We start from the raw sequence: 109040 nt of genomic DNA, 5'->3' as shown, positions 1-109040 counted from the left end.
CAATACCAGCCCAGCACCGGCCGCTTCCTCAGCGCGGATCCGCTGCTCCTGCCTACGGACCCGCAGCAGTGGAACGCCTACGTGTACAGCAACAATGACCCGGTCAACAAGACCGACCTCACCGGCATGGCCCTGGAGGAGTGCGCCAGCGGGATGGCCAAGTGCTCCAACATGGGCACCAAGGTGGAGAGCGAGGGGCCGAACTACCAGAAGATCGTTGAACAGAACAACCGCGACTACTACGACACTGCTCGCGAGGTGGGGTTTGGGCCGACGCCCGCATATTCACAGAGGTTCGCTAAGTCGGGTCCCAGCAATGGCGGTGGTAACGGTATCATCATGGCGAGGTTCTTCATCCATATGAAGAGTGCCGCCTTTGGGAGTTTGCTGGGGGATAATCGATCTTGGTCGAATTCGCCAGCCGATAGCGCGCACATGACCGTTTTCTGGGATACCGATACCGGTGGCGCAACGTTTACCGTGATGCCGTCAACTGTGGCGGGGCATCACGATACGGTAATTGGCGGTACGTCGCGCCATCCGACTACGAGGAATGTCCGGGTGTCGCCGCGGATAGTTCCAGCGAAAGAGAGGGAGATCCTGGCCTGCTTGCAGTTCCGTTTGCGTCATCCCTCTTCTCGCCTTCGGGCCGTACCTACCAGAATGGCGGGTGTGTATCAGGGTGCTGATTAACAGATTTAATCGAGTCGGCCGGTGGTTCAGTCGGGCGCTGCTGAGATATCTTGCGGTGTGCGTGGCTCCCGTGTGCGTTTTTATGCTCGTTCTTTCAGCATTTGCGCCCGGAGGGCATGACGCCAATGGATTCCCTCGAGCCGACTTCCTGGATAGCCTCAAGCTGCTGGCGCTTATCTCGATCACAATAACTGTCCCCACGCTGTTCTTTCTCTTCCTGGTCTCTTTTTGGGCGGCCAGGGGGAGGAATGTCCGGGGGGTGGCCGCCGTGTTGTTTGCTCTGCCCCCACTGCTCTATCTCCTTGCGGGTGCTTGGCCCTTCCTGCTGATGAGCGTACTTGGTGTGATCTACGCAATGGTAGTGATGCCCGCGCCTGCTCCTAGATCCTGATTTTGCGACATCTGGGTCCCCGGGCGCGTGATGCGCATCGGGGACCCAGGTGTTTATTCTGGGCACCTACGGTAACTTCCCGTTCAATCCTGGTGGGGTTCATCGAGTAATCGCTTGGCGAGCCCGCCACGAGTGAGGGATCATGGAAGGGAGGGGGTGGGCGCTGGTCAAGAGTCGTTCGCCCGACAGTAGTCCGTCGGCTGTGGATAGCCAGTAGGTCTGTGCCATGAGCGCCCCATCCGGTTGCCGGATGGGGCGCTCAGCTGTTGAGGGGTTAGCTCGTGGAGCTGTTGCGTGGAGGATAATAAGTGGACGGGGAAGGCTTTCGTTGCAGGGCAGGGTGGCCGGGATCCAGAATAAACTGATGGATTGTCAGTTCTGGCTGGGCGGTGCTACCGTATGCGGTCCTTGTCCTGTGAGGTCGGGAGTTTTGATGGTTGTCCTTGGAATGCTGATACCGGTTGTCCTGGGATTAGCCTTGGTCGCAAATTTTCGTGGAATCCGCGACTTCTTCGTGGAGGGTGCTGAGAAGAAGTCGATCCCGGTGATCGCGTTGATTGTCGGCTGGTTCTTCATTGTGGTTCCTGGGGTGGCTGTCCTCGGCATGGCTGTCAAGGCGATCCTGCGCTGACCTGTTCGGACTGTCGCAGGTGGTGACGCGTGACTTCTGAGGCGGCGGGGCGGTCTTCGAGATGGCCTCGCTGCCAGATCCTTTGATGGAGGGTGCGTGAAGGGGCAGCGAATTGTCCTGTGGAGTGTGCTCGGTGGGGTGCTGGGCGTCCTCGGATTGGGCTGGGCCCTGTGGATGACGGTCCGACCTTCTGCACCTGAGGTGCCCGATCCGGTCGGACGGTGGGCCGGAGGAACGGCGGCTGTCGAGCTTCTTCCGGATGGGCGGGTCGGATCGGCACAAGTGCCGGCCCGCGTGTGCAGCGCTGCCTCGGTGGGCCGGGAACGGCCGACGGAGATCGAGGGGCGCTGGAAGAAGTCGGTTCTCGATGACGTGGGGCCGGGGGTCTACGTGGACGCGACCCGGAAGGACGGGAGCGGTAGTTGTCGGTTCTGGCTGACGGCCGAGGAGAACGGAAAGGACCTGTGGGTGCTGGTCAGTCAGGGGTTCGTCATGAAGAAGGACTGAGACGTCGCGGTGGATTCGATTCCTGGCGATATGGAACGGGGTGGGAGTGATCGGGATGCAGAGGCCGAGCCGGGTGCGTGGACGTGGGAGGCTGCCTGTTCTGACCGTCTGTGTGGCATCGGCTCTGCCGCTGGCGGCTTCGTGCACGGTGGCGAAGGATCCTGTCCCGGCTGTCATCGGATCCTGGAAGGCGCCCGTTGCTTCGATTCAGTTCCTGGAGGGCGGCAAGCTCGGCGAGGTGAGCCTGCTCCCCGCCATGTGTCGTGGAAAGAGGTCCCCGACCGTGGTGAAGTTCACCGGCACCTGGAAGTACGGGACGCTTTCCGATGCCGGACCTGGTGCGGTCGCCCAATTGGTCTCCGTCGATGGCGATCTGAGGTGCGAGCGGTTTTTTCAGTACGTCAAGCGCCAAGGTGAGGAGCGGTTGCGACTGACCGATGCGGACGATGGCGGCGTGCCGTTCGCCGCGTTCCTTCGGCAGTAGGTCCGTTTCGAGAGCCGCCCCATCCGATGTGTCGGATGGGGCGGCTCTCGCAATGGAGCATGGGCGACGCGGGGTCCGGGGGCGTCAGGGGGGTGTCAGGAGTGGGGCGGTGATCGTTGGGATGTCGTCAAGAGTGGTCGAGGTCCGGGGTGGGGTCGGGTGAGGTGGGTGGGTGCCGAGTCCTCCGTTGCCTGATGTGCCTGGTCCCACTGGTGGTTACCGCAATGCGCCTACCGGGGTGCCGCCGTACGGCGGGCCGGCGGTGCCGCAGCTGCCGGCTCTGGACGGGACGCTGGTGGTCGACTTCGCGTTGATGGGCAAGGCCGGGGCGGATGCGGGGCGGGCGGCCGACGGCATGGCTGCCGCCTGGACGGCGCTGAGTTCTGCGGCCCTGTCCGGCGCGGCGCCCTGGGGGGATGATCCGGCGCTCGGGCAGGGCTTCGACCAGGTCTTCGCCCAGCCGCGGGACGATCTGCTGAAGGCGGTGCAGGCGCTGCCGGACACCTTGCGCAAGCTGGCCGATGCCCTCGGCGCCACTCGCAGCACGTTCGAGAAGGCCGACGAGCATGCCACGGAACTCGCCTGGACGTTCCCGGTGTCCGGTAGCGGCGGCGCGTGATGGCGGTCGACGCCCCCAACGCCTCGCTGCCGGACGGGTTGCAGAACCTGCTGATGATCCTGGTGGGGAACAAGTGGCCTACCGGGAACGAGAGCGCGCTGCGGGCCGAGGCGGATGCCTGGACCGAGGCGGCGAAGTCGATCCGTGCCTGTGTCCTGGACCTGACGGACGCCAAGTCCCAGCTCGACCAGGGTCTGACCGGTGTCACCAGGGACGCGTTCGACGCCTATCTGGCCAGGCTCGCCGTCGCCGACGACGCCGCGCTGCCGCTCATCGCCCAGTGCTGCGACGCCGCCGCCGACGCGCTGCACAACCTGGCGAACCAGATCGAGACCCTGCGCATCGAGATCATCGGTGCGCTGGTGGTCCTGGCCGTTCAACTGGCCATCGACGCAGCGTTGTTCCTCTTCGGCGGGGCCGAGGCGGCGCCCGTGGAGATCGCCTTCACCAGGGCCCTGGTGTGGGCCTTCCTACGCAAGGCGCTGATCAGTGCGGTGACTCGGGTCGCCGAGTCGGTGCTGGCCCAGGTGGGCTTCGACCTGCTGGCCCAGGTGATCGAACTGGGCCAGGGCCACCGCACGTCGATCGACGGCGGCGAGCTGGGCACGGCCGCCATCAACGGGGCGGTGGGCGGCGCGGTCGGTGTCGGTGCCGGGTGGCTCGGCAAGGGGCTGGGCAAGGGCCTGGGCAAGGGGCTCGGGAAGGGCTTCACCTCGCTGACCGGCAAGGAGGCCGGCGCGTTCGCCAAGGGCGCGGCCGGGCTGGTCTGGAACACCGGCTACGGGGCGCTGACCGGGATGGCCGAAGGCGCGGCGCAGGATGCGGTGTTCGGGTTGTCGGGTGACTACGTTTCCGGCGCGGCCAACGGCGCGTTCGCCGGGGCGTGGGGGTGGCGGCACGGGGTGATGAACCCCGGGAACAAGTTCTCCATCTCGCCGGGCGACCACATCGAGGGCTGGCTGAACGGCCGGCTGGAGGGCCCGCGCCCACCGCGCGGCGGTACGACGGGGGACGGCACGCCAGGGGGCGGCCCGTCGGAGATCGAGCTCGTCCCGGTCGGGGACCTGCCCCATGAGCTGCCGCCGCTGCCGCCGCAGGACACGGACCTCTCGGGCCTGTTCCACGAGATGGGCCACTTCCCGGCCCCCGTCGGCGACTTCAGGCCGACGCACGGCGGCACCTCGGTTCCGCACCGCCCGCAGCCGAGGACCGTCTCCGACATCGTCCTGGAGGAGCTCAGCCCGGGCGTGCGCCAGCCCTCCTGATGGGGGATCAGGAGGGCTGGTGTCGGTGCGGGGGGCCGGGCGGGGTGTTACCGGCTGGCGGGCGGGGCGAGGGGGGCGAGGGGGCCGGGGTAGAGGTATTCCTTCGCCGGGATCGTGGTGCTGTGGGCCCAGGCGTCGAAGAAGCCCTTGAGGTCCTTGCCGGAGACCTTGGCGGCGAGGGCCTCGAACTGGGGGAAGGTGGCGTTGCCGTAGGCGTGGTCGGAGGTCCAGCGCTTGAGGGTGGCGAAGAACGCGTCGTCTCCGAGGGTGCGCCGCAGGGCGTGCATCATCAGGGAGCCCTTGAAGTAGAGGGCCGAGGCGAGTTCCTTGCCCTGCCCGGGGTCGTAGAGCTTGGTGGACCAGTACTCCGGCTTGTTCCGGTTCTCCTCGACGCCGGGGGCGTAGAAGCCGGTGTCGAGGTTGCTGCCCTGGTGTTCGTCCCACAGCTGGTTGGCGTACTGGGCGACGCATTCGGCGATGCAGCCGTCGCGCCAGTCGGTGAACGAGACGCTGTCGCCGAACCACTGGTGGGTGATCTCGTGGACCGCCGCGGAGTCCCAGAAGTAGTTGGTGTAGGTGGGCCGGCTCTGGGTCTCCAGGTCCGGTGCGCCGGTGCCCGTCTCCTTGGTCCAGCTGCGGACGATGGCGCCCGCGGAGGAGAACGGGTACGGGCCGAACTTGGAGGCAAGGAAGGCGATGATCTCGGGCTGCTGGGCCTCGGTCGCCTTGGCCATGTCGTCGATCGGCACGTCCGGGCCGTAGGCGGTGATGACGGGTGTCCCGTCGGGCAGCGCCGAGCGGTGGACGGTGAACTTGTCGATGGCGACGGTGCTGAGGTAGGTGGCCATCGGCTTGTCCTCGCGCCAGCGGAAGGTCGTCGAGCCGTCCTTGCTGGTGGTCTGGCCGGGCCGGCCGTTGCCGATGGCGGTCCAGCCGTCGGGGACGGTTGCGGCGAGCGAGAAGGTGGCCTTGTCGGACGGGTGGTCGTTGGACGGGAACCAGGAGGTCGCCGAGTGCGGCTCGCCCATCGCGTTGACGCCGCCGGAGACCAGCTGGTGCCAGCCCTCGGGGTCGGGCTTGCCCGCGTACACCACCCGCACCGCGAAGGTGGCGCCGCCGGCCACCCGGCGGGCGGGCACGATGTCCAGCTTGTGCGTGCCGGAGCGGGAGAACGACTTGGCCGGGGTGCCGTTCACGGTGACGGAGGTGACCTGGAAGCCCTTGAGGTCCAGGGAGAGGCGGTCCAGCGACTGCAGAGCCCGGGCGGTGACGGTCGTGTCGCCGTTCAACTGGTCGGGGTGCGCCGGGTCGTAGGCGATCCGGACGTCGTAGTTCGCCACGTCGTAGCCGGTGTTGCCGTCCTCGGGGAAGTACGGGTCCCCGATGCCGGCCGCTCCCGCGGGGGCGGCGGTCAGGGCGACGCCGAGGGCGGTGGCGGCGGCCACCAGGGTGACGGCCTTGCGGCGGTGGCGACTCAGCGGTGTGCGCATCTGTGGCTCCTGGGGGCGGGCGGTCAGGACCGGGGGGCGGCGGGGACGGTGGCCGGGGCGGTGCTGGCGGGAGCGGCGGGGGCGGGCTTGGTGGTGGCGAACTGCCAGACCACGCCGATCATGGCGTTGGTGCTGGTCGCCTGCGTCGCGGGGTCGACGTTGGCGAGGTTGTCGCACGCGCTGTGGATGCAGTCCGAGACGCCGCTGCTGAAGCCGGACGACGGGATGCCCGCGTCCCCGAACGGCTGGCTGTCGGAGCTGTCCAGCGGGATGTCGAAGGTGGCCAGGCCGCGGTCGGTGAACCACTTCTCGAAGGCCTGGAAGGCCGCGGTCTCGTTGTTCTTCGCGTCCTTCACCAGCAGGTACTGCTGGAGGTTCTTGCTGCCCGCCTGGTCGAGGTTGAGGTACAGGTCGATGGCCTTGCGGTCACCGGCGGACAGGTTCTTGACGTAGTCCGCCGAACCGACCATCCCCAGCTCCTCCGCGCCCCACCAGGCGAAGCGCAGGTGCCGCTCGGGCTTCAGCTTGGCCTTGGCCACCTGGAGGGCGGTGGTCAGGACGGCCGCCGAGCCGGAGCCGTTGTCGTTGATCCCCGGGCCCATCGTGACGCTGTCCAGGTGGGCGCCGGTGAGCAGCACGTGGTTGGGGTCGCCGCCCTGCCAGTCGGCGATCAGGTTGTAGCCGTCCTTGCCGTCGTGGGAGAAGCGGCGCAGCTGCGTCTGGAAGCCGGCCCGGTCCAGCGCGTGCTTCACGTACGCCACCGACTCCGCGTACCCCTTGGTGCCGTGCGCGCGGTTGCCGCCGTTGCGGTCCGCGATCCGCTGCAGGGCCTGGAGGTGCGGCATCACCTCGGCCGCCTCGACGGTGGGCGCGGCGGGGGCGGGCCTGCGCTCGGCGGCCGTCGCCGCGACGGCGGGGACGGTGGACAGCAGCAGGGCGGCCCCGAGGACGTGGGCGGCGAGGGACACCAGACGGCGGGAGGGCATCACGCGGGAGCCTTTCGGAGGCGGGGCCGGGGGGCTTCCCCCGGCGGACTCGACCCACCCTGGTCCGTCGATGTCAGGAACTTGTCGAGAGGCTGTCGGGAACCGGTAGGGGTGCTTCCGGAGGGCGACTTACGATCATCCTCATGTGCGCACATGTCGTGGTCGCCGAGGACGATCCCAAGCAGGCCGACCTGGCCCGCCTGTACCTGGAGCGGGAAGGGCACCGCGTGGTCGTCGTCCACGACGGCCGGGCCGCGCTGGAACAGGCCCGGCGCGGCCCGGCGGACCTCCTGGTCCTCGACGTGATGATGCCCGTCATGGACGGGCTCGACGTCTGCCGCGCCCTGCGCGCCGAATCCGCCCTGCCGGTACTGATGCTGACGGCCCGCACCGCCGAGGAGGACCTGCTGCTCGGCCTCGACCTCGGCGCCGACGACTACCTCACCAAGCCGTACAGCCCGCGCGAGCTAGTCGCCCGGGTCCGGGCCCTGCTGCGCCGCGGGTCCCGGCCGCTGACCCCGGGTGCTTCCGCGCCGCCCGCCGCGCCCACCCTGCCGTCGACCGCGCCCACCATGGCGCCGCTCCCGCCGCCCGCCGCCGCGCCGCCGGTCGTGCTGACCGCCGGTGCCCTCACCATCGACCCCCTGCGCCACGAGGTCACCGCCGACGGACGGCCCGTCAGCTGCACGCCCGGCGAGTTCCGGCTGCTGCAGGTGTTGGCCGCCCAGCCCGGCCGGGTCTTCACCCGGGCCCAGCTGCTGGAGCACCTGCACGGCATCGACCGGTACATCACCACCCGGACCGTCGACACCCACGTGATGAACCTGCGCCGCAAGATCGAGCCCCAACCACGGCGCCCCACCCGCCTGCTGACGGTCTACGGCATCGGCTACAAGCTCGCGGAGGGGCCGCGCGGTGCGTCGTGACGCCCCGCCGCGCCGCAGCCTGCTGGTCCGGCTGCTCGCCCTCTCCGCCCTGGTCTCGCTCTGTTCGATCGCCGCGACGGCCTGGCTGACCGCCCGCACCACGACGGGCGCGATCAGGCAGGAGCAGCGCCAGGTCCTCGCGGACCAGGCCCGGATCTACCACGAACTGCTCGGCTACGCCGCGACCCACCCCGACTGGACGGGTGCGGAGAGCACCGTGCGGCGGCTCGCCGCCGACACCGGGCAGCGCATCCTGCTGACCACTCCGCGCTTCGAGCCGGTCGTCGACTCCGCGGCCGCCGCACCCGGGTCACCGCCGTCGGCCGCCACCGCACCCGGGTCACCGCCCCCGGCCGCCACGCCGTCGGCGCCGCCCCCGGGCGCCGCCGACCGGACGGTGCTGCCCCGGACGCCCACCACCACCGTCGACCCGCTCTCCGTCGACCTCGCCATGCTGCCCGACGCCCCGGCCGACCGGATCGACGCCCGCGCCGTGGGCCCGTTCCGGCTGACGACCGCCGAGCGCGCGGCCATGGAGGAGGCCGCGCGGAACCGGGCCGGCTGCCTGCGGTCGGAACTGGGCGTCGAGGCGACCGTCACCGACGACGCCGCCGGCCGCCCCGTGGTGAGCGTCCCCGGTGGCCGGCCGCTCGGCGTGCGCTGCGCGCCCCCGCTGGTGCTGGACGCCCCGACCCGCACCGAGAGCGCCGCCCTCGCCGACCTCACCGCGCTCGTCAACGCCTGTCTGGAGCGCCAGCAGATCCGGCCCGTGACGCTGTCCCTGGGGCTGCAGTGGGCCCCGGCCCGCGACCGGGAGCAGGAGCAGGTGATCTCCGCCTGCCTCGCCAACTCCCGCCGGCAGCAGCTCGTCCGGTACGTGGCGCCGCCCGTGCTGCTGTTCGTCGGCGCACCCGCCGGCGCGGCGGACCAGGCCCCCGTGCTGTCGGCCCCGCACCGCGGGCGGGTCGCCGAGGTCGCCGCGCTGGTGCTGGCGGTCACCGTGGCGATCACCACGATCGTCGGCCTGCGGCTCTCCCGGCCGCTGAACGCGCTCACCCGCGCCGCCCGGCGGATGGCCGACGGGGACCTCTCCGCCCGGGTGTCCGCGACCGGCCGCGACGAGATCGCCGGACTCGCCGCCGCCTTCAACGCCATGGCGCAGCGCCGCGAACAGCTGGAGGAACTGCGCCGGGCGATGGTCGGCGACATCGCGCACGAGCTGCGCACCCCGCTCAGCAACATCCGCGGCTGGCTGGAGGCCGTCGAGGACGGCGTCGTCACCGCCGACGGCGCCCTGACGAGTTCGCTGCTGGAGGAGGCCCTGCAACTCCAGCATCTGATCGACGACCTGCGGGACCTCGCCGACGCCGACGCCGGTGAACTGGCCCTGCACCGCGAGCCCGTGGACGTCGAGGACCTGCTGGCCCAGGTCGCCACCGCGCACGGCGCCCGGGCGCAGGCGTCGGGCGTGGCCCTGGTCGTTGACACCGCCTCGACGACCAGGGCCGGGTGCGAGGTGTTCGCCGACCCGGTGCGCCTGCGCCAGCTGGTGGGCAACCTGGTCGCCAACGCCGTCCGGCACACCCCGGCGGGCGGCACGGTCACCCTGCGGAACCGGACGGAGTCCGACGCGCTGCTGATCGAGGTCGCCGACACCGGCGGCGGCATCGCCGAGGCGGACCTGCCGTTGGTGTTCGAGCGCTTCTGGCGGGCCGACAAGTCCCGCAACCGGCAGAGCGGCGGCAGCGGTCTGGGCCTCGCCATCGTCCGCAAGCTCGCCGAGCTCCACGGCGGCGGCGTCCACGCGGCCAGCAGCCCCGGCGCGGGCTCGGTGTTCACCGTGCGCCTGCCCGCTCCGGCGGCCGCCGGGTGCGGGGGCGGAGCGGGCCGATAGCTAAATCATCGACATATGTTTGCCATTGATCTATGCTCACGGCCATGGCTAACCGTCAACTACAGGAGCCGACCCGGCTCGTGCTCACCGCGCTCGCCGATGCCCCGCGGCACGGCTACGCGATCGTCCAGGAAGTCCTGGCCATCTCCGACGGCCGGACCAAGCTGCTCACCGGCACGCTCTACACCGCGCTGGACCGGCTCCTCCAGCAGGGGCTGATCCGGATCGACCACGAGGAGGTCGTCGGCGGCCGGATGCGGCGCACCTTCGCCCTCACCGAGGACGGCCGGGACGTCCTGGGCGCGGAGACGGCGCGGCTGCGGGCCGGAGTCGTCGAGGCCGAGCGCAGGCTCGCGCTCGGGCGGGGTCCGCGCCTCGGGGCGCTCCGGCTGAGCGGCGGTGCGGCATGACCGCGCAGCAGGCCGGGGCGCTGCCCGGCAGGCTCCCGCTGATCGGCATCTACCCCGCCGCCTACCGGGCCTCGCACGGCGAGGAGATCGCCGCGGTCTTCGCCGAGTCCGTCGAGGGCGCCGACCGGCGCACCGTGCTGCGCGAGTGGGTCACCCTGGCCGCGCACGCCGCCCGGCTGCGGACCCGGCTCAGCTCCGGCGACCCCGCGGGCCGGGCGCTCGCCGGCGCCGCGCCGTACCTGCTGGCCGGCGGGGCGGCCCTGGCCTTCGTCCAGCTGTTGATGGGCCTCTTCATCAGGGAGCCGCACTCCGAACTGATGGGCCTGCACAGCACGGCCGCGTCCGCGGTGGGCGTGGTGCAGACCGTCCCCTGGCTCCTCGCGCTGCTCGGCGCCGGCCTCGGGCACTGGGGCGCCGCCCGCGTCCTGGTGCTGGTCGGCGTCCTCGCCCGGATCGGCGCCGCGGTCGGCTATTTCGTCCACCCGGCCGGGGTGCTCTTCCTGTCCCTCTACCAGCTGCCCCTCTGGCTCCTGCTCGGGGTGCCGCTGCTCATCGCCCCGCCCGACGGCGTCGACCAGCGCGTCCGCGCCCGGGTCGGGACGGTCGTCGCGGCGGGTGCCATCGTGCTGCCGATGAGCGCGCTCGTCCTCGCCTGGCCCTGGCGCGAGTTGGAGGACTACTCCGAGATCATCTTCCCGCGCAGCACCCAGATGCTGCTCGACGCGTCGTCGGCCTGGCCCGCCGTGGTGATGGCGATCGCCTTCTTCGTCCACTTCGCCGCCCGCCGGCCCGACCGGCCGCGCGCCGTCGGAGTGGCGCTGGCCGCCCTCCCCTGGGCGGTCATGCTCCCCGCGCCCTACTACTGGGCGCTGCCGCGCGACCTCGCCGACCTCGGGCGCAACCTCGCGGTCGTGGTCGGTCTGCTGGCCGTCGCCGCCGCCCTCGCCGCGTTCAGCCGCACCCTGGCCGCCTCCCGGAACCCGGAGCCGGTCGAGCCGGCCTGACCGCGCAGGCGGTGCCCCGAACTGACCGCCGGTGTCGGGCCGGCCGGTCCGAGGATCCCCGAGTCCCTTCTTCCGGAAGGGGCTCGGGGATCTTTCGGCGTCGGTCCTCGGCGGTCGGGCGGTCCGTCCTCGGTGATCGGCGATCGGTGCGCGGCGATCGGTGCGCGGTGGCCGGTCCTCAGCGGTCGGCGGAGAAGCCGTTGATGACGCTCAGGGCGCTCAGGGCGCCGAAGCCGCCGTCCGCGTGGACCGGTTGGAGCTGGACGTCGCCGACGATCTGGAAGAGCTTCTCGGCCGGGTCGGCGGCCGTGGGGTTGCAGACGGGCTGGCCGACGTGGTGGTGGATGGCGGCCACGCCGTCGCCGGTGACGGCGGGGGAGGCGGTGGTGCAGAAGGTCACCACGCCGATCTTCGCGGGGTTCGGCCCGTCGGGGTCGTGCAGCTTCCACGTGCCGGAGGTGGTGGAGTCGGCGACGTTGCCGCCGCACTGCCCCGCGGCGGCGGGTGCGGCGGGCGGCGGTCCGGGATGCGCCGGCGCGGTGCGCGGGAGGGCGTACGGGGCGCGGGAGCCGCGACTGGGGAAGCGCTGTGCACCGCTTGACCGGGGGGCGCCGGGGAGGGCGAGGGGCGCCGGGGAAGGGGCGCCGGGGGCGCCCTGGGAGAGGGGCGCCGGGGAAGGCGGGGCGGATCAGGTGGTCGAGCCTCTTCGGAGGTGCTGGAGGCAGTCGGCGATCTCGGCGGGGGTGGAGGGGCCGAGGGCGTCGGCGAGGCGGCCGTGGTGGAGGAAGACGACGCTGTCCGCGCACGCGGCGGCTTCCGGGTCGGTGGTGACGAGGACCGCCGTGAGGTCGAGGGCGCGGACCGCGCGGCGGAGTGAGGCGCCGATGGCGCGGGCGAGTTCGGGCGAGTCGTCGTGGCCGGGGGTGTCGACCAGCAGCAGGCGCGGTGAGCCGGCCAGCAGCCGGGCCAGCATGGCGTTGTGCTGCTGGACCCGGCCCAGTCTCCGGAGCGGCCGCCGCCAGAGCCACAGTCGGGTGACCCGGCTGATCTGCCAGGCCTGGCGGCGGCCGAGTGCGGAAACGCCCGGGTCGACGAATTCACGAACCGTCACATTCGGGTGGACGGGCTCGTGTTGGCCCCAGAGCGCACCGACGGAACCCCGTCCACCGTCGGCCCAGTGGACCGTTCCGGTGGACGGGGTGGTGACGCCGGCCATGCACTCCAGGAGTGCTGTGGTGCTGGCGCGTTCGTCTCCCATGACGGCGCAGAAGCGGCCTTTTCGTACGCCGAGTGAGAACTCGCGCAGGACCGCTGTGGGACCGTTCGTGCCCGGGTGGATTTTCGACACGTTTTCCAGCGTGACGGCACAGTCTGGGGCGGCTTCCCGCTCAGCTGGTCCACCTCCCATCATGAATCCGCTCCCAGGCTTCCGTAAATGATGCGTGCGGCGACAAGGCATCGTGCGTGCATGCCCAGAACCTACTCGCTCGTAATGGGTTTAGGCCATGCTGCCCGCATCCGTATGTATGGTGCACTTTCCTAGACCATCCGTGTCAGATCCAGATCGCTCCTCGGGGCGTGTTGCGGGTTCGTTACTTCGGGAATCGTCGGTATAGGGCGAATTGTCAGACGAGTGGATCCCCACGAAGAAGCGCCCCGCCCAGGGGGGTCAGAGTGTGGTGCACTTTGTTGAGCGAGCGCAGGGTGGTGATAAGGCCGGCCGCCCGCAGGACGGCGGTGTGCTGGCTCGCGGCGGCGGTGGAGATGCCCACCAGCTCGCCGACCTCGGTGGTGGTGCAGGTGGTCGTCAGCACCTGGAGGACGGCCGCCCGGGTGCGCCCCAGCAGGGCGCCCAGGGCCTGGTCGCCGTCGGGCGCCGGGTCCCACAGGTTCTCCCGGTCGCGCGGGACGGGGATCGGGTAGAGCAGCAGCAGGGGCCGGTCGCCCTGCTGTTCGACCAGGATCGGCGACCGGGAGAACAGGAACAGCGACGGCGCTATCTCCAGGCCGGTCGACTCCAGTTTGATGTCGTGCCCCGTCCCGGGGACCTCCAGCACCGGGGGGCGCCAGCGGATCGCCGGGTGCAGGGTGCTGAGCAACTGGTCGACGCCGCCGCTCATCATGATCTGGGCCCGGGCGTTCCGGTCGACTTCGAGCAGGGTCGACACCTGGTTCCAGTACGGCTCCACGGCGATCCGGTGGAATGTCTCCAGATCGCGCAGGACCCGCGGTCGGAATTCGTTACCGGATCCGGCCGCGGAGGAATTTTCGAGAATTCGGTAGAGATCCGGGAAAGGGCGGACGGTGCGGGCGAGTTCGGCCAGCGCCCGGCCGTCCCGTTCACCCGCGACCCGGCGTCGCCAGGAATGGAAGACGGGGCCTCCGCCGCCCGTCGCGAAGGTTTCGAGGGCGCACAGCGCCTCTCTCATCGGATCCAGATGGGCGGCCGACGATACTTTGGCCAGGCTCGCCGGACTGAAGAATATGCGTCGCATTGCTGTTTTCCCCCTTGAAGTTCCGATGCTGTCGCGATCGGAGGTCATCGGTCTCAGGCCGGCATCGCTGCCGCTTCGATCACGCCCTCGGTCGCACAGTTCGGTCCGTCGGGGAGAATGGGGTAGAAGAGCGTCGGTCCGTCGGCAATGGTGTGGTCGTCCACCAGGACCGGGGAATCGGGTGCCAGGAAGTAGGACGGCGCAATGGTCAGCCCGACCTCCTCCAGTTGCACGTCCTCGTTCTGTCCGGGTATCTCCAGCGAGCAGGTGGAGAGCCGGACGGTCGGGTGAAGAGTGCTCAGCAGGCTGCGGGCGCCGCAGTCCTGGAGGATTTCCAGCCGCTTCTTCCGGTCGCTCTGAACGGTGAGGGAGATCACGTCCCAGTGCGGGGCGACCATGATGCGGTAGAAGGACTCCAGGTCCCGGAGCAGGCGCAGGTCGGCGCCGTTCCCGGAGTGCCGGGCGCGCCGGACCATGGTGTCCATGTCGGGGAACGGGCGGATGGTCCGGGCGAGTTCGACGAGCCGCTGGGTGGAGCCGAGCCGGTGGGTGGGACCCAGCCGGCGGGCCGGCCCGACGGGACGGGTTTTATGCCATCGGAGCCGGCGTTTCGCCTGGCGGTGCCGGGAAGAGAGCAGGTCCAGGGCGAAGAGTGATTCGCTGACCCAGTCCGGGGTCGGCATGATACGCGTTCTCAACAGGCTTGCCGACGTGAAGTGCAGACGTGGCACGAGTCCCCCATGAATGCCGTTGATGTAGGCGGGTCGGGAGCCGGGATCCACGGTGAGGTGGATGGTCGATCGTGCGTGACCGCAAGTTCGACATGGCCATGCCCGTTCCCGTACCGACTACGCTACGTGGCGCTTTAGGGGGGTGACAGTCGAGTCTTCGCCAGTTCGAAGGTGCAGTTCTCTGCACCTGATCCGGATAGCGGACTCGACTCGGTTCGGCCGCCCCCTGACGGGTTGTGTGACCCGTGGGGCGGGTGGGGTGAGAGGGGTCTGTGGGGCCGGAGTCGCGCCGGACGTGGGTCCGCGCTCTCGGCCTACCTGCCAAGAGCGCGGAAGTTCCTCAGGCGCGGATTCGATCTGCTCGTCAGATCGTGATAAGCACGTTGATCAGAACGCCAACGGCGACCACCGCGAGGACGACCCAGGGCCACATCGGGCGTTCCTTAGTGGGCTTCCAGCCGCTCGAATCGGGCATGACTGCTCCTGGCTTGTATTGGTACGGGGAGATTTACGGCCGGGCCCCCCGGAAGACGGGGGACCCAACGAGGGGCCCGGCCAAGGGAATCGGTGGGGGAACTGTTAGTGCCCTGTTCACCGATTCCGGTCTGTGGTCACCGTGCGCTCGCTGGGAGCCTCAACGGTGACGCTGGTTCGGAAGCCCAGTCATCACGGGTAGTCGTGGTGGTCGAGGCAGGTCTGGCGCAGTTCCTTGATGCGGTCGTTCTGCTCACCGATGTATCCGACCACGGTGCGCACCGCACCCTTCTCGCGGATGTCGGCGTTGCGCATCTTGTCGGCGGTCGACTGGATCGCATTGCGGAGCTTGTCGTCCCCGGCCTGCTTGGCCAGCCCGTCGAGCTCGTCGGCCCGTGCCCGCATCTTCTTGCGGGCCTCCTCCACGTTGTCCGGGAACGGATCGGTGAAGGTCTTGCCGAAGATCTTCGCGCACAGCTCGATCCGGTCGGCGGCCTTGGTACTGACCTGGCAGGCGGACGTTCCGGCGCCGACCAGGAGGACGGCGGCCAGGGTCAGCACGACCGTCCTGCTCCGCCGGTGTCCGGGTTCGGCCCCGTGGCTCCTGCGCATCGGGTACATGCTTCCTCCCTGGGTCCCGTGGGATCCGATGATCTTCTGCCCGTCGTCCCGGCGTTGGTTCCGCCTTCGATGACTCCATCCTGAACCCGGGCGCCGCCGATTTCATGGGGGCTTACTTCCGATCCGAGGTGCAGTTCTCTGCACCTTTCTTCGTGCACGTGATCGCCTGTGCTGGGCGTTTTCGCACCGGCTTAAAGACGTGGTGGGCGGCGGGTGGCGCCATGGAGGCTGAGGTCCGTACGGCCGGGACGGCATGCGGTGGCCGGGGTTCCGCCCCAAGGCCGTAGTGCACGGACAGCGCAGGGGAGAGAGGGACGACGATGGGCCCAGCACGGACACTCGCGGAGAAGCTGTGGGAGCGCCACGTCGTGGCCTCCCGGCCCGGCGGACCGGACCTCCTCTACATCGACCTCCACCTCACCCACGAGGCCACCTCCCCGCAGGCCTTCGACGGGCTGCGGCTGGCCGGCCGCAGCGTCCGGCGGCCGGGGCTGACCCTGGCGCTGGAGGACCACAACGTCGCCACCACGGCGACCGCGGTGCTCGACCCGGTCAGCCTGGTCCAACTGGACACGCTGCGCCGCAACTGCGCCGAACAGGGCGTCGAGCTCTACTCGGTCGGCCACCGGCGGCAGGGGATCGTGCACGTCGTCGGACCCGAACTCGGCCTGGTGCAGCCCGGCATGACGATCGTCTGCGGGGACAGCCACACCGCCACGCACGGCGCGTTCGGCGCGCTCGCCTTCGGCATCGGCACCAGCGACGTGGAGCACGTCCTGGCCACCCAGTGCCTGGAGATCGGCCGGCCGCGCACCCTGGCCGTCGAGTTCACCGGCCAACTCCCCCCGGAGGTCGGGGCGAAGGAGATGATCCTCGCGCTGATCGCCCGGATCGGGGCCAACGGGGCGCAGGGCCACCTCATCGAGTACCGGGGCGACGCGGTGCGCGGGCTCTCCATGGAGGCCCGGATGACGCTCTGCAACATGAGCATCGAGGCCGGCGCCCGGGCCGGGATCGTCGCACCCGACGAGACCACCCTGGAGTACCTGCGCGGCCGTCCGCACGCCCCCGACGGGGCGGACTGGGACGCCGCCGTCGCCGACTGGTCCACCCTGGCCACTGACCCCGGCGCCGTGTTTGACCGGACGGTCGTGCTCGACGTGGGCGGGCTCACCCCGCTCGTCACCTGGGGCACCAACCCCGCCCAGACCGTGCCGCTCGCCGCCGCCGTGCCCGACCCGCAGACCTTCGCCGACCCGCTCGAACGCGCCTCCGCGCAGAAGGCGCTGGCCTATATGGGCCTGCGGCCCGGAACCTCGATGCGGGACCTCGCGATCGACGTCGTCTTCGTCGGCTCCTGCACCAACGGCCGGATCGAGGACCTCCGCTCCGCGGCCGGGGTGCTGCGCGGGCGCACCGTCGCCGCCGGCACCCGGATGCTGGTCGTCCCCGGCTCGATGCAGGTGCGGGCCGAGGCCGAGGCGGAGGGGCTGCACGAGGTCTTCGCGGCCGCCGGCGCCGAGTGGCGGCTGCCCGGCTGCTCGATGTGCCTGGGGATGAACACCGACCGTCTTGAGGGTGTCGAGCGCTGCGCCTCCACCTCGAACCGTAACTTCGAAGGCCGCCAAGGGGCGCGGGCCCGCACCCACCTGGTGTCGCCCGCGGTCGCCGCCGCGACGGCGGTGGCCGGGCGGCTCGCGGCCCCGGCCGACCTGGCCTGACAGCGCCGGCCCGGCCGGAGAGAGGACAGCTGAGTATGGAACCCTTCGTCGAACACCACGGTCGCGCGGTCGCCCTGCGCCGCGACGACGTCGACACCGACCAGATCCTGCCCGCGGAGTTCTGCAAGCGGGTCACCAAGAGCGGCTACGAGGACGCGCTGTTCGCCCGCTGGCGCGCCGAGGACGGCTTCGTCCTGGAGCAGCCGCGCCACGCGGGCGCGACGGTCCTGCTGGCCGGCCGGGACTTCGGCATCGGCAGCTCCCGCGAGCACGCCGTCTGGGCGCTGCGCGACTGGGGGTTCCGCGCCGTCGTCGCCACCGGCTTCGGCGACATCTTCCGCCGCAACGCCCTCAACAACGGGCTCGTCCCGGTCGACCTGCCGACCCCCGTGGTCGAGGAGCTGATGGACCTCGCGGAGTCCGCCGAGGGCCTGCGGCTCACCGTGGACCTGCGGGCCGGCCTGCTGCGCCGGCCGGGCGGCGAGCACCCGTTCACGGTCGACGCGCGGGCCCGGGCCCGGCTGCTCGAAGGGCAGGACGTGATCGCGGAGACCCTGCTCAGGACCGGGGACATCGAGGCGTACGAGGCGGGCCGCCCGTCCTGGCTGCCCGAGATCCCGCGCGGCGCCTTCGACCTGGCCGAGCAGCGGCTCCAGGGCGAAGCGCCGCTCCAGACCGAACAGCGGCTCCGGACCGACGCCGCGGGAGTGAGCCGATGAGCGCCACCACGCACCATGACACCCCGGCCCGCCGCGCCCTGGGCGCCGAGCGGGTCGCCGGACTGCCCGGCGGGGGGCTGGCCGCGCTGCTGCTGGAGGGGCTGCCGCCGGACACCATCGACCTCGCGGTCGGCACCCCGGCCTACCCCGACACGCCGCCCGGGCTGGTCGAGGCGGCGGTGGCCGCGCTGCGGGCCGGCGTCCACCAGTACCAGGACCCGGCCGGGCTGGCGCTGCTGCGCGAGCGGATCGCCGCGGCCCTGCCCGGCGCCCCGGACCCGGGCTCCGAGATCACCGTCACCGTCGGCGGCAGCGAGGGGCTGGCCGTCGCCCTGCTCTCGTTCGTCGACCCCGGCGACGAGGTGATCGTGTTCGAGCCCTTCTACGAGAACTTCCTCAGCGCCATCGCCCTCACCGGCGCCCGCCCGCGCCCGGTCCGGCTGCGGGAGCCCGACTGGAGCGTCGACCCGGACGAGCTGGCCGCGGCCTTCGGACCGCGCACCCGCGCCGTCATCGTGAACAGCCCGGCCAACCCGACCGGCGTCGTCCTGGAGCGCGGCACCCTCGACCTGCTCGCCGAGCTGTGCCGGCGCTGGGGCACCGTGGTGATCTCGGACGAGGTGTACGCCGGGTACATCTACGAGTCGGCCGGCTACCGCTCGGTCGCCGAGATCGAGGGCCTGGCCGACCGGTCCGTGGTGGTCGGCAGCCTTTCCAAGAGCCATGCGATCAGCGGCTGGCGGCTCGGCTTCCTGCGCGCGGCGCCGGAGCTCACCGCCCTGCTGCGCAAGGTGCACGTGGCCACCACCGGCGGTGCGGCGGCCGCGCTCCAGCACGCCGCCGCCAACGCGGACCTGCTGCTGCCGGAGCGCTGGGACCACGCGGCGGGGATGCGCGAGCGGCGCGACCGGACGGTGGCCCTGCTGCGGGACGCCGGCTTCGACTTCACGCCCCCGGCCGGCGGCTGCTACGTGCTGGCCCGGATCGACGGGCTGACCGACGAGCCCAGCCCGCGCTTCATCCGCACGCTGCTCGCCGAGACCGGTGTGCTGGTGGCGCCGGGCACCTCGTTCTTCGTCGATCCGGCCGATGGCGAGCGCTACGTCCGGATCGCCTTCAACCGTCCACTCCAGACCCTCGACACCGCTGCCGAGCGGCTTCGCGCCCGCAGCCCGCAGAAGGGAGTCACTCCGTGACAACCGCCATCAGCATCTCGACCGAAGCGCGGCACGACGGACTGGTCCTCGGGATCACCGCCGAGACCGCGGGGAACCGGCTGGTCGACCTCGGCAAGGAGCAGGGGGAGTTCATCCGCCGGCGGATCACCGAGCACGGCGCGGTCGTGCTCAGCGGCTTCGACTGGCAGGAGTGGCCGGAGCTGGACACCTTCGTCAACGCCGTCGTCGGCCGGCCGCTCGACTACACCGAGCGCTCCTCGCCGCGCACCGAGCTGCACCCCGGGGTGTTCACGGCCACCGACCACCCGGCGACCGAGGAGATCTTCCTCCACACCGAGCAGTCGTACAACCTGAACGTCCCGCGCTACCTGTTCTTCTTCTGCCGCCAGGAGTCGCCGGACGGCGGCGCCAGCCTGCTGGCCGACTGCCGCGCCCTGCACGCCGGGCTGCCCCGGGAGACCGCCGAGCGGTTCGAGCGCGAGGGCTACCTGCTCGTCCGCAACTTCCGCCCCGGCCTGGGCCTTTCCTGGCAGGAGGCGTTCGGCACCAGCGACCCGGACGAGGTCAAGGCCTACTGCGACGCCAACAGCATCGAGCTGGAGTGGCTGGAGCGCAACCACCTGAGGACGCGTCAGCTCCGCTGGGCCGTCGCCACCCACCCGGAGACCGGCGTCCGCTCCTGGTTCAACCACCTGACCTTCTTCCACGCCCGCACCCTGCGCGAGGACGTCGCCGACTTCCTGCTGGAGGAGTACGGCCCGTGGGGGATGCCCACCAACACCTTCTACGCGGACGGCAGCGAGATCCCGGACGAGGTCGTCCGGCAGCTCCAGGCCGCGTACCGGGCGCAGCAGATCGACGTCAACGTGCACACCGGTGAGGTTCTGATCGTGGACAACATCAGCGTGGCGCACGGGCGGGCCCCCTTCGTGCCGCCGCGTGACCTGTTCGTCAGCATGGCCGGGGCGCACGCGTGGTCCGAACTCCGCCCGGTGGAGCGGACGTCGGCGCCCGCGGTGGCGCTGCCGACCCCGCCGCAGTGACCTCGGGCAGTACGACGGCCGATGCCGCCGTGGCCGCGGAGCCGGGCCCGCCGCCGCTGTCCCGCAACCGCGAGTACAACGTGCTGTGGACCGCGAACATGGTCTCCCAGCTGGGGGCGCAGGGCACGCTGATCGCGTACCCGCTGCTGGTGCTCGGGCTCGGCGGCTCCGCCTTCGAGGCCTCGCTGGCCGAGTTCGCGATCGCCGGGTCGCGGGCGCTCGCGGCGCTGCCCTCGGGGGCGCTGGCCGACCGGGTCAGCCGCAAGACGCTGATGCTGGTCTCGGAGTTCGGGCGGGCCGCGGCGCTGGGCGTGCTCGCGCTGCTGGTGGCGATCGGGCACGCGCCGCTGGCGGCCATCGTGGTGGTGGCGGTGGTCGAAGGGGTGTGCACCTCGCTGTTCGGCACCGCCGACCAGGCGCTGCTGCCGAGTGTCGTGCCGTCCTCGCAACTCGCCGACGCCGTGACCCGCAACACCGCCCGCTACTACCTCGCGACCATCGTGGGCCCGGGGATCGGCGGATTCCTGTACGGCGTCCAGCGGTTGCTGCCGTTCGTCGCCCAGGCGGTGACCTCGGCGATCGCCTTCGTCACGCTGCTGTTCCTGCGGCTGCCGGCGCCGCCGGCCGCACCGGCGTCGTCGCCCGAGGGCGAGGGTGCGGACCGGCCCGAGGGGACGTTGCAGGCGATGGCGTCGGGGCTGCGCTGGCTGCGCGGCAACCCGGCGGTGCGGGCCACCGTGCTGTTCGGCACCGCCTTCAACCTGGTGTTCAGCGGCCTGCTGATCGCCGTGGTGGTGATGGCCCAGCAGGACGGGCGGTCCGGTGCCGAGATCGGTGCCATCGGCGCCCTGGTCGGCGCGGGCGGCGTGTCGGGTGCGCTGGCGGCCGGGCGGCTGCGCCGCTCGCTCTCGCCGTTCACGGCGCTCATGGTGCTGACCTGGGCCACCGCCGTGCTGGTGCCGCTGCTCGCGGTGGTGCCGACCGGCTGGCCGTCCGGGCTGGTGCTGGGCGCGGCCGCGTTCCTCGCACCCACCGCCACCGCCCTGGTGGCGGGTCATCAGATGATGGTCACCCCCGATGAGATGCGCGGCCGGCTGGCCGGCCTGATCGGGGTCTCGATGGGCGCCGGCGCGGCGCTCGGCCCGCTGCTGTGCGGGCTGCTGCTGGAGACGGTGCACGCCGTGCCCACCGTCCTGAGCTGTGCGGCGGCGTTCCTGCTGATCGCACTCGGCGTGACCGTCACCCCCGCGGTCCGCGCCTTCCCCGCCCTGCCCGACAACCGGGAGCACCCGTCCGGGAGTTGAGGAGGGGGACGCGGAGAGGGGCGGCGCCCGACCGGCGCCGCCCCTCTCCGCGTGTCTTGCTTCGGGCGTTCAGGCCCGCAGGTAGGTGAGCACGGCGAGCACCCGGCGGTGGCCGCTGTCCGGCGTGGGCATGTTCAGCTTGGCGAAGATGTTGCCGATGTGCTTGTTCACCGAACTCTCCGCGATGAACAGCATCTCGGCGATGGTGCCGTTGTTGCGCCCCTCCGCCATCAGCGCCAGGACCTCGCGCTCGCGCTGGGTCAGCGAGGACAGCGGGTCGTCGCCGGCCCGGCGGACCATCAGCTGCGAGATGACCTCCGGGTCCATCGCGGTGCCGCCGTCGGCGACCCGCTCCAGCGCGAGCAGGAACTCCTCGGCGCGCCCCACCCGGTCCTTCAGCAGGTAGCCGACCCCGGAGGCGCTCTGCGCCAGCAGCTCCGTCGCGTACGCCCGTTCGACGTACTGCGAGAGCACCAGGACGGGCAGGTTGGGCAGTTGCTTGCGGGCCTCGACGACGGCGCGCAGGCCCTCGTCGCGGAACGTCGGCGGCAGCCGGACGTCCACCACGGCGACGTCCGGGCGGTGTTCGAGCAGCGCGGGCAGCAGGTCGTCCCCGTTGTCCACGGTGACGCACACCTCGTGCCCCTCGCTGTTCAGCAGCAGGACCAGCCCCTCACGGAGCAGGGCGTTGTCTTCGGCGATCAGGATCCGCATGGAATCTCCACCTTCAGTACGGTCGGGCCCCCGGGCGGGCTGAACAGGTCGGTGGTCCCGTCGAAGGCGGCGACCCGGCGCCGGAGTCCGAGGATCCCGCTCCCCGTGCCCTCGGCGGCGCCGCCCTTGCCGTCGTCCTCGACCCTGATCGAGATGGCGTCCGACGCGATCCGCAGCCACACCAGCGCGCTGCGCGCCCCGCTGTGCTTCGTGATGTTGGTGAGCGCCTCGGAGATCACGAAGTAGGCCGCGGCCTCGGCGGCGGCGGGCGCGCGGGGCGCCGCGCCGGCCGACTCGTCGATGTCTATCCGGGTCGGGACCCCGCACAGCGCGGTGAGCGCCCGGACGGCGTCGGTCAGCCCGCGGTCGGCGAGCACCGGCGGGTAGATGCCGCGGACGAGGTGGCGCAGCGACTCCAACGCCTGCTCGGCGAGGTTCTGGGCCGCGTCCACCATCTCCGGGACCTGCTCGGGCCGTTGGCCGAGCGCGCGCTTGATCATGCCGAGCCGCAGCGAGACGGCGACGATGCCGGCCTGCGCCCCGTCGTGCAGATCGCGTTCGATCCGGCGCAGTTCGGCGTCGTGCGCGTCGAGCGCCTCGGCGCGGGTCACCGAGAGTTCGCGGACCCGCTGCGCGAGCGCGACCCGGGGGCGGGCGGTCAGCAGCCGGCGGGACATCCGGGCGTGCACGAGGGCCAGCCCGCGCATCGCGGCCATCGCCACCACGGCGTAGCCGACGCCGATGAACACCGCGACGAAGGACTTCAGCCACGAGTCGACGTTCATCAGGATGATCGAGTTGCGCTCGCCCGACGCGAGCTTCCACCACACCGGCGCGGACAGCCAGTTGAAGGCGTTGCCGCAGATGCTCAGGGCGAAGATGCACAGGGCCGAGCCGACGACGCCGTGGGTGATCACCCAGACCAGGTCCTTGCGGACGGCCGGGTCGCGCAGGGAGGGCTTGCGGGGGCCGGTGCGGCCGGGCTCCAGGTCGCGGTAGGGCGTGCGGACCTCGGTCTCCAGCAGCCGGCCGACCCACCGGCGGTGGACCTCCGCGTACCTGCGCAGCACCCGCAGTGTCCTGGGCAGCAGCAGGAAGCCCGTTCCGACCAGGCAGAGCGCGAAGATGATGGCGATCAGGTAGAACAGCAGCAGCCCGGCGAGTCCGGTCATCAGGCAGAGCAGGACGTAGCCCGCGGCCGGAGGGAAACGGATCACCGTCTGGCGGACCCACTGCTCGGGTTGTAAGCGTCGCAACTCGGCAATGCTGGGGGCTCGCACGGCTCCTAAAACCCTCCGAGTCGTCATCCCGATCACCCTACCACCGTCCCAAATGCGGCGGTGGGTGGCACTTTTCTGCACCATCGACTCTCCAGTTCGTGCCCTGGTTCCGCACCTGCTCCAGGACTTACCTTCGTGAACGTCAAGTAGTGCGTGCGAGTGGTGGAGGCCGGAAGTGAGCAGAAAGGGACGCGGAGCGCGGACGGAGGAGTTCCAGAGCGCGGCCGCGGAGGAGGAGTACGCGGCGCCGCCGCGGCCGGACGGCAGTGCCGCTCTGGACGCCCACTGGGTCGTCCGCCTCGACGGGGTCCGGAAGACGTACGGCAAGGGCGTCGGGGCCGTGCACGCGCTGCGCGATCTGTCCCTCGCCTTCGCCCGGGGCACCTTCACCGCGGTGATGGGCCCGTCCGGGGCGGGCAAGAGCACCTTCCTGCACTGCGCCGCCGGGCTGGACCGCCCGGACGCCGGCTCGGTGGTGCTCGGCGGTACCGAGCTGGCGCAGCTCAGCGAGGTCGATCTGACCATCATGCGCCGGGAGCGGGTCGGCTTCATCTTCCAGGCGTACAACCTGATGGCGGCGTTGACCGTCGCGGACAACATCACCCTGCCGCTGATGCTGGCCGGCCGCCAGCCGGACCACCAGTGGTTGCAGCAGGTCGTGACGCAGGTGGGTCTCGCCGACCGGATGAGCCACCGGCCCTCGGAGCTGTCCGGCGGCCAGCAGCAGCGGGTGGCCATCGCCCGGGCGCTGGCGGCGCGGCCCGAGGTGGTCTTCGCGGACGAGCCGACCGGCGCGCTGGACACCCGCACCGCCAAGCAGGTGCTGACGCTGCTGCGCGAGGTCGTGGACAGCCTCGGACAGACGGTGATCATGGTGACCCACGACCCGATCGCCGCCTCCTACGCGCACCGCGTGGTGTTCCTCGCGGACGGGAGCTACGCGGAGGAGATGACGCACCCCACTCCGGACCGGGTGGCCGAGCGCATGACCCGGCTGGGGGAGTGGTGAGACGTGTTCAGGCTCGTCGTACAGACCGTCAAGGAGCGTAAGGCCGGGTTCGTCGGGGCGTTCGTCGCCCTGTTCGGCGCGTCCGTGCTCGTCACGGCCTTCGGAATCATCCTCCAGTCCGGCATCGGCAACGGGGTGCCGGTCCAGCGCTACTCCGGCGCTGCGGTCGTGGTCGGCGGTCAGAAGCACTTCACGGTCCACGAGGCCAAGAAGAGCAAGTCCAAGGACCTCAAGGACGCCGTCGGCGTCCCGATCGACCTGGTCGACAAGGTCGCCAGGACCGAGGGCGTCGACAAGGCCGTCCCGGTGCTCACCTTCCCCGCGCAGATCGTCTCCAACGACGGCGAGGAGCTGGTCAAGGGCGCCGACGACCGGACGTCCAACGGCACCAACTGGGGCGCGGCCGCGCTCGGCCCGTACGACCGCAACGGCGACGAGCCGAAGCGCGCCGGCGAGGTGGTGCTGGAGAAGTCCGTCGCCGACCACCGCAAGGTGAAGGTGGGCGACAGCGTCAAGATCGCCTCCACCCGGGACGCCAGCTCGTACAAGATCGTCGGCATCGTCACCTACAAGGGCGGCGGCGGGGCGCTGCGCACCCCGCCGGTGTTCTTCTCCGACGACGAGGCGCGCACCCTGTTCGGCCGCACCGACCAGGTCAGCGCCATCGGCGTGCTGGCGCCCAAGGACACCAACGCCGGCAAGCTCGGCGACCGGATCGACAAGGCGCTCAAGGGCTCCGCGATCGACGTCTACACCGGTGACGGGCGCAGCAGCGTCGAGAACCCGGACGTCGCCTCGGCCCGGGGCAGCCTGAAGGAGCTGGCGGGCTCGCTCGGCGGCACCGTCGTGCTGATCACCATGATGGTGGTGGGCAGCACCCTGGCGCTCAGCGTGCACCAGCGCCGGCGCGAGCTGGCGCTGCTGCGCGCGGTCGGCGCGACGCCCAAGCAGATCCACAAGATGATCTCGGGCGAGGCCCTGGTGATCTCGCTGGTGGCCTCGATCCTGGGCTGCTTCCCCGGCATGCTGGCCGCCGGGGTGCTGCGCGGGGCGCTCGGCGCGATCGGCATCCTGCCGGACGACTTCGAGTTCTCCTACGGCCCGATCCCGGCGATCGCCGCGGTCGGCATCGGCGTGATCGCCGCGCAGGTGGCGGCGTTCGCGGTGGCCCGCCGGGTGGTGTCGATCCGGCCGGTGGAGGCGCTCAGCGAGGCCCAGACCGAGCAGCCGGGCATCGGCGGCGCCCGGGTGGCCATCGGGATCCTGCTGTTCGTCCTCGGCTTCTGTGCGTCGCTGCTGCCGCTGTTCTTCGGCAGCATCTTCGCGGTGGCCGCGGCCGGCAGCGGTGGCCTGATCATGGTGATCGCGATCCTCATGCTGGCCCCGCCGGTGGTGGCGAAGGCGACCAGGCTGATGGCCGCGCCGTTCCAGCGGCGGTTCGGGACCCTCGGGTTCCTGGCCGTGGCCAACACCCGGGCCAACGCCCGGCGGCTGGCGGCCGGCATCGGCCCGCTGATCCTGGCGATCGGCTTCGCCTCGGTGCAGCTGTTCATCCCGACCACCACGTCGGGTGCGGCCGAGGCGCAGGCCCAGGCGGGCGTCGTCGCCGACTACACGGTGACGAGCGATTCCGGCGGCCTGCCGGTCACCGCGCCGAAGTTCATCGCCGGCCTGGACGGGGTGGACGCCGCGGCCGGGACGGTGCGGGTCGACCTGTTCGCCTCGACGAAGATGCTCGGCTCGCCGGAGATCTTCGACTACAAGGCGCAGGGGCTGACCCCGGGCAACCTGAGCCGGGTCGTCGACCTGGACGTCTCCGAGGGCTCCCTGGACAACCTGTCCACGGACACGGTGGCGATCAGCAGCGGGGCTTCGGCCACGCTCGGCGCGAACGTCGGCGGCCAGATCAAGGTGCACATGCCCGACGGGCAGACGCTGGAGCCGAAGGTGATCGCCGTGTACAAGCGCGGCCTGGGCTTCGGCGACATCACCCTGTCCTACGACACCGTGCTCCAGCACAGTTCGCGCCGGATGTACGACTCGGTGCTGGTGCGGGCCAAGGACGGCGCCGACAAGAAGAAGGTGATCGGGGAGCTCACCGGGCTCAACGACCGCTACCCCGGGGTGCACGTCCAGGACAAGGGCGGCCTGTCCGCCGCCCAGGAGAAGGCCGGCACGGCCAACCTGTTCGGCAGCGCGCTGCCGCTGGTCCTGGTCTTCGGGTACATCGCGGTGGCCGTCGCCAACACCCTGGTGATGACCACGCTGTCCAGAGCACGGGAGTTCGCGCTGCTGCGGCTGGTGGGCGCGACCCCCGAACAGGTCATGCGGATGATGCGCACCGAGACGCTGATGCTGATCCTGATCGCGGTGGTGGTCGGCAGCCTGGTGCCCATCGTGCCGTTGATGACGGTGAGCATGGGCCTGACCGGGTCCCTGGTTCCGCACATTCCGCCGCTGCTCTACCTGGCGATCGTGGCGGCGACCTCGGCCCTGGCCGCGGCGGCCGTTCTGGTGCCGACCAAGCTCGCCCTGCGCGCCCGCCCGGTGGAGGCCATCGGACTGCGCGAGTAGCTCCGCCCCCACCATTGCCACACCGACCCGCCGATGGGGTCCGCGACCGCGGACCCCATCGGCGTTTTCGGGTTTCCGGGCAGGTCGAACGGCGTTTCGCAGTGCGGCAACCAGGGTCATTCGGCTGCCGCTTAACGACCCTGACCGGCCCCGCCGCCCGGTGTTAGCCTGCATTCACCAGAGCGAATTCCCCTTTTGCGTAATCCCCGTACCGACGAGCCGTGGACGGAACACGGCCGAACGGGGCTGTTGTGCTGCGCCTTTTTCGGATTCCGGTGAATGCGGTGGGTGGGTTTTAGTGAATTCACAGTCATGGCGTGAAAAGGCCGGACGGCTCGCGCGCGAACACGGTGTGCGCTCCCTCCGGTGCGCGTTCTACGACGCCGGCGAACTCCACGTCGCCGAGGCGGGTGCGGAGCCCGGGCCGGCGCCCGCCGCGCCGTTCGCCTCGCTCACCAAGCTCTTCACCGCGACGCTGGCCATGCAGCTGGCCTTCGACGGCGACCTCGACCTGGACCTGCCGGTCGGCGAGTACCTGAACGAACCACCCTTCGCCGAGCTGAGACTGACGACCCGTCACCTGCTCAGCCACTCCTCCGGGCTGGTCTGCGACGGCCCCGGCGACGGCGGGCTGCGGGCCGCCGTCGCGGCCGGCCCGCTGTTCGCCCCCGGCACCGCGTTCTCGTACTCCAACGCCGGGTTCGCGCTGGCCGGAAAGGTCATCGAGGCCGCCGCCGGGGTGAGTTGGCGCAACGCCGTGACGGACTTCCTGCTCCGGCCGCTGGACATCGAACCGGCCTTCCTGGCGGCCGACGAGATCCCCCGCGACCTCGCCCCCGCCGCCGCGATCGCCGGCACCGTCACCGACCTGGTCGCGTTCGCCCGGCTCCACCTGGACGACCGCGACGCCTCGCACGCCGCCCTGCTCGACCAGGAGGCCGTCCGGGAGCTGGCCGAACCGCCCTTCGACACCCTGCCGTTCGGCCTGGCCGACGGCTGGGGCCACGGCTGGGCCCGGTACGGCAACGGCGCCGACCGCTGGCTCGGCCTCGACGGCGTGGGCGCGGGCGCCACCTGCCACCTGCGGATCCAGCCGGAACGCGGCACCGTGATCGCCCTCCAGGCCGACTCCGCCGCCGGCCTCGGCGCCTGGCAGGACCTGCTGGCCCAGCTCCGGGCCGAGGGCGTGGACGTCGCCGGCTACGCGCCGGGCCCCGCCGCCGGCGCCGCGCAGGACCTGTCGGACCGCGTCGGGCGGTGGGCCAACGGCGAGACCGTGTACCGGATCCGCCCCGGCGCCGACACGGCGGACGGCGCACACCCCGGCGCCACCGTCCTGGTCGACGACGACGGGATGGAGTACGACCTGACCGGCCGAGGCGAGCGCTTCTTCGCCGCCCGGCACCCGCGGCTGCCCGAGGTGGAACACCTCGGCCGCTTCCTGCTCGACCCGGAGACCGGGCGCGCGGACCACATGCAGTTCGGCGGCCGCGTCCTGCGACGCGTCGCCTGAACAGGCTGGAGAGCGAACGTGACGATCACCAACGACAGTGTCCTGTCGCCGGCGCAGCAGCGCCTGTGGTTCCTGAACCGCTTCCAGGAGGGCGCCGCCGGCCACACCCACACGGTGGCGCTGCGGCTGGCCGGCGGCCTGGGTCCGGAGCAGCTGCGCGCCGCGCTGGACGCCCTGGTCCGGCGGCACCCGCTGCTGGGCACCGTGCACCGCGAGGCCGAGGGCCGCTGCCGCCCCGAACCCGCCCCCGACGGCGGGGCGTTCGCCGGGCTGCGGCCCGAGCCGGTCGCCCCCGACGCGCTCGACGAGGCGCTGACCCGGGCGGCCGGCCAGGGCCTGGACCTCACCCGGGAGCCCCCGCTGCGGGCCCGGCTGCTCGCCACCGCTCCGGACGCCCACGTGCTGGTCCTGACGGTGCACGAGATCGCGGCCGACGAGCGCTCGCTCGCCGTGATCGTCGACGACCTGGCCCGGGCGTACGCGGCGGCCACCGCCCCGGCCGCCCCCGGCCCGTCCGAGCCCGCCCCGCAGTACGCCGCGGCGGCCGCCGCCGACCGGGAGCTGAACGGCGCCCCCGAGCGGCCCACCGAGCACGCCGCGGCCGAACTCGCCCACTGGCGCGCGGCCCTGGACGGCGCGCCGGCGCAGCTCGACCTGCCCGTCGACCGGCCGCGCCCGGCCGTCACCCGCTACGCCGCCGACGAGTACCGCAGCGAGCTGGACGGTCCGCTGGCGGCGGCCCTCGCCGACCTGGCCGCCGACTGCGGCGCCGGCGTCGAGGCGGTGCTGCACGCCGCCGTCGTGGCGCTGCTGGGCCGCTTCGGCGCCGGCGCCGACGTCCCGCTGGTCGGCAGCCTGCCCGGCCGCGACGACGCCCGGCGCGCCGCCGTGGTCGGCCCGCTGGCCAACCCGGTGGTGCTGCGGGTCGTCCGCCGCCCCGGCGCCTCCTTCCGCGAGCTGGTCGGCGACTGCGCGGCGGTCGCCGACACGGCCCGGCGCCACGGCGGCGTCCCGTTCGAGACCGTGGTCGGCGAGCTGCGGCCCGAGCGCGCGCTCAACCGCCACCCGCTGGCCCAGGTGGCCTTCGACCTCGCCGAGGACCTGCCCGCCCGGCTCCGCTTCGGCGCGCTCGACGCCCAGGTGGCCCAACTTCCCCGCCAGCACTCCCCGTTCGACCTCCAGCTGCGCTTCCGCAGCGCGCCCGACGGCTCCGGGCTGCGGCTGGCCGCGACCTTCAGCACCGAGCTGTTCGACCCGGCGACCGTCCGGCGGCTCACCGACGCGCTGCCGCGCCTGCTGGCCGCCGCCGTCGCCGCGCCGGACGCCGACCCGGACGGCTACGAGGTGCTGGACCCGGCCGAACGGCACGCCCTGCTGACCGCGTGGAACGCCACCGACCGGCCGGTGCCCGACGCCGACGTCTCCGCGCTGTTCCGGGCCCGGGCCGCCGCCCAGCCCGCGCGGACCGCCCTGATCGCCGGCGACACCGTGCTCAGCTACGCCGAACTCGACGACCGGGCCGAGCGGTTGGCCGGCGAGCTGCGCCGCCACGGCGCCGCCCCGGGCCGGCTCGTCGCCCTGGCGCTGCCGCGCTCCGCCGACCTCGTCGTCGCCCTGCTCGCGGTGGCCCGCACCGGCGCCGCCTACGTGCCGCTCGACCCCGACTACCCGGCCGACCGGATCGGCTACATCCTCGACCACGCCGCCCCCTCGGCACTGGTCACCGACAGCGCGACGGCCGGGCGGCTGCCCGCCACCGCCGCCCACCGGCTGCTGCTGGACGACGAGGAGGTGCGCGCCCGGCTGGCGACGGAGCCCGCCGGGCCGCAGGGCCCCGCCGCGACCGCCGCCGACCCGGCCTACGTCATCTACACCTCCGGCTCCACCGGCCGCCCCAAGGGCGTCGTCATCAGCCGCCACGCGCTGACCAACTTCCTGGTCTCGATGGCCGACCTCTTCCCGCTCGCCGCCGAGGACGTCTGGACCTCCGTCACCACGATCGCCTTCGACATCGCCGCCCTGGAGCTCTACCTGCCGCTGGTCGGCGGCGCCACCGTGGTCCTCGCCGACCGTGCGACCGTCACCGACCCCGCCGGGCTGGGCGCCCTGGTCGGCCGCACCGGCACCACGATCATGCAGGCCACCCCCAGCCTCTGGCAGGCCCTGTGCGACGAAGTCCCGCAGGCGCTGCGCGGCCTGCGGATGCTGGTCGGCGGGGAGGCCCTGCCGGCCGCCCTCGCCGAGCGGATGCGCGCGCTCGGCAGCGAGGTCACCAACCTGTACGGGCCCACCGAGACCACCATCTGGTCCACCGCCGCCCGCCTGGACGACCGCCCCGGCGCGCCGACCATCGGCCGGCCGATCGGCAACACCCGGGTCCGGGTCCTCGACGAGGCGCTGCGCCTGGTGCCGATCGGCGCCGCCGGCGAGCTGTACATCGCCGGGGACGGCGTCGGCACCGGCTACCTGCACCGCGAGGACCTCACCCGGGACCGCTTCCTGCCCGACCCGTACGGCGCCGAGGGCGAGCGCATGTACCGCACCGGCGACATCGTCCGCTGGGCCGCCGACGGCAACCTGGAGTACGTCGGCCGCGCCGACTTCCAGCTGAAGGTCCGCGGCTTCCGGATCGAGCCCGGCGAGATCGACGCCGTCCTGGAGCGGCACCCCGCGGTGGCCCGCGCCGTCACCGTCGCCCGCGAGTACGGGGCCGGCGACACCCGGCTGGTCTCCTACGTGGTGCCGGCCGGCGGGGGCGGCGCCGACCCGGCCGAACTGCGCGCGCACGCCGCCGCCACGCTGCCCGGCTACATGGTCCCGGCCGTGGTGGTGCCGATCCCCGAGATCCCGCTGACCCCCAACGGCAAGACCGACCGGGCCGCGCTCCCGGACCCGGGCACCGTCGCCGCCGGCAGCGGGCACGGGCCGCGCAGCGCCCGCGAGGAGCAGCTCTGCGACCTGTTCTGCGAGGTGCTCGGCGTCGCCTCGATCGGTGTCGACGACAGCTTCTTCGACCTCGGCGGCCACTCCCTGCTCGCCACCCGGCTGATCGGGCGCATCCGCTCGGTGCTGGACGTCGAGGTGCCGATCCGCACCCTGTTCGAGTCGCCCACCGTCGCCGGGCTGGCCGGCCGGCTGGGCAGCGAGCCCGCCCGCCGGGCCGGGCTGGTGCCGGTCGGCCGCGACCGGCCGCTGCCGCTCTCCTACGGCCAGCAGCGGCTCTGGTTCCTGTACGACTACGAGTCCCAGGGCACCGAGTACAACTCGCCGCTCGGCCTGCGGCTGACCGGGCCGCTCGACCGGGACGCCCTCGGGCGCGCCGTCGACGCCCTGGTGGCCCGGCACGAGGCGCTGCGCACCACCTTCGCCACCGAGGGCGGCCAGGGCGTGCAGGTCGTCCACGCCCCCGGCCACCGGCCGGTGCGCTTCACCGACCTCGCGGCCGAGGGGCGCGTCGACGACCTCGACCAGCTGCTGCGCACCGAGCTGAGCCGCTCCTTCGACCTGCGCGGCGGCCCGCTGCTGCGCCCCTGGCTGATCCGGCTGGCCGACGCCGAGCACCTGCTCGTCCTCGACATGCACCACGTCGTCACCGACGGCTGGTCCAAGGAGGTGATGGCCCGCGAGCTCGTCGCCCTGCTCGGCCAGGAGGCCACCGGCCGGCCCGCCGCGCTGAGCGAACTGCCGTTGCAGTACGCCGACTTCGCCGTGCACCAGCACGGCGAGCGGGGCGCCCGGGAGGCCGCCGACCTCGCCTACTGGAAGCGCCGGCTGGACGGCGTGGTGCCGCTGGAGCTGCCGACCGACCGGCCCCGGCCCGCCACCCGCGCCACCCGGGGCGCCGGCCACCCCTTCGAGCTGAGCCCCGAGCTGGTGGCCGCCCTCACCCGGCTCTGCCGCCGGGAGGGCGTCACCCTGTTCACCGTCCTCACGGCGGGCGTCCAACTGCTGCTGTCCCGGTACGCGCGCCAGCGCGACATCGCCGTCGGCACCATCGTCTCCGGCCGCGAGCACAGCGAACTGGAGGATGTGCTCGGCTTCTTCGTCAACACGCTGGTGCTGCGCTCCCGGACCACCCCCGACACGACCGTCGGCGCCTTCCTGGCCGACGTCCGGCAGGGCGTGCTGGAGGCCTTCACCCACCAGCACCTGCCGTACGACCGGCTGATCGACGAGCTCAAGCCGGACCGCGACCCCAGCCGCACCCCGCTGATCCAGGCCGCGCTGATGCTCAAGCGGGCCCAGGACGCGCTGCCCGGCCCCGACGGCCTGCGGGTCGAGGAGAGCGCCCTGCCGCGGATGCACGCGCTGTTCGACATCGGCTTCGAGTTCGAGGAGCGCGACGGGCGGCTCGGCGGCCTGGTCGAGTACAGCACGGCGCTCTTCGACCCGGAGACCGTCGCCCGGACCGCCCGCCACCTCACCGTGCTGCTGGAGGGCATGGCGGCGGCCGACCCGGACCGGCTCGTCGACGAGCTGCCGCTGATGGACGAGCAGGAACGCCGGCTGGTCACCACCGGCTGGAACGCCACCGCGACCGGCGCCCGGTTCCACACGGCGACCATCCACGGCCTGGTCGCCGACCAGGCCCGGCGCACCCCGGACGCCGCGGCCGTCACCACCGAGGACCGCAGCCTGACCTTCGCCGAACTCGACGCGCTGACGGACGCGCTGGCCCACCGGCTGGCCGACCGCGGTGTCGGCCCGGGCAGCGTCGTCGGCGTCCGCACCCGGCGCGCCGCCGAGATGACGATCGCCCAGCTCGCCGTGCTCAAGGCCGGCGCCGCCTACCTGCCGCTCGACCCCGAACTGCCCGACGACCGGACGGTCTACGTGCTCCAGGACGCCGGGGTGCCGGTGCTCCTCACCCAGCGCGACCTGCCCGGGCCCGAGGCCCCGGAAGGCGTCGAGGTGCTGTACGTCGAGGACACCGGGCCCGGCACGCACGACGGGCCGCCCGAGGTCGCCGTCGGCCCGTCCGACCTCGCGTACGTGATCTACACCTCGGGCTCCACCGGCAAGGCCAAGGGCGTGCTGATCGAGCACCGCGGCGTGGTCAACCTGTGCGACTGGTACCGGGACTTCTTCGACGCCGGGCCCGGCGACCGGGCCACCCAGATGGTGCCGCCCGGCTTCGACCCGACGGTGCTGGAGCAGTGGGGCGCTCTCGCCTGCGGCGTGGAGATCCGGTTCGCCTCCGACCGCGTCCTGGAGGACCCGCACCTGCTCGCCGGCTGGATCGTCGAGCAGGGGATCACCCTCATCCTCATCCCGGCCCCGCGCCTGGAGGGCCTGCTCGACCAGCCCGCGCTCCACCAGGGCCGGGTGCGCCACATCCTCACCGGCGCCGACGTGGTGCGCCGCCGGCTGCCGCGCGGCTCGGCGATGGCGCTGTCCAACCTGTACGGCCCGACCGAGACCACCGTGCTCACCACCGGCACGGTGCTGGAGGCGGAGGAGGACGCCCCGGTCGGGCGGCTGCCCTCGATCGGCCGGCCCATCGCCAACACCACCGGCTACGTGCTCGACGAGCACCGCGAGCCCGTCCCGGTGGGCGTGCCCGGCGAACTGTACGTCGGCGGCGCCGGGGTGGCCCGGGGCTACCTGGGCCGCCCGGAGCTCACCGAGGAGCGGTTCGTCCCGGACCACCTCGCCGCGACCGCCGGCGCGAGGCTCTACCGCACCGGCGACCTGGTCCGCTGGCTGCCCGACGGCACGCTCGAATTCCTCGGGCGGATCGACAACCAGGTCAAGGTGCGCGGCTACCGGATCGAGCTGGGCGAGATCGAGACCGCGCTGCTCGACGACGAGAGCGTCGAGCAGACCGCGGTGGTCGCCCGGACCAAGCCGTCCGGGCAGACCGTGCTGACCGGCTACGTGGTGCCCGCGGACGGCGCCGCCGACCCGGAGAAGATCCGGGCCCGGCTCGCCGAGCGGCTGCCCGGCTACATGGTCCCGCCGGTCGTCATCGTCCTGGACGCGTTCCCGATGACCACGAGCGGCAAGATCGACCGGCGGGCCCTGCCGGAGCCGGAGGAGCAGCGGCCGGCCGCCGAGCCCACCGCGCCCCGGGACGAGACCGAGGCGGCGCTGGCCGGGATCTGGGCCGAGGTGCTGGGCGTGCCCGTCGTGGGGGCCGAGGACAACGTCTTCGACCACGGCGCCAACTCGGTGCTCACCCTCCAGGTCACCGCCCGGATCCGGGAGGTGTTCGGCGTCGGGGTCTCGGCCCGGCACGTGTTCGCCGCCCGCACCGTGGCGGCCCTCGCGGACCAGGTCCGCAAGCAAGTACTCGAAGACGTGCGCCGGACACCGGCGGACCGGACGACGACGCGCGGTGGCGCGCGGGGGAGCAACCGATGACAGACCAGCGACACAGCGAGGGCCAGGACGCCGACGAGATCCTGCGGCAGCGACTGGCAGCCGCCGGCGCCGGCGGCGGCGACCGCGACGCGATCCGGCCCGGCGGCGACGGCCCGGCCCCGCTCTCCTTCGGCCAGGAACGGCTCTGGTTCCTCCAGGAGTTCGAGACCGACGCGGTCGAGTACACCACCTCGTTCGGCCTCCGGCTGCGCGGCGGCCTCGACCTGGCCGCGCTGCGCACCGCGCTGACCGGCCTGGTCGAGCGGCACGAGCCGCTGCGCACCGTCTTCACCACCGAGGACGGCGTGGCCCGCCAGGAGGTCCGGCCCGCCTACGCCCCGGACACCGAGCCGGTGGACCTGGGCGCGCTGGGCGCCGACGAGCGGGAGGCCGAGTTCGCCGCGCTGCTGCGCCGCGAACTCGCCACCCCCTTCGACCTCGCCAGCGGCCCGCTGCTGCGCTCCACGGTCGTGCGGCACGGCCCGGACGACCACGCGCTCTTCCTCAACCTGCACCACATCGCCGCCGACGGCTGGTCCAAGGGCCTGCTGACCGGCGAGCTCGGCGAGCTCTACCGGGCCGCCGTCGAGGGCCGCCCGCACACCCTCGCCCCGCTGCCGGTCAGCTACCGCGACTACTCCCGCTGGCAGCGCGAGCGCTGCACCGAGGACCGCCTGGCCGGGCAACTGGACTACTGGCGCGACGAGTTGGCGGATATCCAGCCGCTGGAGCTGCCCACCGACCGGCCCCGCCCGGCGGTGCGCACCACCGTCGGCGCCCTGCACACCTTCCAGGTCGACGCCGAGGTCGCCGCCGGCCTCGACACGCTCGGCGCCGAACGCGGCACCACGCTCTTCGCCGTGCTCGCCGCCGCCACCCAGGTGCTGCTGGCCCGGCACACCGGCCAGCGCACCGTGGGCCTGGGCACCGTCTCGGTCGGCCGTGACCGCACCGAACTGGAGCCGCTGGTCGGCTTCTTCGTCAACACCCTGGTCCTGCACGGCCGGATCGACCTGGACGAGGCCTTCGGCGACCTGCTGGAGCGCACCACCGACCAGCTCTGGGACGCCCTCAGCAACCAGGACGTCCCCTTCCACCGGCTGGTGGACGAGATCCAGCCCGAGCGCGACCCGAGCCGCACCCCGCTGGTGCAGGCCGCCCTCGTGCTCCAGAACGACCCCGGCGCCCTGCCCGACTTCGGCGGCCCGGCCGTCGAGGAGTTCCGCGCGCCCTCGGTGTCCTCCATCTTCGACCTGACGCTGGAGTTCACCCCGGCCGCCGACGGCACGCTGGGCGGGACGGTGGAGTACAACACCGACCTGTTCGACGCCTCGACCGTCGACGCGCTCTGCACCCGGCTGCTGCTCCTGCTGGCGGGCGTCGCCGCCGACGCCGACCGCCCGGTCGGCGACCTGCCGCTGCTCACCGCCGCCGAACTCGACACCGTCACCCGCGACTGGGCCGAGAACCGGGTGCCCTACCCGGCCGACCGGACCGTCCACTCGCTGGTCGCCGAACAGGCCGCGGCCACCCCCGACGCCATCGCCGTCACCGCCGCCGAAGGCCAGCTGACCTACCGTCAACTCGACGAGCAGGCCGACCAGTTGGCCAGGCTGCTGCTCGACCACGGCGCCCGCCCCGGCCAGCACGTCGCGGTCTGCCTGCCCCGCGGCACCGGCCTGGTCGTCGCCCTGCTGGCCGTGCTCAAGGCCGGCTGCACCTACGTCCCGCTGGACCCGGACTACCCGGCCGACCGGCTGGAGTTCATGCTCGCGGACACCGGGGCCGCGCTCTGCGTCACCGACCGGGAGCTGCTCGAACGGCTGCCCGACCTGGCCGTCCCGGCCCTGCTGCCCGCCGAGCGCACCGCCGAGCTGGCCGCCCTCCCGGCCGGGCCGCCGGCCACCGACGCGGGGCCCGAGAGCGCCGCCTACGTCATCTACACCTCCGGCTCCACCGGCCGGCCCAAGGGCGTCGTGGTCGAGCACCGCTCCATCGTCCGGCTGGTCCACGGCGCCGACTACGCCCCGCTGGCGGCCGACGACGTGGTGGCGCAGGTCGCCGACGCCACCTTCGACGCGGCGACCTTCGAGTTCTGGGGCCCGCTGGTGGCCGGGGCGCGGATCGCCGTCATCACCAAGGACGTCCTGCTCGACCCGCCGGCCTTCGCCGCCGCACTGCGCTCGACCGGCGCCACCGCGATGTTCCTCACCGCCGGCGTCTTCAACCAGGTCGTCGGCCTGGAGCCCACCGCCTTCGGCGGCATGCGCCACCTGCTGGTCGGCGGCGAGGCGCTCAACCCGCGCCGGATCGCCGAACTGCTGGCCGGCGGCGCCCCGCCGCAGCGGCTGGTCAACGGCTACGGCCCGACCGAGACCACCACCTTCGCCGTCTCCCACCTGATCCGCGAGACCGACGGCGTGCGCGCCATCCCGATCGGCCGCCCGATCTCCAACACGGCGGTGTACGTCCTCGACGAGCGCCGCCGCCCCGTCCCGCCCGGCGCGCCCGGCGAGCTCTGGATCGCCGGCCCCGGCGTCGCCCGCGGCTACCTGGGCCGCCCGGAGCTGACCGAGGAGCGCTTCCAGCCCTCGCCGTTCGCGGCGGAGCCCGGCGAGCGGATGTACCGCACCGGGGACGTGGTGCGCTGGGCCGACGGCCTGGTCGAGTACCTCGGCCGCGCCGACACCCAGGTCAAGGTCCGCGGCTACCGGATCGAGCCCGGCGAGGTCGAAGCCGTCCTGGAGGCCCACCCTGCGGTGGCCGAGGCCCTGGTGGTCGCCCTCGCGGACGGCGACCACAAGCGGCTGGTCGGCTACCTGCGCGCCGAGCCCGGCGCCGTCATCGCGCCGCTGGACCTGCGCGCCTTCGCCGAGCAGCGGCTGCCCTCCTACAGCGTCCCGACGGCCTTCGCCACCCTCGACGCCTTCCCGCTCACCCCCAACGGCAAGGTCGACGTCCGGGCCCTGCCGGCGCCGGACGCCCCCCTGGAGCGGGAGGACTACCGGGCCCCCGAGGACCCGGCCGAGCAGGCGCTCGCCGAGGTCTGGTCGGAGGTGCTCGGCATCGGCAAGGTCGGCGCCGACGACAACTTCTTCGAACTCGGCGGCGACTCCATCCTGAGCATCCAGGTGGTCGCCCGGGCCCGCCGGGCCGGCCTCGTCATCACCTCGAAGGACATCTTCTCCCGGCAGTCGCTCGCCGACCTCGCCCGCGCCGCCCGCCCGGTGGAGCAGGCCCCGGTCGTCCAGGTCGACGCCGACGACCACGAGCCGGCCCCGCTCGGCCCCGTCCAGGAGTGGTTCTTCGCCCACCACACCCGCGGCGCCCACCACTTCAACCAGTCCGTGCTGATCACCCTGGACGGCGCGGTCGACGAACCCGCGCTGGCCCGCGCCCTGGCCGGCCTGGTCCGCCGGCACGAGGCCCTGCGCACCCGCTTCGCCACCGGCCCCGACGGCCGGCGGGTCCAGACCGTCACCGCGCCGGACGCCGACGCCGTGCCGGCCGAGGCCCGGATCGAGCGGATCACCCTCGACCAGGCCGCCCCCGGCGAGCGCGCCGCCGCCATGCGCACCCTCGCCGAGGCCGCGCAGGCCTCGCTGGACCCGGCCGAAGGGCCGCTGGTGCGCACCCTGCTGTTCGACCACGGCGTCGGCGAGCCCGCGCGGCTGCTGCTCACCGTGCACCACCTGGCCGTGGACGGCGTCTCCTGGCGGATCCTCCTGGAGGACCTGGAGAGCGCCTACCGGCAGGCCGTCCGCGGCGAGGACGTCGACCTCGGCCCGGCCGGTACCTCGTACCGCGGCTGGGCGCGCCGCCTCGCCGCCTTCACCCAGGACGGCGGCCTGGACGGCGAACTGGCGCACTGGGCCCGCCCGGTGCCGGCCGGCTCCGCCGACCTGCCCGCCGACCGGGAGGGCCGCAACAGCGTCGGTGACACCCGCGCCGTCTCGGCCGGCCTCGACGCCGAGCGCACCCGGCAACTGCTCCAGGACGTGCCCGCCGTCTACCGCACCCAGGTCAACGACGTCCTGCTGACCGCGCTCGGCCGCGCACTCGCCCGCTTCACCGGCCGGGCCCGCACCCTGATCACCCTGGAGGGCCACGGCCGCGAGGAGATCCTCGACGGCACCGACGTCTCCCGGACGGTCGGCTGGTTCACCTCGATCTTCCCGGTGCTGCTGGAGTCCCCGGCCGACCGCCCGCTCGGCCGGCTCATCCGCGACACCAAGGAACTGCTGCGCGCCGTGCCCGGCCGCGGCGCCGGCTACGGCCCGCTGCGCTACCTGCGCGGCGACCAGCCGCAGGCCGCCGCCCTGGCCGCGGCGCCGCAGCCCCAGGTCAGCTTCAACTACCTCGGCCAGTGGAGCGACGCCGCGGCCGGGAGCGAGCTGTTCCGCGCCGTCGAACCCGACTACGGCCTGGACCACCACCCGGACGAGGAGCGGCCGCACCTGCTGGACATCGTCGGCGAGGTCCGGCACGGCGTGCTGACCTTCGACTTCCACTACGCGCCGCAGCGCCACGACCAGGCCACCGTGCAGCGGCTCGCCGACGACTTCGCGGCGGCCCTGACCGAACTCGTCGAGCACTGCCTGACCCCCGGCGCCGGCGGCGCCACCCCCGGCGACTTCCCGCTGCTCACCCTCGACCAGGAGACCGTCGACCGGCTGGTGCCGGCCGGCTCCGCCGTCGAGGACATCCACCCGCTGACCCCGATGCAGAGCGGGATGCTCTTCCACACCCTCAACCAGGACGGCGTCGGCGCCTACTCCGACCACGTCGCCTTCCGGCTGGAGGGCGTCCGCGACGTCGACGCGCTGGCCGCCGCCTGGCAGCAGGTGGTCGACCGCACCCCCGCGCTGCGCACCCGGCTGGTCTGGGACGGCGTCCCCGAGCCCGTCCAGGTGGTCGAGCGATCCGCCCGGCTGACGGTGCGCCACCTCGACTGGACCGGCCTGCCCGCCGCCGAACTGGACCGCCGGCTCAAGGCGCTGATCGACGAGGAGCGCGCCACCGGGATCGAGCTGTCCCGGGCGCCGCTGATGCGCCTCGCCCTCGCCCGCGAGGACGAGCGGACCGTCCGCGTCGTGTGGACCTTCCACCACGCCGTCCTGGACGGCTGGAGCACCTCGCACCTGTTCGCCGACCTCTTCGCCGCCTACCAGGCGCTCACCGACGGCCGGGGCAAGGCCCCGGCCCTGCCCGAGCGCCGGCCGTTCCGCGACTACGTCGCCTGGCTGGCCCGGCAGGACAAGGCCGCGGCCGCCGCCCACTGGAGCGCCCTGCTGGGCGACCTGGACGCGCCGACCCAGCTGCCCTTCGGCCGCTCGGTGCCCCAGGGCCACGAGTCCCAGTCCGCCGGGCAGGTCCGGGTGGGCCTGTCCGGCGCCGAGACCGACGCGCTGGTCGCGATGGTCCGCCGCCACCGGCTCACCCTCAACACCGCCGTCCAGGGCGCCTGGGCGATCCTGCTGGCCCGCCACTCCGGGCAGCGCGACGTCTGCTTCGGCACCACCGTGGCCGGCCGCCCGACCGAGCTGCCCGGCGCCGACACCATGGTCGGCAACCTGCTCAACACCCTGCCGCTGCGCACCGAGGTCGACCAGGACGCCCCGCTGGTGGAGTGGCTGGCGGCCCTCCAGGCCGAGCAGGCCGAATCCCGGCGCTTCGAGTACTCCTCGATCGCCGAGATCCAGCGCAGCAGCAAGGTCCCGCGCGGCAGCGCGCTGTTCCAGACCCTGGTGGTGTTCGAGAACTACCCGGGCAACGGGGCCGCCGCCGAACGCCACGGACTGCGCCTCAGCGACGTCCGCGCCGTCGACACCACCAGCTTCACGCTGGACCTCACCGCCTACGACGACGACGGCTCGCTGACCCTGCTGCTCTCCTACGACCCGGCGCTCTACGACCGCGCCCAGGCCGAGGTGCTCGCCGACCAGCTCGCCGTCCTGCTCGGCAGCATGCCCACCGCCCCCGGCCAGCGGGTCGGCGACGTCCCGATGCTGTCGCTGCGCGCCCGCGACCGCGTCCTGTACGAGTGGAACGACACCGGCACCCCGGGCGCCGACTCCTGCCTGCACGAGCTGATCGCCGAGCAGGCGCAGCAGACCCCGGACGCCGAGGCGGTGGTCTTCGAGGAGACCGTGCTGACCTACGCGGAGCTGGAGACCCGGGCCAACCGGCTCGCCCAGCACCTCGTCGGCCAGGGCATCGGCCCGGAGACCGTCGTCGCGATCTGCCTGGACCGCGGCCCGGACACCGTCGTCGCCGCCCTCGGCGTCCTCAAGGCCGGCGCCGCCTACCTGCCGCTGGACCCCACCCACCCCGCCGAGCGGCTGCGCCTGGTGCTGGACGACAGCGCCGCCGCCATGCTCGTCACCCAACGGGACCTCGCCGAGCGGCTCCCGCTGTGCGACGCGACCGTGCTCTGCCTGGACGCCGACCGCGAGGCGATCGACAGCTGGCCCGCCGAGGCGCCCAGCACCGAGGTGACCCCGGACAACCTCGCCTACGTCATCTACACCTCCGGCTCCACCGGCAAGCCCAAGGGCGTCACGGTCGAGCACCGCAGCGTCGCCCGGGCCGCCGCGGCCTGGCGCGAGGCCTACCGGCTCGACCGCGGCCCCGTCCGCCAGCTCAACCTCGCCAGCATGGCCTTCGACGTCTTCGTCTCCGACCTGACGCACGCGCTGACCACCGGCGGCGCCCTGGTGCTCTGCCCGAAGGACGCCACCACCGACCCGGTGCGCCTGCTCGACCTGATGGAGCGCCAGCGCGTCACCCACGTCGAGACGGTGCCCTCGCTGGCCAACGCGCTGGCCGACGAGGCCGCCCGCACCGGCCGGGCCTTCCCGCCGCTGCGCTACCTGGCCGTCGGCTCGGACAACTGGCGCACCGACGACTGCCGGCGGCTGCTGAAGAGCGTCGCCCCCGGCACCGTCGTGCTCAACTCCTACGGCGTCACCGAGGCCACCGTCGAGTCCTCGTACTTCACCGTCACCCCGCAGAGCCTGCCGGACGTCGCGTCCGTGCCGATCGGCCGGCCCATCCCGGGCACCCGGATGTACGTCCTGGACGCGGACCTGGAGCCGCTGCCGGTCGGCGTCGTCGGCGAGCTCTTCCTCGGCGGCACCGGCGTCACCCGGGGCTACCTGGGCCGCCCCGACCTCACCGAGGAGCGCTTCTCCGCCGACCCGTTCACGCCCCACCCCGACGGCCGGCTCTACCGCACCGGCGACCAGGCCCGCTTCCTGCCCACCGGCGACGTCGAGTTCCTCGGCCGCGGCGACGACCAGGTCAAGATCCGCGGGTTCCGGGTGGAACTCGCCGAGATCGAGGCCGTCCTGCGCCGCCACCCCGACGTCCTGGAGGCCGTCGCGGCGCTGCGCTCCGAGCCGGGCGCCGTCCTGACCGGGTACGTCGTGCCCCGGCCCGGCACCGCACCGGAGAGCGCCGAGCTGCGCCGCTACCTGGAGGGCTCGCTGCCCCGCCACATGGTGCCGCAGGCCTTCGTCCGGCTCGACCGGCTGCCGCTGAACGCCAACGGCAAGGTGGACCGGCGGGCGCTGCCGGCCGCGGCCGCCGACGACCGCCCGGCCACCACCAGGACGGCCCCCCGCAACCCCGCCGAGCAGGCGCTCGCCGGGCTCTGGGCGGAGGTCTTCCGGGTGCCCGAGGTCGGCGTCGACGACAACTTCTTCGACCTGGGCGGTGACTCGATCCTGAGCATCCAGGTCGTCTCCCGGGCGCGGCAGTTGGGACTGCGCCTCAGCTCGCAGGACATCTTCAGCCACCAGACCATCGCCGGGATCGCCGCCGCGATCTCGACCCACGAACCCGAGGAGCCGGCCGGCGTGAACACCGAACCCGTCACCGGAAGGGCGCCGCTGACCCCGATCCAGCGCGCCTTCTTCCAGCACCACACCGAGGCCCCCCAGCACAGCACCATGTCCGTGCTGGCCGAGCTGCGCGAACTCCCCGACGAGGCGCACCTGCGCACCGCGCTCGACGCCCTCCTCACCCACCACGACGCCCTGCGCACCCGCTTCCGCACCGTCTACGGCCGCTGGCAGCAGGAGATCGCCGCCCCCGGCGACGGCTGGCCGCTGGAGCGGCTGGACCTCACCCTGGAGGCCGACCCGGAGGGCGCGCTGCTGGCCGCCGCCACCGCCGCCCAGTCCGGCTTCGACCTGGCCGAGGGCCCGCTGGTGCGGGCCGTGCTGGCCGACCTCGGCGGCACCGCCGGCGCCCGGCTCTTCCTCACCGCCCACCACCTGGTGGTCGACGCGGTCTCCTGGCAGACCCTGCTCGGCGACCTGGAGACGGCCTACCGGCAGGCCGCCGAGGGCCGGCCGGTCGACCTCGGCTCGCGCGGCACCTCCTTCCTCGACTGGTCCCGCCGGCTCTCCGAGCACACCGCGGTCGGCGGCTTCGACGAGGAGCTGGACCACTGGTTCGCGGCCGGCCGCGCCGGCGGCGAGCCGCTGCCCGCCGACCTCACCGGCACCCCGACCGTCGCCACCGCCGCCGCCGTCCGGGTCGGCCTGGACGCGGAGAGCACCGACGCGCTGCTGCGCGAGGTCCCCGCGGTCTACCGCACCCAGGTCAACGACGTCCTGCTGACCGCGCTCGCCCGGGTGCTCGCCGACTGGACCGGCCGATCCGCCGTCCTGGTGGACCTGGAGGGCCACGGCCGCGAGGAGATCTTCGACGACGTCGACCTGAGCCGCACCACCGGCTGGTTCACCACCTCCTTCCCGGTCGCCCTGGACACCGCCGACGGCGCCGACTGGGGAGCCCGGCTCCGCTCCGTCAAGGAGCAGCTGCGGGCCGTCCCCCAGCGCGGCATCGGCTACGGCGCGCTGCGCCACCTCAGCCCGGCCGGGGCGCCCGGCGAGCTGCTCGCCGAAGGCCCCCGCGCCCAGGTCGGCTTCAACTACCTCGGCCGGGTCGTCGACGGCCACGACGGCGGCCTGCTGCACGACGTGCGGCTCGGCTACGGCACCGAGCAGGCGCCCGGGGAACTGCTGGAGTACCCGCTCGACATCGTGGCGTACGTGCGCGACGGCAAGCTCGGCTTCGAGCTGTTCCACTCCACCGCGACCCACACCACCGAGACCGTCCAGCGGGTCGGCGACCAGCTGGTCGAGGCCCTGCGCGGGATCGTCGCGCACTGCCGTGAGGCCGGCGCCGCCGCCTCCGGGGCCACCCCCTCGGACTTCCCGCTCGCCCGGGTCGACCAGCCGCTGCTGGACGAGCTGACCGCCCTGGGCCGGATCGCCGACCTCTACCCGGCCACGCCGATGCAGCACGGCCTGCTGTTCCACAGCCTCACCGAGGAGGGCGAGGGCGTCTACCTCGGCCAGCTGTCCTTCCTGCTGGAGGGCGGCGTGGACGCGGACGCCTTCGCCGAGGCCTGGCAGCGCCTCGCCGACCGGACCCCGATGCTGCGCACCGGCTTCGCCCGGGTCGACACCGACCAGCCGCTCCAGGTGGTCCGCGAGCACGTCACCGTGCCCGTCGAGCGGCTGGACTGGAGCGCCCTGCCGGCGGCCGAGCGCGAGCAGCGGTTCGCCGCCTACCTCGCCGAGGACCGCACCCGCGGCATCGACCTGGCCGTGGCGCCGCTGATGCGCCTGGCTCTGATCGACGAGCCGGACGGCGCCCTGCGGGTCGTCTGGACCTCGCACCACCTGCTGCTGGACGGCTGGAGCAGCGCCGAACTGGTCTCCGAGGTGGTCGACGACTACCTCCGGCTCACCGGCCACGACCGGCCCGGCCCGGCCGCCCGCCGCCCGTTCCGCGACTACGTCGCCTGGCTCGGCGAGCAGGACCTGGCCGACGCCGAGCGCTACTGGCGCGAGCTGCTCGACGGCTTCACCGCCCCGACCGCCCTGCCGGCCGACCGGGCCGGCGAGGAGGCGGCCCGCCAGGGCAGCGAGGCGACCAGCGTCTTCCAGCTGGAGCCCGAGGTCAGCGAGCGGCTCGCCGAGGTCGCCCGGCGCCACCGGCTCACCACCAACACGCTCGCCCAGGGCGCCTGGGCGCTGACGCTCTCGCGCTACGCGGGGGAGCGGGAGGTCTGCTTCGGCTCGGCCGTCTCCGGCCGCCCCGCCGACCTGCCCGACGTCGAGTCGATGATCGGCCTGTTCATCAACAACCTGCCGGTGCGGGTCGAGGTCCGCCCCGAGCAGCCCGTCCTCGACTGGCTGGGCGACCTCCAGCGCGACCAGGTCCAGGCCCGCAGCTACGAGTACGTCTCACTGGCGCAGATCCGCGGCTGGACCGGACTGCCCGCCGGGGTCGACCTGTTCGACAGCTACGTGGTCGTCGAGAACTACCCCTTCGACGGCGAGCTGGGCTCCGACCAGGGCATCCGGATCCGCGACGTGCGCTCCCAGGAGCCCACCAGCTACGCCATGGTGCTCGCGGTCTTCGCCGGCGAGCAGCTCTCCTTCCGGCTCGCCTACGACCCCGGGCTCTTCGACGCCGACACCGCCGACCGCGTCACCGGCGACCTGCGCGCCCTGCTGGAGGAGATCGCGGCCGAGCCCGAGCGCACCCTCGCCGAGCTGCGCGCGCTGGCCCCCGCCCACCGGGAGCGGCTGCTCACCGGCCACAACGAGACCGCCACCGCGCTCACCACCGACGCCCTGGTGCCCGAGCGGTTCGCCCGCCAGGCCGCCGCCACCCCGCAGGCCGTCGCCCTGGTCCACGGCGGCGAGCGGATCACCTTCGCCGAGCTGGACGAGCGGGCCAACCGGCTCGCCCACCACCTCGCCGACCGGGGCGTCGGCCCCGAGGTGCCGGTCGCGGTCTGCCTGCGGCGCGGCCCCGGCCTGATCACCGCGCTGCTCGCGGTGCTCAAGGCGGGCGGCGTCTACACCCCGCTGGACCCGGCCGCCCCGGCCGAACGCCTGCGGCTGCTGGTCGAGGACGTCAAGCCCCGGGTGGTGATCGCCGACGAGGCCGCGAGCACCACGCTGGCGCTGCCCGCCGACGTCGCCCTGGTCGTCCCGGAGCGCGAGCGGGACGCGATCGCGGCCCGGCCCGCCACCGCCCCCGACCCGGACCTCGCCCCGGAGCACGCCGCCTACGTCATCCACACCTCCGGCTCCACCGGCAAGCCCAAGGGCGTGCTGGTCGAGCACGGCAGCCTGGCGAACCTGCTCGACAGCCACCTGCGGACCGTCTTCGAGCCGCTGCGCGAGGCCTGCGGCGACCGGCAGGTCCGGGTCGCCCACCTGGCGCCCGCGTCCTTCGACGCCTCCTGGAACCCGGTGCTGTGGATGGTCGCCGGCCACGAACTGCACCTGGTCGACGACGAGGTGCGGCGCGACGCGCACGCCCTGGTCGCCTACCGCGCCGAGCAGCGGATCGACTTCCTGCAGACCACCCCGTCCTGGTTCCGCCAGCTCGACGACGCCGGACTGCTCGCCCCCGGCAGCCACCCGCTGCGCGGCGCGGCGCTCGGCGGCGAGGCGATCGGCCAGGCCCAGTGGGACCGGCTGCGCGCCCAGTCCGACCTGATCGCCTACAACTTCTACGGGCCCACCGAGGCCACCGTGGACGCGCTGGTCTGCCGGGTCGCCGACAGCCCCCGGCCCGTCCTCGGCCTGCCCGTCCAGAACGTCCGGGCCTACGTCCTGGACCCGGAGCGCAACCTCGCCCCGGTCGGCGCGCCCGGCGAGCTGTACCTGGCCGGGGACGGCCTCGCCCGCGGCTACCTGGGCCGCCCCGACCTGACCGAACAGGCCTTCCTGGCCGCGCCGTTCGACCCCAAGGAGCGGCTGTACCGCACCGGCGACCGGGTCCGCCGGCTGTCCGACGGCCGGCTGGAGTTCCTCGGCCGGCTCGACGACCAGGTCAAGCTGCGCGGCTACCGGATCGAGCCGGGCGAGATCACCGCGGCCCTGGACGCCCACCCGGGCGTCGCCGAGTCCGTCGTCCTGGTCCGCGGCGAGGCCGAGCACGCCCGCCTGGTCGCCTACCTGCGGCCGGCCGCGGGCGGCGTCCCCGGCGCCGCCGAGCTCGCCGGCTACCTCGCCGAGCGGCTCCCGGCCCACCTGGTGCCGGCCGCCTTCGCCGAGGTGGAGTCCTTCCCGCTCACCCGGCACGGCAAGATCGACCGGGCCGCGCTGCCCGACCCCGCCGAGACGGCCGTCGAGGCCGCCGAGGAGTGGGTGGAGCCGCGCGACGAGACCGAGAAGCTGATCGCCGGGATCTGGTCCGAGACCCTGCACGTGGAGCGGGTCGGCGCGCACGACAGCTTCTTCGCCCTCGGCGGGCAGTCCCTGACCAGCGTGCAGGCGATCACCAGGATCAAGCAGACCTTCGGCATCCGGATCGCCTTCCGCAGCCTCCTGGAGAACCCCACCGTGGCGGGGGTGGCGCGACTCGTCGAGGACGCGCTGCTGGAGGAACTGGAGCGAGAGGCCGCGCGCCAGTCGGCGCCGGCGGCGGAGTAGGGGCAACCGACATGAGTGAGACCCAGACGTCCACGTCCCGCGAGGACCGCATAGCGGCCCTGCCCGAGCACCTGCGGGCCCTGCTGCGGGACCGCCTGGCGGGCGCCGAGACGCCCGCCCCCGAGGCCGCCGCGAGCACCGCGCTGCGCCCCGCCGACCGCGACCGCCCGCTGCCGATGTCCTTCGCCCAGCAGCGGATGTGGTTCCTGTACGAGTTCGACCCGGAGTCGGTCGGCTACAACTCCTCCTTCGCGCTGCGGCTGCGCGGCGACCTCGACCGCGCCGCGCTGCAGGGCGCGCTGGCCGCCGTCGTCGACCGGCACGAGGCGCTGCGCACCACCTACGACCAGGTGGACGGCGTCCCGGTGCAGGTCCCGCACCCGAGCGTGGACATCCCGCTGCCGGTCGTGGAGGCCGGCGGCGGGACGCCCGAGGAGCGGGAGGAGGAACTGCTGCGACTGGTCCGCGAGGAGGCCGGCCGGCCCTTCGACCTGCGCACCGGCCCGGTGCTGCGGACCCTCCTCGTCCGGCTCTCCGACCGCGAGCACGTGCTCGTCCTGAGCATCCACCACATCGCGCACGACGGCTGGTCGCTGTCGATCGTCACCCGCGAGCTGGGCCAGTACTACGCGGCCGCGCTCCAGGGGCGCGAACCCGACCTGCCCGCGACGGGGCCGCAGTACGCGGACTACTCGGTGTGGCAGCGCGAGCGGGCCTCCGGCGGGCGGCTCGACGAGCAGCTCGACTACTGGCGCGAGCAGCTCGACGGCGTCCCCGTGCTGGAGCTGCCGACCGACCGGCAGCGCCCCGCCGTGCCCACCGGGGCGGGCGCCTTCCACGAGTTCAGCGTCCCGGCGGAGACCGTCGCCGGGCTGCGCGAGCTCACCGAGTCCGCCGCGGCGACGCTGTTCATGACGCTCACCGCAGCCACCCAGCTGCTGCTGGCCCGGCTCTCCCGGCAGGAGGATGTCGCGATCGGCACCCCGGTGGCCGGCCGCGACGAGCCCGAACTCGCCGACCTGGTCGGCCTGTTCCTCAACACCCTGGTGCTGCGCGCCCGGATCGAGCCGGGCCTGGGCTTCCGGGACTTCCTGGGCCAGGTCCGCGACACCGTGCTGGCCGGCTTCGACCACGCGGAGGTCCCGTTCGAGCGGGTGGTGGACGCCGTCCAGCCCGAGCGCGACCCCAGCCGGATGCCGCTCGCCCAGGTGCTCATCGTCCTGCAGAACGCCCCCGAGGCGACCCTCGACCTTCCCGGGCTGACCATGGAGCAGCTCGCCCTGCCGCAGGCGAGCACCGGCTTCGACCTCGTGGTGGCCTTCGAGGAGCGCCCCGACGGCAGCCTCTGGTCCGCCCTGGAGTACAGCACCGACCTGTACGACGAGGCCACGGTGCGCCGCTTCGCCGGCCACCTGACCACCCTGCTCGGCTCGATCGCCGCCGACCCCGACCAGGAGCTGGGCCGGCTCGACCTGCTCGACCCGAAGCAGCACAACCGGCTCACCGTGGACTGGGCCCGCAACCCGGTGGCCTTCCCCGAACAGGACCCGGTGCACCTGCTGGTGGCCAAGCGGGCCGCCGAACGCCCCGACGGCCTCGCGGTGGTGCGCGGCGACGAGCGCCTCAGCTACGCCGAACTCGACCGCCGGGCCGGGCTGTTGGCCGAGCTGCTGCGCTCCCGCGGCACCCGCCCCGGCGACGTCGTCGGCGTGTGCTGCGAGCGCGGCCCCGACCAGGTGGCCGCCACCCTCGCGGTGCTCAAGGCCGGCGCCGCCTTCCTGCCGCTGAACCCGCGCTTCCCGGCCGCCCGCCGGGAGCTGATGCTGGCCGAGACCGGCGCCCGGTTCGTCTTCACCGAACGCGCGCTGGCCGCCGACGCGGGCGAGTCCGCCGCCGAGCCGCTGATCCTGGAGGACCTGCGCCCGCAGCTCGACGCGCACACCGGACCGGTGCCCGAGGGCGACCGGGTGGGGCCGGACGCGCTCGCCTACATCGTCTACACCTCCGGCTCCACCGGGACGCCCAAGGGCGTGCTGCTGGGCCACGGCGGCCTGACCAACGTCGTCAACGCCTCCCGGCTGATCGTCGGCACCGGCCCCGAGAACACGGTGACCCAGCTCTCCTCGCCCAGCTTCGACGGCGCGGTCTGGGAGACCTTCCTCGCCCTCGTCTCCGGCGCGGCGCTCGCCCTCCCGGCGAACGAGTCCGAGGCGCTGGGCAGCGAGCAGCTGCGCGCCATGGCGGGAGGCCGGCCCACCGTCCTCGCGCTGCCGCCCGCGGCCCTCGCGGCGGTCGAGCCCGAGGCGCTGCCCGCCGGCTCGGTGGTGCTCGCCGTCGGCGACCGCTGCCCGGTCGGCCTGGCCCGCAAGTGGTCGCGGGTGCACCGCTTCATCAACGGCTACGGCCCGACCGAGAACACCGTCGGCGCCACCATGTTCGAGGTCCAGGACGAGGAGGCCGGCAGCCGGCTGTCGATCGGCCGGCCGCTGCCCAACACCGAGGTCTACCTGCTGGACCCGCACGGCAACCCGGTGCCGCCCGCCGTCACCGGCGAGATCCACCTCGGCGGCCGCGGCGTCGCCCAGGGCTACCTGGGCCGCCCGGAGCTGACCGAGCAGCGGTTCGTCCCGCACCCCTTCGCGGACGACCCCGGGGCCCGGCTCTACCGCACCGGCGACCTCGGCGCCTGGCTGCCCGACGGGCGGATCGACTTCCGCGGCCGGGCCGACGACCAGGTCAAGATCCGCGGCTTCCGGGTCGAGCCCGGCGAGATCGAGTCGGCCATGCAGCGCCACCCCGCGGTCGACCAGGCCGCCGTGGTGGTCCGCGAGAGCGACCGCGGCAAGCAGCTCGTCGGCTACCTGGTCGCCGCGCCCGGCCGCGACCGGGGCGAGGCGGTCCGCGAGGTCCGCGAGGCCCTGACCGAGGAACTGCCCGCCTTCATGGTGCCGGCCGCGCTGATCCCGATGGACGCGATGCCGCTCACCACCAACGGCAAGGTCGACCGGGACGCCCTGCCGGACGCCCGGGAGGCCCTGACCAGGGTCTCCACCCCGCCGAAGGGCCCGGTGGAGACCGCGCTGGCCGAGGTGTTCCGCTCGGTGCTGGGCATCGAGGACGTGGGCGCCGAGGACGACTTCTTCCTGCTCGGCGGCGACTCCATCCTCTCCACCCAGGTGGTCGCCCGGGCCCGCCAGGAGGGCCTGCACTTCACCGCCCGGGACCTCTTCCAACACAAGACCGTCGCCGCGCTCGCCAAGGCCGCCGGGACGGGGGAGAGCGGGCCGGCCGAGGAGGACCCGTACGCCACCGGGCCCGTGCCGCTGACCGCCGTGCAGCAGTGGTTCTTCGAGCACCACACCGTCAACCCGGGCCACTTCAACCAGTCGCTGCTGTTCGAACTCGTCCCGGGCACCGACACCGAGGCCCTGCGCGCCGCCCTGGCCGCGCTGGTCGGGCAGCACGACATGCTGCGCGCCCGCTACACCCGCGACGCCGAGGGCACCTGGTCCCAGGAGGTGGCGGCCGAGTCCGACGGCTGCTGGGACTTCCAGCGGCTCGACCTCGCCGGGGCGCCGGACGCCGAGGAGCGCGCCACCGAGGCGTTCCGGCAGGCCCAGAGCGGCCTGCGGCTGGCCGACGGGCCGCTGCTGCGCGCCGTCCTGGCCGACCTGGGGCCGGACCGCCCGGCCCGGCTGTTCCTCACCGCGCACCACCTGGTGGTCGACGGCGTCTCCTGGCGCATCCTGCTCGACGACCTGCGCTCCGCCTACGCCGACCTGGCGGCCGGCCGCCCCGCCAGGCCCGCCCCGCGCTCCACCTCCTTCGGCCAGTGGTCCCGCCGACTGCGCGAGCACGCCCTGACCGGCGGCTTCGACGACGAGCTGGCGCACTGGCGGTCGCTGCCCGAGCCCGCCGGGGAGCCCCTGGACACCGGCCGGTTCGGCGACCGCCGCACCGCGCGGCACACCCTGACCGGGGACGAGACGGAGGCGCTGCTGCGCCGGGTGCCCGGCGTGCTGCGCGCGCAGGTCCACGAGGTGCTGCTGACCGCCCTCGCCCAGGCGCTCGCCGCCCAGGGCCACGCCGGCGACGGCGGCACCGTGATCGACCTGGAGGGGCACGGCCGCGAGGAGATCCTGGACGGCGTCGACCTGTCCCGCACCGTCGGCTGGTTCACCACGATCTACCCGGTGCTGCTCGACGTGCCCGCGGAGCTGGCGCCGACCGCCGCCGTCCGGGTGGCCAAGCGCCGGCTGCGGGCCGTCCCGCGCCGCGGCATCGGCCACGGCGTCCTGCGGCTGGCGGCGGCCGCCGACGCCCGGGAGGACCTGCTGGTCCCCGCGCCCAGGGCCCGGATCGGCTTCAACTACCTCGGCCAGTGGGACAACCAGCTGCCCGAGGGGGACCGGCTGATCCTGCGCCACCTGGACCACGGCGGCGGAGACCACGAGCCGGGCGAGACCCGCACCTACGAGCTGGACGTCGCCGCCGCGGTCGAGGGCGGCCGGATGGAGCTGTCCTGCGTGTACGCGGGCGGCCGGTTCGACGAGGCGGCGGCCACCGCCCTGCTCCAGCGCATGCACGAGGCCCTGCGCGAGATCGTCCGGGCCTGCGGATGACCGGCCGGGCCGGGCCGGTACGGACACGGCCCCGCGGGGCCGACGGAAGGAAGTGACCGTTTGAACGACGACCAACCCTGGCTGGTGATCCCCCGGCCGCGCCCGGAGGCGACCCGGCGGCTGGTCTGCCTGCCGCACGCCGGCGGCAGCGCGGGCTTCTACCGGCCCTGGGCCAACCACCTCTCGGCGGCCGTCGAACTCCAGCTCGTCCAGTACCCGGGGCGGGAGGAGCGGATCGAGGACCCCTTCGTCCAGGACGCCGCGACCCTGGTGGCCCAGCTGACGCAGGCGCTGCTGGAGACCGACCGCCCCGGTGTCGAGACGGTCGTCTTCGGCCACAGCATGGGCGCGCTGCTCGCGTACGAGACCGTGCAGTCCCTGCACGCGCAGGGCCTGCCGGTGGCCCGGCTGGTGCTCTCCGGCTACCCGCCGCCGCAGGCGCCGGCCGGCTCCGGCGACGGACCGGCCGGGCGGGCGCCGGCCCTGCCCCGCGGCGACGACGAGCTCCTCGCCACGGTCGCGGGCCACGGCGGGACCCAGATGTCGATCTTCGACGACCCGGACATCCGGGAGATGGTGCTGCCGATCCTGCGCAACGACTACCTGCTGATCGACTCCTACCGGCCCACCGCGCTGCGCCCGGTGGACTGCGGGGTCGTGGTGCTCACCGGGGACTCCGACGTCACGGTGAGCGTCGAGCGGGCCCGCGGCTGGGAGGCGCTGGCCGGCAAGGAGTTCGCGTTCCACGTGCTGCCCGGCGGGCACTTCTACCTGACCGCGCAGCGGGCCCGGGTCATCTCGCTGCTGCACGACTACCTGCTGGACGGTGGCTGAGCCGGCCCGGCCGGTCAGGCTCAGCCACTGCCGAACCCCCGCCGAATTCCGGCGAGTTCCGCCGAACAGATGGCACCCCCAACCATCGGGTGTCATCTGTTCGGCATGCCGGAAAACACCCGGCGAAGGCCGGGACGCGCTGGAGTGCGTGTTTCCGCTGAGGCTTAAAAGCCTGTTTTCCGGAGGCTCCGCTGCCGCAGGATTTCGAGCCATGGGACAGCCCGGGGCTCCGGGTTGAACGACCGGCTGAGAGGGTCAGGAATGCTGGGCAACGTCGTCATCGTCGGTGGTGGGACATCCGGTTGGATGACCGCCTCGTACCTGCGCGCCGCATTCGGCGATCGCATTTCCGTCACGCTGGTGGAATCCAAGCGAATCAAGTCCATCGGGGTCGGCGAGGCGACCTTCAGCACCGTCCGGCATTTCTTCAACTACCTGGGCCTGCCGGAGCACGTCTGGATGCCCAAGTGCAATGCCACCTACAAGCTGGGCATCCGATTCGAGAACTGGCGGCGCAAGGGCCACTACTTCTACCACCCCTTCGAGCGCCTCCGGGTCGTCGACGGCCTGCCGCTCACCGACTGGTGGCTGAACAGCCGCTCCGGCGACCGCTTCGACCAGGACGTGTTCCTGATGGCCGCGATCTGCGACGCCGAGAAGTCCCCGCGCTACCTCGACGGCACCCTCTTCGAGCAGGACTTCAAGGAGGGCGGCAACACGACCGAGCGCGACACCCTCACGGAGCAGGACACCCAGTTCCCGTACGCCTACCAGTTCGACGCCTCGCTGCTGGCCGACTACCTCTCCGGGTACGCCACCGAGCGCGGCGCCAAGCACATCGAGGACGACGTCGTCGAGGTCGTCCAGGACGACCGCGGCTGGATCAGCGGCGTGCGCACCAAGGAGCACGGCCTGATCGAGGGCGACCTCTTCATCGACTGCACCGGCTTCCGCGGCCTGCTGATCAACCAGACCCTGGAGGAGCCGTTCACCTCCTTCCAGGACACCCTGCCCAACAACCGCGCGGTGGCGCTGCGCGTCCCGGTCGACATGGAGAAGCGCGGCCTGCGCCCCTGCACCACCGCCACCGCCTCGGACGCCGGCTGGATCTGGACCATCCCGCTGTTCGGCCGCATCGGCACCGGCTACGTCTACTCCGACGAGTACGCGACGCCCGAGGAGGCCGAGGCCACGCTGCGGGCCAAGGTCGGCCCGGAGTCGGAGGGCCTGGAGGCCAACCACATCAGGATGCGGATCGGCCGCACCCGCAACGCCTGGGTCAACAACTGCGTCGCCATCGGCCTGTCCAGCGGCTTCGTCGAGCCCCTGGAGTCGACCGGCATCTTCTTCATCCAGCAGGGCATCGAGGAACTGGTCAAGCACTTCCCGGACGCCAACTGGGACCCGGGGCTGCGCCGCTCCTACAACCGCATCGTCGGCAACACCATCGACGGCGTACGGGAGTTCCTCGTCCTGCACTACAAGGCCGCGGCCCGCGAGGACAACGCCTACTGGCGGGACGCCAAGACCCGGGTGATGCCCGACGGCCTGGCCGAGCGGATCGAGCTGTGGAAGGCCAAGCCTCCGACGGAGGCCACCATCTTCCCGCACTTCCACGGGTTCGAGTCCTACTCCTACCTGGCCATGCTGCTCGGCCTCGGCGGCATCGAGCTCAAGGCCCCGCCCGCACTCGCCCTGCAGGACGGCAGCCGCGCGGAGAAGGAGTTCCAGCTGCTGAGCGACCAGTCCGCCGAGCTCCTGAAGCGCCTGCCCAGCCAGTACGAGTACCTCGCCCAGATGCACTGACCCCTTCGGCTCCCCGAGAAAGGAGGCACCATGGACAGTCTTCCGTACGTACCGGCCGCGGTGACGCTCGCTCTGCTCGTCCCCGTGGCACTGCTCGGACGCCGGCTGGCGAAGCTGCTGCGGCAGCCGGAGATCGTCGGCGAGATCATGGCCTGCCTCCTGCTCGGGGCGCTGCTGGCGAGCCAGTGGCACTGGAAGCCGGCCACCATGGACGGCGGGGCCCTCCTGGAGAAGGCGGGCCACCTCGGCCTCGCGCTCTTCCTGGTGGGCGCCGTCCACGAGATCCGGGCCGGCGGCAGCCGGCTGGGCGGGCGCACCATCGCGCTCACCGCCGCCGGTTCGCTGCTGCTGCCGCTCGGCTGCGGCGTCGCGTTCGCCGCGTGGGTGCTGGCCGACGGCTCCCCGGCCCTGCGCGGCGGCGCCCCGGCCGGGGTGCTGGTCCTGATGCTGGCGATCGCGCTGGCGGTCACCGCCGTCCCGGTGCTGGCCGGCATCCTGGACGACCGCGGCATGCTCAACACCGCGATCGGCCGGCTCTGCATGGCGATCGCGGTCTCCATCGACGCCGTCACCTGGTCGCTGCTGGCGATCGCGGTCGGCCTGGCGCACGGCGGCGGGAAGATCACCCCGTACCTGGTGTTCGTCGTCGGCCTGCTGGGCGCCTGGCTGATCCGCCGGGCCGGGGCCCTGCCCGGGCCCCGGGCCTGGGCCGAACGGATCCCGGTGGCGGTGCCGATCGGGCTGACCGCCGCCGCGGCCGTGGCCGCCGCCCTGACCACCTCGCGGCTGGGCCTCACCGACGTGCTCGGCGCCGTCCTGGTCGCCCTGGCGCTGCCGGGCGACGACGGCGCGGGCCCCTGGACCAGGGCCGCCCACACCGTCGGCGGCTGGGGCCGGATCGTGCTGCCGCTGCTGTTCACGGTGACGGGCATGGGCCTCGCCTCGGCGCCGCTCAGCGTGTTCTCCTGGCAGGCCGTCGTCCTGTCGGTGGTGCTCGCGATCTTCGGCAAGCTGGTCGGCAGCTACTACGGCGCGCGGGCGGCCGGCCGGCCCCCGGTGGAGTGCATGCGGATCGCGGTGTTCCTCAACGCCCGCGGCCTGACCGAGCTCGCCGTCCTCCAGACGGGTTACCAGGCCGGGATCCTCACCCCGGCGCTCTTCCTCGCCCTCGTCGTGATGGCCCTGTTCACGACGGTGCTCAGCGGCCCGCTGCTGTGGGTCATCGACCGGCGCACGGCGAGCGTGGACGCGCCCCGGACCGCGGAGCCGGTCCCCTACCCAGTCGAGCGGTGAATCACGTGGAACTCGTCACCTCAACCCCCTCCGACTTCCGGACCTTCATGTCCGGCTTCCCGAGCGGCGTCGCCATCGTCACCTCGCTGGACGACGCCGGCCGGCCCTGGGGCATGACCTGCTCCGCCCTGTGCAGCGTCACCGTCGAACCGCCCACCCTGCTGGTCGGCATGCGGGCGGAGAGCCCGACCCTGAAGGCCGTGCTGCGCAGCGGCCAGTTCGCGGTGAACCTGCTGCACGCCGAGGGCCGCGGCACCGCCGAACTGTTCGCCTCCGGCGACCCGGACCGGTTCGACGCCACCACCTGGCGGCTGCCCCCCGGCGCCGGCGGACCCCACCTCGTCCACGACGCCCACGCGGTGGCCGACTGCCGGGTCAGCCAGCTGGTCCCCGTCGGCGGCCAGCGGATGGTCTTCGGCGAGGTCATCCGGATCACCGAGCTCAGCGACGCGTCGCCGCTGCTCTACGGGAGGAGACAGTTCAGCTCCTGGCCCGCCTAGCAGAGCTAGCAGAGCGTCCCCACAAGACGCCCAGACCACCGTTGTGGAGGAGAGATGACCGCTCAACCCACCGACGCGGACACGCCGCAGGGCACACCCGCCCGCGACCAGGGCATCCAGCGCCACAGCGCGATGCCGGTCCGGAAGTACCAGCCGTACCAGGCGGTCGGGCTGCCCGACCGCGGCTGGCCGGGCCGCCGCGCGGAACAGGCCCCGCTGTGGTGCAGCGTCGACCTGCGGGACGGCAACCAGGCCCTGACCGACCCCATGGACATCACCCGCAAGCGGCGGATGTTCGACCTGCTGGTCGCCATGGGGTTCAAGGAGATCGAGGTCGGCTTCCCCACCTCCTCGCAGGACGACCACGCCTTCCTCCGCCGCCTCGTCGACACCGGCGCGATCCCGGACGACGTCGTCGTCCAGGTCATGACGCCGATCCGCGGCGACTTCATCGAACGCACCGTCAAGGCCCTGGAGGGCGTGCCCCGCGCCGTCCTCCAGATCTTCAACCCGACCTCGGAGGTCCAGCGCCGCCTGGTCTTCCGCAAGGACCGCCGGCAGACCACCGCCATGGCGCTCGACGGGGCCGAACAGGCCCTCAAACTCCAGGACTCGATCCCCGGCACGGAGATCTACCTCCAGTACGCGCCGGAGTCCTACACCCAGACCGAGCCGGACTACGCGCTCGAACTCTGCAACGCCGTCCTCGACTTCTGGGCCCCGCGGGCCGCGCACACGCTGCGGATCAACCTGCCCTCCACCGTCGAGGTGTTCCCGCCGCAGGAGTTCGCGGACCGGATCGAGTACACCCACCGCAACCTGCTCCACCGCGAGCGCACCATCCTCAGCGTGCACCCGCACAACGACCGCGGCAGCGGCGTCGCGGCCGCCGAACTCGCCGTCCTCGCCGGGGCCGACCGGGTCGAGGGCACCCTGTTCGGCAACGGCGAGCGCTCCGGCAATGTCTGTCTGGTCACCCTGGCCATGAACCTGTTCTCCCAGGGCGTCGACCCGATGCTGGACCTGAGCGACATCGACGGCATCCGCCGCATCGTCGAGAGCTGCAACCAGATGCCCGTCCCCGCCCGCCACCCGTGGGCCGGCGACTTCGTCTACACCTCCTTCGCCGGCTCCCACCAGGACGCCATCGCCAAGGGCCTGCGCGCCCGCGAGGAGTCCGGGCAGGAGGTCTGGGACGTGCCGTACCTGCCGATCGACCCGCGCGACATCGGCCGCGACTACCAGGCGCTGATCCGGATCAACACCCAGTCCGGCAAGGGCGGCATCGCCCACCTGCTGCGCACCGAGTACGGCATCGAGCTGCCGCGCCGCCTCCAGATCGACTTCGCGGCCGAGATGCAGGCGGTCTGCGAGGAGATCGGCGGCGAGATCACCGGCGACCAGCTGTGGGAGCACTTCGTCGAGCGGTACGTGGCGCTGGGCACCGAGACCGTGCCCGGCCTGCCGGAGCCGGAGCCGCTGGCGGCGGAGCCCGGCGACACCCGCTGGAGCGGGGCCACCGCCGAGGCGGTGGCCGGCTACGGGCTCGACGCCGTCATCCAGGGCCTCGTCGTGGAACGGGCCGGCGCACCGCTGAACGCGGTCACCGCCGCCTTCGAGATCGTCGTGGACTCCCACTCCTACTGGGGGGTCGGCATCGCCCAGGAGGAGGGCGAGGCCGTCGGCCGGGCCGTCCGGGTCGCGTGCCTGCGGGCGCTGCTGGACACCGAGCGGGCCGGTCTGTCCGAGGCCCGCTAGGGCCGGCGGGCCGGACCGGGCCGACGGGCTGAACAGGTCCGGAGGGCTTGACAGGGCCGACGGGCCGGGCAGGGCCGCCGTGGGCGGGGGAGGGAGGAGCCAAGCATGCCCTGGAACACCTTGATCGACGTGGCACGGGAGGACGTGCTCCCGCTGACCGCCCAGATCCGGGACGGCATCAAGCGGGAGATCGCCGAGGGGGCGCTGCACCCCGGCACCCGGCTGCCGTCGAGCCGTCAGCTCGCCGAGGACCTCCGGGTGTCCCGCAGCGTCGTCGTCGAGGCCTACGGGCAACTCGTCGCCGGCGGCTACCTGGAGGCCACCCGGGGATCGGGCACCCGGGTCGCCACCCACCTGGACCGGGGCACCCGGATGCCGACCCTGCTCAGCGACGCCCGCCCCGCCCCGGTGATCCGCTGGGACCTGCGGGCCGGCGGCGCCGACGCCTCCGCCTTCCCCCAGCGCGAGTGGCTGGCCGCCTACCAGCGGGCCGCGCGCCGGCTCGGCCCGCGCGATCTCGGGTACCCGCCGGTGTCCGGCGTCCCGGCGCTGCGTGCCGAACTCGCCCGCTACCTCGGGCGGGCGCGCGGCGTGCACACCACCCCCGAGCACGTCATGGTGGTCTCCGGGTTCGCCCAGACGCTCGGCCTGGTCTGCGCCACGCTGCCCCGCACCGGCCTCGGCGCGCTCGCCGTCGAGGACCCGTGCCACCCGCAGCAGCGCCAGTTCATCGTCGAGTCGGGCCTGGACTGCCCGTCCGTCCCGGTCGACGAGCACGGCATCGACGTGGCCGCGCTGGCCCGCACCGGCGCCCGCGCGGTGCTGGTCACCCCCGCCCACCAGTTCCCCACCGGCGCCGTGCTCAGCGCCGAGCGGCGGGCCGCCCTGGTCCGCTGGGCGGAGGACGTGGACGGCTGGATCATCGAGGACGACTACGACGGCGACCTCTGGCTGGACCACGGCCGCCGGCCCACCGCGCTGCAACGGCTGTCCCCCTCCCGGGTGCTCTACGCGGGCACCGCGAGCAAGTCGCTGGCCTCCGGGATGCGGCTGGGCTGGCTGGTCGCCCCGCCCCGGCTGCGCCGCCGCCTGGAGGAGGTCCGCTCCCAACGGGACCTCGGCTGCGACGTGTTCACCCAGCACGCGTTCGCCGAACTGCTGGACGGCGGCGAACTCGACCGGCACCTGCGGCGCCAGCGCGAACGGCTGCGGGCCCGCCGCGAGGTCTTCCACGAGGCCGTGCGGCGCCGGCTGCCCGGGGCCCGGATCGTGGGCGCCTTCGCCGGCCTGCACGCCTACGTCCAGCTCCCGCACCGGGTGGACGAGGCCGCGCTGGTCGCCCGGGCGCTGCGCCGCTCGGTGCTGGTACGCGGCGGCCGCTCGTACCACCACCGGTCCTGGCAGTCCGGGCCGGCCCTGGTGGTGGGGTACGCCGGGGTGCCCCGCAGCGGCGTCGCCGAGGCGGTGCGGGAACTGGGGGAGGCCTACGCCGAGTCGGCGGCGGACGGCTGCCTGCGCAGCGCCTGAGCCGTGCCCGGCTTGGCCCGGAACGCGGCCGGGACGGCACCGAGAGACCCCGGACGGACGCCCGGACGGACAGCGGACAGACAGCGGAGAGTCGAGGACACGGCATGGAGACGACGAGGACGGGCGGCGCCCCCGCGCCGCTCGCGGTGCGCGAGGCGGCCTGGCACCTGCCGGAGCAGCGGGTGCCGGTCGGCGAACTGCCCGAACTGGCGGGCCTGGACGGCGAGCGCAGAACCACGCTGGCCGGCCTGGGCATCGACACCGTGGCCGTCGACCGCGAGCTCGGCCCGACCGGGCTGGCCGAGCGGGCGGCCCGCAGCGCGCTCGCCGGCGCCGGGCTCGCCGCCCAGGACCTGGACGCCCTGATCGTCGTCGACTCCCGGGCCCCCGAGACCCTGCTCAGCTCCGAGGCGACCAGGCTCCAGGCCCGGCTCGGCGCCGACCGGGCCGTCACCTTCGGCGTCGGCGGCCTCGGCTGCGTCTCGCTCGGCCCGGCCCTGCTCGCCGCCCGCGGACTGCTCGCCGCCGACCCGGACGTCCGGCACGTCCTGGTCGCGCACGCCTCCACCCCGGCCACCCCCGGCCGCTACCGGCACCCCGTCACCGTCAACGGGGACGCCGGGCAGGCCCTGCTGCTCGCCCGCACCGGCCCGGTGCGGGTGCTCGACCTGGTCCAGGAGACCAACGGCGCGTACTGGGACCTCTTCCGGGTGGACTACCGGGACCGCCCCTGGGAGAGCTGGCAGGAGGAGTGCCGGGACCTGCCCGGCTACTCCTTCCGGCTCGCGGTGGAGACCAGGAACCGGCTCACCGCGCTCCTGGAGCGGCTGCTCAAGCGGCACGGCCTCGACCGCGCCGACGTCGCCGGCTACGCCAGCCAGAACCTCTCGGCGGGCGGACTGCGCTTCCTGGCGGAGTCGCTGGGCGTCGACCTCCTGCCGGAGTGCCGGGAGAACCTGGCCCGGTACGGCCACCTGGGGCCGAACGACGTCTTCCTCAACCTCTGGACGGCGCTGGCGAACGGGCGGCTGGCCGAGGGCGACCGGGTCGTCCTGGTCAACGTCAGCCCGGTGGCGGCCTGGAACCTGCTGCTGGTGGAAATCGGACCCTGGGAGAGCACCGCGTGACCGACACGGCAATCGAGATACGGGAGTTCCTGACCGTCGCACTGCGCCGGCCGGTGGCGCCGGACGAGGACTACTTCGCACTGGGGCTCGCGGACTCGCTGTTCGCGCTGGAGCTGGTGGTCTTCGTCGAGGAGCGGTTCGACATCCGGATCGAGGTGGACGACCTCGACCTGGACTCCTTCCGCACCGCCGAGCGGATCGCCGCGCTGGTCGAGCGCAAGCGGGCCGGCCTGGGCACGGGCGAGGAGACGGGGGCCGGCTGTGCCGCCCACGGCTAGCGAGACCAGGCCGTCCGCCCCGTCCGACCTGGGGGTTTCGGCGGTCGACGCCGCGGCCGAGCTGGCCGCCGCCGTCCGCGACGAGGCCGCCCGCTGGGACGAGCAGGGCGCGCTGCCCGACGAGGCCGTCCGCGCGGTGGCCGCCGCCGGGCTGCTCGGCCTCGACCTGCCCGCCCGCCACGGCGGCGCCGACGCCACCCCGGCCCAGCTGGGCGAGGCCGTCGCGCACCTGGGCGGCGTCTGCGGCGCCCTGCGCGCGCTGCTCACCGTCCAGGGCATGACGGCCGCGGCGCTGCTGCGCTGGGGCGGCGAGGAGCAGCGCGCGCGGTGGCTGCCCGCACTGGCCTCCGGCGAACGCCTGGCCGGCTTCGCCGCCACCGAACGGGAGGCCGGCAGCGCGCTCGCCGAGGTCGGCACGCGGATCGAGGACGACGGCGAACGGCTGGTCGTCACCGGCGCCAAGCGCTGGGTGACCTTCGGGCAGAGCGCCGACGTGTTCCTGGTGCTGGGGCGCACCGACGCCGGCCCGACGGCCGTCCTGGTGGAGGCCGACCGGCCCGGGATCGTCCGCGAGCCCGTCAGCGGCCAACTCGGCCTGCGCGCCGCGCGGATCGCCCACCTCACCTTCGACCGGGTGCGGGTGCCCCGGGAGAACCTGGTGGCGCCGCCCGGGCTGGGCCTGACCCACACCGCCGCCGTGGCGCTGGACCACGGCCGGTTCACGGTGGCCTGGGGCTGCGTCGGCATGGCGGAGGCCTGCCTGGCCGACGCCGCCGAGCACGCCGCGCACCGGGTCCAGGGCGGCGTGCCGCTGGCCGGGCACCAGCTGGTGCGCTCGCTGCTCGCCCGCTCCGCCGTCGACACGGCGGCCGCCCGGGCGCTGGCCGAGCGGGCCGCCGAGGCCCGGGCCGGCTCGCCGCTGGGCGCCGCCACCGAGACCGTGGTCGCCAAGTACGCGGCGGCCGGAGCGGCGAAGGCGGTCGCCGACCGGGCCGTCCAGATCCTCGGCTCGGCGGGCTGCGAGCCCGGCGTCCGGGCCGGCCGGTTCTACCGGGACGCCAAGGTGATGGAGATCATCGAGGGCAGCCCGCAGGTCGCCGAACTGCACATCGCCGACCGCCTGTTGCGTCAGGGGGTGCGCCGATGACCGGGCCGCAGCCGGGGCCGCAGCGGAGTGGGGCGGAGCAGAGCAGGCCGCAGCAGAGTGGGGCGGAGCAGAGCGGGGCGGAGCAGAGTAGGGCGGAGCCGACCGTCAAGGTCCTGGTCTGGGACCTCGACGACACCCTCTGGGACGGCACCGTGCTGGAGGGCGACGATCCGGTGCCGTTCCCCGTCGCGACCGCCGCCCTGCGGGCGCTGGACGAGCGCGGCGTCCTGCACGCCGTCGCCAGCCGGAGCGACCGGGCCGTCGCCACCGCGCACCTGGAACGGCTCGGGCTGCACGAGCTGTTCACCGTGCTGGAGATCGGCTGGGGGCCCAAGTCGGGCGCGGTGCGCCGGATCGCCGAGGCCATCGGCATCGGGCTGGACACCGTGGCCTTCGTCGACAACGACCCGGTCGAGCGTGCCGAGGTGGCCGCCGCCCACCCCGTGGTGCGCTGCTACCCGGCCGAGCAGGTCGCCGAGCTGGCCGAACTGCCGGAGTTCCGGCCCGAGTTCGTCACCGCCGACGCCCGCGAACGCCGGCTGCGCTACCGCGGCGAGGCGCTCCGCACCCAGGCCCGGGAGGATCACCAGGGCGCCCCCGAGGAGTTCCTCGCCTCCCTGGGGCTGGAGCTGACGATCCGTCAGGCAGGGCCGGACGACCTCGCCCGCGCCCACGAGCTCACCGTCCGCACCCACCAGCTCAACACCACCGGCCGGACCTACGGCCTGACGGAGCTGCGCGCCCTGTGCGACTCGCCCGACCACCGGGTACTGGTCGCCGAACTGACCGACCGGTTCGGCGACTACGGCACCATCGGCCTCGCGCTGAGCGAGCGGACCGGGCAGCGGGAGGGCGACGGCCCGGCCGGGCCGGCCGAGGTGCTGCGGCTGCTCCTGCTGTCCTGCCGGGTGATGTCCCGGGGCATCGGGCCGACGCTGATCGGGCACGTCGTGCGCGCGGCGCTCGCCGAAGGGCGCCGCCCGCTGGCCGAGTTCGTGCCCACCGACGTCAATCGGGTGATGCTGGTGAACCTCCGGTTCGCCGGGTTCACCGTGGTGGGCCAGGAGGGGGAGGGGCGGCTGCTGCTCGGCTACCCGCCCGCCGCTCCGCCGCCCTCGCCGCCGGGCCACCTGCGGCTGATCACCCCCGAGGCCCCCTCCGCGCCCGAGGCCCCCGAGGCGCCCAACGCCCCTGCCGCCCTTGAGGCCCCCGAGGCCCGGAACCGGCCGTGACCGGGCCGCAATCCGTCGTGACCAGGAAGGACACCGTGCACCCGCAAGACACCCAGAACCGCGAGGCAGGCGAGGCCCGGGCGGCCCGCACCGACCGGATCCCGGTCGGGATCGTCGGCGCCGGCACGATGGGCACCGCCGTCGCCCAGGTCTTCGCCGCGGCCGGGCACCCCGTGGTGGTGGTCGACCGGCAGCGGGCCGCCCTCGACGCCGGCCCCGGCCGGCTGCGGGACGGCCTGCGCGCCGCGCGGCTGCTCGGCCGCCGCCCGGCCCCCGGTGAGGCTGGTGCCGGGACCCCTGCCGAGGCCCGCCCCTCGGCGGCGGAGACCGTCGAACTGGTCGACTGGACGGACGAGTTCGGGCGGCTGGCGGCGGCCGGCTTCGTGGTGGAGTGCGCCTCCGAGCGACTGGCCGTCAAGGAGCAGGTGCTCCGGGAACTCGACCGGGTCTGCGCCCCCGCCGCGGTGTTCGCCTCCTGCACCTCGGCGATCCCGGTCGAGCGGCTCGCCTCCTACACCGACCGGGCCGACCGGGTGCTCGCCACGCACTTCATGAACCCCGCCTACCTCAAGGAGACGGTCGAGGTGGTGCGCGGCCCGGCCACCACCGCCCGGACGCTGGAGACCACCCTCGCTCTGCTCGACGGGGTCGGCCGCCGCGCCCACGTCGTCCGCGACTCGCCGGGTTTCGTCTCCAACCGGGTGCTGATGCCGATGGTCAACGACGCGGCCGCCCGGGTGCAGGAGGGCGTGGCCGACGCGGAGACCGTCGACCTGATCTTCCAGGAGTGCTTCGGCCACGCCATGGGCCCGCTGCGCACGGCGGACCTGATCGGGCTCGACACCATCGTCGACACCCTCGACGTCCTGCTGGAGACCACCGGCGACGAACGGTTCCGGCCCTGCGACCTGCTGCTCGACCTGGTGCGGCGCGGACACTTCGGCCGCAAGACCGGGCTGGGCTTCCACGCCTACGGGACCCGCCCGTGACCGCCGGCCGTCCGGCCCCCGACGTACTCGACCTGATCCGGGAACGGTTCCGCACGCTGCCCGACCGGACCGCCGTGGCGGTCGGCGAGCAGAGCCTGACGTATCGTCAACTCGACATCGAAACCAAGGCGTTGGCCGATCGACTGGCCGCCGCCGGGGTCGCCCCCGGCCGGCTCGTCCTGATCCACCGCCGCCAGGGCGTGCGCACCGTCGTCGGCATGCTGGCCGCGCTGCGGCTGGGCGCCGCCTGGTGCGTCCTGGAACCCGATCGCCCCGCCGCGATGGTGCGCGCCCTGCTGCGCGACAGCGGCTGCGCCGTCCTGGTGTACGACGACGGCGACCCGGCCACCCCGCCCGCCGCCGTACGGGAGCTGACGGCCGGCTGCGGGCAGCCCGTCACGGCGGTGGCCGAGAGTGGACCGGCCCCTGCTCCGGCCGTGGCCGCCGGCCGGTCGGACGCCGTGGTGCCCCCGACCGCACCGGCCTACGCCGTCACCACCTCCGGGACCACCGGGGAGCCCAAGGCCGTCCTGGTCTCCCGCGGCGCGCTCGCCCACCTGGTCGCCTCCCGCGCCGAGGACCCCGCCGCGACCACCTTCACCGCCTCCCGGCTCTCCTGGGACGCGCCGCTGCTGATGCTGTTCCACACGCTCTGCGGCGGCGGCACGGCGGTGCTGCCCGACGAACGGGCCCTGCCCGACCCGGAGGCCGCCGCCGCGCTGATCCGCCGCCACCGGGTCGAGGTGGCGGTCGGCCCGCCCTCGTTCCACCTGCTGGTGCTGCCCCACCTGGCCGGCGCCGACGTCCACCTGCGGCAGTGGATCGTCGGCGGGGAGGCGCTGTCGGCCGCGCAGGCCGAGCGGCACCGGGCCGTCCTGCCCGGCACCCGGCTGGTCAACGAGTACGGTGCCACCGAGACCACCGTCACCGTGCTCGCCCAGCCGGTCACGCCCGCGCCGCTCGACCCCGTCCCGATCGGGCGGTCCACCCCGGGCAACCGGGTCCACCTGCTGGACGAGCGGCTCGCCCCGGTCGGCCCCGGGCGGACCGGCGAGCTGTACGTGGCCGGGCCGCAGGTCGCCGAGGGCTACGCCGGCCGCCCGGCCGACACCGCGCTGCGCTTCCTCCCCGACCCCTTCGCCACCACCCCCGGCGCCCGGATGTACCGCACCGGGGACCTCGCCTCCGCCGACCCCACCGGGGCGCTGGTGTTCCGCGGCCGGGCCGACGGGCAGCTCAAGGTGCGCGGCGTCCGGGTCGAACGCGAGGCCGTCGAAGCGGCGCTGGAACGCCACCCCGCCGTCCGACAGGCTGCCGTCCTCGCCGTGACCGGCCCCGACGGCGCCACCGCGCTGGCCGCGTGCTGGCTCCCCGCCGACCCCGCCGCCCCCGCGCCGGACACCGCCGAACTGCTGGCGCACTGCACCGCCCTGCTCGGCGGCCAGGCCCGGCCGGAGCGCTTCGTCCGGGTGGCCGGCTTCCCGCTCGCGCCGTCCGGCAAGACCGACCTCCAGGCGCTGCACGCCCTGCTCGCCGAAGACCCCGAAGACCCCGTCGAGACCGGCGAGCCCGCCGGGGCGGACGGCGCCCCGCGGCTCGTGACGCGCTACTGGACCGAGGTCCTCGGGCACGGCGACTTCGGACCGGACGACGACTTCTTCGCCGTCGGCGGCAACTCGCACCGGATCGTCGAACTCCACCTGCGCCTCGAAGGCCGCTGGCCGGGCGCCGTCCGTGTCGGCCGGCTCTTCGACCTGCGCACCGTCGCCGAGCAGGCCGCGGCCGTCGCCCCGAAAGCCGTCGCCGGGGAGCCCGCCACCCCGGAGCCCGCCACCCGGGAGCCCGTCGCCCCGGCGGCCGGAGCGCCCACGGGCGGCGCCCGGCCCGACGCCGCGTACGAAGTCTGACGAACGGGAGAGAGCAGCAGTGACCAGGACCCCAGCGACGGCCCCCGCCGACACCGACATCGCCGTCGTCGGCATCGGCGCCCGCTTCCCCGACGCCGACGACCTGGCGGCCTTCCGGGCCAACCTCGCCGCCGGCCGGGACTCCGTCGGGGACATGCCCGCCGCCCGGGCCGCCGCCACCGGACTCGACCCGGACGCGGACTACCTGCCGATGGGCCACCTCGCCGACGTCCACACCTTCGACCACGCCTTCTTCGGCCTCTCCCGGCGCGAGGCCGCCCTGATGGACCCCCAGCAGCGGATCGCGCTGGTCCTCGCCCACCAGGCCGTCGAGGACGCCGGCCACGCCGCGAGCGCCCTGCGCGGACGCCAGGTCGCCGTGGTGCTCAGCGCCGCCGCCTCCGGCTACCTCGGCGCCGCCACCGAGCCCGGCCCGCTCAGCGCCCTCGGCAACGTGCCCTTCGCGCTGCCCGCCCGGATCGCCCACGTGCTCGGCTTCGAAGGCCCCTGCTACGCCGTCGACACCGGCTGCAACGGCTCGCTCGTCGCCGTCCACCAGGCCTGCCGCGAACTGCGCGACGGCGAGGCCGAGTACGCGCTCGCCGGCGGCTTCAGCCTGCGCCCCGGCGGCCTGCCCGCCCGGCAGACCGAAGGCATGACCGAACTCGTCTCCCCGAGCGGCCGCTGCCGGGCCTTCGACGCCGACGCCGACGGCACCGCCAGCGGCGAGGGCGGCGCCGTCCTGCTGCTCACCACCCTCGGCCGGGCCCGCGCCGACGGCACACCCGTCCACGCCGTGATCCGCGGCAGCGCCGTCCGGCACAACGGCCGGGCGGCCGCCACCATCAGCACCCCGAGCGCACCCGCGCACGCGGCGGTGATCGGCGCGGCCTGGCGCGCCGCCGGGCTCGACCCCGCCCTGGCCGGCTACCTGGAGGCGCACGGCTCCGGCACCCGGCTCGGCGACGCCGTCGAACTGGAGGGCCTGGCCCAGGTGTTCGGGCCGCGCGGGTTCGGGGCGCGGGGCCGGCGGCTGCCGATCGGCTCGGTGAAGACCAACGTCGGCCACCTCGACCACGCGGCCGGGATCGCCGGCCTGGTCAAGGCCGTCCTCGCGGTCGGCCACGGCGAGCTGTACCCGTCCCTGCACTTCCGCCGGCCCGTCGACGAGGCCGCCCTCGAACCCGTCGAGGTGGTCACCGCGCTGCGCCCCTGGGAGGGCGAGGAGCGGATCGCCGGCGTCAGCTCGTACAGCCTGGGCGGCATCAACGCCCACTGTGTGGTCCAGCGGCCGCCCGTGCCCCCGCGCGGCGACCGGTCGGGCGCACCCCGGCTCGTCGGCGTCTCCGCGCGCAGCCGCACCGCGCTCGCCCGGCTCTGCGCCGACCTCGGCACCGCGCTGACCGGCCCGGCCGCCCGCGACACCGACCTCGACGACGTCGCCCTCACCCTCAACTCCGGGCGCACGCACTACGGGCACCGGGCGGCGGTGTGGGCCCGCGACACCGCCGAGCTCGGCCGGGCCCTGCTCGAACGGGCGGCCCGGCTCGACGCCTCGGCACCGGCCGGCGGCGCCCCGCGCGGCGGCCGGACCAGGCCGCCCGCCGTCTGCCTGCTGCTCTCCCCGGACGCCGTGCCCGACGCCCCCGGCCCGGCGGAGCTGCCCGACGCGCTGCCCGCCACCGGCCCGGCGGCCCGGCTGCTCGCGGGCCAACTCGCCCTCCACCGCGAGCTGTCGCGCTGCGGCGTGCCCGTCGGGACCGTGCTGAGCAGCGGCGTCTCCCGGTACGCCGCCCGGTACCTGCTCGGCACCCTCACCGCCGAGGACACCCGCGAACTCGCCACCGCCACCGCCACCGGCGCCGAGGCCGCGCCGCCCGACCGGGACCGGCTCGTCGCGGCGGCCGAACGGCTCGCCGCCGCCGGACCGGTGGTGTTCCTCGACCCCGGCCCCGGCGGCGTCCTCGGCCGGCTGCTCGCCGAGCGGTTCGGCCCGGAGGGGCAGGACGGCGCCCGGCTGGTCACGGCCGCCGGTGACGGCGACGGAGGCTTTGCCGCGCTGCTCGGCCGGCTGTACGAATGCGGCCTGGACCTGGACTGGCCGGCGCTCGGCCCCGAGCCCGGCACCGCCCGCCGGCTGCGCCTGCCCGGACACCCGCTGGCCGCCACCCCCTGCTGGATCCGGCCCGCACCGGCGGCCCCCGCCCTGCCCGTCGCATCCGTGGCGCCCGTCGCGTCCGAGGCGCCCGCCGTCGAGAGCACCGGGACCGGCCCCGCCGAGGACCCCGAACGCTGGCTCGCCGAAGTCCTCGGAGAACTCCTGCACAGCGAGCAGCCGCCCGGCCCGGAGGCCGACTACTTCGAACTCGGCGGCAACTCGATCATCGCCCTCCAGCTCGCCGACCGGATCCAGACCCGCTTCGGCTTCCGCCCCCGGCTGCTCGACGTCTACGAACACCCCGCCGTCGGCGCGTTCGCCGACCTCATCCGCCGCCGGGCCGGCGCCCCCGCGGCCCCCGCCCTGCCGCCGATCACCCCCCGCGACACACCCCCCGTCACCTCCTTCGGCCAGGACCGGATCTGGTTCCACCACCAGCTCGACCCCGACACCACGCTCTACAACCTCCCGATGGTCAGCCTGATCAGCGGCCCGCTCGACGTCGACGCCGTCCGCGGCATGTGGCACGACCTGATGCTGCGCCACGAGGTGCTGCGCTCCAACTTCGCCGAGGAGGACGACGAGCCGGTGCTGCGCATCAGCCCGGAGCCCGGCGACTTCTTCACCCTCCGGGACGTCTCCGCCGAGCCGGACCCGCTCGCCGCCGCCCGCGAACTCGTCCGGCAGGCCGCCGAGCACCGCTTCGACCTCGCCCACGACCCCCTGGTGCGGGTGCTCGTGGTCCGCACGGCCCCCGAGCAGCACGTGCTCCAGGTGACCATGCACCACGCCGTCAACGACGGCGCCTCACCGCGGATCTTCGAACGCGAGCTGCCCGAGCTGTACGCCGCCCGCCGCGAGGGCCGCCCGCACCGGCTCGCGCCGCTGCCCGTCCAGTTCGCCGACTACGCGGCCTGGCAGCGCGAACTGGTGGCCGGCTCGGCCCTGGACGGCGAACTCGCCTACTGGTGCGAGACCCTGCGGGACGCGCCGGTGCTGCGGTTGCCCACCGACCACCCGCGCCCGGCCCGCAAGGACCACGCGGGCGACCTCGCGGTGTTCACCGTGGACGCCGCCTTGATGCGGGAGCTGCGGCGGCTCGCGGCCGACCGCTCCGTCACCCTCTTCGTGGTCCTGCTCGCCGGCCTCTACCTGCTGCTGGCCCGCCGCAGCGAGCAGGACGACCTGGTCGTCGGCATCCCGACCACCGGGCGCAACCGGCCCGAACTCGAAGGCCTGATCGGCTTCTTCAACAGCACCGTGGCGCTGCGCGCCGACCTGTCCGGCGCCCCGTCGGTGACCGCCTTCCTGCACCGGGTGCGCGCCGTGGTGCTGGAGGCCCTGGAGCACCAGGAGATCCCCTTCGACCGGGTCGTCCAGGCGCTGACGGACGAGCGCGATCCGGGCCGGAGCCCGCTGTTCGACGTGTTCTACGTGCACCAGGAGCTGCCGCCGATCCAGCAGATCGAGGGCACCTCGACCGGGTACTTCGACATCGGCCACAGCGCCGGCAACCTGTTCGGCGGCCTGCCGGCGGGCACCGCCAAGTTCGACCTCACCCTGATCACCTCCGACCGGGTCGGCGACGACGCCATGACCGCCTGCCTGGAGTTCAGCACCCAGCTGTTCACGAGCGCGACGGCGGCCGCGTTCGTCGAGGAGTACACGGAGCTGCTCCGTGAACTCGCCACAGCTGACGGCGAGTTGCCGATCTCCCGGCTGTGGGCCGGGGCGCCGGAGGCCGTCTCCTCCGACGCGGCGCTGCCAGCCGCTCTGTCCGGGCCCGTCCGGCTCGACGTCCCCACCGACCGCCCCCGCCCGGGCCGCCCCGACTACACCGAGCGCAGCGTCACCGTCCCGGTCGACGAGTCGCTGCGCGGCGCCATCGCCCGGTTCGGCCCGCACCCCGACCGGGTGCTGCGGGCCGGCTGGCTGGTGCTGCTCTCGTGGATCGCCGGCCAGGACGAGGTGGCGGTCGGCCTGCCCGGCGGTGCTCTGCTGCGAGCCGACCTCGCCGACGAGCCCGCCTTCACCGACCTGCTCGGGCGCACCACCCCCGACGGGACGGCCGGCCCCGGAGCCGAGCCCCCGGTCCGCTCCCGGGGCGACGGCGGCGGCGACGGCGGCCCGGGTGGGGCCGAACTCGACCTGGGGTGGCGGGCGGAGAGCGGCGCCGCCCCCACGGCGCTGACCGTGCACTACGCCCCCGAACTCTTCGACCCGCCGACCGCGACCGGCTTCGCCACCGGCCTGCGCGAGCTGCTGCGCGGCCTGCTCGCCGAGCCCGACCGCCCGGTCCACGACGTGGCGGCCGACTACGCCGACTACGCGGACCAGGCCGACGGTGCCGACCACGCCGACCACTCAGACCACGGCGACGTGCCCGAGACCGTGACCCCGCACTCCGACGACGACACCGTGAGGGCCCTGTGAGCAGCTCCACCGCCACCCCGCTCGACGCCGCCCGGCGTGCCGTCCTGCGGGACACCCCGCTCCTGTCCGCCGACTGCGTGGCGCGCCTGGTCCGCTTCGAGGGCCCGGTCGGGCTGGACCGGCTGCGCCGCGCCGTGGCCCGGGCCCTGGCCGAACGCCCGGACCTGCACGCCGGCTACCGCGCCGCCGCCGGGGGCGGCCCCGGCCTGCTCCGCCCGGCCGACCCGGCCCAGCCGCCCGCCGTCGCGGTGATCGACCTCGACCCGGAGGAACTGGACGGCTGGCTCGCCGCCGAGCTCGTCCGCCCGTTGGACCTGCTCGGCGGGCCGCTGCTGCGCCACGTGCTGATCCGCCGATCCGACGGCGGGCTCAGCTGGTTCCAGCGCCACCACCGGCTGGTCGACGACGACGCCGGGCTGGCCGCGCTCGTCCGCCGGGCCGGCGAGCTGTACGCCGAGGACGCCGCGGATGCCGAGACGGCCCCGGCCTCCACCGGCACGCCCGCTCCCACCCCGGACCCGGAGGCCGACCGGCCCGCCGACCGGGCGTACTGGCGGGAGGTCCTGGGGGCCGCCGGCCCCGAGCCCGCCGCCGCCCGTCCGGCCGGGGCCGTCGCGCCGCCGGCCGAGCTGCCCTGGCTGCCGGTGGCCGACCCGGCCGCACTGGCCCGGGCCGCCCGGGCCGGCGGCGCGGGCCCCGCCGCGGTGCTGCTCGCCGCCGCCGCCGTCCACGCGCACCGGCTGACCGGCGCCCGGGAGCTGCTGCTCGGACACTGGCGCCCGGCGCCCGGCCCGGGCGGCCGCGGCCTGGTCGTCCCGGTGCGCCTGGCCCCGGCCCCCGGGCTCAGCTTCACCGCCGTCCTCCGGCAGGCCGGCCGCGCCCTGCGCGCGGTCCGGCGCCACGGCCACCGGCCGGACCTCGACCTGCCCTGGGGCCCGTCCTCCGGGTACGGCCTGGTCACCGGGATCGCCGACAGCGCCGAGCGGGTGGCGTACGGCCCCGGGACGGTCGCCGTCCTGGCCCGCGCCTGGGGCGAGCCGCTGCCCGGCCTGTTTCTGCGCGCCGACCCCACCCCCGGCCCGGCGGACCGGGACGGGGCGTGGCGGGTCGCCGCCGGCGGCCACGGCGCCGACCCGGCGGCCCACCGCCGGCTGGTCCGGCTGCTGGCGCGGCTGGCGGCCCGGCCCGACGAGCCGATCCACTCCTTCGACCTCGCCGGTGAGGACGAGCTGGCCCTGCTGCGGAAGGCCAACGCCACCGAACACGCGGTGCCCGAGACCACCGTGCCCGCGGCGTTCGCCGCCCAGCTGGCGCGGACCCCGTCCGCCGTCGCGGTGCGCGGCGGGGGAGAGGTGCTGGACTACGCCGAACTGGACGGGCGCTCCGAGCGGATCGCCCGGCTGCTCGCCGGCCTCGGTGTCGGCCGCGAGGACGTCGTCGCGGTGCTGCTGCCCCGCACGCCCGCCCTGGTAGCGGCCGTGCTGGGCGTGCTGAAGGCCGGCGCCGCCTACCTCCCGGTCGACCCGGGCCACCCGCGCGGCCGGGTGGAGTTCGTGCTCGCGGACGCCCGCCCCCGGGTGGTCCTGACCACGGCGCAGCTGGCCGCCGCCGTGCTGCCGGAGCCGGCCGCCGACGGACCGTCCGTCGTCCTGCTGGACGAGCCCGCTGCCGTCGAGACCGCCGGCCCCGCGCCCGCCGGCTCCGCGCCCGCCGAGGCGAAGCCCACCCGCCCGCTGCCCGGCAACGCGGCGTACGTCATCCACACCTCCGGCTCCACCGGGACGCCGAAGGGCGTGGTGGTCACCCACCGGGCCGTGGCCAACCTCGCCGCCTGGGCGGCGGCCGAGCTCGGCCCCGAGGCCCTCTCCCGGGTGCTCGGCTCCACCTCGCTCTCCTTCGACCTGTCGGTCTTCGAGCTCCTGGTGCCGCTGTTCACCGGCGGCAGCGTCGACCTGGTGGACAACCTGCTCACGCTGCTGGAACGCCCGGACTGGTCCGGCAGCCTGGTCAACACCGTCCCGTCGGTGTACCAGCAGGTCGCCCGGGCCGAGTGGGTGCGCGAGCGGGCGACGACCTACGTGTTCTGCGGCGAGCCGCTGCCCGCCGCGCTGGTCCGCCAGGTGCACGCCCGCAACCCGGACGCCCGGGTGCTCAACCTCTACGGCCCCACCGAGGCCATCGTGTACGCCACGGCCGGGGCGTGCCCGCCCGGTGCGGACGGTGAGCCGTCGATCGGCGTGCCGATCGGCAACGTGCGCGCCCACGTCCTCGACCCGGCCCTGCGGCCCGCGCCGGTCGGCGTCACCGGCGAGCTCTACCTGGCCGGGGACTACCTGGCCCGGGGCTACGCCCACCGGCCCGGGGCCACCGCCGAGCGCTTCCTGCCCGACCCGTTCGGCCCGCCCGGCGCCCGGATGTACCGCACCGGGGACCTCGCCCGCTGGACCGCCGCCGGCGAGCTGGAGTACGCCGGCCGCACCGACCACCAGGTGAAGATCCGCGGCCACCGGATCGAACTCGGCGAGATCGAGGCCCGGTTGACGGAGCTGGACGGCGTCCGGCGGGCCGTGGTGGTCGCCACCGACGACGGCGAGGGCGACCGCCGCACGACGGCCTTCCTGGTCGCCGCCGAGGGCCGCCCGGCCGATCCGGAGGCCGTCCGGGCGGCGCTGCGCGAGGTGCTGCCCGCACCCGTCGTCCCGGCCGCCCTGGTCTTCCTCGACGACCTCCCGACCAACGCCAACGGCAAGACCGACCGCGGCGCGCTCGCCGCCCTGGCCGCCGGAACCGTGGACGGGGCGTCGCCCGAGCCCCCCGCCGCCCCGGCCGCCGGCCCCGTCGAGGTGCTGCGCGAGCTCTTCGCCGGCGTCCTCGGCCTGCCCGAAGTCGGCCCGGACGACAGCTTCTTCGCCCTCGGCGGCGACAGCATCCGCTCCATCAAGCTGCTCCGCCGGGCCCGCCGGGCCGGGCTGGCGCTCGCCCCGGAGGACGTGTTCGCGCACCCGACCCCGGCCGGACTCGCGGCCGTCGCCACCGCGCTCGACCCCGCCGACCAGGGCGCCGGCCGGCCCGCCGACGGCGAACTGCTCCCGCTGGACGCCGCCGGACGCGCCTGGTTGCAGGCCCGGTTCCCGGGCCACCGGGACGTGCTGCCGCTGACACCGCTCCAGGAGCGGCTGCTCTTCCCCACCCAGCACAGCCAGGGCGGCGGCGGGGCCTACGTGATGCGGCTGTGGATGCTCTTCGACGGGCGGCTCGACCCGGTGGCGCTGCGCCGCGCCGTCGAGGCGCTCTGCCGCCGCCACCCGAACCTGGCGGCCGGGTTCGTCCGCCTCCCCGACGGCCGCCCGGTGCAGGTCGTCCCGGACCGCCTGCCGCCGTTCACGGAGCTGGACCTCGGCGGCCTCACGGCGGCCGAACAGGAGGCGGAGACCGAGCGGTTGGCCACTGAGGCCAGGACCACCCGGTTCGACCCGGCCGACCCGCCGCTGATCCGCTTCACCCTGCTGCGGCTGGGCCCCGGGGAGGGCGCGGGAGCGCAGCGGTACCGGCTGGAGGTGGTCGCCCACCACACCCTGATCGACGGCTGGTCCAACCAGCTCCTCCTGCCGGAGCTGTTCGCCCTGTACCGCGACCCGGCCGGGCTGCCCGAGCCGGTGCCGCTGCGCGCCCACCTGGCCTGGCTGGCCGGCCGGGACCACGAGGCCGCCCGCCGGGCGTGGCGCGAGGCCCTGGCCGCGCCGATCGAACCCACCCTGGTGACGCCGCCCGGGCTGCCGCCCGCCGACGGGTGGCCGGGCCGCCGCTACCGGCTCCTGGGCGAGGAGCGCACCGAACGGCTCGGCGCCCTCGCCGCCGGGCTGGGCATCACGCTCAACACCGTGCTCCAGGCCACCTGGGCGCTGCTGCTGGCCGAGCGGACCGGCAGGCCCGACACCGTGTTCGGGATCATCGTCAACGGCCGCTCGCCGGAACTGCCGGGCTCCGAGTCCGTCATGGGCTTCCTGATCAACACCCTGCCGCTGCGGATCACCCTGCGGCCGGCGGAGTCGCTGGCCGGGCTGCTGACCCGGGTCCAGCGCGAGCAGGTCCGGATGATCGCCCACCAGCACCTGGGAATCCCCGCCATCCAGCGGGCGACCGGCCTCGGCGAACTCTTCGACACCGTCATGGTGTACGAGAACTTCCCGCAGTCCGGCGACCAGGGCGACGCGCTCCCGGGGGTGCGGATCACCGGCTCGGGCAGCGAGACGGCCGCGCACTACCCGCTGTCGCTGATGGCCATCCCGAGGGACGGCGGACTGGAACTCGACATCCTGCACCGGGAGGACGCCGTCGACGCCGAGGCCGCCGACGCCCTGCTCGCCCGGCTGCTGGGGCTGCTCGACACCCTCGTCGCCGAGCCGGACACCACCGTCGCCTCCCTCGGCCTGCTCGACTCCTGGCCCGCGACCGCCGGGCCCGCCCGCACCCCGCTCTCTGCCGCCGACGCCACCGTCGCCGCCGCCGACGCCGCCGTCCCCGCGCCGCCCGCCGACGGCCTGGAGCCCATGCTGGCCACCCTGCTGCCGCTGCGCTCGACCGGCACCGGCGCGCCGCTGTTCTGCGTGCACCCGGCCGCCGGGATCGGCTGGACGTACGCGGCGCTGCTGGGGCCGCTCGGCGACCGGCCGCTCTACGTCCTGCAGTCCCGCGGCCTCGACGGCCGGGGGCCGCTGCCGGCCAGCCTGGAGGAGGTGGCCGAGGACTGCGTGCGGGAGATCCGCGCCGTCCAGCCCGACGGGCCCTACCACCTGCTCGGCTGGTCGTTCGGCGGCCTGGTCGCCTACGCCGTGGCCGCCCGGCTGCAGGAGCAGGGTGCGGAGGTGGGCCTGCTCGCGATGCTCGACAGCTACGTGCTCGCCGACCTGCCCGCCCGCTCGGAGGCCGAGGTGCTCGCCGAGCAGGGCCACGTCCGCAACGCCCTGCTGCGGTTGACCGGCGTCGACCGGCCCGCCGACGCGCCCGCGCCGACCGCCGAGGAGTTCCTCGTCCTCGCCAAGGACTCCGACTCGCCGCTCTCCGTCTTCTCCGAACACCGCCTGACCGCGCTCGCCGAGGTCTACGACAACAACGTCCGGCTCGGCCGGGCCTTCCGCCCCGGCCGGTACCGCGGCGACCTGCTCCTCATCGAGGCCGTCCCGGAGACCAGCGGGCCCGTCCAGGACCCGGAGAGCTGGCTGCCCCACCTCGACGGCGGCCGGCTGCTGCGGCACCGGACCGACCACGGCCACCAGGACCTCGGCGGCCCGGCCGCCCTCGTCGACCTCGCCCCGGCGCTGCTCGACCGGCTCGGTGACCCGTCCGGGCCGCACGGGTCACCGAGCCCGCACGAGCCGCACCAGCCGCACGAGCCGGAAAGGAGCTGACCGGATGTCCGCCACGCCCGCCACGCCCGCCCGACGACGGCCGCTCACGGCCCCGCAGTCGGGAATCTGGTTCGGCCACGAGGCCGACCCCACCCGGCGGCGGTTCACCGCCGGCCAGTACGTCCAGTTCCACGGCGCGATCGACGAGGAGCTGTTCGAACGCGCGCTGCGGGGCGTGGTCGCCGGCAGCGAGAGCCTGCGGGTGCGCTTCGAGCCGACCGCCGACGGCGCCGTCCAGATCATCGAGGACGCCGCCGACTGGCCGCTGCACCGGCAGGACCTGCGCCACCACGAGGACCCGGCCGCCGCCGCCCGCGCGTTCCTCGCCGCCGAACTCGCCCACCCCTACGACCTGACCACCCGCCCGCCCTTCGACCACTTCCTGCTGCGGACCGGCGAGGCGGAGTACCTCTGGTACCTCCGGATGCACCACATCCTGTGCGACGGCGTGGGCGGGGCCGGGCTGATGCGCCGGGTGGCGGCCGAGTACACGGCGCTGCACGCGGGCGAGCCGCCCTCCACCGGCGTGCACGATCCGCTCCAGGCCCTGCTGGACGACGACGCCGCCTACCGCGCCTCCACCCGGTTCCGCACCGACGCCGCTTTCTGGGCCGAGGAGTTGGCCGGCCTCGGCGACCCGCCCCGCCTCGCGGGCGGGCGCGGCGCCCCGACCGGTTCGGGCCCGCGCCCGCCGGTCGCCGTCCGGACGGAGCTGTCCGCCGAACGCTGGGCCGCCGTCCGCGAGCGCGTCGGCGCGGGCTGGACGGCGCTGTTCCCGGCCGCGCTCGCCGTCGCGCTGCACGCCGACACCGGCGAGGGCACGGCGGTGATCGGCCTCGGCGTCCGCGGCCGGGACGCCGCGCTGGCCCGGCGGGCCCTCGGCATGACGGCGAACGTCGTCCCGCTGCGGCTCGCCGTCGACCCGGCCGCCACCGTCGGCGGCCTGGTGACGGCCACGGCGGACCGGGTCCGGGCCGCGCTGCGCCGCCAGCGGTACCGCTTCGAGGACCTGCTCCGCGACACCGCCGCCGCCCGGGGCGACCGGCCGCTGATCGGCCCCACCCTGAACCTGCTGCCGCTCGACCCGGGCCTGCGGTTCGGCGGGATCCCGGCCACCGTGCACGAGGTCTCGCCGGGCCTGCCCGAGGACTTCGCGCTCGGCGTCTACGACAACGGCCGCGCCACCCTGCCGGTGTTCGCCGACGCGGTCGGCGACTACCCCGAGGACACCGTCCGGGCCCACCTGGACCGGGTGCTCGACCTCGTGACGGCGCTGGCCGAGGCGCCCGAGGGGCTCCCGGTCGGCCGGCTGCGCACCGGCGGCGGAGCCGTCGCCCTGCCCGCGCCCACGCCCGCGCGGACCGAGCCGGACGGCGACACCCTGGTCTCGCTGTTCGAACGGCAGGCCGCCGCCCGCCCGCAGGCACCCGCCGTGGTGCTGGGGGAGACCGTCCTCACCTACCGCGAACTCGACCTGCGCGCCGACCGGTTGGCCCGCCGGCTCGCCGCCCGGGGCGTGCGCCGCGGCGACCTGGTGGGCGTCGCCCTGCCCCGCTCGCCGGACCTGGTGGTCGCGCTGCTCGGCGTCCAGAAGGCAGGCGCCGGCTACCTGCCGCTGGATCCGGACTACCCGGCCGAGCGGCTGCGCGAGACCATCGAGGACGCCGCGCCCCGGCTCGTGGTGACGGACGACTCCGCCCGGGCGGCGCTGCCCGACGGCGTCGAGACCCTGCCCGTCGACGGCGCGGCCGAGCCCGCCGACCGGACGCAGCCGCAGCGCCCCGGCCCGGACGGCGTCGCCTACGTCATCCACACCTCCGGCTCCACCGGCCGCCCCAAGGGCGTCCTGGTCACCCACCGCAACGTCACCCGGCTGCTCGCCACCACCGCCGACCGGTTCGGTTTCGGACCGGACGACACCTGGACCCTGTTCCACTCCTACGCCTTCGACTTCTCGGTCTGGGAGCTGTGGGGCGCCCTGCTGCACGGCGGCCGCCTGGTCGTCGTCCCCCGGGACACCGCCCGCTCGCCCGAGGAGTTCCTGCGCCTGCTCGCCGACGAGCGCGTCACGGTGCTCAACCAGACCCCCTCGGCGTTCACCCAGCTGGCCGCCGCCGACGCCGCCCACCCCGGCCCGAGCGCCCGGCTCGCCCTGCGCTACGTCATCTTCGGCGGTGAGCAGCTCGAACCCTGGCGGCTCGCGGACTGGTACCTGCGGCACCCGCAGGACGCGCCCCGGCTCGTCAACATGTACGGCATCACCGAGACCACCGTGCACGTCACGGCCGGCGACCTCGACGCCGCCGCCGTGGCCTCGGGCACCGCCACCATCGGCCGGCCGCTGCCCGACCTGCGGGCGTACCTGCTGGACGCCGCCCTGCGGCCGGTGCCCGACGGCCTGCCCGGCGAGCTGTACGTGGCCGGCCCCGGCCTCGCCCGCGGCTACCTCGGCCGCCCCGCGCTGACCGCCGGCCGCTTCACCGCCGACCCGTACGGCCCGCCCGGCAGCCGGATGTACCGCAGCGGGGACCGCGCCCGCCGCCGCCCCGACGGCGAACTCGAACACCTCGGCCGCACCGACCGGCAGGTGAAGATCCGCGGCTACCGCATCGAGCCGGGGGAGATCGAGGCCGCGCTCGCCGCACTGCCCGGCATCTCCGGCGCCGCCGTCCTCGCCACCGAACGGGAGCCCGGGCGCAAGGCGCTGACCGCCTACCTGCTCGGCACCGAGGAGGCCGTCCGCGCGGCCGCCGACCACGCCCACGCGTCGCTCCCGGACCACCTGGTGCCCGCGGCCTTCGTCGCCGTCGAGGCCTTCCCGCTGACCGCCAACGGCAAGCTCGACGAGCACCGGCTGCGGGCCCGGGAGGCCAGGGCGGCGGACGGCCGGGGCCGGGCGCCCAGCGGCGAGCACGAGACCCGGCTGCACCGGCTGTTCGGCGAACTCCTCGGGGCCGACGGCTTCGGCGCGGACGAGAGCTTCTTCGCCCTCGGCGGCGACTCCCTCTCGGCGAACCGGCTGGTGGTCCGCGCCCGGGCCGAGCTGCCCGCCGAGCTGTCGGCCGAACTGACCATCCGGGATGTCTTCGCGGCCCCCACCGTGGCCGGCCTGGCCGCCCGGATCGGTGCCCGCAGCGCCGCCCGCCAGGGCGAGGCGGTGGCCGGCCGGGCGCGCCCGCAGCGCCCGCAGGCCGGCCCCCGCCCGGAGCGCATCCCGCTCTCCTACGCCCAGCGCGGCCTGTGGTTCCTGCACCGGCTCGGCGAGCAGGCGTCGACCTACCACGTCCCGCTCGCCGCCCGGCTGACCGGGCCGCTCGACCTGGCCGCGCTACGGGCCGCCGCGGGCGACGTCCAGCAGCGGCACGAGAGCCTGCGCACCGTGTTCCCGGCCACCGACGGGCAGCCGTACCAGCGGATCCTCGACGACCCGCCCCTCCCGCTGACCGTCCGGCACCCCGACCCCGCCGACCTGGACGCGGCGGTGCACGAGGAGGTCCACCGGCCCTTCGACCTCGAACACGGCCTGCCCTGGCGGCTGGTGGTGTTCACCGCCGGGCCCGGCACCCACCTGCTGCTGATCGTCCTGCACCACATCACCGCCGACGAACAGTCGCTGGGCCCGCTGACCCGCGACCTCGCCGTCGGCTACGCCGCCCGGGCCCGCGGCCGGGCCCCCGAGTGGCCCCGACTGCCGCTCCAGTACGCCGACTTCACGCTCTGGCAGGGCCGGGAGCTCGGCCCGGCCGGCCGGCCCGACAGCCCGCTGGCCACCGAACTGGCGCACTGGCGCGAGACCTTGCACGCCGCACCGGGGCGCACCGCGCTGCCGGTGGACCACGAGCCACCGCCCGGCACGGCCCTGCGCGGGGCCGCCGCCGAGTTCCACTGGGACGCCGAACTGGTCGCCGCAGCAGCCGAATTGGCGGCCGGCCGGGGCGCCACCCTGTTCATGGTGCTGCACGCGGCCGTCGCCTGCCTGCTGGCCCGCTCCGGAGCGGGCACCGACCTCGTCCTCGGCACGGTCACCGCCGGCCGTGCCGACCCCGCCCTGGACGACCTGGTCGGCTACTTCGCCCAGCCGCTCGCCCTGCGCACCGACCTCTCGGGCCGGCCGGGCTTCGCGGAGCTCGTCGACCGCGTCCGGCACGCCGACCTCACCGCCTTCGCGCACGACCAGGCGCCCTTCGACCGGGTGGTGGACGCCCTCGCACCCGACCGGAAACTCGGCCGCCACCCGCTGTTCCAGGTGATGATCACCCTGCACGGCGGGCGCCGGCCGGCTCTCACCCTGCCCGGCCTGTCCGGCGCACCGCACCGATTCGAGCGGGTGATGGCCAAGTTCCCGCTGCTCTTCGAGTTCACCGAACAGCCGGACGGCACGGTGCGCGGCGTCCTGGAGTACAGCACCGGCCACTTCCGCCCCGAGACCGCCGACCGCCTGGCGCAGGGCCTCGGCCGTCTGCTGGCGGCCGCCCTGGCCGACCCGGCGGCACCCGTCGACACCCTCGACGGCCTCGACGCCCTCGACGTCCTTGGCACCCGCGACCTGTCCGACACCCCAGGCCCGGCTGCCCGCCCGCAGCCCGTCACCGGCCCGGAGGGCGGCTCGCCCGCCGAGGAGCAGCTGCGGACCCTGTTCGGCAGCGTCCTCGGCCGGGCGCGGCCCGGGCCGTCGGAGGGGTTCTTCCGGCTCGGCGGGGACAGCATCCTGGCGATCCAACTGGCCACCCGGGCTCGGTCGGCGGGAGTGCTGATCACGCCGAAGGACGTGTTCACCCACCAGACCCCGCGCGCCCTCGCCGCCGCCGCGGCCGTCGTCCCGGACGCCGGCCGCGCCCCGGCCGCCCGCCCGGCGGCGCCCGCGCCCCCGGGCGAGGTGCTGCCGCCCACCCCGATCGCGGACTGGCTGGCGGCCCGCGGCGGACCGATCCACGGCTACGCCCAGTCCCTGCTGTGCGAGGTGCCGCCCGGCGCCACCGAACACACCCTGCGCACCGCCCTCCAGCAGCTCGTCGACCACCACGACGCGCTGCGGACCCGCCTGACCGGGGCCCCGGGCGAACCACTCGCCTTCGAGATCCGGCCCGCCGGGACCGTCCCGGCGGCCCCGCTGCTGCACCGGATCGACCTCGCCCGCGAGGGCCTCGCCACCGCCCCCGGCCGCGACCCGGCGCCCGCCCTGCTGCAACTCGTCGCGGAACAGCGGCACGACGCCCGCCGCCGCCTCGACCCCTACCGGGGCGACCTGCTGCGGGCGGTCTGGTTCGACGGCGACCAGGGCGGCCTGCTGCTGATGGTGATCCACCACCTCGCCGTCGACGGCGTCTCCTGGCGGATCCTGCTCGACGACCTCGCCCGGGCCCACCGGGCCGCCGCCGACGGCCACCCGGCCGACCTCGCCGCCGTCCCCGTCACGGCCGCCGACTGGGCCCGTGCGCTGCGGGCCGCCGAGGCCGACCCGGCGGTCGCCGCCGACCGCGACCACTGGCACGGCCTGCTGACCGCCGGCACCGGGACCATCGGCACCCGGCCGCTGGACCGCACCCGGGACACCGTGGCCGGGGCCGCGACCCTGCGCACCACCCTGGGCGGCGGCCCGACCGCCGCCCTGCTGACCGACCTGCCCGACCGACTCGGCGCCGCCGTACCGGAGATCCTCCTCGGCGCCCTCGCCGCCGCCCTGCACGGCTGGCGCGCCCGCAGCGCCGACGGCCCGCTCCTGGTGGACGTCGAGGGCCACGGCCGCGACCCGGAACTCGCCGCCCTCGACGGCCTCGACCTCTCCCGGACGCTGGGCTGGTTCACGGTCATCCACCCCGTCCTGCTGGACACCGGCCCGGCCGGACCCGATACCGGGGGAGCAGCCCGCTCCGACGGTTTGGCCCGCACTGACGACCTCGCCGCCGCCGACGACCTGGCCCGCGCCGTCGCGGCCGCCCGGCGGGGCCTGCGGGCCACCCCCCACCGGGGCCTGACGTACGGGCTGCTCCAGCGGTCCGGCACGCTGCCCGACCGCCCGGCCCCGATCGCCTTCAACTACCTGGGCCGCTTCGACACCACCCGACGCGGCCCCTGGCAGCCCGTCCCCGGCACCCTGCGCGGCGAGGCCGACCCCACCCTGCCGCTCGCCCACACCCTCTCGGTCGACGCCTTCGTGGAGACCGGCCCGGACGGCCCGCGGCTGCGGGTCGAATGGGCCTGGCCGACCGGCGTGCTGGCCGCCGACGCGGTGGCCGAACTCGCCGCCCGCTGGGAGCAGGCCCTCACCACCCTGTCGTCCGCCGGCCCGCCCCGGGTCGAGCGGCCCGCAGCCGAGGCCCAGCCCGAGGAGCCCACCGAAGCCTCCGCCGGGGCGCCCGCCGAGGCCGCCGTCCTGCTGCCCGCCACGCCGCTCCAGGCCGGCCTGCTGTTCCACTCCCGCTACGCCGCCCACGACGGCCGCCGCGACCCGTACCTCGTGCAGCTCGTCCTCGACCTCACCGGTGCGATCGACCCGGAGCGGCTCCAGGACGCCGCCCGGCGGCTGCTGGCGCGCCATCCGCAGCTCGCCGGGGCCTTCACCAGCGGCGAGTCCGGCCCGCCGCAGCAGGTCGTGCCGGTCGAGGTGACGCTGCCCTGGCGCACCGTGGACCTCACCGGGCGGGCGGAGCGGGAGCAGTCCGCCACCGCCCGGCGGCTCGTGGAGGAGGACCGCCGGCCGTTCGCGGTCGACACGCCGCCGCTGATCCGCTTCACCCTGCTGCGGCTGGCCGCCGACCGGTGGCGGCTCGTCTTCACCCACCACCACCTGCTGCTGGACGGCTGGTCGGTGCCGATCGTGCTGCGCGAACTGCTCGCGCTGCACCAGGGCGTCGACCTGCCCCCGGCGCCGTCCTACCGCCGCTACCTCGACTGGCTGGCCGGGCGCGACGACGCGGCCGCGCGCGGCGCCTGGCGCGCCGCCCTCGCCGGGGCCGAGCCCACCCGGGTCGGCCGGCCCGCGCCGGCCGGCGGCGAGGGCGCCGACGACGGCCCGTCGACGAGCGTCTTCACCCTGCCCGCCGGGCTCACCACCGGGCTGCGGGCGCGCGCCGCGCAGTGGGAGGTGACCCTCGGCTCCCTGGTGACGACGGCGTGGGCGCTGGTGCTCTCCCATCTCACCGGCCGCGACGACGTCCTGTTCGGCACCACCGTCGCCCAGCGCCCGGCCGAACTGCCGGAGGCGGAGCGGCTCGTGGGCCTGCTGATCAACACCGTTCCGGTCCGGGCCCGGCTGCACCCGGGCGAGCCGCTGCGCGAACTCGCCGCCCGGCTCCAGCGGGAGCGCACCGCGTTGCTGGACCACGAGCACCTGGGGCTCACCGCGGTGGAGGAGGCCGCCGGCGCCGGGCGGCTCTTCGACAGCTCACTGGTGTTCGAGAACTACCCGCTGGACGAGGCCGGGTTCGTCGAGCCCGCGCCGGGCCTGCGGATCGGCGCCGTCGAACCGTTCGACGGCACCCACTACCCGCTCTCGCTGGTGGTGCTGCCGCGCCAGGGCGGCCTGGACGTGCGGCTCCAGCTGCGCCCCGCCGAACTGGACCGGTACCTCGACGCGGACCGGCTGCGCACCTTGCTGACGGCCGCCTGCGCCGCCCTGGCCGGTCCGGGCGCGGACGCGCTGACCACCGGCCGGGTCGACCTGCTGCCGCCCGTCCAGCGGGCGGGGCTGCGGGCCTGGGGCACCGGCCCGGCGGCCGACGCCGAACTGGTGTCGGTCGGCGCGCGGTTCGAGCGGCTGGCGGCCGACCACCCGGAGCGGATCGCCCTGCGACACGTCGACGCCACCACCACGAACGGCACCGGTACCGCCACCACCACGTACGGCGCGCTGAACGCCGACGCCAACCGGCTGGCCCACCACCTGGCGGCCCTCGGGGTGCGGCCCGGCACCCGGGTCGCCGTACGGCTGCCGCGCAGCCCGGAGGTGCCGGTGGCGATGCTGGCGCTGGCCAAGCTCGGTGCCGTCTGCGTCCCGCTGCACCCGGGGTTCCCGGCCGAGCGGCTGCGCGCGCTCGCCGCCGAGGCGGGCACCGAACTGCTGCTGGACGCCGACCTGTTGGCGGCGGCCCGGCGGGCGGGCGGGAGTACGGACGACCCCGGAGTGGAGGTGCGGCCCGGGCAGGTCGCCCAGTTGCTGTACACCTCGGGCTCGACCGGCCGCCCCAAGGGCGTGGCGGTCACCCACCGCAACATCCTCGCCCTGGCCGACGACCCGCTGTGGCACGGCCCCGACCACGACCGGGTGCTGTTCCACTCGCCGCACGCCTGGGACGCCATGGTGTACGAGCTGCTGATGCCGCTGCTGACCGGCCGCCAGGTGGTGGTGGCCCCGCCGGGGGAGCTGACCCCGGCGGACTACGCCCGGGCCGTCGAGCGCGGCGGCGCCACCGCGGCCTGGCTGACGGCGGGCCTGTTCGACCTGCTGACCGAGCAGATCCCGGCGGCCCTGGCCCGGTTGCGCCTGATCTGCACCGGCGGCGACGTCGTGCCCCCGGCGGCGCTCGCCCGGGCCCGGCGGGCCGCGCCCGGCCAGCGGCTGCTGGACCTGTACGGGCCGGTGGAGAGCACGACCTTCGCCCTGGGCCACGAAGTCCCGGCGGGCCCGGTCCGCGAGGGCGGGGCCGTCCCGATCGGCCGCCCGCTCGCGGGGACGAGGGTGCTGCTGCTGGACGCCGCGCTGCGCCCGGTGCCGCCGGGCGTCCCCGGCGAGATCCACCTGGGCGGCGAGGGCCTGGCCGCGGGCTACCACGGAGCCCCGGCCCGGACGGCCGAGCGGTTCGTCGCCGACCCGTACGGCCCGCCGGGCGGCCGGCTGTACCGCACCGGGGACCTGGGCCGGTGGGACACCGAGGGCCGGCTGCACTTCCTGGGGCGCGCGGACCGGCAGGTGAAGATCAACGGGTTCCGGATCGAACCGGGCGAGATCGAGGCCGCGCTGTGCGCCGAGCCGGAGGTCACCGCCGCCCGGGTGGTGCCGCACGGGGCGGGCCCGGCCGGCCGCTCGCTGGTCGGGTACGTGGTCGCCGACCGGCCGGTGGCCGCCGGCGAACTGCGCCGCCGGCTCGCCGGGCGGCTGCCGCGCCACCTGGTGCCCGCCGTGCTCGTCCCGGTCGAGGCGCTGCCGCTGGACGCCAACGGCAAGGTCGACACGACCGCCCTGGGCCCGCCGCAGCGGTCGGCCCCGGCGCCGACCCGCTCGCCCCGCCGGGAGGTCCTGGCGGCACTGTTCGCGGAGGTGCTGCGGGTGCCGGCGGTCGCGCCGGAGGACGACTTCTTCGCGCTCGGCGGCAACTCGATCGCCGCGATGCGGCTGGCCGGGCGGATCCGGTCCACCCTGGGGGTCGACGTGCCGCTCGGTGAGCTGTTCGACGCGCCCACGGTGGCCGGGCTGGACCACCGGCTCGACCGCGCCGCCCGTACCGACGGCACCGACGGCACCGAAGGCAGCGCCCCGGCGTTCGGCGACCGGACGGCCCGGCCCGACCGGCTGCCGCTCGCCCCCGCCCAACTGCGTCTGTGGACGGCCAACTACCTGGGCGAGCACCGCCCGGACTACCTCACCACGCTGGCCCTCGACCTCACCGGCGGGCTCGACCCCGCCGCGCTGCGGGCCGCCCTCGGCGACCTGGTGGCCCGGCACGAGGCCCTGCGGACCGTCCTGCCGTACGGCCCGGACGGCCCCGAGCAGCGCATCCTCGCGCCCGCCGACGCCCCGCCCGATGCCCCGCCCGCCGACGCCGACCTCGCCGAGGCCTTCCTCGCCGCCGTCCCGTCCGCCGCGCCCCGCTTCCTCGACGTCCCGCCGGAGCGGCTGGACGCCTGGATCGCCGCCGAACTCGACCGCGGCTTCGACCTGTTGACCGAACCGCCGCTGCGCACCGCCCTGTTGCGCAGCGGCCCCGACCGGCACACCCTGCTGCTGGTGCTGCACCACGCGACGGTGGACGGGCACGCGCTCGAACCGCTGCTGGCCGACCTGCGGTTCGCCTACCGGGCCCGGGCGGCCGGCGGGGCGCCTCGCTGGCCGTCGCCCGCCGTCCAGTACGCCGACCACGCCCTGTGGCTGCGGCGGCGATTCGGCGACGAGGACCGCCCGGAGAGCCCGGCCGCCCGGCAGGCCGCCTACTGGAAGGGCGCGTTGGCCGCCCTGCCGCCGTGGCGGGGCCTGCCGGACGCCACCGGCGCCCCGGGCGCCGGGCCGGGCGCGGCCGGCACCGTCCGCTTCGCCCTGGACCAGCGGGAGCACCGCCGGCTGGCGGCCGCCGCCCGGGCCTGCTCGGCCGGCACCGGCATGGTGGTGCAGGCGGCGTTCGCCGCCGCGCTGGGCGACCTCGGCGCGGGGCACGACCTGCCGATCGGGGTGCCGCTGGCCGGCCGGGACGACGAGGTGCTGGACGGCGTGGTCGGCTGCCTGGTCAACACCGTGGTGCTGCGGGTCGACACCTCCGGCGCCCCGACGGCCCGCACCCTGGTCGGGCGGGTCCGGGAGCGGCTGCTGGCCGCCCACGCCCATCAGGACCTGCCGTTCGACCGGGTGGTGGAACTGGTCAACCCGGCCCGGCAGGCGGGCCGCCAGCCGCTGTTCGGGGTGGCGGTCTCCCACCTGGTGCGGGCCGAGCCGGCCGACGGCGGGCGGTGGGCCGACGCCGTGGCGGTCGCCGAGCGGCCCGTCCCGGTGGCCCGCACCGCCGTGGACCTGCTGCTCCAACTGGTGGAGCGGCGGACGGCGGACGGCGCACCCGGCGGGCTGGAGTGCGCCCTGGTGCACGCGCTGGACGGCTGCGACGAGCCGACCGCCCGGCGGGTGGTGGCCGCCTTCCGGCGGCGGGTCACCGAGTTCTGCGACGAGTTGAACAACGAGCTGAACGACGAGCTGAACAACGAGCTGAACGACGAGGTCGACGGCGGGCTCAACGACGAGCCGGCCGACGAGTTGAACGACCTTGCCCAAGTGCACGACCACAACCACGAAGTGAGGGTCCGATGAGCAGCACCAACCCCTTCGACGACGAGCAGGGCGCGTTCCTGGTCCTGGCGAACGAGGAGAACCAGCACGCGCTCTGGCCCGCCTTCGTCGACGTGCCCGCCGGTTGGCGCAGCGTGTTCGGCGAGGAATCCCGGCAGGCCTGCCTGGACTACGTCGAGAAGAACTGGACCGACCTGCGTCCGCGCAGCCTGGCCGAGGCGATGGACGCCCGCGTCGACTGAGCGCGATCGGCCGGTCCATCAGGGCTGTTCCACCCTGGCTTAAGGATCTTCCGCCCCCCGCAAGCGAACTGACAGCATGTCAGGGACGGGCGCGGGGCCGGCCCGCAGGAACGAGTGCGGCGCGCCTGGGTTTCCCCCACGCCCGGCCGCGCCGCCGGCGAGCCGGCCCCGGAGCCCCGCAGGCACCCGATTGCCGCCCGTCCGGACCGAAGCGCCACCGCCCGTTGTCCGAAGCCCTCACGAGGAGTCACCGATGAACGCTGTCACCCCGCGCCCCGCCGAGCGCACGGCCCGGCCCCGGCACTACCTGATGTGCCGCCCCAGCCACTTCGAGGTCACCTACGCGATCAACCCGTGGATGGACCCGGCGAAGCCGGTCGACACCGGGCTCGCCGTGGCGCAGTGGGAGCGGCTGTACGCGCTCTACCAGGAGCTCGGTCACCGGGTCGACCTGATCGACCCGATCCCGGGCCTGCCCGACATGGTCTACGCGGCCAACGGCGCCACCGTGGTGGACGGCAAGGTGCTCGGCGCCCGCTTCCGCAACGCCGAGCGGGCCGCCGAGGGCCCCGCCTACCTGGAGTGGTTCCGTGCCAACGGCTACCCCGAGCTGCACGACCCGGAGCACGTCAACGAGGGCGAGGGCGACTTCCTGGTCACCGCCGAGTACGTGCTCGCCGGGCGGGGCTTCCGCAGCACGCCGGCCGGCCACGCCGAGGCCCAGGAGTTCTTCGGGCGCCCGGTGATCGGCCTGGAGCTGGTCGACCCGCGCTACTACCACCTGGACACCGCGCTGGCCGTGCTGGACGGCGACGAGATCATGTACAACCCGGAGGCCTTCTCCGCGGGCAGCCGCGAGGTGCTGGGCCGGCTGTTCCCGGACGCGGTGCTGGCCGACTCCGGCGATGCCGCCGTGTTCGGCCTCAACGCGGTCAGCGACGGCCTGCACGTGTTCCTGCCGGAGGCGGCCACCGGCCTCGCCGACAAGCTGCGGGAGCGCGGCTTCGAGCCGATCGGTGTCGACCTGTCCGAGCTGCTCAAGGGCGGCGGCAGCGTCAAGTGCTGCACGCTGGAGCTGCGCCACCGCGCCTGACCGTCGTCCGTCCGCCGTCCGCCCCTTCGTCCGCCCCCGTGACGCCGGGGGCGGACGAACGGGGCGGACTCGGGCCGTACGTCCACCGCGCACCAACGCGACGGGCCGCGCGGGCCTCCCCCCGAGGAGGTCCGCGCGGCCCGTCGGCGTCGCGCCCCGGTGCCGCCGCCCGACGGCGGCGGCCCGGTGGCGGCTCAGTCCGGCCGCCCCGCGCGCGGCGGCCCGCTCTCGGCCCAGCGCTTCAGCAGGGCGGCCGCCGCGCCCGAGTCGACCGCCTCGGCGGCCCGGGGCAGCGCGGCCGCCAGCCGCTCGACGACCGGCCGTTCGGAGGGCGTCAGCGCCGCCAGGCCGGCCGCCGCGGACAGCAGGACGGCGTCGCGGACGGGGCCCTGCTCGCCGTCCAGGACGGCGTGGACCACGCCCGCGTTGTGGGCGGCGTCGCCGCCGCGCAGCGCGTCCGGGGCCGCCGTGGCGATCCCGAGCTCGCGCGGGTCGAGCCGCTCCTGCACGAACCGGCCGGTGGTCGCCGTCCAGACCGTCGAGGTGGTGGAGACGGACAGTTCGTCGAGGCCGTCGTCGCCCCGGAAGACCAGCGCGTCCACGCCCTGGCGGGCGAACACGGCGGCGATCAGCGGGCCCAGCCGGGGATCGGCGACGCCGACCGCCATGGCCGTGGGCGAGGCCGGGTTGGTCAGCGGGCCCAGCGCGTTGAACGCCGTCGGCACGCCCAACTCCTTGCGGGCGACGGCCGCGTGGCGGAACGCCGGGTGGAAGGCGGGGGCGAAGCAGAAGCCGATCCCGACCTCGCGCACCGAGCGGGCCACCTCCTCGGCGGAGAGTTCCAGCGCGATGCCGAGCCGCTCCAGCACGTCCGCCGAGCCGGAGGCGGAGGAGGCCGAGCGGTTGCCGTGCTTGACCACCCGGGCCCCGGCGGCGGCAGCCACGATCGCGGCCATGGTGGACACGTTCACGGTCTTCGCGCCGTCCCCGCCGGTGCCGACGATGTCCAGCGTCGGCCCCGGCACGTCGACCCGCACCGTGTGCTCGCGCGCGGCCCGGACCAGCCCGTCGACCTCCTCGGCGGTCTCGCCCTTGGCCCGTAGCGCCACCAGGAACCCGGCCAGCTGCGCCGGCGCCGCCTCGCCGCGCATCACCCGGTCCATCGCCCAGGCGGTGTCGGCGGTGCTCAGGTCCGTCCCGCCGATCAGCGCCGCGAGCAGCTGCGGCCAGCTGCGCGGTTCACCATTCCCTGTCACTGGTCACCCATTCCGCTCGTCGATTCCGATGTGCGTGCGGTCAGCGCCCGGCGCCGACCGCGAGGAAGTTCTCCAGCAGCTGCATGCCGCCGGTGGTGGTGATGCTCTCGGGGTGGAACTGCACCGACTCGATGGGCAGGCTGCGGTGCCGCATGCCCATGACGTAGCCGTCGTCGTCGGCGGTCGCGGTGAGTTCCAGGTCCTCGGGCAGCGGCTGGGTGACGATCAGGGAGTGGTACCTGGTCGCGGTGAGGCTGTTGCCGAGGCCGGCGAACAGGCCGCGCCCGTCGTGCGTCACGGTGCTGGTGCGTCCGTGCATCAGCCGGTCGGCGACCTGGACCCGCCCGCCGAACGCCAGGCCGATCGCCTGGTGGCCCAGGCACACGCCGAGCAGCGGGACCTTCCCGGCGAAGTGGTGGACGAGTTCGACGTGGCCGGAGGCCGCCGGGTGCCCGGGGCCGGGGCCGAGCACGACCGCGTCGGGCGCGGTCGCGGCCAGCTGTTCGGGGGTGCGGGTGTGCGAGCGGACCACCTCGGTGTCCGCGCCGAGCGCCCGCAGGTACTGGTCGATGATGTGGACGAAGCTGTCCCGCGCGTCCACCAGCAGAACCTTCACGCCGTCAACTCCTCACCCGTCAGGGCCCAGTAGGCGGCGCCCAGCTTCGCCAACGTCTCGTTCCACTCGCCCTCGGGGGTCGAGTCGGCGACGATCCCCGCGGAACTCTGCACGGAGTACACCGCGCCGTCGTGCGCGATCGTGCGGATGCACAGCGCCAGTTCGCTCCAGCCGCCGACGTCGATCAGGCCGACGGCGCCGGCGTAGGCCCCGCGCGGCTCCCGCTCGATCTCGTGGATGATCTCCATGGCACGCAGCTTCGGCGCGCCGGTCATGGTGCCGGCCGGGAAGGTCGCGCACAGCGACCGCCACACGTCGGCGTCCTCCTCCAACTCGGCGCTGACCGTGGACACCAGGTGGAAGACGTGCGAGAAGGTCTCCACCACCATCAGGTCGTCGGCCGTCAGGGTGTGCGGCTTGCAGACCCGGCTGATGTCGTTGCGGGAGAGGTCGACCAGCATGACGTGCTCGGCCTGCTCCTTGGTGCTCGCCAGCAGGGCCTTGATCCGCCGCTCGTTCTCCTCCTCGTCCTGGTCGCGACGGGTGGTGCCGGCGATCGGGCGCATCACGATCCGGCCGTCCTCGATCCGGAACAGCAGCTCGGGGCTGGCGCCGATCAGCGTGCCCTCGCCGTTCGGGAGCAGGTACATGTGCGGGGAGGGGTTGCGCGAGCGCAGCCGCCGGTAGACCTCGACCGGCGTCAGCGCGGTGCGGACGTCGATCCGGTGGCCGACCTGGATCTGGTAGATGTCGCCGACCCCGATGTGCTCCAGACAGCGCTGAACCCAGCCGTGGAAGGTGTCGCGGTCCACGCTGTCGTGCACGGACTGCGGGCGGACGGCCGCCGGGCACGCGGCCTGCGGCTCCTGCCCGGCCGCCTCCCGGGCCGCGCCCGCGAGGTCGTGGCGGCCGTGCTCGCCGAAGGCCGGGCTGTCGGCGGTCCGCAGGACCGGCGCGCCGTCGGTGCCGTAGTGCACGCTGTCGCGGAACAGCGTCAGTACGGCGTCCGGGCGGGCCGGCGGCAGCGCCCGGGCCGGCAGGTCCTCCATGTGCCAGGCCGCGTCGTAGCCGAACCGGGCCAGGAAGCCGAAGTGGAAGCGGTCGCCGGGCAGGCCCGGCTCCAGGCCGAACAGGCCCTGCGCGCGTCGCAGGAACTCCCAGACGCGGGCCGGGTCGGGGGCCTCCAGCCGCCCGGGGGCGTTGGCGGCGGGGGTGAGGCCCGCCGCCTCGGCGGTCGCCCGCAGCACCGGGGCGAGCTCCGCGATCCCGTCGATCTCCAGGTACGAGCCGTACAGCCGGATCTCGGCGAGCGGACCGCAGCCGAGCACCGCGGGCCCGCCCTGCCGGCCGGACTCGGTCAGGCTCTCCAGCAGGTACACCTGCTCCGCGCCGAGCCGGTCGCCCAGCCGCGTGTACAGCTCCAGCGGGTCGTGCGGCGGCAGCGGCTCGGTGCCGAGCCGGACGGCGAACGGAGGGTGCGATGGCGCGTCTGGCATCGGAATCCTCATCGTGAATGGCCGGCTGGGTACGGCCGGTGAACGAATGGCCCCCAGTCAATCCGTTCGTCCCGGAAGGCGGTCAGACCAGTTCTCCGGTGTGGGAGCAGGCCAATTCGCGGACGCTTGACCTTCTTTCCGCGGCCGGGCTGCAATGAGCGGGCCAGCGATTTCCGTTCCCATCCGAGGGCCGTGATGAATCGAATTCCGCAGACCGGAGCACCTGCCGCCTGGCGTTCCCTGCCGGCGGCCCAGCAACCGCAGTGGCCGGACCAGGCGGCGCTGCGCGAGGTGGTCGCCGACCTGTCGGCCGCCCCGCCCCTGGTCCTCGCCGAGGAGTGCGACCGGCTGACCGACCGGATGGCCGCCGTCGCCGCCGGCGAGGCCTTCGTCCTCCAGGGCGGCGACTGCGCCGAGACCTTCGGCGGCCTCACCGCGGACGCGGTCACCGCCAAGCTGCGCACCCTGCTGCAGATGGCGGTGGTGCTGACCTACGCGAGCGGCGTCCCGGTCGTGAAGATCGGCCGGCTGGCCGGGCAGTACGCCAAGCCCCGCTCCCAGCCGGACGAGACCCGCGACGGCCTCAGCCTGCCCTCCTACCGGGGCGACGCGGTCAACGGCCCGGAGTTCACCGAGGCGGCCCGCCGCCCGGACCCGGCGCGGCTGCGGCGGATGTACGAGGCGTCGGCGGTCACCCTCAACCTGGTCCGCGGCTTCGCGGCCGGCGGCAGCGCCTCCCTCTACCAGGCCCACCAGTGGAACCGCGGCTTCCTGGAGGATTCCACCGAGGCCCGCCGCTACGAGGAACTGGCCGACGGCGTGGACCGCGCCCTGCGCTTCCTGAAAGCCTGCGGCTGCGACCCGGCCGGGCTGCTGGAGGCCGAGTTCTTCGCCAGCCACGAGGGACTGCTGCTGGACTACGAGCAGCCCCTCACCCGCACCGACCCGCGCACCGGGGCGCACTACGCCACCAGCGGGCACCTGCTCTGGGTCGGCGAGCGGACCAGGGGCCTGGACGACGCGCACATCGCCTACTTCGCCGGGATCCACAACCCGATCGCCGTCAAGCTCGGCCCCACGACCACCGCGGACGAGGTCCTCGGCTACGTCGACCGCCTCGACCCCGACCGCCGGCCCGGCCGGCTGACCTTCGTGGTGCGGATGGGCGCGGGCCGGGTGCGCGAACTGCTGCCGCCGCTGGTGGAGAAGGTCACGGCGGAGGGCGCCCGGGTCGCCTGGATCTGCGACCCGATGCACGGCAACACCGTCCAGACCGACGACGGCCGCAAGACCCGCCGCTTCGACGACATCCTGGGCGAGGTCGCCGGCTTCTTCGAGGTGCACCGGGAGCTGGGCACGCACGCCGGCGGTATCCACGTCGAGCTCACCGGCGACGACGTCACGGAGTGCCTCGGCGGCGGTGACCAGGTCCGCGCCGAGGACCTTCACCAGCGCTACGAGACGGCCTGCGACCCGCGGCTGAACCACCGCCAGTCCCTCGATCTCGCCTTCCGGGTCGCGGAGCTGATGAAGGCCTGAAACCGCCCCGGGCGACGGTTGGCCGGATCGGTGCGCGCCGATCCGGCCAACCGGCATTTCCGTGCCGATTTTTCGTGGGTCACCCGAGGGTGCGGGCGCCGACCGCAACCCGTCAGGCGGCGTCTTTTGGGGAGAACTGAATAGCGTTGACCCATTGACCGGGCCGTCCTTAGAGTGCCTTGCGATCCTGCGCCTATTCCTCTGGGGGGAGTGGAAACGGTGGGGCACAGACCTGGTTCCGGCATACGCCACGACGGCAGTTCCTCACCCGTGCCCCGGGTCGAGTACCGCATTCTCGGCCCGCTCGAAGCGCTCGTCGACGCCAGGCCGCTGAACCTCGGCGGGATCCGGCAGCAGACGGTGCTCGCCGCGCTGCTCCTCGACGTCAACCGGGTGGTCAGCGTGGACCGCCTGGTCCGCGCCCTCTACGAGGAGGCCCCGCCGGCCACCGCCCGCGCGCAGTTGCAGATCAGCGTCTCCGCCCTGCGCCGGCTGTTCGCCGCGCACGGCCTCTCCGACGTCATCACCACCCACCCGCAGGGCTACATGGTGAAGGCGGCTGACGACCAGCTCGACCTGCTCCAGGCCCGCGACCGGGTCGGGAAGGCGCGGGCGCTGCGCGACCAGAAGGCGGAGGCCCACGACCGCACGGCGGAGGACCGCGACCGCAGGGCGGAGGCCCAGGACCGCAAGGCGGAGGCCGCCGCCCTCTTCCGGCAGGCGCTCGGACTGTGGCGCGGCGACCCCCTCGGCGGCCTGCCCAGCGAGTCGATCCGCTCCGCCGCCGGCCAGCTCACCGAGCAGTGGGTCGGCGCCACCGAGGAGTGCATCCAGCTCGAACTCGCGCTCGGCCGGCACGGCGCGGCCGTCGGCGAACTCCTGGGCCTGGTCGACGAGTTCCCGTTACGGGAGCGGCTGCGCGGCCAGCTGATGCTGGCGCTCTACCGCTCCGGGCGCCAGACCGAGGCGCTCCAGGTCTACCGCGACACCCGCCAGTGGATGATCGACGAACTCGGCGTCGAACCCGACCCCCGGCTGCAGCGGCTCGAACTCTCCATCCTCGCCGGCGACCCCCGGCTCGACCTGCCCGACAGCCGTCCGGCCGCCGCCCACGGTGCCCCGGCCGCCGAGCCCGCCGCCGCGCCGCCCGTGGCGCCCGCCGCCCCCGCCGCCGTCCCGGAGATGCTCCCCGCCGACCTCGCCGACTTCACCGGCCGCGAGCACCTGCTCGCCGGCCTGCGCGAACGGCTGCTGCTCTCCTCCCACGACCAGTCCCGGCTCGCCGTCCCGATCGTCTCCGTCGTCGGCAAGGCCGGGGTCGGCAAGACCGCCGTGGCCGTCCACGCGGCCCACCAGATCGCCGCCGAGTTCCCCGGCGGGCAGCTCTTCGCCGACCTGCACGCCGGGGCCCCCGACACCGTCGGCCCGGCCCAGGTGCTGGAGCGCTTCCTGCGCGCCCTCGGCGTCAACGGCACCGCCATCCCCGACGGGCTGGAGGAGCGCGCCGAGATGTACCGGGCCCTGCTCGCCGAGCGCCGGGTGCTGATCGTCCTCGACAACGTCGCCACCGAGAGCCAGATCACCCCGCTGCTGCCGGGCAAGCCCACCTCGGCCGTGATCGTCACCAGCCGGCGGCACATCGGCAGCCTCGCCGGAGCCGTCCGGGTGGACGTCGACACCTTCGACCCCGACCAGTCCGCGGAGCTGCTCGGCCGGATCGCCGGCCCCGCGCGGGTGGCGGCCGAACCGGAGGCGGCGAAGGCGCTCGCCGAACTCTGCGACCACCTGCCGCTGGCGCTGCGCATCGCCGGCGCCCGGCTCGCCGCCCGGCCGCACTGGGAGATCACCGAACTGGTGGAGCGGCTGGAGGACGGGACCCGCCGGCTCGACGAGCTCAAGTACGCCGACGTCGGCATCAGGGCCGGCCTCTCGCTCACCTACGAGAGCGTCAGCGAGGACGCCCGCCGGCTGCTGCGGCGGATCGCCCTGATCGACGAGGGGCCGTTCTCCACCTGGGTCGGCATGGCGCTGCTCGACCTGCCCGAGTACCAGGTCCAGGACCTGATCGACGAACTCTCCGACGCCCAACTGCTGGACGCCGTCGGCACCGCGCCCGGCCGCCACACCCAGTACCGGCTGCACAACCTGATCCGGGTCTTCGCGCGCGAACGCCTCGTCGACGAGGAGAGCGTCGAGGAGCGGGAGGCCGCACTGGCCCGGGTGATCGGCTGCTTCCTCTACCTGCTGATCGAGGCGAGGCAGCGCGAGTACGGCCGCGACGTGCTGATCCGCGGTCGCGGCACCGCCCTGCACCCGCTGCCCGCCCGGACGGTGGACCGGCTGCTGGCCGAGCCGCTGCGGTGGTTCGCCCGGGAGCGGCCCATGCTCGTGCCCCGGGTCAGGCAGGCGGCCATGATGGGCCTCACCGCGCACTGCTGGGAACTCGCCGTCACCGCCGTGACGTTCCTGGAGACCCACGGCCGGCTCGACGACTGGCGCGACACCCACGAACTCGCCCTCGCGGCCGCCCGCAAGGGCGGCGACCGGCTCGGCCAGGCCGCCGCCCTGCACTCCCTCGGCTCGCTCGCGCTGACCCGGCAGAACTTCGCCGCCGCCGAGGAGCGCTTCCGCCAGGCCGCCGGGATCTTCACCGACCTCGGCGACGACCTCGGCTCCGCCCTGACCGCCCGCGGCCTTGGCTACCTCGCCCGGGTGGACGGCCGGATCGACGAGGCGACCGCCCACTACCAGGCCGCCCTCACCGTCCTGCGGGCGAGCGGCGGCTCCGTCGCCGTCGCCTACGTGCTGCACAACCTGGCCCAGCTCAAACTGGGCGCGGGCGACGAGGAGGGCGCCGGGGAGCTCCTCGACGAGGCGCTGCGGCTCAGCCGGGAGGGCCGCGGCCGACGGGTCGAGGCCCAGGTGCTGCACCGGATGGGCCAGAGCCACCTGGAACGCGGCGGCTACGACCGGGCCCTGGAGGCCTTCTCCCGCGCCCTCGACGTCGTCCGGCTGATCGGCGACCACACCGGCGAGATCTACGCCCTGCACGGCATCGGCACGGCCCGCCACCGGCTCGGCGAGAGCGGCGAGGCCGCCCACGCCCTGCACCGCGCCCTGCTCCTCGCGGAGGGCTCCAACGAACGGCTGATCATGGGCCGGATCCTCGTCACCCTCGGCGAGTTGGCGCTCGGCACCGGGGAGGCCGACCTGGCGGTCCAGCACCTGCGGCGGGCCCGGCTGGTGTTCCGCCTGATGCGGACCCCCGCCGAGGAGGCCCGCACGCTCGACCTGCTGCGCGCCGCCCGGCTGGCCGCCGGCGACCCGGAGCCCCCCGCAGGCCCGGGTCCACCGTCCTAGTCGGCGATGAAGGCCACCGCGTAGTGGTTCAGCGAGAGGGTGAGGCTCACCCGGTGCCCCGACTCGCCGTCGGAGACCCGGAAGGTGGCCGCCACCTCGGGGTGCACGGTGAACAGGCCGAGCCCGCTGAAGTACCGGTCGACGTCGAACACCAGCCGGTAGAGGCCGCGTCCGCCGTCCGTCCCGCCCCACTCCTCGATCCGGCCGCTCGCATCCGTTCTCCGCTCGACCACCGGCACCCACTCGTTGTCGACCAGCGACTCCAGTCTCGCGTCGAGGCCGGCGGCGGTGCGCCCGTGGACGCTGTCCAGCGCTTCGACGATGACCCTCGCCATCAGCCCACCCGCCCCGGGCGCGGTAACCGGGCCGGCGGACGTTCCTCGGACGGGATATCTCGCATGAAAACCACTCCTTGCCTCAGTACACGATGCATCGGGAAAAGGGCGCGTCAAGCCTATTGTCAGGGGTCCCGCTATCGGCCCGCCATCGAATGATTATTTGTTCGAAAAGTCTTGACGGACAGTGATTCCGGACCAGTAAAGTCACCGCTGCCAGCCACAATCCTCCGCCGCCGCACACCGCGACCTCCCGTCCGGTCGCCCGTCCGGCGGCGTTCCCGAAAGAGGCGGAAAATCCATGTCTCCGAAATCCGTCCCCACCGCACGGCGGCTCCGGGTATTCGACTCGACACTGCGCGACGGCGAACAGGCCCCGGGCAACGCGATGAACCCCGACCAGAAACTGGAGCTGGCCCTCGCCATCGAGGCCACCGGCGTCGACACCATCGAGGCCGGCTTCCCCAGCTCCTCACCGCGTGACTTCGAGGCGACCAGACTGATCGCGGGCGCACTCACCACCGCCAAGGTGGCGACCCTCAACCGGGCCGTCCGCGCGGACATCGAGCTGGCCGCCCAGGCCGGCGGCGTCGAGCGCCACCAGGTCCAGATCATGGCCACCGGCAGCGACGTCCACTTGGAGCACAAGCGCGGCCTCACCCGGGCCGAGGGCCTGCACGAGATCATCGACAGCATCCGGTTCGCCCGCGAGCTGGGCTTCACCGACATCACGCTCGGCATCGAGGACGCCAGCCGGGGCAGCGACGACCTGCTGCGTCCGATGATCGAGGCCGGCATCGAGGAGGGCGCCAACACGGTGGCGCTCGCCGACACCACCGGCTGCCTGATCCCGTCCGAGTTCGGCGCCCAGGTGGCGCGGGTCCGCTCCTGGATCCCGGACCACATCATCCTGTCCACCCACTGCCACCAGGACCTCGGGCTCTCCCTCGCCAACGCCCTGGCCGGCGTCGAGGCCGGCGCGGACGAGGTGCAGGCCACCATCGCCGGCATCGGCGAGCGCGCGGGCAACACCCCGCTGGAGGAGCTGGCCGCGGTGCTGCTCTACAAGGGCGAGCAGCTCGGCCTGACCAGCCGGCTGCGCACCGAGAAGTTCTACGAGGCCTACCAGCTGCTGGCCCGGATCATCGGAATGTCGACGCCGCGCAACAAGGCGATATTCGGGGAGAACGCCTTCGCCACCCAGGCCGGAATCCACCAGGCCGGAATGCTGCGCAATCCGGTGACCTACGAATACGTCGAGCCGCACAGCTTCGGCCGCGAGCGCGGAATTCTCATCGGCCGGCACTCCGGGCGCAATGTGGTCCGCAACCTGTTCGACCAGATGGGAATCGGCGCCGAGCACGACCTGCTCGACGAGATCTACGAGACCTACATCGCGGGCCGCGCCGACGGCACCTGCATCGAACTGGGCGAGCTGCGCGAGATCATCGCCGAGCGCCTGGAGCGCACCAGCGAGATGGCGGTGGCCAGCTGATGGGCGGCACCGAGCGCAACCTGATCGAGAAGGTCTGGCAGAGCCACGTCGTCGACCAGGCACCGGGCGAGCCCGACCTGCTCTACATCGACCTGCACCTGCTCCACGAGGCGAGTTCCCCGCAGGCCTTCGACGGCCTCCAGCTGGCCGGCCGCCGGGTCCGCCGGCCCGACCTCGCGCTCGCCCTCGAAGACCACAACGTGCCCACCAACACGCTGCTGGTCAAGGACGCGATGGGCAGCGCCCAGCTGGAGCGCCTGCGCGAGAACTGCGAGGAGCAGGGGATCGAGCTGTTCTCGCTCGGCGACGACCGGCAGGGCATCGTGCACGTGGTGGCGCCCGAACTGGGCTTCGTACGCCCCGGCATGACCGTGGTGTGCGGCGACAGCCACACCTCCACGCACGGCGCCTTCGGGGCGCTCGCCTTCGGCGTCGGCACCAGCGACGTCGAGCACGTGCTCGCCACCCAGACGCTGGCGCTCCAGCGCCCCCGGACGATGTCCGTCGAGTTCGTCGGCGAGCCGCCGGCCGACGTCACGCCGAAGGACCTGATCCTCGCGCTGATCGCGCACATCGGCGCCAACGGCGCCAACGGCTACGCGATCGAGTACCGCGGCAAGGCCGTCGAGAACCTCTCCATGGAGGGGCGGATGACGGTCTGCAACATGAGCATCGAGGCGGGCGCCCGCGCCGGCCTGATCGCCCCCGACGACACCACGCTCGCCTACCTGCGCGAGCGCTGGGACCCGGCCGCCGAGGCCGACTGGGACGAGGCCGTCAGCTACTGGCAGTCCCTGCGCACCGACGAGGGCGCCGCCTTCGACCGCGTCGTCGAACTGGACGTCACCGGGCTCAAGCCCTTCGTCACCTGGGGCACCAACCCCGGCCAGGCCGTCCCGCTGGACGCCGCGGTGCCGGCGCCCGAGACGTTCGCGACCCCCGCCGAGCAGCAGGCCGCGCGCCGCGCCCTGGAGTACATGGGCCTCGAACCGGACGTCGCCCTGCGGGACGTCGAGATCAACACGGTCTTCCTCGGCTCCTGCACCAACGGCCGGATCGAGGACCTGCGGGCCGCCGCCGACGTGCTGCGCGGCCGCAAGGTCTCCGACCGGATCACCATGCTCGTCGTCCCCGGCTCGATGGCCGTCCGGGCCCAGGCCGAGGAGGAGGGCCTGGACCAGGTCTTCCTCGACGCGGGCGCGCAGTGGCGGCTCTCCGGCTGCTCGATGTGCATGGGCATCAACGCCGACCGCCTCCAGGGCATCCAGCGGGTCGCCTCCACCTCCAACCGCAACTACGAGGGCCGGCAGGGCACCCACGCCCGCACCCACCTGGTCTCGCCCGTCGTCGCCGCCGCCACCGCCGTGGTGGGCCGCCTGGCCGCGCCGACCGAGCTGTGACCGCGCCCGCCGGGCACACCCGCCCGACCCGTTCCACCCGTTCGACCGACCGCAGCCAGACCGACCAGCAGGGGGCAGAGGCATGAAGGAGCCGCTCACGGCGCACACCGGACAGGCCGTGGCCCTGTCCCGGGACGACGTCGACACCGACCAGATCATCCCGGCCGAGTTCTGCAAGCGGCTGACCAAGACCGGCTACGCCGACACCCTGTTCGGGCACTGGCGCAAGGAGCCCGGGTTCGTCCTGAACCAGCCGGAGCACCAGGACGCGAGCGTCCTGGTGGCGGGCCACAACTTCGGCACCGGCAGCTCCCGCGAGCACGCCGTGTGGGCCCTGCGCGACTGGGGCTTCCGGGCCGTCATCGCCACCAGCTTCGGTGACATCTTCCTGCGCAACGCGCTGAAGAACGGCCTGCTGGCCGTCGCCCTGCCGGTGCCCGTCGTCGCCGACCTCGCCGAACGCGCCCAGGCCGACCCGAAGTTCGAGATCACCGTCGACCTGGAGCAGCTGACCGTCGGCACCGACCTCGGGACCTGGGAGTTCGAGGCCGACCAGCGCGCCCGCTGGCTGCTGCTCAACGGCCTCGACGACATCGACGTCACCCTGCGCAAGGCCGACGCGATCGCCGCCTTCGAGCAGGGCCGCCCGGCCTGGATGACCAGCATCACCCGCGGCGCCTTCTCCTCCCCGGACACCGCGAAGCAGCGCCGGGCCTCCTGACGACCGCGCCCCCCGGCGCAGCTCCCAGGGCCGCGCGGCGGTGACCCTGCCCGACGCCCCCGGCCCGGCCGACCCGACCCACAACCGGCCGGCCCCACCCCAGAAACGGTGAGAGACCCATGACCAAGACAGTGACCGTCATCCCCGGTGACGGCATCGGCCCCGAGGTGACCAAGGAGGCCCTGGAGACCATCGAGTCGCTGGGCCTGGACCTCGCGGTCGACGTGCTCGACCACGTCAACGCCGACACCTACCTGCGGACCGGGGTCTCCCTGTCCGACGAGGACTTCGAGCGGATCAAGGCGAGCGACTCGGTGCTCTTCGGCGCCATCGGCGACCCCCGCGTGAAGACCTCGGACTACGGCCGCGGCGTCCTGCTGCGCCTGCGCTTCGACCTCGACCTGTACGTCAACCACCGCCCGGCCACCCTGCTCCAGGAGCGGCTGAGCCCGCTGCGCGACGCCCGGACCCGCGCCATCGACGCCGTGATCGTCCGGGAGAACACCGAGGGCCTCTACACCGACATCGGCGGAGTGCTGCGCGGGAACACCGTGCACGAGATGGCCGTCGACGCGGACGTCAGCACCTACATGGGCGTCTCGCGGGTGATGGAGTACGCGTACTCCATCGCCGAGCGCGGCGTCTGCATGGTCGACAAGTCCAACGCCGTCCGGCACGGCGGCCAGGTGTGGCAGCGGGTGTTCCGCGAGGCCGCCGCGAAGCACCCCGCCATCGACTCCACCCACCTCTACGTCGACGCCGCCGCGATGAAGCTGATCTCCGACCCGTCGCAGTTCGACGTGATCGTCACCAACAACTCGTACGGCGACATCCTCAGCGACCTGGCGGCCATGCTGGCCGGCGGCCTGGGCAACGCGGCCTCGGCCAACATCAACCCGGACACCGGGTTCGGCCTCTACGAGCCGGTGCACGGCAGCGCGCCCGACATCGCCGGCCAGGGCATCGGCAACCCCTTCGGCGCCATCCTCAGCTCCGCGCTGATGCTGGAGCGCCTGGGCTGGGCCGCCGAGGCGAAGGCGATCCAGCTGGCCGTCGGCACGGCCGTGGCCGAGGGCGCCTGCACGCCGGACCTCGGCGGCACCCTCACCACCGAGCAGGTCGGCGCCGCGGTCAGGGCGGCCCTCGCCGCGGCCTGACGGCATGACCCGCCCCCACCCCCCCAACCGCCGCCGTGGTCGCCCCACCGACCACGGCGGCCGGGTCCGTCCTCCCCGGCACCGCCCGCCGGGCGGGCGTCCGAAGGCGGACCCGGGCCGCTCAGCCCCAGGGATTGTGCTCGTGCGATCCGCTGACCGCGGTACGGAACGTGGTGTTCTCGATCATCTCGTACGGACTCCAACTCCTGGACGGCGCGGCCGGTCGGCAGCGGCTGAAAGGATGGCTGAAGCCTGGCAGCTCCGGCCATCGGCCCGCTATCGACGTCCGCTGGGTACGCCCGCTGTCGACGCCGCTGTCGACGCCCGCGCCCGGCCGGACGGCACCGGCTTCGGCGCCGCCGGGGCGCCGGGGCGGCGGGGCCGGCTCGGTAGGATCCTGGCATGGGTGCGCAGGAAGAGGCGTGGGACACGGACGCGGCGGAGCGGGCGGTCGCGGTGCTGAAGGCGGTCGCCGACCCGTCCCGGTACCGGCTGCTCTGGGCGCTGACCCGGCGGGAGCTGCCGGTCAGCGAACTGGCGGAGCTGCTGGGCGCGCACGTGGCGGCGACCTCGCAGCACCTGGCCAGGCTGCGGGCGGCCGGGCTGGTCGTCTCGCGCCGGGAGGGCACCCGGATCTTCTACCGCGCCGCCGAGGTGCGCGGCCTGCTGACGGAGGCGGCGCTGATCGCCAACGACCTGCCCGGGCGCGGTGACGGCGGCGACGGCGGCGGTACCGGCCAGGCCGCCGCGACGGCCGAGCAGCCGTTCGCCCGCGCCGTCCGCTCCGCCCGCCGCCGCCCGGCCGCCGGCCAGGCCTGACTCCGGCGCTTCAGGCGGTCTCCTCGTCGAGCCGGTACTCCCGCAGGGCGGCGTCGTAGCCGAACAGCCCGGCGTAGCGGCCCCAGTCGGTGGCGGTCTCCAGCTGCCGGTCGACCTGTTCGCTGGTGTAGTGGTGGGCGAGCAGGTCGCGGAAGAAGCCGGCGTGCACGGCGGTGCCGGGGCGGCCGCGCAGGCCGTTGGTGATCAGCCGGACCAGCGGGACGTCCACCGCGGCGCCGGCGAAGATGGTCCGGGACTCCTGGACGTCGGCTCCGGCGAAGGCGGTGCCGGCCTCGGTGAGCAGCAGGTCGTCGCCGTGGATCTCGGCGAAGCCGAGCAGGTCGAGGGCGTCGAGCTGGGGGAGCATGTCGTCGATGTCGAGGCCGAGTTCGTCGGCGAGGTCGGCGAGGTCGCAGCAGCCGCCGCGGTGGGCGATCATCGCGGCGAGGCCGGCGAGGCCGTCCACGCTGGCGGTGGGCAGCGGGGTGTTGGCGACGGTGCGCCGGTCGGGCCGGGCGCCGTCGGCGCGGCCGGGCAGCCGGCTCTCCTTGGGGCGTCCGGTCATGATCCGGTAGACCCGGTCGACGAGTTCGTCGAAGGCGGCGGCGTCGCGGTCGCGGGGCCGGTCGAGGTCGACCTCGACGGTCTCCCGGATGGTGCCGTACGGGCGGGAGCCGAGGACGACGATGCGGTCGGCCATCAGGACCGCCTCCTCGATGTTGTGGGTGACCAGGACGACGGCGCGGGTGGGGAACTGGCCGGACTCCCACAGTTCCAGCAGCTCGCCGCGCAGGTTCTCGGCGGTGAGGACGTCCAGCGCGGAGAAGGGCTCGTCCATCATCAGCACGTCCGGTTCGACGACCAGGGCGCGGGCGAAGCCGACGCGCTGGCGCATGCCGCCGGAGAGCTCCTTGGGGTAGGCGGACTCGAAGCCGGCCAGGCCGATCAGGTCGATGGCCTGGACGGCGGCCTCGGCGCGCTCCCGGGGCGGCACGCCGCGGGCCTCCAGGCCGAGTTCGACGTTCTGCCGGACGGTCAGCCAGGGCAGCAGCGCGAAGGTCTGGAACACCAGGGCGGTGCCCGGATTGGCGCCGGTGAGCGGGGTGCCGCGGTAGGCGACGGTGCCGGAGCTGGGCGGGATCAGCCCGGACAGGCAGCGCAGCAGGGTGGACTTGCCGGAGCCGGAGCGGCCGAGCAGGGCGACGATCTCGCCGGCCCGGACGGTGAGGTCGATGCCGGACAGCACGGGCAGCGCGCCGTCGGCGCCGGCGTAGGCCTTGGTGAGGCCGACGGTCTCCAGCAGGACCTCGCCGTCGGCGGGGGAAGGTTCGGAGGGGGAGAACACGGCGGCGGCGGGCGGCGCGGGGCGGGCGGCGCGCGGGAACGGGAAGCGCATACGGGGACCTCCGGGGCGGGGAGCGGGCGTGAGTCAGAGCGAGTAGCGGCGCTCGGCCAGGCGGTAGAGGCGGCGCCAGAGCAGCCGGTTGAGGGCGACGACGTACAGGCTCATCACCGCCACCCCGGCGAGCAGGTGCGGGTAGTCGCCGCGCTCGGTGGCCCGCGCGATGTACGCGCCGAGGCCGGTGGCGGTGAGCGTGGTGCCGCCGAAGGTGACGACCTCGGAGACGATGGAGGCGTTCCAGGCGCCGCCGGAGGCGGTGAGGCCGCCGGTGACGTAGGCCGGGAAGATCCCGGGGATGATCAGCCGCCGCCAGCGCTGCCAGCCGCGCACGCCGAGGTCGTCCATGGCCTCGCGCAGGTCGGTGGGGATGGCCATGGCGCCGGCGATGGTGTTGAACAGGATGTACCACTGGGCGCCGAGGGCCATCAGCAGGACGCCGCCGAGGTCGATCGACAGCCCGGTCCGCAGCAGCAGCCAGACGACCAGCGGGAAGAGGAAGTTGGCCGGGAAGCTGGCGAGCACCTGCACCAGCGGCTGGGCGATCCGGGTCAGCAGGGGGGAGAAGCCGATCCGCACGCCGACCGGCACCCAGACCAGGGTGGCGACGGTCACCAGGACGACGACCCGGGCGAGCGTGGCGAGGCCGAGCAGCAGCGGTTCGCCGAACACGCCGAGGCCGGTCGCGCCCTGCAGGTAGCGGCCGAGGTCGACCAGGCCCCAGAGCACGAGGCCGCCGGCGACGGCGGCGAAGGCGGCGTCCCCGGCGTGCCGCCGCCCGGGGTCGACGGCCAGCGGGCGGTCGTCGGTGCCCAGCAGGCGCCCGGCCCGGGAGAGCGCCCGCCACCCCGGGCGCAGCAGTCGGCCGAGCATGCCGGGCCAGTGGGAGCGGCGCAGCAGGTCCAGCACGACGGAGCGCTGCACCTCGGTGGCCTCGGACTGCTCGTTCTTGAAGCGTTCGGCCCAGGCGGTGAGCGGGCGCCAGAACAGCAGGTTGACGCCGACCACCAGGACGGCCATGGTGGCGATCGCCCAGCCGACCCGGGCGAGGTCGCCGGCGGCGATGGCCGCGCCCGCGTAGGAGCCGACCCCGGGCAGCGCGTAGCGCTGGTTGTCGACGCTGATCGCCTCGGAGGCGACCAGGAAGAACCAGCCGCCGCCGAAGCTCAGCATGCCGTTCCAGACCAGGCCGATCATGCCCGAGGGCAGTTCGACCTTCCAGAACCGCATCCACCGGGTGAAGCGGAACGAGCGTGACAGCTCGTCGAGTTCGGGCGGCAGCGAGACCAGCGAGCAGTAGAAGCCGAAGGTCATGTTCCAGGCCTGGGAGGTGAAGATGGCGAACACCGCCGCGCACTCCAGGCCCAGCACGGAGCCGGGGAACAGGGCGAGGAAGCCGGTCACCGCGACGGTCAGGAAGGCGAGCACCGGCACCGACTGGAGGATGTCCAGGGCCGGGATCAGGACCCGCTCCAGCCGGCGGCTGCGGGCCGCGGCGTAGGCGTAGCCGAAGGTGAAGACCACCGACACGGCGAGCGCGGCGAACATCCGCAGCAGCGAGCGGGCCGCGTCGTACGGCAGCCGGGCCGGGTCGGTGTCGACCGCCGCGTTCCGGCCGGTGGAGAACCGGACGGTGGTGCCCTGCCCGACCCGCAGTGCGAGGTAGAGCAGTACCAGGACGGCGGCCGCGACGAGCGCGTCCACCCAGGTCATCCGGGCCAGGCGGGCGGCCGTCCGGGACGGCAGTGAGCCCCGGGCGGTGCCCGGGGCCGGCTTCGGCAAGGTCATGGGGTGCACCTCCGGCGCGCACCCGGGGCCCCGGGGTCGGGAGAGGTGCGTGCGACGTCAGCGGGATCGGGACGAACGCCGCGTCCCCCCGGGCCGTCGCGTCAGGCGCGCGGGCGGGCGTGGGGGAGGCGGCCGGTACGGCGGCGCGTACTGGGAGGGTCTTCGCCCATGGCCGCCTCCTCCGGTGGTGTCGTCTGGTGCCGTCCCGGCCCGTCCTGCGGGCCCCGGGCAGTCTGCTCCTTCGGTACGTCCGTAGGCAAATGGATCCGGGGTTCCCCCGCGCGCCGGCTCACTGCGGCCTCCTGTCGGGAGCGGTGTGGTGCCGGGCCGCGGTGACCAGCAGCCGGGCGGTCGGGGTGGACAGGTCGAGGTGGTGGGCGATCCACTGGGGGTCGTGCCCGTGGGTGGCGAACACCCAGGCGGTGTAGAGCCGGTTCAGGCCCGGGGCGCCGGGCGACAGCAGCAGCGGTCGGACCTGCTCCATCGGGAACCCGTCCAGGGAGCGGGCGCTGAACCACTGGGTGTCGTCCTCGCCGGGGGCGGCGGGTCGGGCGGTGCCGCGCCCGCTGCGGGCGAGCAGCAGGGCGAGGAGCAGCCCGGCCGACGAGGCGCCGATGAGCACGCCGGAGAGGAAGAGCCGCAGCCGCCCCGGGGCGACGCCGACGGCGATCCCCTGGAGGGTGAGGAGGAGCAGGACGCCGCACAGCGCCGTCCCTCTGCTGGTCCAGGGGAACAGGGCGGTTCTGGTCACGGCGGTGTCCTCCTTCGGTGGGGTGGTGGCTGGCGGGGTGCCGCCGGGGCGGGCGGGTCCCGGCCGACGCGGGTCAGGCGATGCGGGTCAGGCGGGGGTCGTACTTGTAGCCGATCTGGCGGACGGTGGCGATCGCCTCCCGGTGGCCGGGGCCGAGCTTGCGGCGGATCCGGGCGATGTGGGTGGCGATGGTGCGGGTGTCGCCGGTGTCCGGCCGGCCCCAGACCGTCTCCATCAGATGGCGGCGGGAGTGGACCCGCAGCGGGTTGTCGACCAGGTGCGCGAGCAGCTCGAACTCCAGGTAGGGGAGGCTCAGTTGCTGCCCGTCGACGGTGACGGTGCGCTGTTCGGGGTCCACCACCAGGCCGGTGTCCGGGTCGACGGCGGGCCGGGGGGCCGGTGCGGGGCGCGGCCGCCGGGCCGGGGCGGCGGCGGTGTGGTCCGAGAAGATGGCTTCGAGCCTGGGGTAGCGCACGGCCATGGCGGATGCTCCTTCGGCGGGTCGGTGCGGGGTCGGTGCGGGGTCGGTGCGAATCGGTACGCAGCGGTACGGGTGGTCAGCGGGCGGGGTGCCAGGGGTGCCAGGAGGCTTCCAGCCGGGCGGTGCCGTCCGGGGCCGTGACGGTCCGCCAGCTGGCCCGCAGCCGGGCGGGGCGGTCGGCGGGGGCGGCGGCCGGTGCCGGGGCCCGGGTCGTGACGGCGTGCAGGACGGGGCTGTCCAGCGGACTCTCCGCCAGGCGTCGGCCCACGGCGGCGAGCGCGGCGCGCAGGCGGCCGCGGCCGGCGGACGGGAGGGAGGGGTGGAACGCGGCGACGATGGACATGGCAGGTCACCTCCGTGACAGGGCAGCGGGTGGAGGGGTGCGCGAGGGCGCGGGTGGTGCGGTCGGCGGGGCGTCAGCCGTGCGGCCGGTGGCGGGCGGCGGCGCGGCTGAGGCGGCGCGCGGCGGCCGGCGGGAGGTCCGCGAAGTCGGCGAGCCAGTCCGGGCGGTGGCCCTGGCGGGCCAGCAGGTAGGCCAGGTGCACGCGCGGCTCGTACGCCGAGGCCCGGGTGTTGGGCGTGCCGGAGTGCGGGCAGGCGCCGGGGTCGTCGAGGCGGTAGTCCCTCTCGACGCCGTCGTGCAGGGCGAGGCGGACGCGCGGGCAGTGGTGGTGAAGGGCGGTGCGCATGGCCGTACTTCCTTCCTTCCCCGGGTGCGGGGCGGTCGAGGTTTCCGGGTCGGGGCCGGGGCGGCGGTACTGTCGGGCGCCGCCCCGGCGGCGGCTCAGTGGTTGAGCGCGGTCTGGACGATCTTGATGATGACCATCACCATCGCGACCAGCAGGTAGGCGCGCAGGGCGCCCATGCCGACCTTGCGGGCGGTGGACATGACCGGCTTGCCGAGGGTCTCCAGCGGGGGCATCCGCCATTCCTCGCGGCCGGTGCGGTCGACGGGGTCCTCCTTGGTGGCGGTGCGGCCGAAGGTGAAGAAGTATCCGGCGACCAGGACGCCGGCCACGCCGCAGCCGGCCATGATCCACAGGATCGCCTGCGAGCCGATGTCGGGCCAGACCACGGCGGCGGTCAGGATCAGCGACAGCATCACCAGCACGCCGACCACGGCGGAGGTGAAGGCGTTGGTCTTGGGCCCGTTGACCCAGGGCCCCAGGACGGCCTTGTCGTTGCAGAGCAGCAGCAGGAACACCGTCGCCGAGGGCAGCAGCACACCGGCCAGCACCTGGACGAACTGCGTCATCAGGCCCTGCGTGTAGCCGGTGGACAGCAGCGTGATCGCGGCCGCCGCGACCACCAGGCCCGCGTAGATCGCGTAGAAGCCCTTGGCGCCCTTGACGCCCCGGTGCAGCGAGTGCCTGATGCCGAACACGTCGCCGATCGCGTAGGCGGTCGACAGCGACACGGCGAAGGCGCCGATGATCGAGGCGTCCAGCAGCGCGATGGCGAACAGCACACCCACCACGCGCCCGGCCTTGTCCTCAAGGCCCTTGGCGACGGCGGCCGCATCCGAGAACTGGCCGAAGCCGTCGGTGCCGGCGAAGGCCGCGGCGGTGAAGCCC

The 109040-nt window shown here is 74.4% G+C and carries 65 protein-coding genes; 45 read left to right on the top strand and 20 right to left on the bottom strand.

Annotated elements, in window-relative coordinates; all coding sequences use genetic code 11:
* From AB0R04_RS26785 to AB0R04_RS26760, 6 genes are all read left to right on the top strand, one after another.
* A partial coding sequence (locus AB0R04_RS26785; protein ID WP_363375536.1) for an RHS repeat-associated core domain-containing protein occupies positions 1-693 on the top strand: 693 nt, incomplete at its 5' end.
* Between the two features lie 824 nt (positions 694-1517).
* Positions 1518-1715, top strand: coding sequence for a hypothetical protein (locus tag AB0R04_RS26780; protein ID WP_363375533.1), 198 nt, complete (start codon positions 1518-1520; stop codon positions 1713-1715).
* A 96-nt stretch (positions 1716-1811) separates the two neighbouring features.
* A complete protein-coding gene (locus AB0R04_RS26775) occupies positions 1812-2222 on the top strand; it encodes a hypothetical protein (RefSeq protein WP_363375530.1) in 411 nt (136 codons plus the stop codon).
* Positions 2223-2334: 112 nt separating this feature from the next.
* Positions 2335-2706 carry a hypothetical protein gene (locus AB0R04_RS26770; RefSeq protein ID WP_363375528.1) on the top strand — a complete coding sequence of 124 codons (372 nt, stop codon included), beginning with the start codon at positions 2335-2337 and terminating at the stop codon, positions 2704-2706.
* A gap of 262 nt (positions 2707-2968) precedes the next feature.
* The gene (locus tag AB0R04_RS26765) at positions 2969-3325 is read left to right on the top strand and encodes a type VII secretion target (protein WP_363375525.1); all 357 of its coding nucleotides are present in this window, start codon (positions 2969-2971) and stop codon (positions 3323-3325) included.
* A complete protein-coding gene (locus tag AB0R04_RS26760; protein WP_363375523.1) occupies positions 3322-4590 on the top strand; it encodes a hypothetical protein in 1269 nt (422 codons plus the stop codon). The genes AB0R04_RS26765 and AB0R04_RS26760 overlap by 4 nt, the downstream gene beginning before the upstream one ends.
* Positions 4591-4637: 47 nt before the next feature.
* Here the strand turns inward: AB0R04_RS26760 and AB0R04_RS26755 are convergent, their stop codons facing one another.
* Together AB0R04_RS26755 and AB0R04_RS26750 are read right to left on the bottom strand one after the other, a co-directional pair.
* Positions 4638-6080, bottom strand: a complete 1443-nt coding sequence (locus tag AB0R04_RS26755) for a M1 family metallopeptidase (protein WP_363375521.1) — start codon at positions 6078-6080, stop codon at positions 4638-4640.
* A gap of 23 nt (positions 6081-6103) precedes the next feature.
* Positions 6104-7066, bottom strand: a complete 963-nt coding sequence (locus AB0R04_RS26750; protein WP_363375518.1) for a M20/M25/M40 family metallo-hydrolase — start codon at positions 7064-7066, stop codon at positions 6104-6106.
* 143 nt (positions 7067-7209) lie between these two features.
* Here AB0R04_RS26750 and AB0R04_RS26745 point away from each other — a divergent pair, with 143 nt between their 5' ends.
* The 4 genes from AB0R04_RS26745 to AB0R04_RS26730 are packed head-to-tail and all read left to right on the top strand — an operon-like array spanning position 7210 to position 11300.
* Entirely contained in the window at positions 7210-7992 is a 783-nt protein-coding gene (locus tag AB0R04_RS26745; protein WP_363375516.1) for a response regulator transcription factor, read from the top strand.
* Complete coding sequence (locus AB0R04_RS26740; protein ID WP_363375513.1) at positions 7982-9886, top strand: ATP-binding protein; 1905 nt, start codon at positions 7982-7984, stop codon at positions 9884-9886. Before AB0R04_RS26745 ends, AB0R04_RS26740 begins: the two co-directional genes overlap by 11 nt.
* Before the next feature lie 44 nt (positions 9887-9930).
* The gene (locus AB0R04_RS26735) at positions 9931-10296 is read left to right on the top strand and encodes a PadR family transcriptional regulator (protein ID WP_063351477.1); all 366 of its coding nucleotides are present in this window, start codon (positions 9931-9933) and stop codon (positions 10294-10296) included.
* Positions 10293-11300, top strand: coding sequence for a hypothetical protein (locus tag AB0R04_RS26730; RefSeq protein ID WP_363375510.1), 1008 nt, complete (start codon positions 10293-10295; stop codon positions 11298-11300). The genes AB0R04_RS26735 and AB0R04_RS26730 overlap by 4 nt, the downstream gene beginning before the upstream one ends.
* 178 nt (positions 11301-11478) lie before the next feature.
* Here AB0R04_RS26730 and AB0R04_RS26725 read toward each other — a convergent pair whose 3' ends face one another.
* The 5 genes from AB0R04_RS26725 to AB0R04_RS26705 form a co-directional block, all read right to left on the bottom strand.
* Positions 11479-11700: a hypothetical protein gene (locus AB0R04_RS26725; protein ID WP_363375508.1), complete on the bottom strand. Its 222-nt coding sequence runs from the start codon at positions 11698-11700 to the stop codon at positions 11479-11481.
* Between the two features lie 288 nt (positions 11701-11988).
* Entirely contained in the window at positions 11989-12708 is a 720-nt protein-coding gene (locus tag AB0R04_RS26720; RefSeq protein WP_363375544.1) for an ATP-binding cassette domain-containing protein, read from the bottom strand.
* 217 nt (positions 12709-12925) lie between these two features.
* On the bottom strand, positions 12926-13729 hold the full coding sequence (locus AB0R04_RS26715) for a winged helix-turn-helix domain-containing protein (RefSeq protein ID WP_363375505.1): 804 nt from the start codon (positions 13727-13729) through the stop codon (positions 12926-12928).
* Between the two features lie 119 nt (positions 13730-13848).
* The gene (locus AB0R04_RS26710) at positions 13849-14478 is read right to left on the bottom strand and encodes a hypothetical protein (protein WP_063349701.1); all 630 of its coding nucleotides are present in this window, start codon (positions 14476-14478) and stop codon (positions 13849-13851) included.
* 714 nt (positions 14479-15192) lie between these two features.
* Positions 15193-15612 (bottom strand): hypothetical protein, encoded by a 420-nt coding sequence (locus AB0R04_RS26705; RefSeq protein WP_159398537.1) that lies wholly within the window; start codon positions 15610-15612, stop codon positions 15193-15195.
* 329 nt (positions 15613-15941) lie between these two features.
* Here AB0R04_RS26705 and leuC (AB0R04_RS26700) point away from each other — a divergent pair, with 329 nt between their 5' ends.
* From leuC (AB0R04_RS26700) to AB0R04_RS26680, 5 genes are read left to right on the top strand one after another with little or no spacing between them, the layout of a single operon-like run.
* Positions 15942-17342, top strand: a complete 1401-nt coding sequence (leuC, locus tag AB0R04_RS26700; RefSeq protein WP_363375503.1) for a 3-isopropylmalate dehydratase large subunit — start codon at positions 15942-15944, stop codon at positions 17340-17342.
* 35 nt (positions 17343-17377) lie between these two features.
* Positions 17378-18061: a 3-isopropylmalate dehydratase small subunit gene (gene leuD / locus AB0R04_RS26695; RefSeq protein WP_363375500.1), complete on the top strand. Its 684-nt coding sequence runs from the start codon at positions 17378-17380 to the stop codon at positions 18059-18061.
* Positions 18058-19257: a pyridoxal phosphate-dependent aminotransferase gene (locus AB0R04_RS26690; protein ID WP_363375497.1), complete on the top strand. Its 1200-nt coding sequence runs from the start codon at positions 18058-18060 to the stop codon at positions 19255-19257. The genes leuD (AB0R04_RS26695) and AB0R04_RS26690 overlap by 4 nt, the downstream gene beginning before the upstream one ends.
* Positions 19254-20282, top strand: coding sequence for a TauD/TfdA family dioxygenase (locus tag AB0R04_RS26685; protein WP_063349705.1), 1029 nt, complete (start codon positions 19254-19256; stop codon positions 20280-20282). The genes AB0R04_RS26690 and AB0R04_RS26685 overlap by 4 nt, the downstream gene beginning before the upstream one ends.
* A gap of 29 nt (positions 20283-20311) precedes the next feature.
* Positions 20312-21586: an MFS transporter gene (locus AB0R04_RS26680; protein ID WP_363375493.1), complete on the top strand. Its 1275-nt coding sequence runs from the start codon at positions 20312-20314 to the stop codon at positions 21584-21586.
* 69 nt (positions 21587-21655) lie between these two features.
* On the opposite strand, the gene AB0R04_RS26675 is transcribed toward AB0R04_RS26680, so the two are convergent.
* On the bottom strand, positions 21656-22300 hold the full coding sequence (locus tag AB0R04_RS26675; RefSeq protein ID WP_363375491.1) for a response regulator transcription factor: 645 nt from the start codon (positions 22298-22300) through the stop codon (positions 21656-21658).
* A complete protein-coding gene (locus AB0R04_RS26670; protein ID WP_363375489.1) occupies positions 22288-23556 on the bottom strand; it encodes a sensor domain-containing protein in 1269 nt (422 codons plus the stop codon). The genes AB0R04_RS26675 and AB0R04_RS26670 overlap by 13 nt, the downstream gene beginning before the upstream one ends.
* A gap of 298 nt (positions 23557-23854) precedes the next feature.
* Here AB0R04_RS26670 and AB0R04_RS26665 point away from each other — a divergent pair, with 298 nt between their 5' ends.
* The 23 genes from AB0R04_RS26665 to ddaH all read left to right on the top strand — a co-directional run bounded on the left by AB0R04_RS26665 (position 23855) and on the right by ddaH (position 88853).
* Positions 23855-24589, top strand: coding sequence for an ABC transporter ATP-binding protein (locus tag AB0R04_RS26665; protein ID WP_363375541.1), 735 nt, complete (start codon positions 23855-23857; stop codon positions 24587-24589).
* Positions 24590-24592: 3 nt separating this feature from the next.
* Entirely contained in the window at positions 24593-27163 is a 2571-nt protein-coding gene (locus AB0R04_RS26660) for an FtsX-like permease family protein (RefSeq protein WP_363375487.1), read from the top strand.
* Positions 27164-27515: 352 nt separating this feature from the next.
* Positions 27516-28676 (top strand): serine hydrolase domain-containing protein, encoded by a 1161-nt coding sequence (locus AB0R04_RS26655; RefSeq protein ID WP_363375485.1) that lies wholly within the window; start codon positions 27516-27518, stop codon positions 28674-28676.
* A gap of 18 nt (positions 28677-28694) precedes the next feature.
* The gene (locus tag AB0R04_RS26650) at positions 28695-35039 is read left to right on the top strand and encodes an amino acid adenylation domain-containing protein (RefSeq protein ID WP_363375482.1); all 6345 of its coding nucleotides are present in this window, start codon (positions 28695-28697) and stop codon (positions 35037-35039) included.
* A complete protein-coding gene (locus AB0R04_RS26645; protein ID WP_363375480.1) occupies positions 35036-47512 on the top strand; it encodes an amino acid adenylation domain-containing protein in 12477 nt (4158 codons plus the stop codon). Before AB0R04_RS26650 ends, AB0R04_RS26645 begins: the two co-directional genes overlap by 4 nt.
* An 11-nt stretch (positions 47513-47523) precedes the next feature.
* The gene (locus AB0R04_RS26640; RefSeq protein WP_363375477.1) at positions 47524-52134 is read left to right on the top strand and encodes an amino acid adenylation domain-containing protein; all 4611 of its coding nucleotides are present in this window, start codon (positions 47524-47526) and stop codon (positions 52132-52134) included.
* 60 nt (positions 52135-52194) lie between these two features.
* On the top strand, positions 52195-52968 hold the full coding sequence (locus AB0R04_RS26635) for an alpha/beta fold hydrolase (RefSeq protein WP_363375474.1): 774 nt from the start codon (positions 52195-52197) through the stop codon (positions 52966-52968).
* 261 nt (positions 52969-53229) lie between these two features.
* Positions 53230-54774: a tryptophan halogenase family protein gene (locus AB0R04_RS26630; RefSeq protein ID WP_363375472.1), complete on the top strand. Its 1545-nt coding sequence runs from the start codon at positions 53230-53232 to the stop codon at positions 54772-54774.
* A gap of 30 nt (positions 54775-54804) precedes the next feature.
* Complete coding sequence (locus tag AB0R04_RS26625) at positions 54805-56067, top strand: cation:proton antiporter (protein ID WP_363375469.1); 1263 nt, start codon at positions 54805-54807, stop codon at positions 56065-56067.
* A gap of 5 nt (positions 56068-56072) precedes the next feature.
* Positions 56073-56567: a flavin reductase family protein gene (locus AB0R04_RS26620; protein WP_244293482.1), complete on the top strand. Its 495-nt coding sequence runs from the start codon at positions 56073-56075 to the stop codon at positions 56565-56567.
* A gap of 54 nt (positions 56568-56621) precedes the next feature.
* Complete coding sequence (locus AB0R04_RS26615; protein WP_363375467.1) at positions 56622-58325, top strand: 2-isopropylmalate synthase; 1704 nt, start codon at positions 56622-56624, stop codon at positions 58323-58325.
* Positions 58326-58430: 105 nt separating this feature from the next.
* A complete protein-coding gene (locus AB0R04_RS26610; RefSeq protein ID WP_363375465.1) occupies positions 58431-59852 on the top strand; it encodes a PLP-dependent aminotransferase family protein in 1422 nt (473 codons plus the stop codon).
* A 104-nt stretch (positions 59853-59956) separates the two neighbouring features.
* Entirely contained in the window at positions 59957-60979 is a 1023-nt protein-coding gene (locus AB0R04_RS26605; protein ID WP_363375463.1) for a 3-oxoacyl-[acyl-carrier-protein] synthase III C-terminal domain-containing protein, read from the top strand.
* Positions 60976-61257 carry a phosphopantetheine-binding protein gene (locus tag AB0R04_RS26600; protein ID WP_079135959.1) on the top strand — a complete coding sequence of 94 codons (282 nt, stop codon included), beginning with the start codon at positions 60976-60978 and terminating at the stop codon, positions 61255-61257. Before AB0R04_RS26605 ends, AB0R04_RS26600 begins: the two co-directional genes overlap by 4 nt.
* Entirely contained in the window at positions 61241-62404 is a 1164-nt protein-coding gene (locus tag AB0R04_RS26595; RefSeq protein WP_363375459.1) for an acyl-CoA dehydrogenase family protein, read from the top strand. The genes AB0R04_RS26600 and AB0R04_RS26595 overlap by 17 nt, the downstream gene beginning before the upstream one ends.
* Positions 62401-63636: an HAD-IIIC family phosphatase gene (locus tag AB0R04_RS26590; protein ID WP_363375456.1), complete on the top strand. Its 1236-nt coding sequence runs from the start codon at positions 62401-62403 to the stop codon at positions 63634-63636. Before AB0R04_RS26595 ends, AB0R04_RS26590 begins: the two co-directional genes overlap by 4 nt.
* A gap of 35 nt (positions 63637-63671) precedes the next feature.
* Positions 63672-64625, top strand: a complete 954-nt coding sequence (locus AB0R04_RS26585) for a 3-hydroxyacyl-CoA dehydrogenase family protein (RefSeq protein ID WP_363375454.1) — start codon at positions 63672-63674, stop codon at positions 64623-64625.
* Positions 64622-66532, top strand: a complete 1911-nt coding sequence (locus AB0R04_RS26580) for a non-ribosomal peptide synthetase (RefSeq protein WP_363375452.1) — start codon at positions 64622-64624, stop codon at positions 66530-66532. The genes AB0R04_RS26585 and AB0R04_RS26580 overlap by 4 nt, the downstream gene beginning before the upstream one ends.
* A 19-nt stretch (positions 66533-66551) precedes the next feature.
* On the top strand, positions 66552-71123 hold the full coding sequence (locus AB0R04_RS26575; RefSeq protein WP_363375451.1) for a condensation domain-containing protein: 4572 nt from the start codon (positions 66552-66554) through the stop codon (positions 71121-71123).
* Positions 71120-76531: an amino acid adenylation domain-containing protein gene (locus AB0R04_RS26570; RefSeq protein WP_363375449.1), complete on the top strand. Its 5412-nt coding sequence runs from the start codon at positions 71120-71122 to the stop codon at positions 76529-76531. The genes AB0R04_RS26575 and AB0R04_RS26570 overlap by 4 nt, the downstream gene beginning before the upstream one ends.
* Positions 76532-76535: 4 nt before the next feature.
* On the top strand, positions 76536-87539 hold the full coding sequence (locus AB0R04_RS26565; protein WP_363375446.1) for an amino acid adenylation domain-containing protein: 11004 nt from the start codon (positions 76536-76538) through the stop codon (positions 87537-87539).
* Positions 87536-87760, top strand: coding sequence for an MbtH family protein (locus AB0R04_RS26560; protein WP_063349723.1), 225 nt, complete (start codon positions 87536-87538; stop codon positions 87758-87760). The genes AB0R04_RS26565 and AB0R04_RS26560 overlap by 4 nt, the downstream gene beginning before the upstream one ends.
* Positions 87761-88013: 253 nt before the next feature.
* Positions 88014-88853, top strand: coding sequence for a dimethylargininase (ddaH, locus tag AB0R04_RS26555; protein ID WP_363375443.1), 840 nt, complete (start codon positions 88014-88016; stop codon positions 88851-88853).
* A 194-nt stretch (positions 88854-89047) separates the two neighbouring features.
* On the opposite strand, the gene trpD is transcribed toward ddaH, so the two are convergent.
* From trpD to AB0R04_RS26540, 3 genes are read right to left on the bottom strand one after another with little or no spacing between them, the layout of a single operon-like run.
* Positions 89048-90109, bottom strand: coding sequence for an anthranilate phosphoribosyltransferase (trpD, locus tag AB0R04_RS26550; protein ID WP_363375440.1), 1062 nt, complete (start codon positions 90107-90109; stop codon positions 89048-89050).
* A gap of 40 nt (positions 90110-90149) precedes the next feature.
* Positions 90150-90725, bottom strand: a complete 576-nt coding sequence (locus tag AB0R04_RS26545) for an aminodeoxychorismate/anthranilate synthase component II (RefSeq protein ID WP_063349726.1) — start codon at positions 90723-90725, stop codon at positions 90150-90152.
* Positions 90722-92221, bottom strand: a complete 1500-nt coding sequence (locus AB0R04_RS26540; RefSeq protein WP_363375438.1) for an anthranilate synthase component I family protein — start codon at positions 92219-92221, stop codon at positions 90722-90724. The genes AB0R04_RS26545 and AB0R04_RS26540 overlap by 4 nt, the downstream gene beginning before the upstream one ends.
* Before the next feature lie 195 nt (positions 92222-92416).
* Here AB0R04_RS26540 and AB0R04_RS26535 point away from each other — a divergent pair, with 195 nt between their 5' ends.
* Positions 92417-93760, top strand: a complete 1344-nt coding sequence (locus AB0R04_RS26535; protein WP_363375538.1) for a class II 3-deoxy-7-phosphoheptulonate synthase — start codon at positions 92417-92419, stop codon at positions 93758-93760.
* 270 nt (positions 93761-94030) lie between these two features.
* Positions 94031-97120: a BTAD domain-containing putative transcriptional regulator gene (locus AB0R04_RS26530; protein ID WP_363375435.1), complete on the top strand. Its 3090-nt coding sequence runs from the start codon at positions 94031-94033 to the stop codon at positions 97118-97120.
* Here the strand turns inward: AB0R04_RS26530 and AB0R04_RS26525 are convergent.
* On the bottom strand, positions 97117-97455 hold the full coding sequence (locus AB0R04_RS26525; RefSeq protein WP_063349729.1) for a hydroxyisourate hydrolase: 339 nt from the start codon (positions 97453-97455) through the stop codon (positions 97117-97119). The two genes, AB0R04_RS26530 and AB0R04_RS26525, sit on opposite strands and share 4 nt — an antisense overlap.
* A 301-nt stretch (positions 97456-97756) precedes the next feature.
* Between AB0R04_RS26525 and AB0R04_RS26520 the strand changes: the two genes are divergently transcribed.
* The 5 genes from AB0R04_RS26520 to AB0R04_RS26500 all read left to right on the top strand — a co-directional run bounded on the left by AB0R04_RS26520 (position 97757) and on the right by AB0R04_RS26500 (position 103047).
* Complete coding sequence (locus AB0R04_RS26520) at positions 97757-98950, top strand: pyruvate carboxyltransferase (protein WP_063349730.1); 1194 nt, start codon at positions 97757-97759, stop codon at positions 98948-98950.
* Positions 98950-100350 (top strand): 3-isopropylmalate dehydratase large subunit, encoded by a 1401-nt coding sequence (gene leuC, locus AB0R04_RS26515; protein WP_063349731.1) that lies wholly within the window; start codon positions 98950-98952, stop codon positions 100348-100350. Before AB0R04_RS26520 ends, leuC (AB0R04_RS26515) begins: the two co-directional genes overlap by 1 nt.
* 82 nt (positions 100351-100432) lie before the next feature.
* Positions 100433-101071, top strand: a complete 639-nt coding sequence (gene leuD / locus AB0R04_RS26510) for a 3-isopropylmalate dehydratase small subunit (RefSeq protein ID WP_363375432.1) — start codon at positions 100433-100435, stop codon at positions 101069-101071.
* A gap of 119 nt (positions 101072-101190) precedes the next feature.
* Positions 101191-102228 (top strand): isocitrate/isopropylmalate family dehydrogenase, encoded by a 1038-nt coding sequence (locus AB0R04_RS26505; RefSeq protein WP_063349733.1) that lies wholly within the window; start codon positions 101191-101193, stop codon positions 102226-102228.
* 402 nt (positions 102229-102630) lie between these two features.
* Entirely contained in the window at positions 102631-103047 is a 417-nt protein-coding gene (locus tag AB0R04_RS26500; protein WP_363375428.1) for a metalloregulator ArsR/SmtB family transcription factor, read from the top strand.
* 10 nt (positions 103048-103057) lie between these two features.
* Here AB0R04_RS26500 and AB0R04_RS26495 read toward each other — a convergent pair whose 3' ends face one another.
* The 7 genes from AB0R04_RS26495 to AB0R04_RS26465 all read right to left on the bottom strand — a co-directional run.
* Positions 103058-104443, bottom strand: a complete 1386-nt coding sequence (locus AB0R04_RS26495) for a nitrate/sulfonate/bicarbonate ABC transporter ATP-binding protein (protein ID WP_363375426.1) — start codon at positions 104441-104443, stop codon at positions 103058-103060.
* A 33-nt stretch (positions 104444-104476) separates the two neighbouring features.
* Entirely contained in the window at positions 104477-106234 is a 1758-nt protein-coding gene (locus AB0R04_RS26490; protein ID WP_363375425.1) for an ABC transporter permease subunit, read from the bottom strand.
* Positions 106235-106523: 289 nt separating this feature from the next.
* Positions 106524-106985 (bottom strand): hypothetical protein, encoded by a 462-nt coding sequence (locus AB0R04_RS26485; protein WP_363375422.1) that lies wholly within the window; start codon positions 106983-106985, stop codon positions 106524-106526.
* 73 nt (positions 106986-107058) lie between these two features.
* A complete protein-coding gene (locus AB0R04_RS26480; protein WP_363375421.1) occupies positions 107059-107466 on the bottom strand; it encodes a winged helix-turn-helix domain-containing protein in 408 nt (135 codons plus the stop codon).
* A 76-nt stretch (positions 107467-107542) separates the two neighbouring features.
* Entirely contained in the window at positions 107543-107809 is a 267-nt protein-coding gene (locus AB0R04_RS26475) for a hypothetical protein (protein ID WP_363375419.1), read from the bottom strand.
* Between the two features lie 73 nt (positions 107810-107882).
* Entirely contained in the window at positions 107883-108155 is a 273-nt protein-coding gene (locus AB0R04_RS26470; RefSeq protein ID WP_363375417.1) for a hypothetical protein, read from the bottom strand.
* A gap of 95 nt (positions 108156-108250) precedes the next feature.
* Positions 108251-109040 (bottom strand): divalent metal cation transporter (locus AB0R04_RS26465; protein WP_363375414.1); only part of this gene is annotated, 790 nt, incomplete at its 5' end.

The organism is Kitasatospora sp. NPDC056731 (assembly GCF_040687675.1).
GTDB lineage: Bacteria > Actinomycetota > Actinomycetes > Streptomycetales > Streptomycetaceae > Kitasatospora.
The sequence above is the reverse complement of the archived record's forward strand: the minus strand, read 5'-3'. Positions and strand labels throughout refer to the sequence as shown.

Excerpts from the sequence above, each read along its gene's own strand:
- AB0R04_RS26745 (WP_363375516.1), top strand. The coding sequence starts at position 7,210 with ATGTGCGCACATGTCGTGGTCGCCGAGGACGATCCCAAGCAGGCCGAC.
- AB0R04_RS26675 (WP_363375491.1), bottom strand. The coding sequence starts at position 22,300 with ATGCGGATCCTGATCGCCGAAGACAACGCCCTGCTCCGTGAGGGGCTG.
- leuC (WP_063349731.1), top strand. The coding sequence starts at position 98,950 with ATGGGCGGCACCGAGCGCAACCTGATCGAGAAGGTCTGGCAGAGCCAC.
- AB0R04_RS26590 (WP_363375456.1), top strand. The coding sequence starts at position 62,401 with ATGACCGGGCCGCAGCCGGGGCCGCAGCGGAGTGGGGCGGAGCAGAGC.
- AB0R04_RS26715 (WP_363375505.1), bottom strand. The coding sequence starts at position 13,729 with ATGAGAGAGGCGCTGTGCGCCCTCGAAACCTTCGCGACGGGCGGCGGA.
- AB0R04_RS26640 (WP_363375477.1), top strand. The coding sequence starts at position 47,524 with ATGAGTGAGACCCAGACGTCCACGTCCCGCGAGGACCGCATAGCGGCC.
- AB0R04_RS26615 (WP_363375467.1), top strand. The coding sequence starts at position 56,622 with ATGACCGCTCAACCCACCGACGCGGACACGCCGCAGGGCACACCCGCC.
- AB0R04_RS26500 (WP_363375428.1), top strand. The coding sequence starts at position 102,631 with ATGGGTGCGCAGGAAGAGGCGTGGGACACGGACGCGGCGGAGCGGGCG.
- AB0R04_RS26480 (WP_363375421.1), bottom strand. The coding sequence starts at position 107,466 with ATGGCCGTGCGCTACCCCAGGCTCGAAGCCATCTTCTCGGACCACACC.
- AB0R04_RS26630 (WP_363375472.1), top strand. The coding sequence starts at position 53,230 with ATGCTGGGCAACGTCGTCATCGTCGGTGGTGGGACATCCGGTTGGATG.
- AB0R04_RS26540 (WP_363375438.1), bottom strand. The coding sequence starts at position 92,221 with ATGCCAGACGCGCCATCGCACCCTCCGTTCGCCGTCCGGCTCGGCACC.
- AB0R04_RS26730 (WP_363375510.1), top strand. The coding sequence starts at position 10,293 with ATGACCGCGCAGCAGGCCGGGGCGCTGCCCGGCAGGCTCCCGCTGATC.
- AB0R04_RS26535 (WP_363375538.1), top strand. The coding sequence starts at position 92,417 with ATGAATCGAATTCCGCAGACCGGAGCACCTGCCGCCTGGCGTTCCCTG.
- AB0R04_RS26520 (WP_063349730.1), top strand. The coding sequence starts at position 97,757 with ATGTCTCCGAAATCCGTCCCCACCGCACGGCGGCTCCGGGTATTCGAC.
- AB0R04_RS26505 (WP_063349733.1), top strand. The coding sequence starts at position 101,191 with ATGACCAAGACAGTGACCGTCATCCCCGGTGACGGCATCGGCCCCGAG.
- AB0R04_RS26750 (WP_363375518.1), bottom strand. The coding sequence starts at position 7,066 with ATGCCCTCCCGCCGTCTGGTGTCCCTCGCCGCCCACGTCCTCGGGGCC.
- AB0R04_RS26710 (WP_063349701.1), bottom strand. The coding sequence starts at position 14,478 with ATGCCGACCCCGGACTGGGTCAGCGAATCACTCTTCGCCCTGGACCTG.
- AB0R04_RS26780 (WP_363375533.1), top strand. The coding sequence starts at position 1,518 with ATGGTTGTCCTTGGAATGCTGATACCGGTTGTCCTGGGATTAGCCTTG.
- leuC (WP_363375503.1), top strand. The coding sequence starts at position 15,942 with ATGGGCCCAGCACGGACACTCGCGGAGAAGCTGTGGGAGCGCCACGTC.
- AB0R04_RS26720 (WP_363375544.1), bottom strand. The coding sequence starts at position 12,708 with ATGGGAGGTGGACCAGCTGAGCGGGAAGCCGCCCCAGACTGTGCCGTC.
- AB0R04_RS26490 (WP_363375425.1), bottom strand. The coding sequence starts at position 106,234 with ATGACCTTGCCGAAGCCGGCCCCGGGCACCGCCCGGGGCTCACTGCCG.
- AB0R04_RS26565 (WP_363375446.1), top strand. The coding sequence starts at position 76,536 with ATGTCCGCCACGCCCGCCACGCCCGCCCGACGACGGCCGCTCACGGCC.
- AB0R04_RS26605 (WP_363375463.1), top strand. The coding sequence starts at position 59,957 with ATGGAGACGACGAGGACGGGCGGCGCCCCCGCGCCGCTCGCGGTGCGC.
- leuD (WP_363375432.1), top strand. The coding sequence starts at position 100,433 with ATGAAGGAGCCGCTCACGGCGCACACCGGACAGGCCGTGGCCCTGTCC.
- AB0R04_RS26625 (WP_363375469.1), top strand. The coding sequence starts at position 54,805 with ATGGACAGTCTTCCGTACGTACCGGCCGCGGTGACGCTCGCTCTGCTC.
- AB0R04_RS26645 (WP_363375480.1), top strand. The coding sequence starts at position 35,036 with ATGACAGACCAGCGACACAGCGAGGGCCAGGACGCCGACGAGATCCTG.
- AB0R04_RS26735 (WP_063351477.1), top strand. The coding sequence starts at position 9,931 with ATGGCTAACCGTCAACTACAGGAGCCGACCCGGCTCGTGCTCACCGCG.
- AB0R04_RS26525 (WP_063349729.1), bottom strand. The coding sequence starts at position 97,455 with ATGGCGAGGGTCATCGTCGAAGCGCTGGACAGCGTCCACGGGCGCACC.
- AB0R04_RS26470 (WP_363375417.1), bottom strand. The coding sequence starts at position 108,155 with ATGCGCACCGCCCTTCACCACCACTGCCCGCGCGTCCGCCTCGCCCTG.
- leuD (WP_363375500.1), top strand. The coding sequence starts at position 17,378 with ATGGAACCCTTCGTCGAACACCACGGTCGCGCGGTCGCCCTGCGCCGC.
- AB0R04_RS26495 (WP_363375426.1), bottom strand. The coding sequence starts at position 104,443 with ATGCGCTTCCCGTTCCCGCGCGCCGCCCGCCCCGCGCCGCCCGCCGCC.
- ddaH (WP_363375443.1), top strand. The coding sequence starts at position 88,014 with ATGAACGCTGTCACCCCGCGCCCCGCCGAGCGCACGGCCCGGCCCCGG.
- AB0R04_RS26475 (WP_363375419.1), bottom strand. The coding sequence starts at position 107,809 with ATGTCCATCGTCGCCGCGTTCCACCCCTCCCTCCCGTCCGCCGGCCGC.
- AB0R04_RS26560 (WP_063349723.1), top strand. The coding sequence starts at position 87,536 with ATGAGCAGCACCAACCCCTTCGACGACGAGCAGGGCGCGTTCCTGGTC.
- AB0R04_RS26610 (WP_363375465.1), top strand. The coding sequence starts at position 58,431 with ATGCCCTGGAACACCTTGATCGACGTGGCACGGGAGGACGTGCTCCCG.
- AB0R04_RS26705 (WP_159398537.1), bottom strand. The coding sequence starts at position 15,612 with ATGCGCAGGAGCCACGGGGCCGAACCCGGACACCGGCGGAGCAGGACG.
- AB0R04_RS26755 (WP_363375521.1), bottom strand. The coding sequence starts at position 6,080 with ATGCGCACACCGCTGAGTCGCCACCGCCGCAAGGCCGTCACCCTGGTG.
- AB0R04_RS26690 (WP_363375497.1), top strand. The coding sequence starts at position 18,058 with ATGAGCGCCACCACGCACCATGACACCCCGGCCCGCCGCGCCCTGGGC.